The sequence below is a fragment of the Synechocystis sp. PCC 7509 genome (assembly GCF_000332075.2).
In the GTDB taxonomy this organism is placed as follows: Bacteria; Cyanobacteriota; Cyanobacteriia; order Cyanobacteriales; family Chroococcidiopsidaceae; genus Aliterella.
The window spans coordinates 3,957,422-4,072,764 of record NZ_ALVU02000001.1; the positions used below are offsets into that span (position 1 = coordinate 3,957,422).

The window sequence follows — 115,343 nt, forward strand, 5'->3', positions numbered from 1 at the left end:
TATCGCCGTACCTAAAGTTATTCCCGATAAATCTTGAAGTAATTGCTCAACTACAAATAAAACTCCGGTAATGGGAGCATTGAAAGCCGCCGCCAAACCCGCCCCCGCACCCGCCGCAATTAGCTGGCGACGATTATCGGGCGATAGGGGCAAATAACGACTCAATCCCCCCGCCAAAGCCGCGCCAATATGTACAGTCGGCCCTTGTCGCCCTAACGTTAATCCCGAACCTAGCGCCAAAGTTGCACTAGCTAGTTTTACTAAAGCAATCCGCCAAGAAAGTTTAATCGGAAAATTAGCAAGACTAGCTTTAACATCAGGAATCCCACTACCGCCAGCTTCGGGGGCTAACCTTTGAATGAGTAACCCAGAAAAGAAACCAAAAGAACCGCCAATAATTGGTAAAACTAGCCAAGCTGGTTGTAAAGCCGATGATTGAACGCGCCACGCGCCAAGCCAACCAGAGCTAAATTTAAGAAAAACTGCCGCTAAGGCTGCAACTAAACCAATAATTACCGCGTAAGCGATCGCACTTGTTCGACTTGGTTGCAGCCATTGACGCAAACGCTGTTGGATGGCAGGAAGTAGCATTTTTTTGAAAGAGAAAGGGAAGAAAAAACTACTACGCTGATGCTCTGTAACGATTACTTGTGACTTATATAAAGCTTAATTTGTTGCCGTACTCTTTATCTAATTGGTTTTAACTTTCCGATCGCCCAATCGTCGATAATCCTTCGACAATCAATGACGGAGTATAACAAGAGCCGTTCCACTCCGCATCATTACCCAGCGCCACTAATTGTTTTAAAGCTGTATAGGCATTACCCGCCACCATTGTATCTTTTACCCGCCCGATCGCCTGACCATTTTTGACGCGGTAGCCCAAGTCCACATTAATCGAAAAGTCTCCCGAAATACTGCCCCCATCCCCCAGCATTTGATCGATAATAATGCCGTCATCTAGTCGAGTAATTAATTGGGCTAAAGATTCGTTTCCCGGTTGAATTAGCAAGTTAAATAAACCGGGAGTAGGATAGCTACCCAAACCAGGACGAAAACCGTTACCTGTCGAGCCTGTACCTAATAATTTGCCACAAGTGCGATCGCTTACAAAGTTTTGTAATGCTCCATTTTGAATAAATACCAAAGGTTTTGTCGGCGTACCTTCATCATCAAAAGGACAACTAAAAGGGCCTTTATCGGGTTCTTGAGAAATAGTCAAAGCGCTAGAAGTTACCAATTGCCCTAATTTATCTGCCCAAGGTGAAGCTTTTTCTAAAACTCTTTTGCCATTAATTGCCGCTTGCAAGGTACTCCACAACATATCTGCGGCTTTGGAGGTAAATAAAATTGGTACGTGTCCGGTGGGAGGTGCAATATTTTTTTTAGCCCACTGCAAACGCTGTAAAATTTGCTCGACGATCTTTTCTGGGTGGAGAATGTCGCGTTGAGTTTGTCCGTCAGATACGCTTAAAAAATCATCCCCTCTAATCCATTCCACTGCTAGATAAGCGCTAAGAGTAGTATCAGTATAGTGACAGTCCAAACCCATCGAATTAATTAAACGGGTGGTTTCAATATCGCTATCCCATTCAGCACTAATTAAGACTTCAGGATAAGCATCGTGAATCAGGGCGATCGCATTATTCCCCCATTCTATCAACCGCTCTACAGCTACATCTTGTCCTAAATTAGGATAATTTGGCTGCGAATTACTCACAAGTTCAATAGCTTCAGGTTCGTTGAGTTGGCTAAGAGCTAAAGCCCTTTCTACCAATGTTTGCGGCGCTACAGAGCCGTAAGCTACCGCCAGACCCGGACGACCCTTTCGCCACAATCGCAAAGCCGTACCCTCGGATTGAGCGCTTTCTAGCTGTTTGAGACGGTTCGCCTCAAAAAATACGGGGCGAGAAAGGGATTTTGATTGGTACACTTCCGCCGCTTCTGCGCCAGACTTAATCGCTATTTCTAGCAATTGTTCTGCTAAAAGTGTATGTTGTGGTATTTCAGAACCCATGCGCTTTGCTGCAATTGTGGAATTTTTAGTAGTGCTGTTACGGTAAGTTAATCTCTTGCAATAACCAAAAGCCTGCAAAAACTTCAGATTCAGGGCTTGATTGCACCGCTAAAAAATGTACTTGGTTAGCTTTTTGTTTTGCTCCCTCAAAGTCTTGAGCCATTTGTAAGGTTTGGGGGTTAGTTACGTTAGCTAAAAGCCAACTGTCACTTGCACCAGTTTCTAAAATTAGTCTGGCGGGATTCACGGAAGTATCTACTTTGAGGGCAGCTATTTCTAAACCTGACATCCAGCCTGCTAAAGGTACGGCTCTAGGCGAGTAAATTATTACACCAGGAACTATAGTATCTGACGCGACTTCACCTAACGGCAATGGGAAAGCTTCACCAAAACCAATCTCCCATTCCGGCATTTGGGCTAAGTCTGCGCCGGTAAGGCTGGCAACTACCCATTTTTGCCCGATTAAAGCATCTGGTAAACGTTGAGGATCGCTCTTTTGCCCTCTTACTGAGGGATTAGTAGAAGCTTGATAACCTGGTTCTAGGGGGTATACATCCAAGTTTCGTTGTTGTAACCATTGATGGAGTGCTAGAGTGCGGCGGCTAGGTTGAGCGGGAATGCCCAAATCTTGGCAAGCTTTGACAATCATGTTGTTCATGGAAGTGCGAAAAAATCGGAACTTCAGTGGAGTAGTTGCCGATTGCTCCATTGCCTTTTCTAGTGCCGCTTTTAGCCAAGCAGAGTTTACCTGGCTACTAGAACAATACTCCGAATATTTAAACAGCGAATCAAGCTCCGTATCAATAGATAAAGGACTTTCGCAAACTAAGATTTCCCAAAGTTTTTTGTTATTTTCATCTAATACTGGACGCGAATAAAAATCAATTTCCCAAATACTGCCCATGCCTTGCCGTCAAAAATTGGCTACCTTGTAAATCGTACAGGCGATCGCGTCCCCTTTGATAGCGCGATCGCACTTTCATCCCATCAATGAGAGAAAATAGTTTTATCAACTAGCGGCAATAGCTGTTATTTAAGAGGAAACCTTTGCTTTAGCGTACTTTAAGGTTAGTCAACCCAGCAAAAAGTAAAAACCAATGTAGATTTTATGAGCTACTGTCTCAATCCCACTTGTCAACACCCAGAAAACTTAGACGGGTCTAGCTCCTGCCTCAGTTGTGGTAAAACATTATTACCATTACGCGATCGCTATCACATTATTCGCCCTCTAGGTGGTGGCGGCTTTGGTAGGACTTTTTTGGCCGAAGATCGAGATAAGCTCAACGAATTATGTGTAGTCAAGCAATTAGTCCCGCAATTGCAAGGTACTAGCGCCCAACAAAAAGCAACGCAGTTATTTGAGCAAGAAGCAAAAAGGTTGCAACAATTGGGCGAACATCCCCAAATTCCCACTCTATACGCCTATTTTAAAGAAGATGATTATCTATACTTGGTTCAGCAGCTAGTAGTCGGGCAAAGTTTACGCGAACAGTTGGACTTACAAGGGGCTTTTAGCGAACTGCAAATTTGGGAACTATTGGCGGATTTATTACCTGTATTGCAGTTTATTCACACTCATCAGGTAATTCACCGCGATGTTAAGCCAGATAACATTATGCGTCGTCAAAGCGATCGCCGCTTAATAATGATTGATTTTGGCGTATCTAAACAATTTAGCCCTAGCGATCGCGCTACAGGTACAACTATCGGCTCTTTTGGTTATGCTTCTAGCGAACAATTGAATGAAGGGGAAGCTTATCCTTCTAGCGATCTTTACAGTTTGGGTGTAAGTTGTTTTCATTTATTAACTAAAATTTCTCCTACTCGTCTTTGGACGGAGTACGGCTATAGTTGGGTAAAACAATGGCAACAGCACTTAAATATTTCAATTAGCCCCGAACTTACAGCAATTTTGGATAAGCTGTTGCAAAAAGATATTCAGCAGCGTTACCAAAATGTCGAGCAAGTTTTGCAAGACTTACGGACAATTCCCATGTTTTTAGCTTCCGATGTTACTAAAGTACCGTTGCACGTACCTATTTTTACAGAAAATCCAGGAGTGCGCGATCGCGTACCTCAAAATCTTTCCAACTCTACAACTTTATTTCCAAGAGCAAATTTTGGTTGGCGTTCCAAATTATTATTAGGAAGTGCCATAGGTTTAATTTTAGGATTTGTCGCCTACAAATATTGGATTAGCCAGCATTCGGTTACCCTCATGGGTCATGCTGGAGAAGTTAACACCGTTGCTATTAGTCCTGATGGTCAAACTATTATTAGCGGTAGTGATGACAAAACGCTGAGAATTTGGGATCTAAATAGTCAAAAATTGCTTCGCACTTTAAAAGGACATACAGATTGGGTGTATGGAATTTCTCTTAGCGCCGACGGTCAGACTATTGTAAGTGGTAGTAAAGACAAAACTGTTAGGCTTTGGCAATTATCTGGGGAGCAAAGTAGAACTTTAACCGGACATACTAGCTACATAAATAGCGTAGCTATTAGCCCCAATAAAACAAAAATTGCCAGTGGGAGTTATGACAAAACTGTTAAAGTCTGGAACTTAAAAATTGGTCAAGTAGATACACTCAAAGGGCATTCACGAGAAGTTTTAGCTGTTGCGATTAGTCCTGATAATAAAAAAATTGTTAGTGGTAGCGTAGATAAAACTATGATTATTTGGGACATCGCCACTTTAAAAGCGCAAAGTATCTTAACTGGACATACCAGCGATGTAAATGCAGTTTCTATTAGTTCTGACAACCAACAAATAGCTAGTGTCAGCGATGATAAAACTATTAAACTGTGGAATCTCAACACCGGGCGCGAAATCCGCACTTTAACCGGACATTTGGCAGATATCAACACTGTAGACTTTAGCCCGGACAACCAATATATAGCCACTGGTAGCGATGACAAAACGGTAAGAATCTGGGATTTAATGACAGGAGTTGCTATTTATACTTTTAAAGGGCATCAAGGCGCAGTTTTTGCCGTAGATTATAGTCCTGATGGTAAAACCCTAGTGAGTGCGAGTGCAGATAAAACTATTAGAAAGTGGCAAGTACCATAAATCGATCTCTTGAGCAGAAGTTTAGATCCAGTTCCCCCAGGATTGGGGAGGCAAAAAGCGGAGTTACACCGCTTCCCGCTTTATTGCTGTGGTTAGGGGACAAAATCATCACCCAAGAGGTCGGTAAGAGCGGTAATTAGGGGACATCAATGGGAATTAGAGCATTTTCCGGCAAATAGCCTTTAAAACGCCCTTCATCTGCTAATACGAGCGTCATCCGTAGCGGGTAATCTGGGGGGATCTGCAAATCAGCCCAAGGTATCGCCACTTCCAAACAGCGATCTAAACCAACTTGAGCGCGACTAAACCGAGGATGCCATTTGTGGTTATCTCCCGCTTCTTGGAAATGCACACTTTGAGTAAGTAAATTAATCTCTAACTGATGGTGGAATAGATAGTTTAGCGGTGCTTCGTCGGGCAAATCTCCCACCGGAGCAGGGCTATTGTGCATAGTTTTATCAGGATAAAACCACAACAAATTTAACTGCGGCGGACAATCGCGCCCTGGGGTAATTCCCGCTTGGAAGTCTAAACGCAAGTAAAAGTTAGAGTGATCTACCCCATACCATAAGCGTTGAATTGCACTGCTGCGGTGCATTGTACCTCTTGCTCCGCCTACTTCTAATCTACCCGCTCTGTCCCAGTCTTGTTCGTCGCCTTTACCGTCAATAGTTGGGTGAATAAATCCTTCCGGGCGTGAATCTAGCTTTGCTTCGTGGATTTCTACAGGTTGGCGGATATTAGCTGGGATTGGCTCGTTTAAAGCCTGGTAGAGATTGTACAGATGCTCTCTAAATAGCTGGTCAAAAATGGCATCTTGATTAGAAGAATGTCCTTCACCAAACCACCAAAACCAATCAGAACCTTCCGCCGCATACATAGCTTCCCAGGCGGCAGGGTTGTTTTCTTCGGTGGCTTCAGGATGGTTCGCTAAGACGGTTCTCGCTTCGGTGAGCAAGTCCCAAGCGCGGTTTTTAGCTGGGTCGCCAATCCAAGTTGTAAAGCTGCCATCGACCCAAGAACCGCTATGCAGGCGATCGCACTCTAAAGTTTCTGTAGCCGGAAATTGCTCTAAATACTCCGATACAGTTACAAGTTTTATCTGCTCGTTGTCGCTCAAAGCTTGATACAAGTTTTCTAAAAATGGTTTGCCGTCTTCAGGGTAAAATTCCCAGCAGTTTTCGCCATCAAGGGCAATTGTGACTAAGTGCGGGTTTTCTAGGGCTGTACTACCGCTCTCTTGCTGTTGTTTTAGGGAATTTGCGATCGCTTCCAAATGTCCCACCAAGTCGGCGGCGGCACGTTTTGGCGGCATTGAGCTATAACTAAAGCCAATTAAATCCGATAAACGATGATCTCTAAATACAATTGCCAATTCTCCTTCGGTGGTTTCTAACCGATAAGGACGATATAACAATTCTGGCTGCATCAGATTTCCCGCCCCATCCCGGTTAAAAAAGTGCTTCAGCGTCCATCCTAATACCGCTTCATCAGAGCATAACCATTTAAAACCTTGTTTGGCTACATAAGGCAGCATTTCCGGGCTTACAGACTGTTCTGAGGGCCACAGACCGCGCGGCGATTGTCCAAATCTATCTTCGTACATATTCCAAGACTTTTGTAGGTGTCTTGGTATATCTTCCGCCCACTGGAATCGGCGTTTGGGCAATTCCATGTTTGACACCGCAACTCTACCCGAATTTGTATCTGCTAGTAACGGTAATATGGGATGAGTATAGGGCGTAGTTGTAACTTCTAGTTGCCCGTTTTCTTGCATTTTCCGATGTTGGGGGATAATGCGGCTAAGAATTTGGCGTTGTTTGGAATAAATGCGCTGGCGATCGCTTAAATTGAAATTACGTCCTCGTTTCAACCAGTCGGCTATCTCCGGGTCATCCCAAAACAAAGGATCTATCCAAGCTAAATTATGCCAAGCGAGTAAATCGCTGTAATCTTGAGAATTCCAATTTTCTAAACACCATCCTCTACCTTTATCTTGCCTTTGTCCGTAAAGCTCGCTGTACCGGGGATGAGGGTCAATTAAAGTATGGTGATTAGCATCAAAAAAGTGTTCGATAATAAACTCGTGCTGTTCCCTAGTTATCTGTTCGTCGGGAGTCAGACAGACAGTTAAATAAGGATCGAAAGCCGTTCCCGCGATGTAATCTTCTAATTGCAATATCAACGAGGGAACTAAGTTTACTGTTTGATGCAGCTTAGGATAGCGTTCTAGTAGTAAAACCAAATCCAAATAATCTTTAGTACCGTGCAAACGTACCCAAGGTAAACGATACTGTTGAGAACCAGAATTGCTGCTATCACTACCTTTATATAAAGGCTGATGTTGATGCCAGACAAAAGCTACATACAGGGGATGAGACATAAAAAAATTAATTAGTAACGTTCTGCGATCGCGCTTAAAATTAAAATAGCAAAAGGCAAAAGGAATATTCCCTTTTGCCTTAAAACTAATAGCTAATAACCTTAAATTATTTGTTCAACTTCGGCAATTTCGGGAATCATCTCGCGCAAACGGCGTTCAATCCCCATTCTTAGCGTCATTGTCGAACTAGGACAAGAACCACAAGCTCCCTGAAGGCGCAATTTAACAATGGGTCCATCTAGTTCTACCAATTCCACATTACCGCCATCAGAAATCAGGTAAGGGCGCATTTCGTCCAAAACTGTTTCTACGTTATCGATTGTCAGTTCCATTATTTCAGCCCTCTATTAACTTGCAATCATCTATATATCTATGTTAGTTCCAATTAAACCGTTGCAGGTTCTAGCAGTTTCACATTAGAAAAGCTAAACTCTGTCGTCATCCGCGTACCGTTTTCGTAGGTTTCAATTGCCTCATTAGTCATGATATGGTAATCGCCCACTGGCTCAAAAGTATCTTTGAACTTCATCGTGCGGGTAATTTCGTTAGTCTGAGGATTGCGGAAAACCACATCGTAGCGCGACGAAACATAGCCATTACCTGTATCTAGGCTTTCTTGGGTATCAATTACAAACGCCATTCTGCCCATAACACGGCTAACTTGACAAATTTCTGTACCGCGAATTTTGTAGTTAGACCCCATTGAGTCGCCTTTTACCAAAATTTCGGTTGCGCCACTTTCATCGCTTTCGCCTAATGTAAACTCATTTTTGCCATGAGCTTGTTCAAACTGGGATCTTTTGCGATGAGTGACTATATCCCGCAGTTGAGTATAAACGCTTTCTTTAACGGTTTCATCTTCCATCCCTTCCACATCTACGCTAAGGTCGCGGTTAATGCAAATTTTACCGTTATAAACTTCATCGCCTTGCTTAATTTGCACGTTGGCGCTGTAACCAGGAAAGTTGGAGTCCCAGGTATAACGATTTTCGTAAGCTGCTTTGAATAAGTCACGAGCCGTCGATTCAGTCATAAAGCCTTTTTTACTAACACTTTTTCCAGTTTAGCGATGTTGGTGAAAGATTTGCGTTGTTGATTAGAAGCTGGGAAAATATCACTTGTTGCATACCTTATAGCTATGGCAGTTTATCAAGTTCGGCTTATAAATGAAGAAACCGCTCTAGATCGTACTATTACCGTACCAGGCGATCGCTATATTTTAGAAATTGCCACCCAATCCGGGATTCGTCTACCTTCTGGCTGTGGTCAAGGTGAGTGTTCCGCTTGTGTCGCCAAGCTAATAAGCGGTGAAGTAGATCAAAACGAACAAAAATTTCTCCGTCCCTCCGAATTAGCCGCCGGATACGCCGTTACTTGTGTTGCTTACCCGCTCTCTGATTGCACCTTGCAAACTCATCAAGAGCAAGTTTTGTACCCATCATCGTTGTATATGTCGCTGCAAAAGCCTGATTAATGTAGTGTAAATTACATTCTTTTGCTTATTAGCACAGAGCAACCCAGAAAATGCGGAGATAGCAAACCATTTCCTTAAAAAAACAGTATTTTCACTGGCGATAACTCTAGATAGAAATGATTAAATCAACTCAGTTAAGCAAGTTTCTCCTCCTGATTTAACTTTCATCGCAAGCCTACTAAGGCTTGCGAATATCTAACCCAAAAGAGCTAAACCTATGACAATATTTGATACGTTCTTTGCCTTTAGTTTTGTTTCTACTATTGCTGTAACTTTACTAGCTACCGCCTTAGCCTATCAACCAGATTTTCGCTAATTATTATTGACCGCTTTATACAGAAATATTATTTTCCTGTCCAAACTTTCCAAAATCTGTAACCTCACCAAATTTCCGCTAATTATTGCGATCGCTTTATACAGAACTATTATCTACTAATAAATCGCCTTAACACTTAGTTGAGGCGATTTGTATTTATTAAATATCTTTAGCAATAGTTGCTTTTGCTTTTTGCCACATTGTTTCTAATTCCTCCAGGGTATAATCAGATAGCGGACGACCTGCGAGGGTTTCAACGTGAGACAGGCGTTGAATAAATCTTTGATTTGTTCCTTGCAACGCAAGACTTGGATCGATTTTGTACCACCGCGCTAGATTAATTAAAACAAATAATAAGTCTCCAAGTTCTGCTTGCTGACGTTCTATTGATTCCTGTGCGATCGCGCGAGTAAATTCTCCTAATTCTTCCTCAAACTTATCCCATACCCCGTCTACATTTTCCCACTCAAAGCCCGCCAAAGCTGCTTTTTGAGAAATCTTCATTCCTGCAAGTAGTGGCGGAAAAGTGCGCGTATAACTGCTAAGTTTGCTACTTAATTGCGTAGATTCTCCTTTTTCAGTAGCCTTAATTTCTTCCCAATTTTGTTTTACTTGCTCAATACTGGTTGCTTCTACTTCGCCAAATACGTGAGGATGGCGGCGAATTAACTTTTGGCTAATCCCTTCAACTACTTCTAGTAAACTAAACTTATTTTCTTCGGTAGCTATTTGGGATTGTAATACAACTTGTAGTAATAAGTCTCCCAATTCTTCGGCGATCGCCTTTTGGTTTCCACTAGCAATTGCTTCTACTACTTCGTAAGCTTCCTCAATTACGTAGGGTGTTAGCGTTGCTTGAGTTTGCGCCAAATCCCAAGGACAACCACCGTCGGGAGAGCGTAGTTTAGATACTACATCAATTAGCTGTTGCAGGGCTTCTAAAGTAGCGGTTTTAGAGTTGTTTAGCTCAGACATTATGCAAATTGCTATTACTTAGTTGTCGATTTCTTTATCTTATTTCGTTGCCAGCGTTTAGAAAATGAACCGATGCGATCGCTTAATATATGACTCATTGCTCCCATTTCTAAGCCAATAAACAATGCCAGCCATTCATAAGTATATTTTTTAGCAAATTTTACCCCTACTTGCCAATCCCAGCTTATGTCTCCCTGTATTTCAGCAATTCCCAACGCCAAAAGTCCGACTAAGCTTAACCAAAAGGCTAAGTATACTAACCGAACTGTCGTCCCGATGATTAGTCCGTGAGAAAAGAAAGAGCGATGTTTTAAAGATTTTTGGTAGGGTATCCACAACCACCGCAAGTAACCCCAGCGCTTGTATTGGACGGAATAAATATCTAAGTCTGGCCCAAACATTAAGCCACTAAACAAAAAAGCTCCCGCTACAATTAAAGTGCGATCGCTATTTCTATGCGTTAATAGATAGGTGCAACCAGCAATTATAGGTAAACTCCATAAAGTAATGCGATCGTGGGTTTGACCGGACGGCATAAGATTTATTTATCTAAAGTTAGGTAAATATTGCAAAAAACTCTAGCTTTAATGCAATAGATTTGCTATACTGGATATTACCGTAAAAAACGGGCGATTAGCTCAGTGGTAGAGCGCCTGCCTTACAAGCAGGACGTCACTGGTTCAAGTCCAGTATCGCCCATAGATTCTAGCAACTGCTACAAATAGTCATCCTCAAATTCTCCTCAATGAGGTGAGATTAACTTGTAACCAAAGTTAGAGAATATTAGCATCCCATTCTCCAGTAAAATTAAGTCTTTCCAGTAGATTCATTCCAATATAGGAGTAACTATGAGCAATCGTCCGATTATTTTAGGTATTGTCGGCGATAGTGCTGCTGGCAAAACAACTTTAACAAAAGGCATTGCTCAAGTATTAGGTGAGGATAACGTTACAGTTATTTGTACTGATGATTACCATCGCTACGATCGCGTTCAACGGGCAGAATTAGGTATAACCGCCTTGCACCCCGATTGTAACTATCTCGACATTATGCAACAACATCTTTCTTTGTTGAGGACAGGACAACCAATACTTAAACCTGTATACAGTCACACCACCGGAACCTTTGAGCCGCCAGTGTATATTAAGCCGAATAAATTTGTTGTCGTGGAAGGCTTACTAGGTTATTCTACTCGCACCGCCAGAGATGCTTATGATGTCAAAGTATATTTAGCACCCCCCGAAGCACTCCGCGCCGATTGGAAAGTCAAGCGCGATACAGCTAAACGCGGCTATACCAAAGAGCAAGTATTGGCAGAAATGGCAAAACGCGAACCAGATTCGGAAGAATTTATTCGTCCCCAACGTCAATGGGCGGATGTAGTAGTAAGTTTTTACCCACCAAACGATAATACTGAAGAAGATCCTTTACTAAACGTTCGCTTGGTACTGCGTCCAACGATTCCTCACCCCGAATTTACACAAATTATTTCTAACAACACCAATGCTACCCCCGCCGTGCGGCTGGAATTAGATAGAGATATGGGTAAACCTGTAGATGTGGTAGAAATAGACGGTCATGCAACCTTAGAGCAGGTGTACGAGCTAGAGAAGCTAATATGTAGCGATATGCCGAATTTGAAGAATATATGCGATCGCGAAAGTAACCCCAACTTAGGCAAGGTTACAGGCACAACAGGGGAAACAATTCAAAGCAACCCTTTGGCGCTAACTCAGTTGTTGATTACTTACCATATGTTGAAGGCTCCGCAAATTCGGCAATAGAGTTTATTTTGTTTCTGGATTGATTTGGGCAAGCTCGGCAATAATTGATACTAATTCCTCTGGCTGCACTGGTTTAGCAATATGTCTTTGAAAACCAGCAGCAAAAGACTGCTGGCGATCGCCTTCGCGCGCGTAAGCTGTTAAGGCGGCGGCGGGAATCTGCCCCCCTAACTCTGGGCTAAGTTCTCTCACCTGACGCAGGAGCGAGTAGCCGTCGTCCTCTGGCATTCCAAGGTCTGACAATAAAACATCGTATTTGCCAGGATTATTTGTGAGCGAGGCGATCGCATTTTTTGCTGAATTAACCTCTGTTACTTCGGCTCCATACTGTTCGAGAATTGTTTTTATCAATTCTAGTAAACCCGCGTCATCTTCTACCACAAGTACCCTCAATCCTTCTAGAAGTGACAGGCTAATTTGAGGAGAGGAAGTAATCTCTTTGCTGTCTCCTTGTCTTGTCTCTAAAAGAGGTAGCTGGACTGTGAATGTTGCTCCTTGCCCCTCGCCAGGACTTGCGGCGCTAACTGTACCACCGTGCAAGCCTACTAAATGCTCCACAATTGAAAGTCCCAGTCCAAGTCCACCCTCTGACCGAGTGCTGGTGCTATTGGCTTGACGGAACCGTTCAAAAACAAAAGGAATAAACTCGGCGCTGATGCCCTGACCTGTATCGCTCACTTGAATTTGTGCTAGGGAGCTAGTACAATCGAGCGATACTGTCACTTGCCCCCCAGAAGGGGTAAACTTGATAGCGTTAGTAAGCAGATTTGAGATTATCTGTTGCAAGCGATCCATATCGCCGAATACCAATACAGTTTTCGGTGTAAACACTTTTTCTATCCCAATATTTTTAGCATTAGCCGATGTACGAGCAATTTCAATAGCTGACGAAATCACCGGAGCTAAGGCGATCGCACTGATGTTAAGGTGAAACTTCCCGGCGGTAATGCGTGAGGTTTCTAAAAGATCCTCAATCAATTTATTTTGCGCCCTAGCACTGCGCTCGATTGTCTCCAGTGCATGATCTATTTTAGATTTGTCAAACTCACGATTGCGGAGCAACTGCACCCACCCTAGAATGGCAGTTAGAGGGTTGCGTAATTCGTGAGAGACAATTGATAAAAACTCATCTTTAGACGCGTTGGCAACCTCGGCGGTATAGCGCGCCGCTTGCTCTTGAATTAGAGCGCGATCGCGCTCTAATTCAAGTAGTTTCCGCTCGGTAATATCCTCAATCGACAGCAGTAGTTGAATACTGTCTTCATGCAGAATTTTACTAGCATTGAGCAGCATAGTTTTCTGCCCTATTTGCTCAAAGTTATGGTTTACTTCAAATCCTTGAATTTCTGTATCATTGGCAAGTACCTCGGTTAACAGAACTCGCAGAGATTGAAAATTCCACTCCCCATTTCCCAAATCGAAGATCGAAGAATTGATTGTATCCCTTGATGAAACCTCAAAAGTTCTATAGAATGCTTGATTGGCTTTTTTGACCTCTAGTTCACCATTCAGTACCAGCAATGGCACTTGTACGGTTTCGACAATAGCCTCAGCATAGTTACGGGCAGATTCGAGATTTGCAGCACCCCCTTTGAGGGCATCAATGTCTATCAATACCACTACCGCGCCGTCAATGCGGTTGTCTATAGTCCGGTAAGGACGAATATGGAGGTTATACCAATACCCCCCATTGGTTTGAACTTCTAAGACTATGGATTTAAGGCTATTTATGACTTCTACAATCAATTCTTCTAAGTTAGGAATGTCAAGATTGGCATTAATGTCTCTAAAGGGTCGCCCGACATCGGTAGGAATAAAATTGAGTAATTTTTGCGCTGTTGGGGTGAAGCGTCGCACCCGCAAGTCGTTTGTCAGCATTAAAATTGGGATATCAATACTAGCAATCAAGTTTGTCAAATCGTTATTGACATGATGCAATTCTAAGTTGCGACTACGGAGTTCTTCGTTGGTTGTTTTCAGTTCTTCGTTAGTAGCCTGAATTTCCTCTTTAGCGGTTTCGAGTTCCTCATTAATGCTTTGCAACTCCTCATTGCTCGATAAGATTTCCTCATTGGCAACTTTGAGGTCTTGATTTGTGTGTTCTTGCTCTTGAGTCACTGCTTGCAGGTATTCACCCGCCGCCGCTCGCTCTTGGTTTGCTATGGCGAGTTCCGCTCTGAGCAAGTCAATCTCACGTTCTAAGTCACCCGAATCTAAACCTTCACGCTTTACAGGGATGGAATTGTTAACTGCGGGTGTTACTTCTGTAAATAAAATTAAAAAGTAGCTTTTTTTGGCGATCGCATCTTTAAAGGGGATGACTTCAAGATTAATTATTTTCAGGCGACTTTCATTTTCTAATCTTAGCCGCTCTTTTCTTACCAGCACATTTTGCCTTTGTGCCTCATAAACGGCGGCACGTAAGGCAACAAGCAAGTCTTTTCGTACCATTTTAAATAGGTCAAAGCTTGGGGTTCCTGGTGAAAGTTTGAGATAAAAGCTGGTTTCACCGCGAACTTGCAGCACAGTCATTTTGTCATCAATTACTACACCCACAGGAGCGTAGCGATTTAATATTAGCCTGTCGGTTTCTTTGCCTAAGTCAAAACTATCGGCGGGATTGTTGTTTGTAGTTTTAGGGTTGTCCACTATTGTAGTTGGATATTTGCTGGCAACAAAAGAAAAAATTGGCGGAGTTTCCGTCAGGTTTTTAGTATAAATTCTGTGCTTTTTATCAATTACAGCAAACAGTTGTGAGTTGTGACCAGTGCTTTCTGAACTCCCCAACATCAAAATTCCCTTAGAGTTGAGACTGTAATGAAAAATAGATAAAACCTGTTTTTGTAAAGACTCTGCCAAATAAATCATCACATTGCGACAGCTAACTAGATCCAAATTGGCAAAAGGTGGATCGCTGCTCAAGTCTTGACGGGCGAAGACACATAATTCACGGACAGCTTTACTAATTCGATAGCCGCCAGACTCTAGCTTAGTAAAAAAGCGATCGCGGCGTTCTGGTGAAACACCCACCATTTGCACATCGCTATAAGTTCCTGTTCTGGCGCGTTCAATCGCCGTCTCGCTGATATCGGTGGCAAAGATTTGAATGAGCGAATGAAGGGATTTTTCTCCCAAAAATTCCAGCAAACAAATGGCAATCGAGTAAGCCTCCTCCCCCGTCGAGCATCCAGCAACCCAAATCCGCAGAGGTGATTTTGCTGTTTTGTTTTTGGTGATAATTGGAAAACCTTGCTCTACCAACTGTTGAAAAGCTAAAGGATCGCGGAAAAAGCCAGTAACATGAATCAATATTTCTGCATACAGTGCCTTAACTTCCGCCTCGTTGTTTTGCAAATACTGGGCGTAATCTTCTAGCTTTTCTAGTTTATATAACAGCATTCGGCGCTGCATTCGTCGCGCGATCGTCGTGAGCTTGTATTGGCTAAAGTCTACACCTGTTGACGATTTGAGCAAGGCAAAAATTAGCTGCATACCTTCAATGCTTTGCGGCGAATTTTCTACCAGTTTGGCTATTGCTTGGGGAGCAATAAAAGGATGAATACTTAGCTTTGCTAGTTCTTCGGCAATTTCTTGGGGAGGCAAAATAAAATCTACATTCCCTGTGGCTACCGCAGTATTGGGCATACTGTCAAATTTTGCCGTTTCTTCACACTGGGCAAAAGTCACACCCCCGGCGGCTTTAATATGTGTTAATGATAAAGATCCGTCCCCATCACCTCCAGATAAGATCACTGCGATCGCTTTAGAGCCTTGTTCGGCGGCTAAGGAGGTAAAAAAGGCATCACCAGGCATATATTTTCCTTCAACCCTCTCACGCGGCGCAAGTCTTAGCCTTCCTTGAGCTAAAATCATTTTGGTATTGGGCGCAATGATGTAAACGCGATTTGGTTCAACCATCACACCGTCTACTACTTCACTGACAGGCATTTTTGTCTTTTTTGCTAAAATCTCTGTTAGCAAGCTCTTGTGGTCAGGAGCCAAGTGCTGAATTAATACAAAAGCCATTCCTGTATCGACAGGTAAGTACGTCAGCAAATCTATAAAAGCTTCTAGTCCACCCGCCGAAGCAGCAATACCAACGATGGGAAATAAGTTATCGCCAAGCTGCTCTGAAACGGACACTTCATCAGTAGATTGCTTAGAAGGCTGGTCAGAAGTCATAAAAGTTATTCCGTAAACGAAGGATTGAGCAGCCAGCACACTTACTATAAACGGGTTAACTAAGTTAAGTCATCAGTTGGGAGTTGGAAGTAACAAGTATTAATCAACCAAAAATTGAGCAACACCTTTGTTTTAGGAATTATGGCGGTTCTCAATTCTCAATTGAGTGAGAGATATCTGTAAGGGCGCAATGCATTGCGCCCTTACTTAAACGTGTACTTTATACAAATGCAATCTGCTATAAACCCGAAAAGCCGACAAATCAGTATTTCAGATTACAAAGTGCGCTGCTAAATATAATTAGTAAGATAATGTGATTTTTTAGACTCAAATGGGATAAATAAAGATAGTTGCGCTTGAGTAATTACCTTTATGACCTACTGCCTAAGAATTGCCGATTTACCGACCACAGAGCGACCGCGCGAACGCTTAATAGCTAACGGTTCTCAGATTTTGGCAACGGCGGAATTAATTGCAATTTTGTTAGGTACAGGACAAGGAGCAGGTAAACTTTCGGCTGTAGGGTTGGGGCAACATATTTTACAAGAACTAAGTAAGTGCGATCGCGATCCTTTGGCAGTTTTAAGAGAAGTCAGCGTTCAAGAATTGATGCAAATTGAAGGAATTGGGCCAGCGAAAGCCACTACTATTTTAGCGGCGGTGGAGTTGGGAAAACGAGCTTTTCAATCGCGCCCCTTAGATCGTACACCTATTGAAAGCCCCGCAGAGGCGGCAGCAGCCTTAAGTCAACATTTAATGTGGCAATCTCAAGAACGTTTTGCCGTGCTGCTATTAGATGTGAAAAATCGCTTGCTAGGTACTCAAGTAATTACCATTGGTACAGCTACAGAAACCCTAGCGCCTCCCCGCGAGATTTTTCGGGAGGTGCTTCGTCAAGGTGCGACAAGAGTTGTAGTTGCTCACAATCACCCGTCCGGGAGCGTAGAACCAAGTACCCAAGATATTGAGTTGACGCGCCAATTATTGTCGGGAGCGCAGATATTGGGGATTCCGCTATTGGATCATTTAATTTTGGGTAATGGCAATCATCAAAGTCTGCGGGAAATAACTACATTGTGGGATGAATGCCCGCAAGGGGATTAAAAAACATTATTTAGTACCTATAGATACAAAAGCATAAAATGTATGCCCACCAATAGATTTAGTAGTTTTTATAGGATGTATGAGGGAATATAGTTGAGATTCCCAAGCCGTAAAGCCCAGTTTAATGTAAGTTATTGTCGGTAATTTTATGAACTCTAAAGAACAAATTATTCATCAAATTGAGCATATTCCTGAACCACTACTAAATGAAGTCCTCAACTTTATTCAATTTCTCAAATACAAACATCTTGCTTCTGAAAAGTTAGAAACTGCCTTATTGAGCGAATTTTCCTTGCAAAAGGACTGGTTGACCCCACAGGAAGATGAAGCATGGCAACATTTATAAAAGGCGATGTGATTATCGTTCCTTTTCTATTTTCAGATTTAACCCAAACTAAACGCCGTCCCGCTTTAGTTATTGCTACTCTCTCAGGCGATGATCTAATTCTTTGTCAAATTACCACTGACTCTTAGGCGATCGCAATTACCAATAACGACTTCACTTCAGGAGGACTTCAAACAGAAAAATTATCGCAAGTCCTAGCCCAAATTATCGAAATTTTGCAGCAATAACTATCCGGTGATGCGGAAGCGACAGTACAAACTTTGTATCGAAGTTATCTAAGCTCCCATTCCTGAGTATTGCTTAAGTCCTTTGCGCCACAGCCAACGATTCCACACAAAAAAGAAGCCACCCCAACCAAGCATGACTAAAAACCCCTGAATTATATTTACATCTAATCCAATTAGTAAGGCGGCGGGAAAATGAACTAAGTAAGGAAATGGTGTCCACAGCAATACTTCGCGCACACCTTGGGGAAACATCTCCAAAGGCGCAATTAGTCCAGAAAGAAACAAATATAGTAAAAACCATAAGCTTTCAATTGCACTTGCTCGTTCAGTCCAAAAAGCAAATAAAGCAAAGGTGTACTGAATTATAAACCGCAAGGCAAAAGCAAAGATTGCAGATATAGCAAAAAGTAGAACATTACTTAAGCCAGGAATCCAGAAGGCTTGGGGATAAATAACGAAAAACATTGCTATGAGTGCTAAAGCAAAAGGTAATCGAGCAAACCTTTCCGAAAAATGCCCTGCGACATGATGCCATACTGGATCTAGCGGTTGCAATAGTTTCGGCGAAAGTCGCCCTTCTATGACTTCTTTTTCAAATTCCCAAATTACCCAAACTACTGTAAATTGCCTAATTACAAATACAGCGAGAAAGTAGCGGGTAAAATCTACAGGACTTAGCCCAAATTGTCCACCTTGCGCTGCTTGATACCATACGCCCATCAAAATTAACGGCAAACTACCCGATAATGCCCATAAAAATAGCTCGGCGCGGTATTCCATCATATAGGCGTAGTAAACCAATGATAAAACTTTGGCTTTACGGAAAACTCCACTCATGACACACCTCCAGCATTGAAAACTCGCCCGATAATTTCTTCAACTGGAGGATCGGTTACGGTTAAGTCTATTACTTCTAATTCTGCTAACATCTTGGCTACAGTCCGAGTTAGTTCGTCACGCTCTACTAAAAATCTGACTGATTGTCCGTCTAAAGCTTTGATTTCACCGTAGGGTAATAGTTTGGCTTCCGGTAACGGATGAGCAAGTTCTATTTTTACTTCCCGACAAGGAGCAAAGTTGTCAATTAATTTATTTAAGCCGCCATCGTAAACTAATTGTCCTTGATGAATGACAAGTACGCGATCGCACAAAGCGGTAATGTCTGCCATATAGTGGCTAGTTAACAGGATTGTCGCCCCATATTTGCTATTGTAGTCGCGCAAAAAATCTCGTACTCCCACTTGGGCATTTACATCTAATCCTAAAGTTGGTTCGTCTAAAAATAATACTTGGGGACGGTGCAACAAGGCGGCGAGAAACTCGGCTTTCATGCGTTCGCCTAAAGATAGTTTTCGCACGGGTTGCTTGAGCTTATCTTGCAGAGATAGCATTTCTGTAAGTTCGCCTACGCGCATTCGGTATTCTTTATCAGAAATGCCATAGATAGCGGCGTTGATTTTTAAGGAGTCTAAAGCGGGTAAATCCCAGATTAATTGTTGTTTTTGTCCCATAACTAGGGTTATTTTCTGCAAAAAGGCAGATTTTCGCCCAAAAGGGGTAAATCCAGCAACTTGTACCTTCCCGGAGGAGGGATGAATTAACCCCGTAAGCATTTTTAATGTAGTGGTTTTCCCAGCTCCATTTGCCCCTAGAAAGCCCACTACTTCCCCCGGCTCAATAGAAAAGGAAACTTGTTTTACAGCGTCTACAGAGCGATAGGTGCGGTGGAAAAAGTGGTTAATTGTTCCCTTCAGTCCAGGTTCTTTGATGGCGACAGGATAGACTTTGCTGAGGTTTTCAGCCTCGATAATTGGCATAATTTGGGGATAAATGCGATCGCACTAGGTTTGGTAGTCTCTATTTGCTATTATGCTTTTTCTGGTAAAAATCGATCTTTTAAAATGCAGTGCGATCCTTACGATTGGATAGAACCAGCAATAAATACTATTCGCCGCGCGTCTTGGTATCGCTCGGTGCAGGTAATTGAAGGTAAACCCGGCGCAGTAGTACAGTTGGAAGGCAAAGAAGTTATAAATTTTGCCAGTAATGACTATTTGGGACTAGCGGGAGACGATCGCCTAATTCAAGCTTCTATAGCTGCAACAACGGAATTTGGTACTGGTAGCACGGGTTCTAGGCTACTTAGCGGACATCGAGAGTTGCATAGAGAATTGGAAAATGCGATCGCCTCTCTTAAGCAAACGGAAGATGCTTTAGTATTTAGTTCTGGTTATTTGGCGAATCTGGGCGCAATTTCGGCAATAGTTGATAAACGCGATTTAATTTTAGCGGATACCTACAATCATTCTTGTCTTAAAAATGGGGCGATTCTTAGCGGTGCAACAGTTATAGATTATCCCCACAAAAACACCGAAGTTCTTCAAAACCTGCTATCTCAACAACGTGCTAAGTTTCGCCGTTGTCTAATTGTTACTGATAGCGTTTTTAGTATGGATGGCGATTTATGCCTTTTACCGCAGCTTGCAGACTTAGCCCGCGAGTTTAATTGTATGCTTTTAGTTGACGAAGCCCATGCTACAGGCGTATTTGGAGCTACCGGCGCGGGCGGTGCGGAACATTTTGGGATTTCAAATAGTAAGCTTATTCAAGTCGGAACTTTGAGTAAGGCTTTGGGTAGTTTGGGCGGTTTTGTTGCAGGTTCAAAGCTTTTGATTGATTTTCTGCGTAATCGCGCCGCTAGTTGGATTTATACTACAGCCCTTTCTCCCGCAGATTCCGCCGCCGCAATAAGTGCGATCGCAATTATTCGTTCTGAACCTGAGCGTCGTCAACAACTTTGGGATAACGTCGCTTATTTCAAACAACAGTTGCCTCTATCAATCATTGATTCCCAATCGCAAATTATTTGTTGTCAGTATCCTAGTGCGACGGTGGCTTTGCAAGCTGCATCTGGGTTAAAAAAGGCGGGAATTTTTGCGCCGGCAATTCGTCCGCCAACTGTACCTACAAGTAGAATTAGGTTTTCACTAATGGCAACTCATCAAAAAAATCATATTGATCGTGCGATCGCGGCTTTAACCGAAACATTACGATAGAGACGTTGCAGTGCAACGTCTCTACAAATAGTTGCTAATTAGGTGTTGCTGGCTTGACTTGAACGTTAACTTTGACGCTAGTTACTCCTTTGATTTCTTTTGCCAAAGGTTCAACTTTTTGTAACTGTTCTTCCGTGGGAACTGTACCACTTACCGTTACTACCCCATTTTCTGCTTCCACCCCTAATTGACTAGCAGGAAGGTTCGCTTCTAATTTACTACGAACTTCGCTTTTCAAGTCTCCTTCGGCTCTATTAGTATCGCCGCCTGTGACATTATTGCGGTCTTCTCGCGCTCTAATATCAGAATTTAGCTGATCTTTGCGAACTTCGCTAGTTGCATCATTTTGAGTCTGGGCGGCGGTGCTTGCTTCTGGTGCTGCAACAGTTTCTCCGGCGTTGTTAGGAGCGTCGGCGCTGGTTTTAGCAGTATCTTGACAACTAACAGCCCCAACAGCTAGTAGACTGCCAATTATAAAAGGAATAAATTTTTTCATTTTTGCCTCGTAACTATTTTTAAAAATTTGGCGTGTAAGCGATCGCTTACACTAATTGTTTTTGCCTCCTGTCCCCTTTTGAAGGAGAAAAGAGGCTACTGTTCTACTAACTAAATTTCTTCACGACGATCGACAATTACTACTTTAGGATCGCCTGTCGTCACATTATCGCGATCGCTGACTACGCTCGTAGCTGTAGTATTCAATGTATCTGGCTCTGCATAACTCGTCCCCGCCGTATAACTACCCGCAGGTGTGCTATCAGGTCTATCGTAGATACCAAAGTCTTCAATTCCTCTACCTGTCAAAATTGTCTCGGCTCTAGCGATTTCAGCGTCGTTACCATCTACCATTACTAAGTAATGACCTCGTGATACGCGATCGTTGTAGTTTTTGGCTTCTTTCTCAGGAATTCCTAAGCCAACTAAAGCACCAATTAATCCACCCGCCGCCGCGCCAATAGCGCCGCCAGCTAAGGTTGTCGCCAACGCTGTAGCTACTTCACCAGCTAATACAATTGGGCCTACACCAGGAATTGCCAAAGCACCTAAGCCTACAAGTAAACCTGTAGCTCCGCCTAATACGCCGCCTGTTAGCGCTCCCGCACTAGCTCCTTCATCAGCTTTGTTGCCGACTTTATCTTGAACGTCAACGCCGGCAATGTCAGCTTGGTTATCATCTTTGGCGATAACTGAAATTTTGTTCATGGGAAAGCCAGAATTATTTAACTCGTGCAGCGCGTGTTCGGCTTCATTACGAGTGCTAAATACACCAACTGCCCGTTTGTTTAAACCTAATACCATTTTTTTTCCTCCGTCTTACGATTTGAACAGAGTTAGCTTAAATACAGAAGTTAAATATTATTTTTGCTAACATTACAGTTTTCGCTTTTTTATACCTAAATTTCATCGGTCTACAGGTGGAATAATTGCATCTATCTATTAACAGAGAGACTCTAGAATTATTAAGGAAAATTTTTGCTTGGGGATAACTAATTTTTAGTAATACGTATTATTAATAAAAAAATCGGTAAAAACGTTTTAGCGGCAATTGCGACTCCAGGGTTCGGTTCTACGACTGTTACTAATGCTCTAATACCTATAAGCTCGTATTAAATATGGTTGTATAACTTAAGCGATTTGTAACTGTTGAAGGGGCAAATGCTCGTGCAAAAATGGATGCTGCCTACCCTAAATGAATTACTAGACGGAAAATTTGACCAGAAATCTCCCCATGGCGACACTTTAAGGCTGTCTTCGTCACCTTTAGAAACTCAAGCACAGCAGGAATGGAGCGCCGCAGTTTCTGCAACAGAGGAGTTTCTACTAAAAATTATAGATACTACAGGCGATCGCACTCCATCCCCCCAAGGGACAGTATTTGCAGTTTCATCGCCTTTATGGAGCAACCAAACTCTACTTAATTGCCTGCCAACTTGGGTTTTTGTAGCACCACAAAGGGCGGAATCCTCCCCACAGCTACCGCCAGCTAATTTATCTATTTCTAGTCAAATTGCTACTTTTCAACAGCTTCCTTTACTCCTTGACGATCCTTTGTCTGAGGAGCAGTTTTGCTTAGTTTTGACAGCTAAATTTAGTTTGCTGTTAGTTTTAGGCGTTGATAATCATGGGAATCAAGCATTTAGGTTTTCTTTCGAGCCAGAAGAAGTTACTAAAGTATGGCAATTATTGCGATCGCGTTTACTATTAGCTAATCCACAGTTGGCGATCAATAAGTTGGATGCTTTAGTAGAAAAATTTACCCCTATAGCGCCAGATTATCGGCTAGTAACGGATTTTAGTCATTTATTACTGAAGCATTCGCAAGCAAAAGCAACTAAAGACGAACATTTAACTGCTCCAAAAAACTCCCACCGCTCAGATATAGAACTATTACAAGCCTTTGCTCATGAAGTACGTACACCTTTAACCACTATCCGCACTTTGACACGGTTGATATTGAAGCGCAAAGATTTAGCACCAGAAGTCAAGAAGCGTTTAGAAGTCATTGACAGCGAGTGTACCGAGCAAGTTAATCGCATGGAATTAATTTTTAAGGCTGCGGAATTAGTAGAAAATGCCATGACTAATACTGTAGGACTAACAGCCATGTCTTTAGCGCAGGTACTACAACAAAGCATCCCGCGATGGCAACAACAAGCCCATCGGCGCAACTTAACTTTGGATGTGATTTTACCTCAACAAATGCCTACAGTAGTTAGCGATCCAACTATACTAGATCAAGTTTTGACGGGTTTAATTGAAAATTTTACTCGCAATTTGACGGCGGGTAGTCATATTCAAGTCCAAGTTATTCCCGCAGGCAATCAACTAAAACTACAGCTATTACATCAATCTTTTGCCGGTGAGGGCGATAAGTCTGTACCGCCACCTTACATCGCGCCTACGGTTAAATCTTTAGGTCAGCTACTGATGTTTCAACCGGAGACTGGTAATATTAGCCTCAACCTCAATGCCACAAAGTATCTATTTCAAGCAATTGGTGGCAAATTGATTGTTAGACAACGCCCCCACCAGGGAGAAGTCTTAACTATTTTCTTGCCTATGGATTTGAATCATCCGCCTTTGTATCAACCTAGTTGTTAGCCATAAACTTAGTTGACTGGGATTGTCGGAGCTACTGCTAATAAGATCGTAAAAGTAGAACCTTCTCCGGGTTTGCTTTTAATGGAAATTGTGCCACCAGAGCGTTGTAAAAGCTGCTGGACAATAGTTAAACCCAAACCTGCACCGCTACTATCGTCGGCGGTGGGACGAATACGATAAAAACGGTCAAATACTCTCGGTATATCGCGTTCGGCAATGCCAATTCCGGTGTCTCTTACTTCCAACATTACCCGATCGCCCATGACGCGCGATCGCACCCACACTTGACCCCCACGCGGTGTAAACTTAATACTATTGTGCAACAAATTAATTGCTATTTGTTTCAGCCAAGAGTTGAAACACAATACCGCAGGCAATTGTTCTGGTACGGTGTACGCCAGCATAATACCTTTCTCTTGGGCTAAAGGTTGATAAGTGCTGACGACTCCTGGCACAATTTCGCTGAGGCGGACGGGTTGCAAAGGTGTATATTTGGGAATTTGATCGATTTCTAATAGTTCTAGTAGACCATTAATTACTGAAGATTGGCGATCGCACTCTGTATGCAGCATTTGCAAGTAGCGCATTCGTTGCGGTGGTTTGAGGTGCGGTGAATTAAGCAGACTTAGGGCAGTCTTCATATTAGTCAAAGGTGTGCGTAGTTCTTCACTAGCACGGCGGAGCAATTCACCTTTAAGACTTACGCTAGTTGTTAATTCTCGATTTTGCTGTTGTAACTTTGCTATTCGTTCAACTTTTGTTTTACGCATTATTTCATCAAAGCGTTGCAGTTGCTTGACAGCTAGATGGTTAATTAACGTTCCTTGGGATGGTGCTACCGTAAATAATGAATCCCAATTTTGTAATAGCTCAGTTAGTTGCGCTTGACTGCTTGCGGTTGTTTTCTTAGTAGAATTTTTTGTTGTAATCGCAATGACTTCTTGTTTAATTCCTGCCAATACGCGCTCAATTACTGAAGTTTCATAGGAACAAATTGCTACTAAAGAAGAATTTTGTCTAGGTTTATTGACTAATTTGGATGGAGAAAGAACTCTAGTTACTGTCCCTTGGCGCTGAATGCGGCGACGGTGCGCCAAGGCTAAACTACAAAACTGTGGTGACAAAACTAAGAGGAAATATTCGCGTTGTAATTTACTTGTGGGTGTTAGCTTTACTGAGATTGACGGGTCAATTAAATTAGTTTCTGTAGATTTAGAAACTAAGCAATTATATACTCCTTCACTTAAATTGGCTACATTGTAGCGTTGAATTTCTGAGTACCAAATTTTTCCTGGTGGCAACTTAACCCAAAGCTGGGCGCGGATTTTATGCTCAATTAGCAAATCGATTGTTGCCCGTACTAGAGCTAGTAAAGTAGCTGGTGTTACACATAATAATTGTGAAGGTAGCTCGGTACTAAGACTCAATTCATAAAGGCTAGGAGATTGCTTAAAAGAATTGACCATACTTATTTTTGTAATAATGCCTTGATAGGTACTTTATAGGAGCATTCAAGAATTAGCAATTGGTAATTGGTAATTGGTAATGGGAGATAATTTCAATGACCAATTCCAAATCTCTTACAAGTCCCTTTTAGCCCAAACGTTTAATTAGGGCGTTTTTGGCTTGTTCGCGATCGTCAAAGTGAATTTTTTCTGTACCAAGGATTTGATAATCTTCGTGACCTTTTCCGGCAATTAGTACGCCATCGCCGGGTTTGGCTTGCAGTATAGCGTCTTCAATTGCCGCCGCGCGATCGCTTATTACTATTGGTTTAATCGTTGCAGGTATACCCGCTAAAATATCTTGCAATATTTGTTCGGGGTTTTCGGTACGGGGATTATCGGAAGTTACAACCGCAACATCGGCAAGTTCGGCGGCGATTTTGCCCATTTTAGGGCGTTTGGTGCGATCTCTGTCGCCTCCACATCCAAATACACAAATCATTTTACCGCTAATAAATGGACGAGCAGCAAGAAGTAAGTTTTCTAGACTGTCGGGGGTATGTGCGTAATCTACAATTGTGCTGATGTCTTGGTTTGGGGAGATTTGCACTCTTTCCATGCGTCCGGGTACGCCAGGAAAATTAGGTAATGCTTGAGCAATTAATTCTAAATCTACGCCTAAATGTAAGGCTGTCCCTACGGCGGCTAGAAGGTTGGCTAAGTTGTATTGTCCGACTAAAGGCGATTCAAAAGCAATGTCACCTTTGGGCGTGTGGAGAGTGCCGCTAACCCCCGATGATTGGTATTTTAAGTCGGTAGTATATAAGTCTGCCGTGCGATCGCTCACACTGTAACGCCATACTGGAGATTGTATTTGGTTAATTAGGCGATCGCTTATTGGATCGTCAATATTAATTATCGCTAATCCTTGCAGATATTCAGGGCTAAATAACAAAGCTTTGGCGCTAAAATAATCCTCCATATCTTTGTGATAATCAAGGTGGTCTTGAGTCAAGTTAGTAAACACTGCAACATCAAATTCGCAGCTTTTTACCCTTCCTTGCGCCAAAGCGTGAGAACTAACTTCCATAATGCCAAACTTACAGCCAGCATCTCGCGCTTCGGCAAATTGTTGTTGCAATTCCACCGCAAAAGGTGTTGTATGCGCCGCAGTTTTTTCAAAACCCGCCCAACGAGTGTAAAGCGTACCCATTAAGGCGGTAGATAAATGCGCCTCTGTGAGGAAATATTCGATTAAATGGGTGGTGGTAGTCTTGCCATTAGTCCCAGTAATGCCGACAAGTTGCATTTGTTTGGTGGGATGAGCGTAAAAAGCTGCTGCTACTGCCGCGCAAGCAGATACCATGTCTGTAGCGCCAATTAAACAAGGGTTAGCTGCATCGTTAGCAATGGGAACGGAAACTATAGCCGCTATTGCCCCTGATGCGATCGCGCTTGACCAAAATTCGCCCCCATCCACGCGCGTTCCAGGCATTCCAATAAATAAATCTCCCGGTTGACAAGCATGAGAATTAGTCGTTAAACCTTTTACTTCTTTCTCCATTGCTGGATGTTCGGGCGATAGGGAAATACCGCTAACTTGAGCTAACAATTTGCCTAATTTCATATCAATTAAACCTCACTGGGCTGATTGTCCATCAATCGATAAATATTTCTGTAACATTTGTTGCACCTGCATTGTACTAGCGCGAGGCGAAGGACGTGGTAAAAGTTGTTCCTTATCCGCCGACAGCTTACAAATTACCGGAACTTCGTATTGATAGACATTAAACCAGTCTGGGCGGGTAGTAATATCACGAATTTCTAAGTCAAAATTTAGATTAGAGCGAATTTGCTGTAATTTTTCTGCCAATCCTTCGCACAAGTGGCAACCCGGTTTGCTGTACATAATTAATTGCATTGTCAACCGCCGATTGTAAAAATACTACACTTCCTAGATAGGGGCATATTTCGATATTCTGGAATAAGAAGTAACAAAAATAATTATGATTTCCATCGAATCGCCCAACCTAACCGCCAAATTTGATTTAGCTGAACTGAACCAAAAATACAACACCGCCCATCCACAAGATGTTTTAGCTTGGTGTGTTGAAAATATTCCCACTGGATTAGTTCAAGCCAGCGCTTTCAACGTAGACGATATAGTAATCACAGATATACTTTACCGCGACCTTAAGCACCCAGTTCCGGTAATATTTCTCGATACTTTGTACCACTTTCCCCAAACTTTAGAATTAGTAGGCAAAGTTAAAGAGTTATACAATGTAGACCTCAAAACATACAAAATGCCCGACCTTGATAGCCGGGAAGCTTTCACCGCCAAGTACGGAGACGCATTGTGGGACAAAGATATCAGCCAATTTCACCAAATCACCAAAATTGAACCCTTGCAACGGGGACTAGCGGAATTAAATACTACAGCTTGGATTACCGGACGGCGACGCGATCAAGCCAATACTCGCCAAGATATGCCTATATTTGAAGTAGATGGCAACCAGCGTCTTAAAGTCAACCCGATTGCTAGTTGGACGCGCAAAGAAACCTGGGCGTATGTATTTGAACACGGTGTTATCTACAATCCTTTGCATGACCAAGGCTATCCCAGCATTGGCGACGAACCGATTACAACCCAAGTGGGCGAAGGCGAAGACGAACGCGCCGGACGCTGGCGGGGAATGGGTAAAACTGAATGTGGTATTCACATCTAAAACCTTTCTATTTCTACAACCTCGTACTTGGTACGGTAAGTTATAAATGCTAAAAATCCTCCATCTGTCTGATATCCACATGGGAAGCGGCTTTACTCACGGTAAGCTTAACCCCGAAACGGGTTTAAATACACGTTTGGAGGATTTTGTTAGTACGTTGACTAAATGTATTGACTACGCTTTAGCCGAGCCAGTAGACTTAGTATTATTTGGCGGCGATGCTTTTCCCGATGCGACACCGCCGCCTTACGTACAAGAAAAGTTTGCTACGCAATTTCGCCGCTTAGTTGATGCCCAAATACCTACAGTGTTGCTAGTAGGCAATCATGACCAACATTCGCAAGGAATGGGCGGGGCAAGTTTATGTATTTATCGTACTTTAGGCGTACCAGGCTTTGTCGTGGGAGACAGATTAACAACCCATCTCATCCAAACTCGTAATGGTGCAGTTCAAGTAATGACGCTTCCTTGGCTGACTCGTTCAACCTTGCTAACCCGTCCTGAAACCGAAGGTTTATCAATTACCGATATCAACGATATGTTAATTGAACGCCTGCGAACAGCGATGGAAGGAGAAGTTCGCCGTTTAAATCCTGAAATCCCCACAGTGCTTTTAGGACACTTAATGATTGACAACGCTAATTTGGGCGCTGAACGCCTTTTAGCTGTAGGGAAAGGGTTCACTATCCCCTTATCGTTAATCACCCGTCCTTGCTTCGATTACGTGGCGCTAGGACACGTCCACCGCCACCAAAACTTAAATAAATCTAATGATCCTCCGGTAATTTATCCGGGTAGTATTGAGCGCGTTGATTTTAGCGAAGAAAAAGAAGATAAAGGCTATGTCAAGGTTGCTTTAGAAAAGGGGAAAGTAGAGTGGGAATTTTGCGCTTTGCAAGTTCGGAAGTTTCAGACGATTAAAGTAGATATATCTAAAGCTACTGAACCTCACGAACAATTGATGAAAGCGATCGCCAAGCATAATATTGAAGATGCGGTAGTTCGGCTAATTTATCAACTTGGCTCAGAGCAAATAGATAAAATTGATAATTCTGCTATTCATAGCGCCCTTAGTACAGCGCACAGTTATACAATTCAACCAGAATTAATTAGTCAGTTAGCTAGACCCCGTTTGCCAGAATTAGGAGCAAGTAGTGCGATCGACCCAATGGAAGCATTAACAGCTTACATAAATAATCGCCAAGACCTCAAAGAAATATCTGGTTTAATGATGGAAGCCGCCCACAAACTGCTATCGGCAAAAACTGAAGAAGTTTGGCTTGATACAAGTGAACCTACAGCTATTAACCCAAGTGGTCAGTTAAGGTTGCTGTAGTTATCAATCAACAAGATGCAATTAATATCACTTCATTATGCTCGTCTGCGGCAAGATACAAATCTTTCAACTCCTCTAATTGCTCAAAATACCAATCTTCATTTTTTGCAAACAGTGTTTTGGGATCGATTTGTCGAAAAATACTAGCTCCTTCTCTAACTAGCTCACGAGATATAAGTCCTAAGGAATCTCCTTCTGATAATAAATCTGGGGCAAAAGTGCGATCGCCAAACAGGAGTTTTTGAACCATCTCCTCAGCATTAGCAACTTGTCTTGTTGTAAGTTCCTGTACTAAACGTTGTTCAATCTCGTTTACGGATTTCTCTAGCATTGCTGTTCGATCTTCAATTCCTGGAAAAGCTTGCCGAGTAAGGGTCAACTGGGAACGAAATTCAGCTATTACCCGATCTAATTCTACTTGTGACTCAAATATCTCTGGATATACTTCACAAACATTTTCAAGAACTTCATCACTTTCATCAGGTTCATCCTCAAAATAGCAAAAAATGCCGTTGCCATAGGGAAAAAGCCAACTTAAAAGGGTGGCGAATGCTTTGTCACTTTGAAGGCGTGAATATAGTTCGCTACTAGGAGGAATTGCGCTATAAAGTATATCAACCATAAGTTACACTCACTAATTACCATCATGCCAAACGTCGGTAGAGTTCAGCATTTTTGTTTAGTACATAATTTGCTGCATCAGTAAAATCACTTTTGGCAGAAGTTAGCAAATCTTCTACACTTGCACGTAACAAGGCTTCTGGCGGTATTCCGTGTATTTTGGCTAGATCCTGTAGCTTTTGTAATTGGCTTTCAGAGATATCAATAGTTATCGAAGCCATATTTACCAATCTCCTGCTATTTCTAAGTAGAGTCTAACATCGACCACTGACAGTCAAACTGTCCCCCTTAAGCTTTAAACTGGAGTTTACGATCGCCCATTAGTTGAGTTAGCTGTGCGGAAAATTGTTATTGCCGGAAATTGGAAAATGTTTAAAACTCAGGCAGAGTCCCTAGAGTTTTTACAAGGATTTATGCCTAGTTTGGAGCATACCCCAGAAGATCGGGAAGTTGTATTATGCGTTCCTTTTACTGACCTAAATCAGCTATCAAAAAACCTGCACGGTAGCCGCATTCAGCTAGGCGCTCAAAATGTCCACTGGGAAAATAGCGGCGCTTATACTGGGGAAATTTCTGGGGAGATGTTGGCAGAGATTGGCACTCGTTACGTTATTGTGGGTCACAGCGAACGGCGACAGTATTTTGGCGAAACAGACGAAACTGTCAATAAACGGCTATTGGCGGCTCAAAAATACGAGCTTACGCCGATTTTGTGCGTAGGGGAAACTAAGCAACAAAGAGACGCGGGAGAAATTGAAAGCACTGTTATTAACCAGCTAAAGCTAGGTTTAGTAGGTGTAGACCAAAATAATTTAGTTATTGCTTACGAACCAATATGGGCAATTGGTACAGGGGATACCTGCGAAGCAATTGAAGCTAATCGAGTAATTGGTTTAATTCGTTCTCAATTGAGCAATCCTAACGTTTCAATTCAGTATGGCGGCTCAGTAAAGCCTAGTAATATTGATGAAATTATGGCGCAACCAGAAATAGATGGGGCTTTAGTTGGTGGTGCGAGTTTAGAACCCGATAGTTTTGCACAGTTGGTTAATTATAAATAGCTAATGATTGTTCCAGGTTGGGAAATTTGCGATCGCTCTTTTGATTGGGGAAAACGTACCTATTTAATGGGAGTAGTTAATGTCACCCCTGATAGCTTTAGCGATGGTGGAGAATTTGCTACACCAAAAGCCGCTTTAGCGCAGGCTCAGAGGCTTGTAGAAGCTGGCGCAGACATAATTGATATTGGCGGACAATCGACGCGACCGGGAGCGGTGCAGATATCTGTAGAAGAAGAATTAGAGCGGGTGCTGTCAGTAATAGAAGTGTTACGCAAAGAGATTACTATCCCTATTTCTGTAGATACAACCCGCGCTGTGGTGGCGGTTTCTGCTGTTGCTGCGGGAGCGGATATAGTTAATGACATCTCTGGCGGTACTTTTGACCCCGATATGCTGACAACGGTTGCTAACTTAGACGTACCTACTGTTTTGATGCACTTGCGCGGTACGCCGGAAACTATGCAGCAAAGGACTGATTATGAAAATCTGTTAGGGGAAATGTATCAGTTTTTAGAGCGTCAAATTGAAAGTGCGATCGCTTGTGGTGTAAATCCTTCTAAAATCATTATCGATCCGGGCATTGGTTTTGCCAAAAATCAGCAGCAAAATCTAGAAATTCTGCGAAACCTAGGGTTTTTTAAATCTCTCCATTGTCCGATTTTAGTAGGTGCATCACGCAAAAGCTTTATTGGACGCATTCTCAATAAGCCAGACCCTAAAGATCGTGTCTGGGGAACCGCCGCCGCTTGTTGTGCGGCGATTTCGACGGGTGCGGATATTTTACGAGTTCACGATGTAGCCCAAATGCGCGATGTCTGCCGCGTTGCCGATGCTATATTTAGGCAAACTTAAAGTTCTCTGACTTTTGGTTGTCCGTCCACAATTTCGCCAATTAAAACTAAGTCAGTAACGCCGACAAATATACCGTTTTCTAGCACTCCGGGGATATTGTTTAAGGTTTTTTCTAAATCGGCGGGGTCGTCTATAGAGTCAAATCTGACATCAATTACCATATTGCCTTGATCGGTGATTACTGGGCCAGCTTTTCTAATTCCCATCCGCAACTCTGGCTTTCCGCCTAACTTTTCAATTGCTCTCATCACGGGAGACAGCGCCATCGGTATAACTTCTACAGGGACGGGAAAGCTAGAACCTAGACGATCTACTATTTTAGAGCTATCAACTACAACAATAAATTCTTTGGCTAAATAGTCTACAACTTTTTCGCGGGTATGCGCCGCACCACCGCCTTTAATTAAGTTTTTGTGTGGATCTACTTCATCTGCGCCATCAATGGCTATATCAATATGGTCTACCGCGTCTAGAGTAGTTAACGGGATACCATACTGTTTTGCCAAAACCTCTGATTGAAAAGAGGTAGGAATCCCAACAATGTTTGTTAGTACGCCAGATTTGAGAAATTCACCTAGAAATTGAATTGTATAAGCGGTAGTTGAACCCGTACCTAACCCCACAATAGAATTTGACTTGACGCGCTGTGCTGCGGCTTTACCGACTTGTTCTTTCATCAACTTAGCTAAATCTTCTGTCATACCAAACCCTTTATAAATGACGTGTCTAGTATATATTTGCGCGGTGGGTATAGATTAGAGAAGACAAGAAATTTAGATTGTAAGCCGCGAAAGTTAGTACATGAGTTTACCTGTTTGGTTGACACCCAGCCATTTTATTATTTTGGGTCTTTTACTTGGATTTGCGATCGCCCACAGTGGTCTAGCAGCTTTACGAACATCAGTTGAAAAGCTTATTGGCGCTCGGTTTTATAGGGTTATTTTTGCTTTAGTTAGTCTACCGTTAGCTGTAATATTAGTTATCTATTTTTTTAACCATCGCTACGATGGCGCTCAACTTTGGCAAGTCCAAGGAGTTCCCGGTGTGGGAAACTTTGTTTGGATAGTGTCAGCGATTTCTTTTTTGTTTCTTTATCCAGCAACCTTTAATTTGCTAGAGATTGCGGCGATTCAAAAGCCCGAAGTCCATTTATTTGAAACGGGAATTATCCGCATTACTCGCCATCCACAAATGGTGGGACAAGTCTTGTGGTGTATAGCTCATACTCTATGGATTGGGACGAGTTTTACTTTAGTTACGTCTATTGGCTTAGTATTACATCACTTGTTTGGAGTTTGGCATGGCGATCGCCGTTTAGCATCCCGCTATGGTGAAGCTTTTGAAAAAGTTAAGTCTCGCACTTCTATCGTGCCTTTTTTAGCGATGCTGCGCGGACAACAGACTTTAAAAATTTCTGAATTTATTCGCCCGTCTTATCTAGGTGTCGCGATCTTTATCATTGCTTTATGGTACTCTCACCCGCTTTTAATTAGCTCAACAAGCCACGTTGATTGGTAAGAAACACTTTTTTGTACAACTGCTCGTTAACTTTACAGACAACGATCCCAAAGATATAATGTTTTTTTGCAAAATTGCTCGTTAGTGTTACAGACATTGATCCCAGATAGATGTAGCATGATCCACAATAGGTTATCAGTCAAAAGCAGTGGGTAGTAATGCCATTAATGTCAATTCAAAACTGACAACTGCAATCAAACAATAAATATCTATAAATTTAAGGTCAAAAGCTTATGGTGTTGTTAGTTAGCGATCGCACGTTTGAGCAAGAAGTATTAGCATCACCCATTCCGGTTTTAGTCAATTTTGGTGCGCCTTGGTGTGGTTTATGCCACCTGATTCAGCCGCTATTATTGCAATTTCATAGCCAATACAATAGTCAGATTAAACTGGTAAAAGTCAATGCTGATGAGAACTTCAAGCTCTCCAACACCTATCGACTGAAGACTCTACCTACCTTACTTTTAGTTGAAAATGGTCAAGTACGCGATCGCCTTGAGGGTTTTCATAACCCCAATGATTTACGGTTGATTCTAGAAGATATCAAGATTAGCTATTCGCAACCGCTAAATAACTCTTTAAAAACTGACAATTGGCAACATCGGCGTTCGGCTTAACTAAGTCAAGCTTTCTTATAAATTTGGTGTTTTTAACAATTGTCCCGCTCGGATTCCTTCGGGTGGGATATTTTATGACAAAACCTATATGTTACAACTATTAACAGTTTGCTCAATACCAATACAAAACTCTTAAAGTAGTCGTCAGTGATGGAAACAATCTATCAATATGCCTGGCTAATTCCAGTATTACCTCTTTTGGGGGCAATGCTAGTCGGTCTGGGGTTAATATCAGTAAGCGAGGTGACAAACCGCTTGCGACAGCTAAACGCTGTATTCATTGTCTCGTTACTTGGTGGGGCGATGGCGCTCTCTATTGCCTTGCTGTGGAGTCAAATTAACGGACATCCAACTTATACCTATACGTTGGAATGGGCAGCAGCAGGAAACTTTCACCTCAATATGGGCTACACTATTGACCACCTAACAGCCCTAATGTTAGTAATCGTCACCACTGTAGCAATACTTGTCATGGTTTATACCGATGGCTACATGGCTCACGATGCTGGTTATGTAAGATTTTATGCGTATTTGAGCTTATTTAGCTCCTCAATGCTGGGTTTGGTAGTTAGTCCCAACTTAGTCCAAATCTACATTTTCTGGGAATTGGTAGGGATGTGTTCGTACTTACTTGTAGGTTTTTGGTACGATCGCAAACCCGCCGCCGATGCAGCCCAAAAAGCTTTTGTAGTCAACCGTGTAGGTGACTTTGGCTTATTGTTGGGGATTTTAGGGTTATTTTGGGCAACTGGAAGCTTTGAATTTGAAATAATGGGCGATCGCCTCCATGCTTTAGTAGAAGCAGGTTCGATTAGTAACTTTTTAGCGATCGTCCTAGCGATACTGGTATTCTTAGGACCGGCAGCTAAATCGGCGCAATTTCCCTTGCACGTTTGGCTACCCGATGCGATGGAAGGCCCAACCCCAATTTCCGCGCTGATTCACGCGGCGACAATGGTAGCGGCGGGAGTGTTTTTAATTGCCCGGATGTACCCAGTATTTGAAGGCGTACCCGCAGCGATGAATGTAATTGCTTATACAGGGGCATTTACAGCCTTTTTGGGGGCGACGATCGCTATTACCCAAAATGACATCAAAAAAGGCTTGGCTTACTCCACTATTTCCCAGCTTGGCTATATGGTAATGGCTATGGGAATTGGGGCTTATAGTGCGGGGTTATTTCACTTAATGACTCACGCTTACTTTAAGGCAATGCTATTTTTGGGTTCGGGTTCGGTAATTCATGGGATGGAATCGGTAGTAGGACACGATCCGGCTTTAGCGCAAGATATGCGAATGATGGGCGGATTGCGTAAATATATGCCCTTTACCTCCATTACCTTTTTAATTGGTTGCGTAGCTATTTCGGGTTTACCGCCTTTTGCTGGTTTTTGGTCAAAAGACGAGATTTTGGGACAAGCTTTTGCCGCCAACCCTTTACTATGGGCGATCGGCTGGGTGACGGCGGGAATTACGGCGTTTTATATGTTCCGTATGTACTTCAGCACCTTTGAAGGCTCTTTTCGCGGTAATGATGACAAAATTAAGCACGAACTCAAGGCGGGATCTAATGTCCTTACTCCCAATTTTGGGCCGGGGGCGATGGATACTAGAGAACTTGCAGCAGTTAGCCACGATACAGACCATCACCACAGCACTAGCCCCCATGAATCGCCCTGGACGATGACTTTACCATTAGTCGTTTTAGCGATTCCTTCGATGTTAATTGGGCTTGTAGGCACACCTTACGCTAATTATTTTGAGGAGTTTATACATCCTCCCAGTGAAAGTGCGATCGCCATTGCCGAAAAAGCAGCAGAATTTAACCAATCTGAGTTTTTTGTGATGGCGGGTAGTTCTGTAGGTATATCTTTAATTGGGATTACCTTAGCCTCGATGATGTACTTGTGGGGCAAAATTGACCCCAGTGCGATCGCCCAAAAATTTCCATCGCTTTACGCTCTATCTTTAAACAAGTGGTACTTTGACGAAGTATACGATCGCGTATTTGTGCAAGGATTGCGCCGATTAGCCCGTCAAGTTATGGAAGTTGATTTTCGCGTAGTTGATGGCGCTGTCAACCTTACAGGCTTCTTTACATTGGTTAGTGGCGAAGGGCTGAAATACTTAGAAAACGGTCGCGCCCAGTTCTACGCCTTGATTATATTTGCCGCCGTACTCGGTTTAGTAGTTGTTTTTGGAGTGACTTAGGAGGAGAGGAGTTAGGGAGTTGAAAGACGATATTTATCTCCCTTCTTCCAATAATCATGAATTTAGCAAATTTCCCTTGGCTGTCTACAATAATTCTCTTTCCGATAGCGGCATCGCTACTAATTCCGATCTTTCCCGATAAGCACATCCCAAAGATACGTTGGTACGCTTTAATTATCGGATTGATTGATTTTGCTTTAATTGTTTACGCTTTTGGTTCTCAGTACGACTTTGCTAATCCAAATTTGCAATTGGTAGAAAGTTATCCTTGGGTTCCGCAATTAGACTTAAACTGGTCGGTAGGCGTTGATGGTATATCAATGCCTTTAGTAATTTTGACGGGTTTTATTACTACGCTGGCAATTTTAGCCGCGTGGCCCGTCACTTTAAAACCAAAACTGTTTTACTTTTTGATTTTGGCAATGTATGGCGGTCAAATTGCGGTATTTGCCGTTCAAGATATGTTGCTATTTTTCCTAGTTTGGGAATTAGAACTTATCCCGGTTTACCTTTTACTAGCAATTTGGGGCGGTAAAAAGCGGCAGTATGCAGCCACAAAGTTTATTCTTTATACGGCTGGCGGTTCGCTGTTTATTTTAATTGCGGCTTTAACGATGGCGTTTTACGGCGATACAGTCACCTTTGATATGCAAGCGCTGGGGTTAAAAGATTACGCCCTTAATTTCCAGCTATTTATATACGCTGGTTTTTTAATTGCTTACGCTGTGAAGCTGCCGATTTTTCCACTGCATACATGGCTTCCCGACGCGCACGGAGAAGCTACAGCGCCCGTACATATGCTACTAGCTGGTATTCTCCTAAAAATGGGCGGTTATGCCTTAATTCGGATGAATGCCCAAATGTTACCCGATGCCCATGCTTATTTTGCCCCGGTGTTGGTAATTTTGGGGGTAGTAAACATTATCTACGCTGCTTTGACATCTTTTGCCCAACGTAATTTAAAGCGAAAAATTGCTTATTCCTCAATTTCTCACATGGGATTTGTACTAATTGGGATTGCCTCTTTTACCGATTTGGGTTTAAGTGGGGCAGTATTGCAAATGGTATCTCACGGATTAATTGGGGCGAGTTTGTTTTTCCTCGTTGGGGCAACTTACGATCGCACTCATACATTGATGCTAGATGAAATGGGTGGAGTGGGGCAAAAGATGCAGAAAATCTTTGCCATGTTTACAACCTGTTCGATGGCATCCTTAGCATTGCCAGGAATGAGCGGTTTTGTGGCGGAATTGATGATATTTGTAGGTTTTTCTAACAGTGATGCCTACGATCCAACTTTTAAAGCGATCGTGGTATTTTTGATGGCAGTGGGCGTAATTTTAACACCAATTTATCTGCTATCAATGTTGCGCGAAATCTTCTATGGACAAGAGAATCAAGAACTAATTTCTCACGAAGCCTTAATTGATGCCGAACCGCGAGAAGTGTTTATTGTTGCTTGTTTGCTTATACCAATTATTGGGATTGGTTTCTATCCCAAGTTACTAACTCAAGTGTATGACGCGACAACAATTCAGCTAACTCAAAGGCTGCGCGATTCTGTGCCAACTTTGGCACAAAAGTCTATACCTACTGTTTCTTATAGTGCGCCAGAACTTGGCGTGAGATAAAAACCAATTTAATAGTAATTTTTAGGCAGGTTTTTCACCTGCCTTTTTTTATATAGGTACAGAAAACTTGTAAGTTTCGCAAGCCCTTTAGTTGCATTCATGACTGTTTATTATAGATAGCGATCGCTTTTAGTTAAGCGCAAAGTGCAATCGCCTTCATCCTTCCCTAGATGCAGCCTGGTTTTTTCTAGCTGGAACTTTAGCAGTTTTAATTATTTAACCAAGTAGACTTGCCAACTACGTGGGAAGATGGCGATCGCGTTTGTTGGTATTGTTTAGCGACCGCAGACATTGCACCAGTCCCTAGCCAGAGTATCTGCTGGGGTAAATTGAGGTCTAATTGCGCCAGCGTATGCAGTAGGGCGGGAGTACAACAAGGACAAATCAATGGTTCGAGAGAAAACATGGCGATCGCTTCTTGAAATTTCTAGATTAAGTTAGTAGACCTACTGTTTGTTGAGGTCAACTTTCAATTAATTGATGGTATTTTTGTAAATCTTGCCATTTTTGACGATGACCTTGAAGTTCTTATCGTAATTTGCCACTACTGAAAGGTCGTTTAAAGGATTACCGTCTACCAGCAGCAAATCGGCGTAAGCGCCTTCTTCAATTACACCTAATTTGCCAGGGTAGGGGTTACGCGGCCCCGATAAGGCTAATAACTGGGCGTTGTCGTGGGTAATCAACTTCAGCGTTTCAAAAGGTGTCAGCCACTTCTGCAACTTGAGAATGTCTGCGTTCTGATTCTTATTCTGGGCAGGAACAAACAGAAAATCTGTTCCCCACGCGAGTTTGACGTTGTACTTTTTAGCCCATTTAAAGGCGTTATCCGTGCCTTCGACGACTTGACGTTTCTTCTCTCTTACTGCGTCGGTGGCGGTGGGGGGCGCTTCGTCCAACGCTTGCAAACTCAGCCATGTTCCTTTTTGCGCTAACAATTGCATGGTTGCTTCATCCACCAATTGCCCATGTTCGATACATTTTACCCCTGCTTGGATTGCTCGTCGCACCGCTCTATTGGTATAGGCGTGAACCGTGACATAAGTTCCCCAATCTTCCGCCGCTTGAACGGCCTCGGTTAGTTCGTCTAGGGTATATTGGGTTACGTCTAGAGGGTCGTAAACGGTGGCAGCCCCGCCGCCAGCCATGACTTTGATTTGAGAAGCTCCAAAACGGAGATTTTCGCGCGTAGCCGTCAGCACTTCATCTCTGCCATCGGCGATAAAGGTAGCGCCTAAAAGCTCTCCACGAGACACCTGACCACCAAACCGACGCGATCGCTCGTTTGGTAGCCTAGAGTCACCATGTCCAGAGGTTTGCGAAATTGTAGCTCCACTCGGATAGATGCGGAGACCAGAAATTGTTCCTTTATCAATGGCTGCTTTAACAGGAAACACGGGTCCACCCACATCTCGAACACTGGTAAAACCTCGCAATAACATTTGCTTTGCTTCCTCCTCTGCCCTTGCTTGGATTGTTTCAGGGGTTACTTTGGGATCGATTAAGTCCTTTTCGCTACTGGCACTCAGGACAATATGTACGTGGTTATCAATTAGTCCTGGCATTAATACGCGATCGCCTCCCTTAATTCTGGTCAAGCCAGCACTGGAGACGGAAGTAATGGGAGTTGTGGAAATTGTTTTAATTTTGTTATCGACTACTAAAACCTTTGATGGCGCAGAAAGTTGAGCAGAGGAGCCGTTGAAAATCCTGACATTTTCAAACAAAATGCTGGTGGGTTGCTGACTTGTACTTGTGGTGGGTGCTGAATTTTGAGCATAATTTAATTGTGTTGTAAGTACAAAAGTTCCTATCAGCAAAGCCGCTAATACGGTCGGCAAGCGAAATCGCATATATATGGCTCTCCTCTTTTGTCAGAATGCGTGTAAAACTTAATACTGAATTTGGGTCTAAGCGACTTTAATCCGAATATTTCTAACTTGTTATAGATGCTACATAATTTTTTACGACTTGTAATTTTGTTCAGTTAAGACAATTATCGAGATATCTGAAAATAGTTGCTATAAACGAGAATTCAATTAGCCCAAGATTGCGGTTAAGCAGAGGATACTAAGTTATTTGGCGATCGCGCCAAAACTTTTTACCTGTTTGTTCTAACTGCTACTTAGGTTTTGGATTGAAACTTCAACCTAGTTTTTGCAAAGGAGGTAATGTATCGCTTTTTTAACGCTTAAAGTCAAATATTAGACCTCCTGCGTAAATAATTATTTTGCCCCCCTAGCCCCCCAATTTTGGGGGTAACCGGATCTGAAGTCCCCCAGATTTGGGGGATTTAGGGGCTATCCGGGATTATTGCAAGAAGTCTATTGTCGGGTTGCAGATAACAGACTTATACTTAGCAGCGTAAATGAGTCGAGCAAGCAAATGAATATTTCACCTCGCAATCCTGACCCCGATTTAGCACCCACTCCTGAACCTTACGCAGATCCGAACACTGACCCCTACACCGATCCACACCCCAACCCTTACGTAGACCCTAATGTCGAACCTTATACCGATCCAAACCCTGAACCTTACGTAGACCCTAATGTTGAACCTTATACCGATCCCGAACCTGAACCTTACGTAGACCCTAATATAGGTCCCTATACAAATCCCAACTAAGAAGTAAGTTCATAGCCAATCTGTCATTTTTAAATGCTGCAATTAGGAATAGTGAATTTAAAAAACACTTGTGCCGATTTGAGCTAATAAAATATTTTGACTGATACCAGTTCTTAACTTTTTCCTGCTATAGTCTCAAGCAAAAGTATCTAACTAAGGAGTCTTCTCGGTATGCCTCTGATGAAACGTTGTTTGGCGGAATTAATTGGTACTTTCTGGCTGGTTTTTGGTGGCTGTGGTAGTGCAGTATTAGCCGCCACCTTCACTGCTGATAGCGTCAAAATTGGTGATAACACTTTATTTCCACTTGGGTTAGGGTTTGTCGGCGTATCTCTAGCCTTTGGACTTACGGTGCTGACAATGGCTTTTGCGATCGGACATATTTCTGGTTGTCATCTTAACCCAGCCGTATCTTTTGGGCTGTGGGCGGGTAAACGGTTTCCTGGCTCCGATTTGCTACCTTATATAGCCTCTCAAGTTGCTGGAGCAATTGTTGCTGGAGGAGTTATTTATTTAATTGCTAGTGGTAAAGAAGGTTTTGCCCTCTCTGGATCTAATCCTTTAGCAACTAACGGTTATGGCGCTCATTCTCCCGGTGGATACTCGTTCCTAGCTTGCCTGATTGCCGAGCTAGTATTAACATTTATGTTTCTAATAATTATCTTGGGTGCAACTGACCGCCGCGCACCTCAAGGATTAGCCCCGGTAGCAATTGGGCTAGCACTTACCTTGATTCACCTAATTAGTATTCCTGTAACCAATACCTCTGTTAATCCGGCTCGTAGCACGGGAGTTGCTCTATTTGCTGGTACAGAACTATTTGCTCAACTTTGGCTATTTTGGGTAGCACCAATTGTTGGCGCATTATTAGCAGGATTTCTTTACTCAGCAGTATTTGAAGAATCTACTTTGGAGGAGGCGCGACCCACTCCAGATTTAGCCTAGCTCCAGAATTTCGATTTTGGTTTACAGTTTCTGTCAATAGAATCACAGAATTTAAGGCAAAGTTATATAACTCTGCCTTAAATTTTTTAGTAAGCGTATACTGCGCCTGTTTTAGAAATATTGAGAACGTTAGAACCTTCATCTGTGGTAGGCACAACATTAACTCTTATAGAATTTTTTGTGACAGAAGTTTCATACTTCAATCTAGTATCATCTCCGGCTGAAGCTTGTGGGGAGGCATCATAAATAGCAATATTAACTGGCAATGTGGTGATTTTCATTTGGGCGATCGCGCCTACAGCTAATTTTTTTTCTCCACGTTCGTCTAAAAAGCTATAACTTAAAGGAAATTTTGTTTGGTTTACTAAAGTAACGGTAACGAGACTGTTGGAATTTACTCTAGCGATTGGTTGCCAATAACCAGGTTGATAAGTACGTGCAGGGGGATTTTGGGCTAAGACTGGTACGGTAAAACCGATAACTAGCGCTACTCCTGTAAACTTAATCATCTGACTTAAAGATAATATCTGCATAGTATGTTTCCTCACTCCAGTCTGGTTAATTCTTTAATACTATAGTTGATGTTGTCAGCTCTTCAATACTTGTTATGCTAAAAAATAAGCTAGAACCTAATAATCTATGAATAATTGTAAAAAGATATAGCTCTAAACCTTAACTAGCTTGACCTGTAGAGATTATTTCTTGTTTGCTGTAAACCTAGTAAATATAATTTTAGGTGAATTTTACAGCCATGATCAAGAAAAGAGGGATAAAAGTTATGACAGAGCTTCTAAATTTAAAAGGTGTATTAGTTACATCACAGCGTATTCATAATGGAATTGGTATTATCTTACAAACGGAATCAATAGAATCCTATAGCCTCTGTCCTCGTTGTTGTACAAAAAGCGAAAAGATACATCAAAACCATCGCCATATTATTAAAGATTTACCTTTTGGAGAGCAGCCAGTATTCTTAGAAATAAATAGACGACAATTTAAGTGTTCTAGGTGTCAAAAGCCATTTAGTGAAGAGTTGGATTATGTAGGAAAAAAGAGAACTTACACAAAACGATTAGCACAACAAATAATCCAAGAGGTTTTAGAAAACGATATTCACAGTGTAGCGTCAAAGGGTATAGTCACCACCGAAGAAATAGAACGGATGTTAAAAGATGCCTCATCAGAACTATGTGATTCAAAACCATCCAACTTAAAAAGACTTGGAATTGACGAAATTGCTCTAGTGTTAAAGCTCATAGAAGTTAAAGAAGTATCTCTGAGCTTGAAAGAAATGCACGAATTAAAAGAAAAAATCAGAAAAATATTTAATAAAACTGATGATTGGTATACAGGAGTTTTTAAAATAGGAATGTGGTTATCTAGAGCTAAAAAATACTTTCTTCGCAGCCACAATACTTTTATTGGCTGGTTTGATGAAATAATCGCTTACTTTGATAATGGAACAACAAGCGGTACTGTAGAAGGAATTAATAACAAACTTAAACTTATTAAACGCTCTGGATATGGATTCAGAAATTTTGATAACTTTAGGATTAGATGTTTGCTGAACTGGACTTAATTTATTAGTTTGGCATAACAATTACTGAAGAACCAATATTGTTTGTAAAATCAAGTATCAAGTTAATATCGTTTATTATAAAATCAATCCCTAAATTATAAATGTCTTGTCTATTTGCTGTCTCTGGATAAGTCAAAAAAAGCATAATTTTGTACGTTTCTATATCTGCTTTCCTCCACTTCTTTGCTACTAATAATTCTTGAAGCTTACGATATCTACAGTCTAATTCGGATATTAATTGATTTGTAGACATTAATAATTTTAGATTAGAAACATTGTGTTGATTTTGGTGTAATTAGTGCAAATATTTAATTAACGTAATTATAAATTAATTATTGAAGCTCGAAGATCGCACTTTATCCCATCAAAAAATTGCCTATTCCTGCACTACCTCAAACAAATCTTCTATCAATACATCAAAGGTTCTAGCTAATTTTTGCAAAGAAGTAACGTCTATTGTTGCAAGTCCCGGCGATTTTGCATAGTTTTTGACTGTAGTGTAGGGAATCCCCGAACGCTCTGAAACTTCTTTGATCGTCCATCCTTTTTCAGCAGCGTACTCCCGAATCCGCAACCTGACCAAGCCCATTGTTGACGAAAAGCCCAATATTGGTCTTTAATAATTTAATAGTTTAAAAAGCGATCGCCCGTGTCTGACCAACTAAGTGCGATCGCCTTACACAAACCCCATTTTATGGGACTTACCCAACAGGATACCAACAGAACACAAAGAAGCCAAGTATATTAATCCACTAGAGCGTTTTGTGACAGTGGAGGCGATCGCCTTACTATTAAAAGTGGATGCTGCTCAAATTAAATACATTCGCTGCTGGGCGCGTGTAGTCTTGGTAGTAGGGGTAAGATTTAGTAGATTTGTTAGTTATGCCGATTTACCGCCAATTGTAGCCGTAGAAGCGCCAAATACTGCCGATATTATCCGATGGCGATCGCGATGGAACAAAAATACTCGCCAAGCACCCCAGTTTTGGTTAGAATTTTATAAGCAAAAGTTTGAGCAGTCTGTTAGTGTTTACCAATTATACAATTGGGGAAAAATTGTAGGATTAATTAAAGTTTGGCTTATCGCTAGGAACACTGCAAAAATTGAGGCATTTTTATAGCGATACTAAAGCAGAACTAGAAAATGTATCGTTAATGGCAGCGTAGGAAAAAAAGCAGCCGTCAAACAAGATAGCTGTTTTGGGAGTAAATAAGCTACAATCTATTAAGGATTCTTTACAGATAGACAATTTTGGTAAGAACTCTGTTAAAGAACACCAGCCCTTATAAAAACTAAGTTCTTAGTCCTTAATTTATGACGATTCCCATTCGCAACGTTGCTATTATCGCTCACGTCGATCACGGCAAAACGACGCTCGTTGATGCTCTATTGAGACAATCTGGCATATTCCGAGAAGGGGAAGAAGTCATTGATTGCGTGATGGACTCCAATGCTCTAGAAAGAGAGCGGGGCATTACAATTTTGTCTAAAAATACCGCCGTTCGCTACAAAGACACGTTAGTTAATATTATCGATACTCCCGGACACGCTGATTTTGGCGGAGAAGTTGAGCGCGTACTAGGGATGGTAGATGGTTGCATCTTGATTGTAGATGCCAACGAAGGTCCTATGCCTCAAACTCGCTTTGTACTGAAAAAAGCTTTAGAAAAAGGACTACGCCCGATTGTAGTAGTCAATAAAATAGACCGACCTCAAGCTGACCCTCACGGTTCTGTTGATAAAGTATTAGATTTATTCTTAGAACTAGGCGCAGATGATGACCAGTGTGAGTTTCCTTACTTATTTGCGTCGGGACTTGCTGGCTACGCTAAAGACGATTTAGAGCATGAATCGGCGGATATGCAGCCGCTATTTAATGCGATTTTGCGCCACGTACCGCCACCGGTGGGCGATGTAAACAAGCCCTTGCAGTTGCAAGTAACAACTCTAGATTATTCCGACTATCTAGGACGCATCATTATCGGCAAAATCCACAATGGCGTAATTCGTTCTGGACAGCAAGCAGCTTTAATTGTTGAATCTGGGGCAATTGTTAAAGGTAAAATCAGCAAATTGATGGGCTTTGAAGGATTAAAGCGCATCGATTTAGAAGAAGCCACCGCCGGAAATATCGTTGCTGTAGCTGGTTTTGCCGAGGCAAATATTGGTGAAACCATTACTTGTCCCAACGATCCGCAAGCTTTGCCATTAATTAAAGTAGACGAACCAACATTGCAGATGACTTTCTCTGTAAATGATTCGCCTTTTGCGGGACAAGAAGGTAAATTAGTTACATCAAGACAAGTACGCGATCGCTTGTTTAGAGAATTAGAAACAAACGTTGCTTTGCGTGTCGAAGAAACCGATTCCCCAGACAAATTTTCAGTTTGCGGTAGAGGTGAATTACACTTAGGAATTTTAATTGAAACTATGCGCCGCGAAGGTTACGAGTTTCAAGTATCCCAGCCACAAGTTATTTACCGCGAAGTCAACGGACAACCTTGCGAACCTTACGAATGTTTGGTATTAGACGTACCAGAGGAAGGCGTAGGTAGCTGCATCGAACGTCTAGGACAGCGTAAAGGTGAAATGCAAGATATGCAGGTGGGTGGTAACGGACGCACGCAACTAGAATTTGTCATTCCCGCACGTGGATTAGTTGGTTTTAGGGGCGAATTTATGCGCCTAACTCGCGGTGATGGCATTATGAATCACAGCTTCTTAGATTATCGTCCTTTATCTGGCGATATTGAAGCCAGGCGTAATGGCGTGTTGATTTCCTTTGAAGAAGGGGTTTCTACTTTCTATGCGATGAAAAACGCTGAAGATCGAGGTATATTTTTCATTCACCCGACTACAAAAGTCTACAAAGGGATGATTGTCGGCGAACACAATCGCCCCCAAGACTTAGAACTAAATATCTGCAAAACCAAACAGCTAACAAACCATCGCGCGGCGGGTGGTGATGAATTGGTACAGTTGCAAACACCTGTGGATATGAGCCTAGAGAGAGCTTTAGAGTATATTGGCCCAGAGGAATTAGTGGAAGTAACTCCTAAATCTATTCGTCTGCGTAAAGTAAGTAAAAAGCTAGTTAAACGATAACTCTTGACTTAGCTGGTAGTCTATAAAGGTGGGTAATACCCACCTTTGTTGTAAGCATCTACCAATTATGAGTATTGCCAACCGTTTTAACAATTGGCTAGAAACTTACGCCGTTAAACCGGATTATAGTGGCTGGGTATTAGCTGGGGTAGCAATATGTTTTTTTGGTGCAGCGATAAATACTATGGCTGGGTGGCTGTACGTAATTAGTGGCTTAAGTTTTGCGATTTTAGGCATAGCCATTGTCTTACCAAAACGCGCTCTAAGCGGAATTTCTATTCGTCGCCAATCTATTCAACCCGTAAGCGTTGGGGATGAATTAACTATTGAATTAGAAATAAATAACCAAACATCTCAACCAAAGACTTTATTGCAAATCCAAGATATTTTACCTTTTGTTTTGGGAAACCCTGTAAAAACAGCGATAGAGGTAATCGCCCCGAAAACTTCCTACCATTGGGTTTATGGGCTACGTGCGTCGCGCCGGGGGGTGTATCTGTGGCAAAATGTGGTACTGCGGACGGCGGCGCCTTTGGGTTTATTTTGGTGTCGGCGCGATCGCCATTCGACCGCCAAAGCGATCGTTTATCCTCATGTATTTACCCTCACTCACTGCCCTTTAATCGATGAAATTGGACTTGAAGACAAGCTGCAAGCAGACAGTCAAAAGCGCTCCCAGTCCTCCAATTCTGGCATTACCCGCAGTTTGCGCCCTTACCGCATGGGGGACGCTATTCGTCTAATTCACTGGCGTACTAGCGCCCGTTATGGCGAACTAAGAGTACGAGAACTAGAAGTAATTACAAGCGGACAAGAAATAGTGATTTGTTTAGATAGTGGGGGATCTTGGCAAAGTGATAATTTTGAACAAGCTGTGACGGCGGCGGCTTCTTTGTATTTTTATGCAGTGTTAAAACAGTTGAATGTAAAATTGTGGACGGCGAGTACAGGATTGATTAGAGGCGATCGCACAGTTTTAGAAGCTTTAGCTGCAACAAACGCCACCGAAGACACTATTAATAGCAATTTGCCGCCTTATCCCTTAATTTGGCTAAGTGAAAATTCCCAAACTCTAAATAGTCTTCCTCCTGGTAGTCGCTGGGTACTATGGCTTAATAGTTCTCAAACTTCCAACTTAGAAAGTCGCCAGTTACCAGGGTTAACAATTCAAGCAGAACAATCGCTGCAACTACAATTACAAAAACCCTTAATTTGACTGACGTGCGATCGCATCTCCGCTAAAATGCTTAAATAGCAATTCCCCCTAACAAGCACTTTTACTATGGATTCAAAAGAAAATTCCAAACTATCCACCGATAAAAATCTCGAAGCCATGTGGCAATTTTCCCAAACTTACGCCAAACGCACGGGAACTTATTTTTGCTCCGAATCTTCAGTAACGGCGGTAGTTATCGAAGGACTTGCCAAACACAAAGACGATTTGGGCGCACCTCTATGTCCTTGTCGCCATTATGAAGACAAAGAAGCCGAAGTCCATGCTACCTTTTGGAATTGCCCTTGCGTACCGATGCGGGAGCGTAAAGAGTGCCATTGTATGCTGTTTCTTACCCCAGATAATGATTTTGCTGGCGAAAAGCAAGATATATCTCTAGAGGAAATTAAAATTGTAAGAGAAACTATGGGTTAAGAAAATTAGTTAATTTTGGTACGTCTAACCAACGGCGAGTTTGGTGGGATTGATGGGCAATATCCATCAATAACTGACTGTAGACTCCTTCTTTTAAGGAGGGTGGGAAGGAAATACCGCGATCGATTGCTTGTACCCAATTGTCTACAACGCGAATAAAAGGGGCAATGCGTCCATCAGTATAGGTTTGTTCAAACGCTAGACGCTGGGGAATTTCTAGTTCCGTTAAAGGTTCTCCAGCCAAGCTTGCCCAGACATGAAACCCATGCACGTAATCTTTTTGATTATTGCTGCCTAATACTAACGTACCGCGATCGCCATAAACTTCCACCCAATGCCCCCGTCCTTGGTAAGTACAGGCGCTAATAGTAATCTGGCAAGGAACACCGTTAGCAAGTTCTAGCATGAGCATACAGCTATCGTCAGCATCCACAGGTTGCATTTTACCAGTGCGATCAGGGCGCAAACTTACGGCGGTACTTAAATGAGCGCACAATCTTTCTACATCGCCAAATAGCCAGCTAATATAATCAAAACTATGAGAACCCAAAGCACCCAACGCACCCCCGCCTAAATCTCTCCGGGCGTACCAGTTCCAGGGCTTTGTAGCGTCGGCGCGGCTAGGAACTAACCAATCTATCTTTATTAGGCGTTGTTGCCCTACGTAGCCTGTGGCGAGGAGTTCCGCTAAATACTGCCACGCGGGGACAAACCGAAATTCAAAATCCATTGTTGCCACAACGTTCTGTTTTAAGCCGATGTTATATAATTCTCGTGCTTCCAAAGCCGATAATGTTGTCGGTTTTTCTAGTAATAAATGCTTTCCTGCTTGCAATACACTTTTTGCCATTTCGTAATGCAAAAATGGCGGCGTAGAAATACTCACAGCTTGGACTTCTTTTAAACCAACAACTTCCTCAATGCTGGTGCAAAAGTGAGGAATATTATGAGTTTGGGCAATACTTTCAGCCTTAGCGCCATCTTGGTTATAAACGGCGACAACTTGAATAGATGGATGTGCTTGCAAGCCAGGAATATGAACTTTTTGACCGAATCCCGTACCGACTACAGCTACATTAATTGGCGATCGCATAGATTGACGTTAGGGCAAGAACAATCTATATTTTGAACCTCTAAGGCCGCAAAAATGCAATGTCTAGCGCTGATTTCTGACGACGGTAGGTTGAAAATTTTTAAATTGAGTAGTGGTTGGCTGATAGGTCACTTCATAAGCAGCCGAACTTTTAGACTCGATTGCTTCTAGATTGAACCTATAACCGACATTACGCACCGTTTGCACTATACTCGGCGATCTAGCATCTATTTCAATTTTTTTGCGTAACGACAAAACGTGAGTATCAATAGTCCGGGGGTTGTCGATAGCATCGGGCCAAGCGCGGCGGAGCAATTCAGAACGACTCAAAGCTTCTCCATTAGCTTGAGCTAGTACATACAATAAGCTAAATTCTTGGGGAGTTAAATCTACAAATTCGCCTTGAAAGCGGATGCGGCGCTGGATTAGATCGATTTGCAAAGTACCGTAATCTAAATAAACCGGAGCTACAGGAGTTCGTTTGCGTCGCAACAGGGCTTCGACTCTTGCCATAAACTCTTGCATTCCAAAAGGTTTAGTTAAATAGTCATCAGCCCCCGCTTGCAAACCTGTAACTATATCTGCTTCCGTATTTCGCGCTGATAGCATCAAAATTAATGGTTGTTGTTGCAACTGCAACCACCGACAAAACTCTACCCCGTCACCATCCGGTAAATCGGAATCTATTACTACTAAAGTCGGTTGCTGGGTTAAAAATATTTCCCTACCTTGAGTTAGATTAGCGGATTGATACATTCGGTAGCCTAGTTGTTGTAAGTGCCAACTCAATAGACTTCGCAGATGCGGATTACCTTCAATAATTTCTATTGTAACCAAACCCACAGTTTACATTCCTTTGCGCTCTCACTCATCAACATAACAAAGCAAGCTCGTAGGTTTTGTAACCATCGTTACTCCTAACTACTGCTTTGCTGTAAAAGCGCCTACGGGCAAAAATCCTGTAGGCAAAGATTATTTACCTATAGGAGAAAAAGAAGCGGATTAGGGCTGAAAATCTTTAGTTAACTTAGGATTAACCCTAGGGGCATATTTTATAACCAGATTTATTTGATTACAATGTATTTATGTCACTAGCGCGATCGCTCTAGTTTCTGCTTAACTTTTGCGGTTAATCATTTTAGTTTTGTTGGCTGGTTGTTTTAGTAACAGGTAATTTAATAGAATTAGCTTTCTCTATATAATTGCCAATAATGTGAAAAAATTAAATACAAAGGCGATTAAATTTTCCCTTATGTACCATTTAATATTCCTTTACTCAATTTTTAATTATGTTACAAGACACTCAAACTATCCGTTTTTATCAAAGATTAACCGATGCTTTAGTTGAATTATGGCAAAGGGGTTATCGCTCGGACGATTTGCGTTTATTTCTAGATGGTTACTTAGCAGCTTTGCGCCAAACCCAAATAATTGAGCCTTATTTAATTCACCGTTTAGAAGAAGAAGCAACGCGATTTCTTTACGATCCTTTTAACTTTGAAACGCCGCTCCCCCAAACAGAAGCTGAATCTGATTACTATTAAATGTGGTTTTGAGAAAAATTCATAATATTTTTTTAATAATTAAAAAATCCCCAAGACTTTAGGTAGTCTTCTGGGGATTGTTAGTATTTAGACAAACTTTTTAAGAAGCTAAAGCAACTTCCACCATCTGCTGTAAGTCACCTTTTTGGTACATTTCAATTAAGATATCCGAGCCGCCGAGAAATTCACCATTAACATAAACCTGGGGAATTGTGGGCCAGTTGGAATACTCTTTGATTCCCTGCCGTATTTCATTGTCCGCCAAAATATCAACTGTTTCAAACGGTACTCCGAGGGTACTTAATATTTGCACAACATTATTAGAAAACCCACATTGAGGCATCAATTTGGAGCCTTTCATGAAGACGACAATTTTGTTTTGCTTAACCAAATTATCAATTTTTGTTTGTAATTCTGGAGTCATAGTTTTGTTTTTTTGCTTTGTAGGGCTTGTGTCCTCAGCAATCAAGCTTGAGGAATAGAAGTTTTTATTGCCAAAGCATGGATAGCTTCGGAAGACATAGCTTGATCCAACGCCTGATAAATTAACTGGTGCTGTTGCACCAATCCTTTACCGACAAATTGAGATGAAATCACTGTAACTTGATAGTGATCGCCACTACCTTTCAAGTCTTGTACTTCTACTTGAGCATCGGGAAGACGCACCTTAATCATTTCCTCAACTTGCTGCGGGCTAATCATTACAGTTCCTTAAATATATCGCTGCTCAATACTTTTTAATTTAACTACTTATTTGCGGAGTTGGCAGGGCGATCGCTACTAGGATTACTAGCACCGCCACTGGTGGGAAAAGGAGCATCTACAAATCCCAATTCAAACAACTGTTGATAAGCTTTTTTGCCTAAGTCTCGCGTCGGGTTTTGACTGCGGATAATTTGGACTAATAAAGGTACAGCCAATTCCGGCTGATTTTGCGCTCGATGCACCAAGGCTAGTTGATAGGTAGCGTCATCGCGCATTTGGGCGGTGTCTAAAGCTTTTTTGCGCTGGCTGTCTGCAAGTCGATTATCAATCCCAGAAAAGCTAGTAGCTAATTCTTGATAAAAATTCGATACTTGATTAAAAACCTGACGAGCATCTTGGAGTTTTTTAGCAGCTAAAGTATAGTTTTGGGCAGAAACGGCGGAATTTGCTTCACTCATCAAGCGCTGTCCTCCTTGTACGCTCAATACGCTATTATTTTGAGCATCAGGACTCAGAATATTTGGGCTTGTGGGATTGATTGGTTGCTGTGGTTTCACACTTTGAGCATTAGCTGGTACTAGCATAAATAAAACCAATACCGACGAAAAAAAACTTAAATGAGTGTAACGGGGCAAAAAGCGAACAGTTCCAGCAGATATCATGGCGTAACTGGGTACAGAGAGAACATCGAACTAATCAAAACTTTGGGTATCTTAACTCTCATTGGTATTTTTACCAAATTTGCTTTACCCGTTCAAAGTTTATGGACAGAAGACTCAATTAATTCCCTATTAGTTCCTCTCATGTTAGCAAAACCTTAAATTAAAGTTTTGAGAGCATTTTCTAAATCAATGGTTAATTGTTTCGCACTTTGCTTCACCGAACCTAAGTTATAGTCTGCCACTTTTAAGGGAGAGCCAATGCAAATAGAGACATCAGTACCCCACTGAGGATAACTTTGGCTATATTTAAGACCAATGGGGACAACTTGCACCCCAAGACCAGAATGGGTTGTTTCGGCGCTTACAGCTAAACGAGCAAGTCCGGGTTTGAGGGGATGAACCGCACCATCGCGAAAAATATTACCTTCAGGAAAAATCACTAGCATTTCTTGTTGCAACAGTACCTCAACGCCATGACGCAAAGTGCTAATGGACGGACGGTCGGTATTGACCGGGAAACCACCCAAGCGGCGCACAAACCAACCTTGAAGTCCTGATGCTTCGTTGGCGGACACCATAAAAGTTAAATCTCGCCCTGTTACAGGGCGACCAGTTACCGCCGGGACAACCACCGCATCCCAGCGAGAACGATGAGTTGGCGCAAGGATAACAGGTCCTGTAATTGGCAAATTTTCTTGTCCAGAAATCGCAATTTTGCCAAAATGCAACGGTAAAACAATCCGACACCCTAAAAAGTACGCCAACGGTGCTAACCAAGGGGAAACCCTGGAATTAATGGGCGTAGAAAGAGCAACTTCTTCAGTGCTAGTTTTTGGAGTGTTTAGAGATTGGGGTTCCATTTGCGTCATCATAATGGCTGCGGACTTACACTAGATTAATTTAAACGTAAATTTTCTAATAGTAATTGTCTCGATTAATGAGGACACTTTAAGAATTGGGAATGGGTAATTACTTAGACATTCTTTTTTGAGCAAACCATGCTTGCAGTTGCTGGCGACAGTTAGATTCTAAAATACCACCTAGTACCGCTAGGCGATGGTAAGAGCAAGGGCTATCGGGAATATTGATTACAGTGCGAATAGCGCCAGTTTTGGGGTCGTCTGCACCATAAACTAGCAACTTTATTCGTGCTTGGATAATCGCCCCCGCACACATTGGGCAAGGCTCTAAGGTGACGTAAAGCGTGCAGTCGTTGAGATGCCAAGAATGCACGTATTGACCAGCCAATCGTAAAGCGATAACTTCTGCGTGGGCTGTGGGGTCATTGTGCCGCTCTCGATAGTTTTGCGCCTCGGCGATCGCATTGCCCGTTTTATCCACCACAATCGCCCCTACAGGTACTTCTCCGGCATCGCCTGCAAGCTCGGCAAGAGAAACCGCCCGTTGCATCCAATATTTATGCTGTTCGTAAGGTGGGGCAATTTGACTCATGCGCTTTGAGCCAGTAAATTATCTAACTGATCTTGGGAATTAAGCTGATACAAATCGTCACAGCCGCCTGTATGTTGGTTATTAATAAATATCTGCGGGACGCTGCGTTTACCGTTAGAGCGTTCTGCCATTTTGGTTCTAGCTGCTTCATCGCCATCAATTTTGTACTCCGTAAAATTTACACCTTTCCACCACAACAGCAATTTGGCGCGGATGCAGTAAGGGCAAGTTTGCCAGGTGTAGATTTCTACATTGGCTTTGATGCGTTCGGGATGGCGGTTAAGAAAATCTAACATTGGTTTTAGGGGATGGGAAATATTTATATCTCAATAGTAGAAGCGATCGCTCTTTAACCAGAGCAAAATTACCTTAGCAGCAAAACTTAACACTGATTGAGGCAATACTTTTTATAAGAGGTATCCGCGCTTTGGTAGACTTGAAGACTGAAATCGCCAAACTTCATCGGTAGTTTAGAGGACAGACTTCGTGGAAAATACATTAGGGCTAGAGATCATCGAAGTAGTAGAGCAAGCAGCGATTGCTAGCGCTCGATGGATGGGTAAAGGTGAGAAAGATATTGCCGACCAAGTGGCTGTAGAAGCCATGCGCGAACGGATGAACAAAATCTATATGCGGGGTCGCATTGTAATTGGCGAAGGCGAACGCGATAATGCTCCCATGCTGTACATCGGCGAAGAAGTAGGTATTTGTACCCGCGAAGATGCTAAAGCATTCTGCAACCCAGATGAACTAATTGAAATTGACATTGCTGTTGACCCCTGCGAAGGAACTAACTTAGTTGCCTATGGTCAAAATGGTTCCATGGCAGTTTTGGCTATTGCCGAAAAAGGTGGCTTATTTGCCGCGCCAGATTTTTATATGCGAAAGTTGGCAGCACCTCCAGCAGCTAAAGGTCATGTAGATATCAATAAATCCGCCACTGATAACCTCAAAATTCTTTCTGAGTGTTTGAATCGTGCGGTAGAGGAATTAGTCGTAGTTGTGATGGATCGTCCCCGTCATGAAGGTTTAATTAAAGAAATCCGTGATGCAGGCGCTAGAGTTAGGCTAATTAGCGATGGCGACGTTTCTGCCGCTATCTGCTGCGCCTTTGCTGGGACTAATATTCATGCCCTTATGGGTATTGGTGCTGCTCCCGAAGGTGTAATTTCTGCCGCCGCAATGCGTTGTTTGGGCGGACACTTCCAGGGTCAATTGATCTACGATCCAGAAGTAGTTAAAACAGGTTTGATTGGTGAAAGTCGCGAAGGCAACTTAAATCGATTAAAGGAAATGGGTATTCATGACGCAGATAAGGTGTATAACGCTGACGAACTAGCTTCGGGCAATACCATATTGTTCGCTGCTTGCGGGATTACTCCTGGGACTTTGATGGAAGGTGTCCGCTTCTTTGGTGGCGGTGCTAGAACTCAAAGCTTGGTCATTTCTAACCAATCCCAAACAGCACGTTTTGTCGATACGATTCATCTATTCGATAACGTCAAATCGCTGCAACTACGGTAAGAGGTAAAAGGCTAGGTAGGCATGAGGACAATCTCATAGCTTCCTAGCCGACACTTGGAGGAGACTTGACATCCTCTCAGCGATAAATCGACTGAGATTCCCAAGCCTCACGACTTGAGTTTCTGTTTCTTTCCCTTTCGGGTATTTCGCAACTGCCTCCATGCTTAAAAAAGCACTTTCTGGTCTTATGTTCGCTCGGCAGACTTCGCCTTTCGGCTCCCGCAAGCCCTGCGGTAGTTGGCAAAAGAAGTCGTGGTTTTCAACCTCTTTTATGTATATTTCAACACATCTGTTATTAAGAGTCAAAGGGAATAAGTTCCCTCATGTCGCTTCCCTCTCAGCGCTAAAGCGACTGAGTTTCCCACATACCGCGAGGTTTTTATGAATATTGCTGTCGTGGGGTTAAGTCACAAGACTGCTCCGGTAGAAATTCGAGAAAAGTTAAGTATTCCAGAACCACAGATGGAAAGTGTGATGGCGCAACTCTGTAGTTATCCTCACATTGAGGAAGTGGCGATACTTAGCACTTGCAATCGTTTAGAAATATATATTGTTACTCACGAAACCGAGCAAGGGATTAGAGAAGTAAATCAGTTTTTATCAGAACATAGCAAATTGCCGATGTTGGGGTTGCGACAACATTTATTTGTGCTGCTTCACGAAGATGCTGTCATGCACTTGATGCGAGTAGCGGCGGGGTTGGATAGTTTGGTATTGGGAGAGGGGCAAATTCTTTCTCAAATCAAACAAACCCACAAATTAGGGCAGCAGTACAACGGCATTAAATCTATTCTTAATAAGCTATTTAAACAAGCAATTACGGCAGGTAAGCGCGTTCGTACCGAAACAAATATTGGTACGGGGGCGGTTTCTATCAGTTCGGCGGCGGTGGAACTTGCACAGATAAAGGTTCAAAACTTGGCGGCTTGTCGGGTGACAATTATCGGTGCGGGAAAGATGTCGCGGCTACTGGTACAGCATTTGTTGGCTAAAGGTGCGGTAGAAATTACAATTTTAAATCGATCGCGCGATCGGGCGGAAGAATTAGCCAAGCAATTTAGTCAAGTTACTTTGCAAATTCAACCGATTTCCGAAATGATGGCGCAAGTAGCAATGTCCGACTTAGTTTTTACAAGTACCAATGCCACTGAACCATTACTAGATCGCGCCAAACTAGAAGCAGCTTTAGAACCCAATCGTCCATTGATGATATTCGACATTTCCGTGCCGCGCAACGTACATGGAGACGCGAAAGAGCTAGAAAATGTCCAAGCATTCAACGTGGACGATTTGAAGGCTGTAGTCGCCCAAAATCACGCCAGCCGTCGCAAGATGGCAATGGAGGCGGAGAAGTTGTTAGAGGAAGAAGTAGTAATTTTTGATAGTTGGTGGCGCAGTTTAGAAACGGTTTCAACAATTAGGTCTTTGTGGGATAAAGCCGAAGCTATCCGCGAACAAGAGTTAGAAAAAGCTTTGTCTCGCCTAGGTTCGGAGTTTGCCGAGAAGCATCAAGAAGTCGTAGAAGCTCTGACGCGAGGGATTGTCAATAAAATTCTTCACGATCCGATGGTGCAATTAAGAGCAGAGCAAGATATTGAGGCTAGACGGCGGTGTATGCAATCTTTGCAAATGCTGTTTAACTTAGATGTGCGCGAAGCTATATAAAATTTAGTTTTTAATATTACCCGTGTTGCTAATGGCAGCACGGTTTTTTTATCGAGCGATCGCACACTAAATTTTTATTTAGGGTTGTTTAGTGGCGATCGCCAGTTTTGCTCCTTCTACCCGCCGTAGTTTGTCCATCACAGCAATTACTTTACCGTGATTTACTTGTTCGTCAGCATTCAAAATCACTACAACTTCTTTGCCTGTAGGAATCAACACTTTAACTTGCGATTCCAAAGTTTCTAACCTAGTAGGTTTGCGGTTTAAAGCCAAATTTCCCTTGGCATCAATGGTAATTGCGATCGGCGTAGATTTTTGAGTTTGGGCTGTTCCAGCCGTAGGCAAATTTACAGGCAAACCCTCAGAACGAGTTAGTTGCAGTGTAGAAATGATGAAAAATGTCAAGATTGCAAAGATGACATCAATCATCGGTACAACGTTTATTTGCAATGGCATTTCTGGTTCATCGGGTAGACGCATAAGTTACCTCTTGACGATTGTAAAAGCGACGGTGCAGTAATTCTAACTGTCCGCCGTATTCTTGAATCCGCGCTGTTTGTCTTAGATATAAGCCTCGAAATGTATTGGCAAATAATAGCGTAAAAATAGCAACTACTAAGCCTGCGGCAGTAGAAACTAGCGCCTCGCTAATTCCGGCGGTAACGCTTGCGGTGCGGCTACCTCCCACATCGCCGATGTTGAGAGAAGCAAAAGAAGCAATCAATCCCAAAACAGTACCGAGAAGACCTAGAAGGGGCGACAAGCTAATAATTGTATCAAAGATGTTGCTGAACCTTTTTAGTAATGGCAACTCTGCTTGTGCCTCACTTTCTAAAGCCAGCCTAAATTCATCGGGGGTTGGTTGTTCCAATTCTAAAGCAGCAAGAAAAATTCGCGCCATTGGCAAATCGGCATTTTGCTTCAGCTTATCTACAGCACCAACAATATTTTCATGACGATAGAGGTTTAATACATCGCGGATAGCTCGGTTTTGACGCTTGTTAATTCGCACCCAAAAAACTATCCGCTCAATAATTAAAGCAGCAGCTACTACTGAAAATCCTAGCAACGGGAACATTACCACGCCACCAGCAGCAAATAGATTTTTTATTTCCATTTATATAGTTACTAATAAATAAAGAGGCTGTAATTATTAATTGCATTGCTTATTATAAATCAAACAGATTTTAACGTCAAAAGACACGTTGTCAAACTTAAGTATAAAATAGCCAAAAAGCTTGCCTAACAATGTTTAAGTAACTAATTAAAAATATTTTAGAAATGAATAACTTCTAAAAAATATAATAGTTATTTGTTGAATTTTATTAGGTTGACGTACTAGAATAAACAGATTAATAATAAATTAGAATTAGTTTATGAGCTTGCCGCACCTAGCTGTCGAGCAGCGAAAAAAAGAAGCAAAAACTCTCAATTGGTTTCTAGCTTTCAGTCTAATTGGCTCTTTAGCTTTGCATATTAGTGTGCTGGTGGGATTAGGCAAGTTTTTGAGTAAAACGCCAATAATCGAAAATGAGCCGATTGAAATTGCTATTGTAGAACTGCCTACGCCGCAAAAGTTAGAATTGCAACAAAAAACAGCAGCAAAGGGTAGTTCTGGAGCGGGAAATAATGGAGCGATACTTAGCAAGTCTGGAAGTAGCTCAGGATTTGGCGTAGCTAGTCGTGGTGGTGGTGCATCTCAAGGAAAATCATCGCCAAAAACAATTACTCCATCAAACTCATCAATTGCCGCAAGTACAACGCTCAAAGTTGCCCCAGTATCACCAAATTTATCTCAAAAAAGTTCTAGGGTATTCTCTGCACCACTACAGAATCAAAAAATTAAGTTAGAAAGCGTACCAGCAAAACCTGTAATCCCATCAGAAATTGTTACTCAAGCAAAACCTGTAACTACTTCTTTACTGATTCCTGTAGCTAAGGTTAAACCTGCGCCAGTAGATAGAGCTAAAGAGCGCTCATCGCAAATTCAGCAGCTAAACAATCAAAGATTAAATAGTTTGTTAGCAAAGGCAAAAAGCGCTAGAGATCAAGCATCAGCGATACCCAATTCTGGTGTAATAGCGGCTCAACAAGCTAAAATTGTCGCCAATTTAAGAAACCAAGCAGGGGGAAAAGTTGGAACTGGCAATAGTACAGGCAATGAATTGAGAAGTAGCGGTACAGGTAATGGAAACGGCGCAGGTAATGGAAATCGCACAGGTATAAGCGATCGCGGTAATGGAAACGGTACAGGTACGGGAAACGGCAGGGGAAAAAATAACAACGTACAAAGTGGCTCCACTGTAGCAACAGCAAGAAATACAGAGCGCCAAACATCCACCAGCGAAAACAATCGTAATTCTTCAACTGCAAGCTCGTCCGGTCGCTTGGCTTGCCGCACCTGTAGTAAGCCCAAGTACCCAGAAAATGCCAGAAAGAGAAAATTAGAAGGCAAAGCAGAAATTAGCGTTGATGTTGATAGCAAAGGTAATGTGACAAACGTTAGACTTGCCCAAACTAGCGGTCACGCCGAGCTAGATAAAGCTGCCGTCGAACAGGCAAGAAACTGGAAATTTAACGCCCCAAATGGTGCAGTACAAGGCGTTACCGCCAAAGTTGACTTTGCTATAGAAGGCTCAAAGAAGTCGCGTCAAAACCGAGAGCGTCGCCGCCAAAAAGTAGCCGCCCGAAAAAACCCCGTTGCTAGGAGTCAAAATACGCGAACTCCACCACCCAATATAACTAAAAGACCATCAAATACGGCTTTAGGGCGAAGTCTTCGCCGTCAATCCACCACCCCCCGACGGCGCGTCGATACCTTACCGCCACGTCAAACTTTTGACCAACCCCAACGCCGACAACAATCGGTCAGTCAGACAAAACTGCGAAATACTTTAAGGCGATCGCCACAAAGAGCCACTTCACCAAATCAAACCAAACTCAGGCAATCTTTACGTCTATACCAGCAAAAATCATCAACACCCAATTCTAATGAGCCGTAGCCGCCAAATGAGCGCAAGTGTGAAACGGTACAGCCAACAAAGGTAAAAGCGCCAACAACAACCAACTCCAAGACCAAAAATTAGTTGGTTGCTCCTGGGATTTTGGGGCTAACAGCGCCTCTATTCTTACAGAGGTGCGATCGCGTACCACCGCACAACTAAAAGCCGCACAGCTATCGGCAGGTAAGGACACCGTACTTACTACTTGCAATAGTGATTCTGCCAAAAGCAGAGGATCGACTTGCTGTGCCGCCCAGCCATCGGCTCTAATTTCCCGTAACAACAATAACTCTTGCCACAACGCCTCTGTATGAGGTAGCCAAGCCGTGTAAGAGCGCACCCAGCCGAGCCAAAAAAACCAAAAGGTATCGCGATAATAGTAATGACCTTGCTCATGCTGAAAAACCGCCTTTAAATGCTCGTTATCTAAAGTAGCTAATAGACCTTCCGTCACCATCAATTCTGGCTGCCAAAAGCCTACTAAAGCACTAAAAGGCAGAGGATTCGCCACAACGCGACTGCGCTTGCCTAGCAAGGTAATTTGAGGACAGGTACGCAGGCGTTGCTGCGTCTGCCAACTTTGATAAGCTAACTTCAGTAAACTGATTACAGCTAATCCCAACAAACTTGAAACAATTAAGTAACTAAATCGTCCCTGCCACTGCCAAAACATCGGCTTTTCCTCAGCTCCCATGTACAGCACTGAAACCGCCGTCATTGTTAGTAGTAAAGGTGGTAAAGCAAATAATGATAGTACCTGATGCCAGCACTGATTCCCACTGCCTTGAGCGTAAAAAGGAGCTTTATATCGCCATAACCAAGCTAAACCTAAAGCAGTCAGAATCATCATTAAGTGCATGGCTATTCCTCCCTAGCTTTACGGGCATCATCAATTCGCATGGCGATCGCCTGCAACTGGTCTACACTTGCTCTATCGAGATTATCGGCAAAGGCTGCCACAATTTCCGGGCTACCTACAGCTAAAAATCGGTGTAAATGTTCTTGGGCTTCTATTGCCTGCGCTTGCTGCTTGGTGACGGTTGGTCGATAATAAAATGCTCGACCTTCCTTATCGCATACCAACCAGCCTTTTTTTGTCAGGCGATTTAGCACTGTAGTTACCGACGTATAAGCCAATTCTCGGTCTGGATCGGACAATATGCGATCGTGTATGTCTTTGACAGTCGCACAACTAAGTTGCCAGACTATATCTAAAATTTCTGCCTCCAATGGGCCAAGGGATAATTGTTTGGGGCGGTAATTGGGTAGAGCAGTCACAAAAGTTTAAACCTGACCATAATGTAATTTTTTAGCTACTAATAATTTAGAAGTTGCCAAACCTATAGTTTGACAGCCTGTCTTTTGACACCATCAGCTACTTTATCTAATTTAATATAAGCAGCGACTAATTGAATAGAAAAATAGGGATTTTTTGCACTAAAGCCTTCACTGCAATAATTAGAGCAACTTCCCAGCTTTGCTATGGTTAATATTATTTGGCTGCCAATAATTGACTATTATTTAATTAATACAAATGAAACTATATTTTTTTTTACTTAACATTACTTTAATTAATTTTAGTTTAATGTCTTATGCTGTCGCCGAAACCAACCCAAAAGATGTGGAAGGCGATCGCAAACTACTAATTCAAAAACTAAAATCTGCCACCAGTCAGCAACAAAAAGCTGTCGAACTAAGGAAAGTAACTTTTCCCTCTACCAAAGCCGAACTATTAGTTCAGCAACCCGATTCCATAGGTGAGGAATTAGAAACCGAGGAAACAGAAGATGATAACGAAATTCTTGTAGAAGTAGAAGGACAACAAGATACCTTTACTCCAACTTCTGCGCCAGTTTACCAAATCACAGAGGAAGAACTTATTAGGCAAAACCCTAATAGTTTATCGGAAGCTTTACGGGGATTGCCGGGATTTGCAATTAATGACTTTGGTTTTGGTGCAGATATCCATACAGGAACATACTTTCGCGGTAACTCCATTAATCAAACCGTATATTTGCTTAATGGTAGACCAATCAACACCAATATCAACACCTATCACGGTGCTACAGACCTTAATAGTATTCCCGTAGGTGCAATTGAACGAGTGGAATTGTCTAGCGGGACAAGTTCTACTTTGTACGGTTCTGAAGCCTTTGGGGGAGTAATTAATATTATTACCAAGCTTGGTCAACAAACACCTACTTTCAAAGCCTCCGCAGAGTTTGGCGAGTTTGAACAGTCGCAATATCGGGCTAGTTATGGCGGTTCGGTAGGTACTGTAAGGTTCAATGTTGGCTACGAAGAATACTCTGCCGAAAACCGCTACCGAGTGCCGGAAGGCTCGGTAAATCGCGATGCTGAAGGATTTTTATTTAATGGCGATACTGCAACTAGCAATTATTTCGGTAGTTTAGGAATAGATGTAAATTCGCGCAATACTCTAAGCTTGGATGCTTATAAAATTAGCAGTCGTAGAGGATTGCTTTATTTTGGTTTTCCTTTGCAAAGAGACAGACTCGACCATGATGTATTTAATGTGGGTTTATCGTGGAAAACTTTGCTCGGTAATAGCGATGACTCAGTGCTAAATACTACCCTTTCCTACAATCAAGATTACTTTAATACCTACGGCCCAACACAAAACATTTATTACCGCACCGGAACGCTCAATTCTCAAGCAGTTAGCGCTAGAGTAGACCACGATTGGCAACTAACTGCAAATAATACTTTGCGCTGGGGAATAGATTTGCAATCAAGGGATCTAAATGGTGATGTATTGAGCAATGCTCCCAATCGCACGACTTTAAATGAATCAGAAACTAGAGATAGGTTTCATACCGCGTTATTTGCTCTAAACACCTGGCAAATTAGCAATACATTTCAAACCGATTTGGGCTTAAGACAGAACTTTAGTAGTGAATTTGGCAGCTATTTAAACCCCAGTATTGGGCTGCGATGGGCCGCTAGTCGTAATATTGCTTTACGTAGTAGTTGGGTAGGTGTGCAGCGCAATCCGGGCTTAGATCAGTTGTATGTTTTTGATACCGTTCATAACTGGCTACCCAACAGGGACTTAGATCCAGAAACCGGATCGTCTTGGACTGGCGGGGTAGACGTGCAACTGTCACCTAGTTTAACTGGGCAGTTTACATATTTTGGTAGTAGTTTAAGCGATCGCCTCGGCATTCAAAACGGGCAATGGGCAAATATTGGGCTAGTCAAAACTAACGGTTTGGAAGCGGCGTTAAAGTGGCAAATTAGCCCCCGGTGGTCAACGTTTGTCAACTACACTTATACCAATGCTAAAATCAAATCTGGGGCGGAGGAAGGGTTGCAATTAGGCTTAGTTCCTTACTCGGTAGCACAATTAGGCGTTGGCTATGGTTCGGGAGATTGGCAAGTTAATTTGTATGCTAGTTACTTTGGGGGAGCGCGGCGAGCTTTCTTTAATAACCCTGGAGAAAGTAGTACAGATTTTTCGCCCTCTTTTCTCAATTTAGACCTAGCAGCGCGAGTACCTGTGTATAAAAATATTGGTTTGTCGCTTTATCTAGAAAACCTCGCAGATGTACAATATGAAAAATCTAATCGCATATATCACCCTGGGTTAACTTTCCGCGTCGGCCTTTCTGCCAATTTTTGAGTATCTCAAACAAAAACTAGGCGTGTTGCGGGTTAAAGGGCAGTTAAACTGTACCTGTAGACCCGTTTTGGTGTCTAGCAGCAGTAATTTCGGTTACTTGGCGATCGCCAAGTAATTATATTTGCCTAATTATCTCTACATCTTCAACCCCAAAATCTTTACACTTTCTATACCTAATGGCAATCGACCGCTAATACAATTGAGGTAATAAATGATGCTTTAATATGAAAAACTTATCTTTGTTACCTCAAATTATTCAAAACTTAGAACAACACCAAAATTCTCTAAAATTAAAAAAGCTATTATTTTATATTTGCAATCAAGTTTGGGAAAACGATCAAACAAAAATAGATAATGCTGATTGGGAAAAATTGCTACAAGAATTAATTAACAAAAAGCCAATTTTTGTCAGCTTAAATAAGTATATTTACGGTATGGCTAAAACAACTACCAAACCTAAACAGTATTCCTTGTTAGCCGATATACTTGTCGAACAATTAGAGAAAATCTATTTTATTGAGGAAGATAAAACTCAAGCTTGTTTATCTAAGTTTCATGAGGATTTAACACCTCAAGAAATGTCTAACCAGTCAGAAGTTATTAAACCTTACGATCCCTACAAAATTAGAGCAGAAATTAGTGCGAATATCAACCCGTTAAGGGCAAAAATATTGTTATTTTCGGCACTATACGAAAGATTTAATTTTAGCAGCCAAGATTGGGCAAGTCTGAAAACGCAACAACTTGACGAGTTACTCCAAAACTTAGTAGATAGCTATCCAACGTTTACTGAGCTTGTTAGTAAGCTAGAAATTACGGCGAGTATTATGCAAGAAATTGATGAAAATCTTAAAGTAGCAAGAGTTATTAGCCAGTCTTTAAAACCTTTTTATCCGGCGGTTTTTATCTAAGTGCGAGTTTTGCCGCTTTAGGCGCATAACAAAGAAAATTTTAACCTTTTACTTTATTCTCTGAAAATTTGGGAATACTAGGTAGGTTGTGAGGTGCGAAAATATGAATGTTGAAGAACTTCTGGAGCGCTACGCGGTTGGAGAGATAGATTTTAGTGGGGCTAATTTGAGAGGTGCTAATTTATTTGCTGCCGATTTAATTAGTATTATTCTCATTCACGCCGACTTACACGGTGCAAACTTAACTTTTGCTTACCTCAACCGGGCGCAACTATATAAAGCTAATTTAATTGGGGCAAAGTTATGTGGCGCAAATCTCACTCAAGCTGACTTACGGGCGGCGGCGTTGCATGATGCTGACTTGCATGGGGCTATTTTACAAGGTGCTGATTTGCGGAGTGCTGACATGAGTTTGGCAAACTTGTTAGATGCAAATATGCTCGATACAGATTTGCGTAATGTTAATTTGAGCGGGGCTAATTTGACAGGAGTATGCTTGCGGGGGGCAAATCTCCGCCAAGAAAAAAATAACTATATTGCTAATTTATGCGGTGCGACACTTTTTAAAGCCGATGTACGCGGTGCAAACTTAGCTGGGGCAAATTTGTCGCGGGCGGATTTGCGTTATGCCAATTTTAATGAAGTTAATTTACGCGGAGCCGATCTTAGCTGTGCTGACTTGAGTAATACCGATTTAAGTTATGCTTTGCTCAATGATGCCAATTTAGACGGAGCAATACTTACTGGTGCAAACTTAAGTAATGCTCGATGTGAAAGAGCATCGATGATCGATACAGATTTGACTGATGTTAATCTTAGTGGGGCAGCAATTCCTGATGGTAAGTTAAATCGGGCTAATTTGACGGGTGCAAATTTAAGTAAAGCTAGTTTAAATAGAATCGATTTAAGTAGAGCAAATTTGAGTTATGCCGATTTGAGCGATGCTTACTTAATTGATGCTTTTGTAGCAAGAACAAATTTTACTAATGCTAACTTAAGTAATGCGAATTTAGCTAGGGCAGAATTGAGCAGTGCTACCCTAACAAATGCTAATTTAACAGGTGCGACGATGCCGGATGGCAGTACAAGTAATTAATCACAACATTTTTTCAAGAAACTGTTTAGCCCGATCGCACTGTGGGTTATTGAAGAACTCTTGAGGGGTAGCATCTTCTGCTAGTCTACCTTGATCTAGGAATAATATGCGATCGCTTACTTCTCTTGCAAAGCCCATTTCGTGAGTTACAATCGCCATTGTAATCCCCGTTTGAGTTAAGTCTTTCATTACTTGCAATACTTCTTTTACCATTTCTGGATCGAGAGCGGAAGTTGGCTCGTCAAATAGCATTACTTCTGGCTTCATTGCCAAAGATCGGGCGATCGCTACACGCTGTTTTTGACCTCCTGAGAGCTTGGAGGGGTAAACATCGGCTTTTTCGCTTAAACCAACCTTTTCCAGTAATGCCATGCCTTCACGCCGCGCTTGATCGGGGGAAAGATGTTTAACATTCAAGGGTGCGTACATGACGTTTTTGAGTACAGTCATGTGCGGGAATAAATGAAAATGTTGAAACACCATACCGACATTTTGGCGAATTTTCATGATGTCGGTTTTCTTCGCCGTTAAATCAACATCATTTATATAAATCTTTCCAGAAGTTGGCACTTCCAGGAGATTCATACAGCGCAAAAAAGTTGATTTTCCCGATCCCGAAGGGCCAATAATTGCGACAACTTCCCCTGCATGAATTTCTGTAGTAATTCCTTGCAAAACTTTGAGAGTGCCAAAAGCTTTGTATAAGTCTTCTACTTTAACTGCTAACTTAGAATTGCGATTAAATTTGCGATCGCTAACTACTCCGTTGAAGTCTTCGTTCGAGTGCATAGCCCCCCCAGGTTAAGCCCATAACTAATAAGTAATATACAACGCCAGCAAATAAGAGAGGTTCAAAATAAATATATTTTTCTGCTCCCACAATTTGAGCGCGGCGCAGCAAATCGGCTACACCAATTGTTGAAACTAAAGCCGAATCTTTTAATAAGGCTATACTTTCGTTTACCAAGGCTGGCAAAATGTTTTTCAATCCTTGGGGCAAAATGATGTCTTGCATCATTGGTTTGTAGGGAATACCCAAAGACAAAGCCGCCTCTCCTTGTCCTTTATCTACCGCCAATATTCCCGCTCTAATTGTTTCGGAAATATACGCCCCAGAATTGAGAGTAAAAGTAACTACTCCTGCTAATAAAGGCGGGATATTGTAACCCGTTATTTGTGGCGTTGCGTAATAAACTAAGGCAATTTGCAATAGTAGCGGTGTGCCTCTAAAAATCGATGTGTAAGCGTTTGCAAACCACTGTAAAGGCTTGAGAGTCGAGATTTTGAATAAAGACAGTACCACGCCCCAAATAAAGCCAAAAAATGCTGATGTTAGGGTGAATAATAATGTTGTACCAATCCCTTCAATAATGTAAGGAATACTAGGAGCTATTTTGCTAAAACCAAAGCTTGAATTGGTAGGAGTTTCTGTTGGTGCGGCGACGGGTTTACCATTATTTTCAAACCATTTTTTGATTAAGTTCTCGATTTCGCCGCTTTGTTTCATTTGCGCCAAAACCCTGTTAAAATCAGCCACTCGCGCCGATCCTTTGGGAAAGGCGATCGCACTTCCAGCTTCGCCAGCGTTGGGAATAGTAGTAAATTCTAAGTCTGGATTATTAGCAATAAATCCTTTAGCGATCGTATCTTCAATAATTGCCGCTTCTATCCGCTTTGCTTTAACTTCTTGGATAATTTCGGAAGTTTTATTTAAGGATTTGAGCTTAACATTTTTAAATTCTTTGGCGGCGGTTTCTTGAGTTGAACCTAGTTGTACGCCTACTTCTTTTCCGCTCAAATCTGCTGGTGTTTTTAAGTTGCTACCTTTTAAACTAACAATTGTATTTTTTGCGTCGTAGTAAAGATCGCTAAAGTCAACGTTTTTTTTGCGCTCTGCTGTTGGTGTCATTCCTGCCATTGCAAAGTCAGCGCGTTTTGATTGCAAAGCTGGAATTATGCCATTAAAATCTGTGTCTGTAATTGATAATTCTAAGCCAAGCTCTTTTGTAATATATTTGGCAATATCTACATCAAAGCCAATAATTTCATTTTTACCGGAAGCCGTATCTCGAAATTCATAAGGTGGATAGTCAGCAGACGTAACCATTACTACTTTTTCTTTGCCGGATTGTGCGATCGCTCTTTCTATCAGACTATTTCCACTAATGATACTCAGAGCAACTACGGCAAAGAGTGTAATTGCCACTATTATGTTTTTTCCTTTGATTGTTAGCAATTTTTACCCACCGTCTCTAGTAAGTTAATCAAAAATAACTTTGTAATTTTTAGCTACTATCTTAAGAGGTATTTAATCTAATTTTAATCATCATAATTTTAAAAAACAAAAGAGGTTCTAATTACACCAATAACTACATCTGGGTTGCGGGAGTCATGGTTAGGTGCGGTGAGCCAAAAGAAACCGGGGGTAATAGAAATATTGTCATTTAATTGGTATTTGTAGAAAGCTTCAATATGCAAACCACTATTGCGATCGCTTCTACTTTGGACACCGTTTTCAGTTGGTAAACCAATAGCGCTGGCAAGTGCATCGTTGCTAGTATCTGTAAGCCTTGGCTGCATCCCGACAACAATACCGCCTAAGTTGCCTTTTTTACCTAAATCGGGGAAAGATAAAGTCACAGCATAGTTAAAAATACTAGCATCGCCTTTCGTACCGAGACTTCGCGCGGCGGTATAACCTGCCCATCCACCTAATTCAAAGCCGCTACTAATGCGATAATTAGTTTGAATGCCGTAGCCATTCCCAATTACTGGGCCAGATCCAATAATTTTAGCTGCATTACTTCCAGCTAGAGTATCAACGCCATTGCGCGGCGAATAAGAATTGATGTATAAAAAACTAAGTTTTAAGCGACTTCCGCTATATACCAATTGACCAAAAGCACTGTAGCCACCATTAAACAAACCAGAGTCATCGCCGGGGTTGTTGGGTGCGCCTGTAGAAGAGTCTTCGCCAAAATAGCCCGCGTCTAAGCTTAGGGTTTTAGTTAGGCTGTAGTTAGCCGCAATCCCTGCTTGATTGCCTAAAGGAAAATATACCGGGTTTACTTGACCAAAGTTAGAAAGTCCGCCTGTAGCTGTATCGATAAACGGGCTAACTGTATCGGTGACGTAGGAAGGATCGATGGTATTAGCTTCTAGATAAATTTTGAGCTTTTCACCAATAGGAAAGCGATATTCTAGCTGGCTAAGTCTAATTTCGCCGCTTTGGGTGACGCTGCTGGGTGTAAAACGAGTTTCGTTAGAAACGCCGCCGATTGCTACTTCAGGACTTCCGCCAAAGGTTGCGCCAGTGTCAAATAATCTTAAGTTGGTAGATTGAAACCGAGTCCGCAAACGATCTTCACCCGTAAAGCTAGTATTAAAGTCTAGGCGCAGGCGATAACCAAGAGTTGTGCTGTTAATTGATCCAGCATTATCGCCAAAAGCATCGCCAACATAAGTAATTACTTCACCGTTAATTTTAGTAGTAGTGGAAAATTGATTAGATTCTAATTCTGCTACTTGCACTTCTAGCGCATCAACTCGACCCCGCAAAGCAGTAAGTTCAGTGGTAAACTCTTGTTGCAATCGCTGCAAACTAGCTAAGTCTTCTTTGGTAACTAGGTTAGTAGTTGACGTGGCAATTAGTTCGTTAATTCTGTCTAAACAAGCATTTAAACCCGCCGCAAACTCAAATCTTGTCATGGCGCTGTTTCCCCCGTAGGTGCCATCGGGATAGCCTGCTATGCAACCGTAACGCTCTACCAATGATTGTAGTGCTTGAAATGCCCAATCTGTAGGCTGTACGTCCGATAACTGAGAGACAGAAGTTACTTGTGCTAAAGCTTCGTTGTCGTTACTTATTTCTTCTTCTATTGAGTATTCTTCAGCTAAGACAATATCACTAGACAAAACACTTATTAATATAGCTGTCCACAGCCATAAGTTACCTAAAATTTTCGTCACGGACTCTCACACCTAATTTTGTTTCAACGTTAATTAGAGCTAAATTTTTTTAAAAATTCGCTCGTTTAACGCTGAATGTCTTACAAAATATACGATTGTTACTAGCTTAAATTATGTATTTAATCATACTGATTGCTTTGTTGGAGAGAAAAGCGGCGAATGTTGTAGGGCGCAATGCATTGCGCCCCTATAGAAAATGTTTATAAATCAAATAGAATTGCTATATTTGTGATGTATTTGATAGCTAAAGGCGTAAGTTTATTTTCAACTTGACTAATAAGCACGCGATCGCTCTTTGTCCAATTTCTCGGTTTATCAAACACACAAGGTTGCAAAATTCCCCACAGTTGACCATCTTGGCACAAATGAGCGTGAACTAATGCCCGGTGTCCGAAGGTTTTTTGCTCAAAGTCTCGATCAACTACATCAATACTCGCGGTTTCAACGTCTTCTACAAAAATAGAAGGCTTATTACACAGTGCAGCAGCAAATAAGGGATCTTCTTGGGGTAAAGATTCGGGTTCTTGTTTCCACTGGTAGTCATCGACATCGGGAATTTCTAGACTGCGCCGCCAACAGTTGACAACTTTACCAAATTTGGTTTGGGGATTACGCAAGTACAGAAAAATGCGATCGCATTGTAAAATTTCGCCTATTTCTGGTAATAAAGCTGTAAAAACTGCTACAGGTTCTTGATAGTCATTGAAAATTTTGTCTATAGTCGTCATAGTCGCCAATAGAAGCATTACAGCTAATTTTGCAACGTGCGATCGCCTATACTATCATCCTTGTGAAAGATATTGGTTGCTAGAGGTAGACGTACTGTAAAAGTGCGACCTTTACCTAATTGGCTTTGTACTTGCAAACTACCTTTATGAAATCAGCATGAAATCGCGTTGCTGTACAGGACAATTTAAAGACGTTCCGGCGGAACGTTTCTAGTTTGTACATGAATGAGTAGACATCTATAACTTTATGTATTATGTTTGTAGTATAAAAGTGACTTCAAATATATGCGTCAAGATATGCGCCATCTGCTAGTAGATAGGGGTTCTACTAGAACTTATAAACGTAAAAATCGTATTAAGCAAAAACTAGAAGACGATCCAGAGTATCAAGGGATAAAGTATCTACCCCATTGGCAAGATCGAAATCCATCGAAGTATTTTAACGATTATCTCGCACCCCTACGCCGTTATCTCAAAAAACAAGTAGGGCGTTTTTGGGATGACGTTTATTCGGAAATTAGAGCCGTAGTCAAACCAAATTCTACTACCAATATTCATGTGTATCAGCATTTGGATATGGAAGTAGAAAAGCACGTTAAGTATATTGATGGTGAACCTTATTCGTTAGAACACGAGTATCCTATCAGAAGTTTGTATGTGTGTCCTGATAGTGGCATTCTTAAAGCTGCTCCCCGTTGGCGAAGAATACCGAAATCTGAACCTATTACTAAAATTAAACTAGATAGCGATCGCTATTTTGAGGAAATAGACGAGCAATGGTACTTGATGAGCGTTCAGAAACGCCAGGAATCCTTAGCTAGTGATGAAGTAAAAAAGATTGTTAAAAAACAGTTGAATAAGAAAGAGTTAAAGAAATTGCGCGATCGCATTACCAAAGCAAACAAGCGGGTTTAGATATACAAAACCCGCCTGCACAGATTTTCAACTACGGCAATTTATGCCAAGCCTCATAGAAATCTGGATAAGTCATATTTTGGGCGCAATGCCAAATTAAACTATAACAAGCCTCGTAGCGATAAGAACTATCCCGATTGGATTTAACAAGATAATCTTTTAAAGCGACAACTACTTGCGACATTTGGTTAACTGGCAAAATTTTCTGTAACTTATCGGCTGCATCTAATAGCTGAGAATCAATACGCGATCGCTCATCCTCCGCACTATAAAACTCTGTTTCATCCCATTCATTAAAACTTTGGATGAACTCAATCAAGGTAGAGAAAGCTTTTTGATTGCCTGGATCGATTTTGCCTAAACTATGAGCCACTTTAAGTAAGAGGTAATTATCTTCAGTGAAACAGATTAGTTTAGTTAAAGCTGCGATCGCATCTTTATTTCCCGCCGCAAAGTCTCCTAAACATCCAACAGCTACATAGAGATTAGAATCCTTTTGAGCCGTGTTGAGCAGATTTATTAATGCAGCAATTGCCAGTTGGTTACTAGGATCTATTTTTTGCAAACTTCGAGTCGATTCCCAAGCAATATAACTTACATACTCTGGATCTGGTGGAGATTGACCTAAATATTCGATCAGCGAAAACAGAGTATCTAGGGCAACTTGATTATGAGGATCTATAGTTAGTAAACTGTCTGCGGCTTGCTGACGGTAGCCTATATAATTGCTACTTTGAGGTATCCTCAATAGAGTGGTGATCGCTACTTCATTATCAGGCTCGAATTTCAACAAACTAGCCGCAGCATCACAACGAACAGATTCATCGGCTGTTGCTATTCTTTCAGTAAGAGCAGAAATTACATCCGTATTTTTTGGAGTGATTTCCCTTAAATAACTAGCAGCAAGACTCCAATAAAGCTTGTCAATAGCAACCATTTGAACCAAAATAGCGATCGCCTTTACATTTCCTTTATCAATTTGCCACAAAGCTTTAGCTACATGGATACAAATGCGATCGCCTTGGTTTGTCTGCAAAAACTCAGTAAAAGCAGCAATTGCAGTTCGGTTTCCTGTAGCGATTTTTCCTAAACATATGATTGCTTCCCAACAGGTGTCTTTAGATGCTGTTGTTTGCATTAGTTTGATAAGAGCATCAATAGCTACTTTGTTTCCTGTAGCGATCTCGCTTAAACTCGTACTTGCACGATTACAGATCATGTTATTGGTTTTTGTCTGTAATAAATGAACTAGAGCATTAATTGCTATTTGGTTGCCTAAACCAACTTTTCCTAAAGCATCAATCGCAAACTTAATCGTATGCCAGCAGCGATCTCTATTTGACCACTTATCTGTATTTGCCTGAGTTAACTTAACTAAATTAGAAATTATTGCCGGATTGTCTGGATCAATCTGCATTAAGCTACATACTGTGTTCCAAAGAGTGCGGTCATTCTGGGGAACTTGAAGTAGTAAAACTAATGCTGCGATCGCACTTTTATTTCCTGGATCTAGTTTTCCTAGTTTTTCGGCGACTAGGCGGCGAATATTTCGGTTTTGTGTCGTATGAACTAGATGTACGAAAGCAGAAACTACTCTGGCTTTATCTGTCTTTTCTAGGGTGGCTCTAGCAGCTTTAGCCAATGGCTGCGGGACTATTTGCCAATCTTGTTTATCTTGACGGAAAAAAGAATAGCTCCATTTAAGGATTTGAGATGCGATCGCATCTCCCAAGGAACAATCTTTAAAATGGTTAATTGCTTCGGCGGCTAGGAAGTAGGCGCGATAACTGTAAAAGTCGCCGCAATCGTCTTTAAAGTCTACTAAAGCCTGAATAAAGTCTTCTTTTTGCTCTTTTGCTACATCTTATCGACTAAACCAATCAAAAATCTCGGTTTTAGATTGCTCCTCGAAAATGCGGTAAGTGCTATCTGCTAAATTATCGTCAACGTGGTTAAAGAAATTGTGCCAATCATTCATTTCCTCCTACCCATTTAAAATCTGGGACGAAAGGGACATAAATTCTATGGTAGTCGATTTTACTGGGTAAGTGGAGACGTTTTATCTCCACTGGAGCGATCTTATTGACCTAAATAGGCTTCTAATACTTGGGAATTGGTTTGAATCTCTGCGGGTGTTCCCACTGCTAGGTTTTGACCTTCCGCTAGTACCCAAACGCGATCGCACAAAGACATAATTACATCCATGTTGTGTTCGATAATCAAAAATGTCATGCCTTCGGAATTCCATAACTTAATGCGATCGCAGATTTGATTGATTAGCGTTGGATTTACCCCGGCGGCGGGTTCGTCTAATAGGATCAGCTTAGGATTAGTCATTAACGCCCGCGCCATCTCCAAGAGCTTGCGCTGTCCCCCAGATAGCGCTCCGGCGTACTCGTTTGCCATGTGTGCTAGTCCCACACATTCTAGTAATGCGATCGCTCGATCTCGCAATTGTCTTTCTTCAGTGACTACAAGTTTGCGTTGCAGCCAAACAAGCCAAAAGTTTTCTCCTGTCTGCTTTTGCGCCCCTAAAAGCATATTTTCCATTACCGACAATCGGGAAAGAGTACGAGCAACTTGAAACGTTCGCACCATACCTTGTTGAGCGATTTGATAAGGTTGCAATTGTTGAATTTGTTCGCCATCAAAAATTACTGTACCGCGATCGGGACGAATAAAATTAGAAAGTAAGTTGAAAAGGGTAGTTTTCCCCGCGCCATTTGGGCCAATTAATCCGGTAATGCTGCCTTTTTTTACTTCTATCTCTGCGTTATTTACGGCTTTAATCCCGCCAAAGCTTTTAGCAATACCTGTAGCTGTAAGTAAAGGGGGCAATTTTTCCAAAGTAGAATTTAACTCGTTATTTACCAAGGGTTAGTTCCTCCTTTTTACCTAAAATGCCTTGAGGTCGCCAAATCATCATTACCATTAATAAAAAACCAATTACCATAATCCGAAATGCTGCTAAACGCGCTTCATCTATAGGAATAATTTGGGGTAAAACATTTCTAGTTAGTTCTTCGTAAGCAAAGAAAACGATCGCACCGAGTAACGTACCAGCATTATTACTCGCTCCCCCCAAAATCACTATAATCCAAGCATTGAAGGTAGTTTGCGGCTCAAAACTGTTAGGATAGATAGTAGTTAATTGCCATGCAAAGAAAGCTCCAGCAATTCCAGCGATCGCACCGCCCAGCATAAACGCCTGTAACTTGTACCAAAAGACATTTTTACCGAGGGCTTTGGGAACTTGCTCATCTTCGCGGATAGACTTAAGCACTCGTCCCCAGGGACTTCGCACCAATAATTCTAAGAGCCAAAATACCATTGTTAGCACTACTAACACCGCCACCATTAGCCCAGATTTCTCATACCTGCTGTAATCAGAAAGTGCGGTTAGCCCTGTAAGGTAAATTGTCATAACAAATGCTACAGCTACAATACCTAAAATAATGCGCCCCGCAAAGGAAAAGCGAGGACTTTTCGGGTTTTGCTGTCCTTTCATCCAGCCCCACAATTGCCACAAACATAAGCCAAACACTACTGTTAATAACCCCATCATTGCCAACTTAAACAAGGGATTGGGGACAATATTAGTTAAGGGTAGCGGATAGCTTTGCAGCCCTTGCACTCCATCCACTAAACCGTTAGGGGTAGGCAATTGTTGATTGTTGACAAATAATCTAACTAACTCCGATACGCCAATAGTAACGATCGCCAAATAATCTTCCCGCAACCGTAACGTTGATAGCCCAATTAATAAACCCAATAATGCCGCTACCAAACTACCGATTAAAGCCGCTACAATTAGCGGTACGCCATACAAACTTAGTAAAACAGTAGTGTAAGCGCCTACAGTCATAAAGGCTACATGACCAAAATTAATTAATCCCGTAAAACCCCACTGCAAATTTAGACCTAGGCTAAATATGGCAAAAATCGCTGTTGATATGGTCAAAAAAACTAAATACCCTACCATTGCACCAAGCTTGAAGAAGATAACTTTGCATCACAAACAATAAAATTGTTGTCATGCTAAAGGCGATTAGATTGTACCGTAGTAAGAGGATTGGTTAGTAGCTTGTGCAACGGTTTTCAACAACCCGCCCTATTAGCTAATATTTTTTCAGTCTTAATGCCTACTAACGCATTTTCCAAAGCTACAACACTTTAAGCATTAATAATATCAGTATGGCTAACTTTGATTGCGCACAAAAGAAGCCTCTCGGCGGACACTGAGAATTTAATTAAACAAAATGTTTGTTCCTAAAATATCACTTTCTTATCTTCACTACTACAATTATTCCTGCTGATCAAACTAGCTAGATTATTTTCTGGAAAATTCAGTCTAAAGACAAATATTTTTTTGGATCTAGACTATTGGTATAAATAAAGTGTTGTTATTTATACAGCATAAGTAATATTACGTAATACTTTTGATAGATTTACAGGTAATAATCTACTCAGAGCAGATTTTTTAGATCAACAATAGTTTATTGTTGCCTCGATTGATTGCACCATAAATAGTTTTTAGATTAATTTCACTTTATCCTCATCGCCAATTTTGATGAAACCAGATTTATTTTTAAAAAGCTTTCAAAGTCGCCGGGGGTGGATTCCATACTTTGTTTTGGCGATCGCCCTGCTATTTACGGGTGCAACGGCTACTTATGTAACAACAACGGCTAAAGCTAAAGACAAATTACGCTTTGAGTATTCCGCCGAACGCACTCAAGAGGATATTAAAACTCGTTTTGAAACTTACATAACTTTGTCACGTGCTAGTAGTGGTTTATTTGCAGCAAGCGATCGCCTTAGCCGCGCTGAATTTGCAGCTTTTGTTAACCGATTAAGATTAAAAGAGCGTTACCCAGGAGTGCAAGGAATTGGCTTTTCGGTAAGAGTGCAGCCAGGACAAAAAGCCGCCTTAGTACAGGCTTTGCAGCAGCAAGGAATTGAAAACTTTAAAATTCGTCCCGATTTTCCCCGTAACGAGTACCACGCAATTATTTATTTAGAACCCTTAGATAGACGCAACAGGGCGGCGATTGGCTACGATATGTTCTCCGAAAAAGTGCGCCGCGATGCTATGAGCCGCGCCCGCGATACTGGCGAACCCGCCGCTTCAGGAAAAGTCACCCTACTACAGGAAATTGATAAGCAAAAGCAGGCGGGTTTTTTGCTATATATTCCCGTTTACCGCAATGGCAAAATCCCCAATAATATCGCCCAAAGACAAAAAGACTTAATTGGTTTTGTTTATAGTCCGTTTCGCGCCGACGATTTAATTCAAGGGGTTTTTGGGGATGAAAAGCTGGCAGATATTGACTTTAAAATCTACGAAGGCAAAAACATCAGCCCGGAACATTTGCTACATATTTCTAAAGCTACGGCAAATAACCCAAATTACCAGCCATCTTTGCGTCAAGTATCAACTATTGATATTGCTGGGCAAACTTGGAGCATTGTTTATAATTCCCGTCCAGAATTTGATTCAAGCTCCGAAAATAGGCTTGTACCCTATATTGGATTTGTGGGAGTGGCGATCGCCCTGATTTTATTTGGAGTAACGCGAAGCCTAGTTATTGCCCGTAACGCCGCCGAAAAATCCTCTGAAGAATTAAGAGAAAGCAGCACGCGGTTGAGATTTGCCTTAGATGCAGCACAATTAGGGGATTGGGATTTAGACCTAGCTACAAAAACCGCTCGGCGCAGTCTGCAACACGATCGCGTATTTGGGCATGATACTTTGCTCCCCGATTGGAGCTACGAAATATTTTTAAGTCGCATCCATCCCGAAGATCGAGAGTATGTTGATCGCCAATTTCAACGCACTTTAGCCACAAATATCGATTGGGAATTTGAATGTAGAGTAGTTTGGGATGACAAAAGCATTCATTGGGTTTGGGCAACAGGTAGCGTTTATCGCAATAAAGACGGCAAACCAGGTAGGCTAATTGGCATAGTTAAAGAAATAAGCGATCGCAAATTACTCCAAGAAGCCCTAAAACAAAAAGCTGTCGAACAGGAAGTTTTATTAAATTCTATTCCCGCCATAGTTTATTACAAAGACTTGCAAGCAAAATACATTGCTATCAACCGCCAGGGTGCGGAAGTTATTAATAAACCAATTGCAGAAATTATTGGTAAAACTGATAACGATCTCTTTCCCCAAGACCAAGCAACGGCATTTTATAATGACGATCGCCAAGTCATGGATTTGGGTTTACCCAAACGCAGCATAGAAGAAGCTGTAACGGGTGCTGATGGCAAAACAATGTGGGTAATAACTTACAAAACTCCTTACTTTGACCCCCAAGCAAAAGTTGCCGGGCTAGTAGGAATTACTTTAGATATTAGCGATCGTAAACGTGCCGAAATTGAACGCGATCGCTTTTTTACCCTATCTCTTGATCTGCTCTGTATCGCGGGGTTTGATGGTTATTTAAAACGCATCAATCCAGCCTTTGAAAAAATCCTTGGTTATACCTTACAAGAAATTCTCAACAAACCATTTTTTGATTTTATTCATCCTGAAGACATAAATATTACAATCAACGAAGTAAACAAGCTGGCTCAAGGTAGGTCTACAGTTTATTTTGAGAATCGTTACCAATGTAAAGATGGTTCTTATCGTTGGCTCTCTTGGGCAACAGTTCCAGTAGTTGAAGAAGGGTTGATGTATGCAACGGCTCATGACATTACAACTCGCAAAGCCGCCGAAATCGAACGCGAACGACTCTTAGAAAGCGAAAAATCTGCCCGTACTACAGCCGAAGCCGCAAATCGGATGAAAGATGAGTTTTTAGCTACCCTTTCCCACGAACTACGCACGCCTTTAAATGCAATGGTAGGCTGGATTCAACTATTGCGAACTCGTAAGTTTGATACAGCGACGACGGCTAAGGCTTTAGAAACTATAGACCGCAATACCAAGTCTTTGCAGCAATTAATTGAAGATATTTTAGATGTATCGCGAATTATTACCGGAAAAATCCGCTTAGATTTTGCTTACATAGCACTACAACCAGTCGTGGAATCTGCCATTGAGACGGTTAAAAGTGCCGCCGAAGCAAAAAACATTCGCCTAGAATTTTATGTAACACCGGGAATTAATCTGGTGCTTGCAGATCCCAACCGCTTGCAACAAGTTTTATGGAATCTGTTATCTAATGCGGTCAAATTCACCCCCAAAGATGGACGCGTTGAAGTCCGCTTAGAAGTGCATAGTTCTCGCGTGCAAATTAGCATCAAAGATAGCGGACAAGGTATTAGTTCTGAGTTTTTACCTTATGTATTTGAGCGTTTTCGTCAAGAAGATGGCACAACGACAAGAACTTATGGGGGTTTGGGGCTAGGTTTAGCAATTGTCCGTCATTTGGTTGAGCTTCATGGCGGGACAGTAAAAGCCGAAAGTGAAGGGATGGGAAAAGGATCGACTTTTATTGTTACTTTGCCGATAAATTCCGTCATGAGTCTGGTAAAAGAAGCGCCGCCAAAAATGTTAGTAGTAGCCTCAGAACCAGCAATTATTTGTTTACCTTCTCTAGAGGATCTGCGAGTATTGGTGGTAGATGACGAATCAGACGCACGAGAATTAATTAGTACGGTATTGCAAGAGTACGGAGCAAAGGTAAAAACCGTAGCTACAGCAAAAGAAGCCTTGACACAAGTTACGCAATTTCAGCCGGATGTATTGGTAAGCGACATCGGAATGCCAGAAGTTGATGGTTATACGCTAATTGAGCAAGTTAGGGCGCGATCGCCGGAGCAGGGAGGCAATGTTCCAGCGTTAGCTTTGACAGCTTATGCTAGAGCCGAAGATCGCACCAGAGCTTTACTAGCGGGCTTCCAGTTGCACGTTCCCAAGCCCATCGACTCGGTAGAATTAGCCGTAGCGATCGCGCGTTTAGCTGGGAGAACTGTTTAAACTAGCTCTCTATATAATGGCTTCTAAATAGAATGCAACTTTTACTAGCTATTTATTAACGTAGAGATAGCTTAATTTAACTTACCAATATGAAACTAAGTTTACTGCTGTTACTCCTAATCCCCACCGCGATCGCTTGTAATTCTACGGGTGCGGTGGAAGAACCCGCACCAACCCAAATAGCTGCAAGTCCTAGCCAGCCTAAAAATACTATCCCAACTCAATCATTATCACCGGAGCCTATCCGTATAAACGTTGCAACTTTACCTAAACCCTTTGCCAGCAATAGCGCCTCCAACTCTGCTGAAGTTATCCCCATTCCCCAAAATCCCACTCTGCGCGTTCCCCAAGGCTTTACGGTTAATGTATTTGCCGAAAACCTCGATCGTCCCCGTTGGCTGGCTTTAACGCCTAGTGGTGAAGTATTAGTTACGGAAACAAGACAAAACCGGATTCGGCTATTAAGCGATACGAATAGCGATGGCGTTGCAGATACCAATAAAACTTTTGCCACTGCTCAAAATGGGGTAAATATTCCCTTTGGGATGACTTTTGCTGCTGGTTCTTTCTTTTTGGGCAATACCGACGCTGTATTGCGCTTTCCTTACAAGCAAGGACAACAACTTCTTAGCGGCAATGGGCAAAAAATTACTGACCTTCCCGGTGGCGGCTACAACCAACACTGGACGCGCAATGTAGTAGCTTCCCCCGATGGCAAAAAGTTGTACGTTTCTGTAGGTTCTAAGTCCAATGTAGAGGAGGAGTCTTTACCCCGTGCTTCGGTACAAGTAATGAACTTAGACGGTTCAAGTCGTCAAACTTTCGCTTCTGGTTTGCGCAATCCCATCGGTTTAGATTTTCATCCTCAGACAGGAGAGCTTTACACTACTGTCAACGAACGAGATGAAATTGGCGATGATTTAGTGCCAGATTACTTTACACGCTTGCAACCAGGGCAATTTTACGGCTGGCCTTACGCTTACCTAGCTCCCGACAATCTCGATCCTCGGCAAGTAGTTAATGGTAAAAGCAAGCGTCCAGATTTAGCCCGTAGTACCAAGACCCCAGATGTACTATTTCAGGCTCATTCCGCCGCTTTGGGGATGCAGTTTTACGATCGCACTACGTTTCCCCAAAAATACCGTAATGGAGCTTTTGCCGCCTTTCGCGGTTCTTGGAATCGCGATCGCCCTACAGGTTACAAAGTTGTATTTATTCCCTTCAATAACGGACGACCTCAAGGTTATTATGAAGACTTTTTAACCGGATTCTTGCTCGATTCCACTGAACCTACTACTTGGGGGCGACCAGTGGGGATACTTGTATTACCCGATGGTAGTTTATTGGTTACAGAAGAAGCCAACGGACGAATTTATCGCATCCAGTACCGAGCGTGAAGTACCCGCCTTTTCCTAAAGGCGGGTAAAATCTATTTCAACCAAAATATGTTAGCTGTCTAAATATGCTTCCATAGGTAAGCAAGAACAAACAAAATTGCGATCGCCAAAGGCATTATCTATCCGACTAACCGCCGTCCAAAACTTAGATTCTCGCGTCCAAGGTGCGGGATAAGCGGCGCTCTTGCGGCTATAAGAATGTTGCCATTCGTCAGCCATTAATACCTCTGCGGTGTGAGGGGCATTTTTCAAAACATTATCTTGCATATCTGCATTGCCTAGTTCAATTTCCCTAATTTCTTGACGAATTAAAGTCATTGCTGTGCAAAAACGATCCAATTCTGCCTTCGATTCGCTTTCTGTTGGCTCAACCATAATTGTTCCACCTACGGGCCAAGAAACTGTCGGCGCATGAAAGCCGTAATCCATTAAGCGTTTAGCAATATCATCTACTTCGATACTGGCGCTTTTTTTCAAACTCCGCAAGTCCAAAATGCACTCATGGGCTACAAGTCCAGCTTTGCCTTTATACAAGACGGGATAATGAGCTTGGAGTTGATGAGCGATATAGTTAGCATTAAGAATTGCGACTTTAGTTGCTTGGGTTAACCCCTCTGCGCCCATCATGGCGATGTACATCCACGAAATAGTCAAAATGCTGGCACTACCCCAAGGCGCTGCCGCTACAGCCCCAATCCCTTGTTTGCTCCCCATGGAGACTACAGAATGTTTGGGTAAAAATGGCACTAAATGAGCCATGACTCCAATTGGACCCATTCCCGGCCCGCCGCCACCGTGAGGGATACAAAAAGTTTTGTGCAAGTTCAAGTGACAAACATCTGCGCCAATGTCTCCCGGACGACATAAACCGACTTGGGCGTTCATATTTGCCCCATCCATGTACACTTGTCCGCCGTGACTGTGAACTATAGCGCAGATATCCTTAATTTCTTCCTCAAAAACGCCATGAGTTGAAGGATAAGTAACCATCAGCGCCGCAAGTTCTTTGCTATGCTTTTGGGCTTTGGCTTGCAAGTCGGCTAAGTCTACATTTCCTTGCTCGTCACAAGCAACGGGTACTACTTTCATGCCGCACATGACCGCACTAGCCGGGTTTGTCCCGTGGGCGGAAGTTGGAATTAAGCAAACATTTCGATGTCCTTCGCCGCGTTTTTCGTGGTACTGACGAATTACCAGTAAGCCTGTATATTCTCCTTGAGATCCGGCGTTTGGTTGCAGCGAGATTCCCGCAAAACCCGTGATTTCTCCAAGCCAGTCTTCCAGTTGAACAAATAATTCTTGATAGCCTTTTGTTTGACTTAAGGGTGCAAAGGGGTGAATGTTACCAAACTCTGCCCATGTTACGGGCATCATTTCCGCCGTTGCGTTTAACTTCATCGTACAAGAACCCAAAGGAATCATCGATGTCGTTAGCGATAAATCCTTAGATTGCAAGCGGTACAAGTAACGTAAAAGCTCGGTTTCACTTTTGTAGCTATTAAATACTGGATGAACTAGGTAACTGCTAGTACGCTTTAAAGTGGGTGGAGTTATTTTAACTTGACTTGCCAACTTCTCAATAGTAAATGGCAAATTATCCCCAGCAAAAATCTCTAACAGTTCTTCAACATCTTGTAAGCTAGTAGTTTCATCTAAAGAAATTCCTATAGATGTGGCATTTAAGTCCCGAAGATTAATTTTTCGGTTTTCGGCTGCTCGCAGGATGTCTGCATTGCTTGATGCGCCCAAATCTACCTTAACTGTGTCAAAAAACTCTGTACTACCTAGCTTATAACCTAGCTTCTGCAAGCCTGTAGCTAAAACTGCGGTCAAAAAGTGGATATCTTCAGCGATGGTTTTTAGTCCCTCTGCGCCATGATAAACCGCATACATTCCCGCCATTACTGCTAGCAAAACTTGGGCTGTACAAATGTTGCTAGTAGCTTTGTCGCGGCGAATATGTTGTTCCCTTGTTTGCAAGGCTAAACGCAGGGCTGTTTTGCCTTGTACGTCTTTAGAAACTCCGACAATTCGCCCCGGTACTTGCCGCTTATACTCCTCTTTGGTGGCAAAATATGCCGCATGAGGGCCGCCGTAACCAAGGGGAATACCAAAGCGCTGAGTGCTACCTACAGCTATATCTGCGCCGAATTCTCCGGGAGGCACGAGCAAAGTCAAACTTAATATATCCGCAGCTACCGTTACTAAAGCCCCTTGAGCGTGGGCTTTTTCTCCAAAGGCGCGGTAATCATAAATTGTCCCATCGGTGGCTGGATACTGGAGCAACACGCCAAAAACTTGCTGCTCAAAACTAAAATTCTCATGGTTGCCAACAATTACCTCAATTCCTAAAGGCTCGGCACGAGTTTGGATAACTTCAATAGTTTGGGGATGGCAACTATCGCTAACAAAAAATGTTTTGGATTTATTTTTGCTAATTCCATAGCTCATGGTCATCGCTTCCGCCGCCGCCGTTGCTTCGTCTAACAAGGAAGCATTGGCAATTTCTAACCCCGTCAAGTCGATAATTACTGTTTGAAAATTAAGCAGCGCTTCTAATCGTCCTTGAGCAATTTCTGGTTGATAAGGAGTATAAGCTGTGTACCAGCCAGGATTTTCTAAAATATTTCTTTGAATGACCGGCGGTGTAATACAGTTGTGGTAGCCCATGCCTATATAAGAGCGGAATACCTCGTTTTTGACGGCAATTGCCTTCAATTTGGCTAAAGCGGCTTGTTCGCTTAAAGCTACGGGTAAATTTAGCGGTTTATTTTGCCTGATGGACTGCGGAACAGTTTTATCTATCAAGTCCTCTAAGCTTGCTAGTCCTAATACTTCTAGCATTTGTTGGATTTGTGCTGTGTTCGAGCCAATATGCCGTTGCACAAATTCGGGCGAAGTCTTGATTATTTGCTGTTCGTCTATTGCTTGAGTACGAGAACTAACTACCACTAAACGGCTCTCCAGACTTAACTTTATACATATTCTGCAACATTTTTTTGCAAATAGGGACTAGATTATTAATAATTTTTAGTAAAGCTTTATACTTTTCTAGCCCCTAGTTTAAAGTTAGTGACCTTCTACTAAAGATCGATATTCCAAAGCCGTTAAAGCATCATCAGCTTCGCTAACGTCGTCAACGCGCAATTTGAGCAGCCAGCCTTCACCATAGGGATCTTCTGCTACTTGTTCAGGGGCTTCAATTACAGCCTCGTTGCGTTCGATTACCGTACCGCTAACGGCAGGGTATAAGTCTTCCACAGCTTTTACTGATTCTACCGAACCAAAGGTTTCGCCTTTGGTGACAAGTTCTCCCACATCGGGCAATTCTAAAAAGACAATATCGCCTAATTGGTCTACAGCAAAAGCACTAATGCCGAGAGTAGCAATATCGCCATCAAAGCGCACGTACTCGTGGGAGTCTAAATATTTCAGGTCTTCCGGGTATTCTAAAGCCATAATAAGGTTACTTTTTTGCTCTGAACTATTACTTTTTGAGCGATCGCCCTAGCTAAAAATAGCAATAACACGGCTCGAAAGGACAGATTTTAGCAATTTATCTATTTTTTTCGCGATCGCTATGTTGTGACCGGAAAAATGGGATACAAGCCCCGTCCTTCTAAAACGGCTTTATATTCTCCAATGTGCTATAATATACATAGTGATAAAAAGCTCCCTCTAGGCTCAAGACACGTTGAAACAGCTACGGTGAGAGCAGGCGTAGAGAAAAACCAACGGGCAATGGTAGTCAACATAAATCCATCCCAGAGGAAAAAGTAAAACTTCGCGCGTTTGTTGTTTGTTGTTTAATAGTCGCGGAAGGACATTTCGAGACTTAAAACGGACGTGGAGAGAGTGTAAGGCGAGGTTACTCGCTGTTCTTGTTGAAACGTCAACCCCATTGGGCGACCATCCCCTTGCTTTAAGTAAGGTCGTGGCGTGGTGAGGAATCCTCGTATCTTTAGATCGAGGAGGATGTCAATCCATCAAGAGTTAGGATTGTTGTAAAATTGCGATCGCCCGCTCGATATTTTGCCGCAATAATTCAGCGCAAGTATGCAGCGCCGCTAATTCGTTATCTGTAAGCTTGAGTTCCCAAATTTTAGCAATCCCACCGCAGCCTAAACTACAGGGAACACCGATAAAAATATCTTGCAATCCATACTCACCCTGTAAGTAAGCCGCTACAGGCAATAAACGCGACTGATTGAGTAGTATTGATTCCACCATCAAACACGTAGAAGCCGCCGGAGCAAAATAAGCGCTTCCTGTGTGCATTAATTCGACAATCTCTGCGCCGCCGTTACGAGTTCTAGTTATTAAGCGCTCAATAGTCGCCTCAGCCATTAATTCGGTAATTGGTACACCCGCAACGGTAGAGTAACGCGCTAAAGGCACCATTAAGTCGCCATGACTGCCCAAAACCATTGTTTGTACGTCCATCACCGCTACCCCCAATTCCAGCGCAATAAAAGCCTGAAACCTGGCAGAATCTAATACTCCCGCCATCCCCATAATGCGATCGCGTGGCAACTTTGTTGCTTGCCATGCGAGGTAGGTCATGACATCTAAGGGATTGGTAACAACGATCAAAACTGCATTGGGAGAATGAGCGATCGCCTTAGTTGCGGCCTCTACTACTATTTTGGCGTTAGTCTGCATCAATTGATCGCGGCTCATGCCGGGTTTACGCGCAAGTCCCGCCGTAATTACGACTATATCCGAGTCAATGGTATCTGTGTAGTTTGTTGTGCCGCTAATTTGGCGGTTGTGTAGGGAAATACCTTTTGCTTCCAATAGGTCTAGTGCTAACCCTTGGGGCATTCCCTCGACTACATCTAACAGCACAACATCGGCTAAATTTTTCTCCGCAATTTTTTGGGCTAAAGTGCTGCCAACTTTACCCGCACCAATGATAGTAACACGGGGAGAATTGCAGACTAGGGACGAGTTGACAGCAGCTTGCATATAAAAAAAGCGATCGCGCTAGGGGGTAAATTGTTCTAGTTGATCTACACGTAGCCAAATATTCGGTGTAGGGACTTGTCCAAACATTACTAAAGCGTATTCGCCTCTAACATCCAATACCTGACCTTTGGTTTCAAACAAATAAGGTGGAAAACGAATGTCACTTGCTTGTGCTTCTAAGCTATTTTCTAGCTTTTCTCGGACAGCACGGACTGAATCGCCTTTTTTGACTGCCATAACTTGCTCTAATACTTAATGCCTACTTAGGAATTTTAGACCGTTTACGCACCTAGTCAAGTAGAAATAACCACTTTCGCTCTCAGCTTTTTCCCTGACACTGAGGACAAAAGTGTGAAGATCGCCCAGCTAACTTAATTTTTTCAATCGGTGTACCACAAATTCGACAAGGTTTGCCTGTACGGTTGTAAACCCACGCTACACCGCCATAATTGCCGTTAATCCCTTCTACATTCAGAAAATCGCTAAAAGTAGTCCCACCTGCCGCAATACTGGCTTCTAGGACTTGAATAATGGCGGTTCTAAGTTCTGTTAATTGCTCAATTTGTAAGCAATTACTTAAAGTTGCCGGGAATATTTTGGCAATAAATAAAGCTTCATCGGCGTAAATATTCCCAATTCCAGCAATAATTGCTTGATCTAACAATGCCGATTTAATCGAACGACGGCTATTAATGAGTTTTGCGGCTAAATATTTGGGAGAAAACTCTGAACTAAAGGGATCTAAACCTAGTTTTGCAAGTCCTGTAATTACCGATGAAGTTGCTTGTCCTTTAGGAATCCACCACATTTGCCCAAAAGTCCGTTGATCGACAAAACGTAATTCGCGATCGCCTGCAAAAAATAATCTTACTCGCGTATGCTTGTGTAACGGTTCGCTGGGATGCAACCACAGCAACTGTCCTGTCATCCGCAAATGTACGCCCAAATGGCTAGAATTACTCAACTGTGCCAGCAAATATTTGCCCTGGCGTTGCCAATTAGAAATCGCATTTTTGGATAATCCCGCCAAAAACTCATGCTCAGAAAACGGGTAGGCGATCGTGCGACTGAGTAGCACATCGCCCCCCGTAATTTCTTGGTTTAGTGTAACTTTTTCTAAACCGCGCCGGACTGTTTCAACTTCAGGCAGTTCAGGCACAATTTACCGAGATTCCGTACCTTGGTTGGCATCGCCGACTACTACACCACTGCTATCGCCAGATTCGGGACTAGCAGCCGGGTTAGAAGCTTTTGGACTTGAAGGCGTACCTTGCCCTGTGGTGCGGGTGCGCTCGTCAAGGGTGGTTTGCTGACCGCCAGAGGCTGCCGTAGATGCTTTTTTGGCTTTTGCGGTGGGTTTGGCTACTTCCAATAGTTCGCTAGTGGCGAAGTTATTGGTGTTTACACCTGCATAGTTCAAGTTAGTAAAGCGGACAATCACCGGATAGCGAATGCCACTTTGGTCAATTGAAGCAACGGTTCCGACATCTTGAAACCAGTAAGATTCTGGTCTGAGAACCCGCACTTTAGAACCACGTTCTACCATGAGTATTTTCCCTTTAATTGATTAATCGCCCAGTGAATACGGCTAATTGTTCTCACTCTACAACAAGGGCTGCAACCTGCTGTGCTATTTGGTGTTTAAGTTTTGTTGCTGGTTTTAGGAGCATCGCTAAATTATTAGCTCGTTTTAATGTTTGACTAAAAAAGGGTTATTTGTGACATCTCCCCAGCCTGAAGGCGTGGGGCTTCTAAACTTCACAATTTAGATTTCCTAGTTTTTCCCTTGCGGGTTTTCGACTTTGACCTAGACTGATTCTCACCAGCCCCCGGCAAACCGTCTGCATAGGCGATTTCGATTCCCGTCTGTCCAACGGTACTAACCAATTCTATTCCTCTATTTCTAATTACAAGTCCACTAGCCACGTCCCTATCGGTTGTGAAACCACATTCAGGACAACTATGCACTCGAACACTCAAATCTTTTTTAACCGTTGCCCCACACTCAGGACACTCTTGAGAAGTCCCCCTAGCATTAACTACGCCAAAGAACTTATCTCGCTTCCAACAAACATACTTGACGATAGTTCGGAATGCTCCAAAACCCCCATCCAACATATGTTTGCCAAACATCCCTTTAGCCATGACCGTATAGTCCAGGTCTTCCATGAAGACCATATCACCAGCGTCGCAAAGAGCGTGAGCTTGCTTAAAGTGGAAGTCTTTGCGCGTGTTATCAATCTGGTGGTGAACAAGGGCAACTTTTATTCTGGCTTTCTCGTAGTTTTTCGACCGCTCTCTTGGAAAGCTGCGCGCGAGGAAACCCGCCCCACAGACTTTCCGCTTTTGTTTTCTACTCAGTCTACGTTGCAGCAATTTCAGCTTGCTTTGCAAACTTTTAAAAAACTTGGGCGGCTTTACCAAAACGCCATCACTCGTTGCCAGGAATTTTTCAAGCCCGATATCCACACCAATCGGATAGCCGTGTGGTATGGGGTCAGGAACGTTGACATCGCATTGCAAAGAGATAGAGGCGTACCATCTATCGGCTTTTTTGAGAATGCGAACTTGCTTAACAATGAAGCCATCAGGGATGGGTCGATGCAGGTTGACTTTTACTTGTCCCAACTTGGGCAGGAGCAGCGCAAAGTTTGTGGGAGGCTGTGCCTTCCGCGAACCTTTGCAAGACAAGTTAGTTCCTACTATCGGAGAGGTTTTGAATTGGGGAAAGAGCAAAGACTTGAATTGCCCATACTTTTTAAAACGCGAGAACCCATGTCCAAGTTTTTGAAATCCCTCCCAGCTTCTATGCAACTGCTTAATCGTCTGTTGCAAAACCTGACTCGGTACAAGGGCAAGGCGCGGGAACTCTTTTTTAGCTCCGGGCAACGCACTATGTTGGACTGCCTCGTTGGGGAAGGGGAGATCCGCCCCCAAGATGTACTCATGGTGGATAGAACACCTATCTACCAGACACTTCCTGCTATTGCACCAATCCTTAATCTGTCGCAATCCATAGTTGTAGGCGTTGCGGCAAATATCCATCCACTCAATCAACTCCTGTTGTTGGGCGGCTTGGGGATAGATGCGGAAGCGATAAGTGAGTGTGAGCATAGCTCTATTTTAACATATTTACTGGAGAATATAACTCCAATAAAATATAAAGCCGTCCTACAAGGACGGGGCTTTAGACCCATTTTTCCGGTAAATTTAGAATGATTCGTAGACGTAAAAACAAGCTTGGGCGAGTTTTATTAATAGTAGGAATAAGCTTTCTAGCCTTGCTAATACTAATTTACGGCGGTTTGTGTTTAAGTCGTCCGCCGCGTACCAACCTAGAGCAGCAATTGTTTCCTGGGGTTACTTATCAACGCCAAGCTCGTTCTACGCCCCGTCGAGTTATGCTGCATATTGTCACTGTTGATTTAACTACCCCAAACCTAAAGTTTTTAGTTACACCAGGAACTCCTAGGGCGGATGGGAGGGAAATTAACGCCCGGACTACTACAAGTTTTGTCCACGAGTTTGGGGTAAACCTGGCAGTTAATGGCAGCTTTTTTCTACCTTTTTACGATCGCACTCCTTGGAATTATTATCCGCACACAGGCGATCGCGTAGATGTATTAGGGCAAGCTATTTCTAATGGCAATATCTATTCTCCGAGTGACCCAATTTGGTCTGTACTGTGTATTGCTTCAGACAACTCAATCCACATCCAATCACAGAAGTGTAATGAAGATACTATTCAAGCTGTATCAGGTAATGGACGGCTTGTTAAAGACGGCATTCCTGTACCCCCAGACCCAAATGTACCTCACCCCAAGTTTATGCCCTGTACCGTCGTAGGCATTAACCAAGCAGGGGACAAGTTGATGATTATTGTTGTCGATGGTCGTCAGCCTTTTTACAGTGAAGGACTAAATTTAGCTCAGTTGACAGATATTTGTATAGAGTTGGGCATTTATACGGGTATAAACCTGGACGGTGGCGGATCTTCAACCTTGGTTATGGCAAAAAATGGGCAGCCAGTGGTACTAAATGCACCAATTCATACTCGTGTACCTATGCGTCAGCGTCCTGTTGCTAATCATTTGGGTATTTATTTTGAGTAACTTGGCGCGGGTATTGCGGCTAATTGGGACTCAATGGCTGCGGGGTTAAGTTTGCGTCCAATAAAAACTAGCCGTGTTTGCTGTAATTCATCTTGTTTCCAAGGGCGATCGTAAAATTGCTCAAATCGCGTCCCTACGCCCTGTAAAACTAGCCGCATAGACTTGTTTGGGACAGAGATAAACCCTTTGATGCGATAAATATCTTGCTCTTGGGCGAGTTGTTGCAACTGGGTTTGTAAGGTTATGGGGTTGAAGCTGCGATTTAAAATTACATGGGTTGACGTAATTTCATCATCGTGATCGTGATCTTCTTCGGTATCGTGATGGCTGGGACGGTTATCTAGGTTGTCTTCTACCGCCGCTTGTAAGCCTAAAAGGATCGATAAATCTAGCCCTTGGCGATCGCTCTTGACAACTTTTACACCTTTAGCTAATTCCGGCTTAATTAAATTTAGTACGGTTTCTTGAGTATCAGCATCAACTAAATCGGTTTTATTCAAAATCACTAAATCGGCACAAGCTAACTGATCCTCAAATAGCTCTTGTAAGGGCGTTTCGTGTTCTAGATTGGGATCGGCTTGTCTTTGGGTGTCTACAGCCTCTGGATCGCTGGCAAACGTCCCTTTAGCTACAGCTTCGCAATCAACTACTGTAATCACCGCGTCCACCGTTGCGGCGTTACGAATTTCTTGCCAGCGAAAGGCTTTAATTAAGGGCTTTGGTAAGGCTAAACCCGAAGTTTCAATCAAAATACAATCTAGTTTGTCTCGCCGCTTCAGCAATTCCAACATTGTCGGCAAAAATTCTTCTTGAACGGTGCAGCACAAACACCCGTTAGTTAATTCAACAATATTTGCTTTCTCGTCGGCATCATCGGGGCAAACTTGGCAAGAATTGAGAATGTCGCCATCAATGCCTAATTCGCCAAATTCGTTGACTAATACAGCAATTCGTAACCCTTGATTATTTTGTAGCAAGTGACGAATTAGCGTAGTTTTACCGCTACCTAGAAAGCCAGTGATTACAGTTACAGGAAGTTTTGCAGCCATCAGGAAATTAATACAGGTTGTAGTTATAGTATTTTAGATTGACTGGTGCGATGCTCTGCGAGCGCGCTGGCGCTATCGCGCGTTCAATCTCTATTAAAAAACTAGGGGCAGAATTAGTAATTTTTCCCAGCTTTTCACCAAAAAAAACTACCATTTCTGCCCCAAAAATCAACTTATTGCTTACTCGGCGGTTGCGAGTTCTGTGCTACCACGATTGCGGCGACGAGTTAGGCTATTAAACAACATTTGTCCAATAGACTTAATTAAGCTACCTTCCATTTCTTGAAATAGCTTCATATTCATGCCAAAAGCTGCGTTTGCTTCTTCAACAATGCGATTTGCTGTCGCGTCATCTATAGGTAACTCATCTAAAGCCTGTCTATAACCGACTTTAAACTGTTTTTCGTCGGGAATGTCTTTAAACTCGTAAAAAGCTGTACCTTCGCCTTCAGCTAGGTTCATCGCCCGGACAGCGATGTTTTTGAGGATTTGTCCCCCCGACAAGTCGCCAATGTAGCGAGTGTAGGAGTGAGCAATCAGCAATTCGGGAGCAGAGTTAGCAATTTCCCGAATCCGGTTTACATAAGCTTGACCTGCGGGAGAAAGTACAATTTGCGACTTCCAATCAGTACCATGATAAAAGTTCAAATCTTGCTCTAAACTGCGCTGACGGTTTAGCTGTTGGTAGTAAATTTTGCCTAGCAAAGGATGATCTTTGTGGCGTTCCATTTCTTCTTCCATCGCGCTGTAGATGAAATAGAAATTGCCGATTAGCTTGCGGTAGGAGTTTTTTTCTACTACCCCTTTTAAAAAGCACTTGACAAAACCCATGTTTTCTGCCATGCTGTGGGCTTTTTTAGTTCCTTCACGTAGTTTTGTTGCTAAATTGCTGCTCATGTAAATTTCCAGATTTTAAGGTTAAGTTTTGTGGAATAGATGGGAAAGTTAAAAGCCACTAAATCGTTACATTAAAACAAATTGATGAGAATTACTGTTAAAAATTCTAAAGCCAGCCCTAACTTTGCTGTTTTTGGGGCTGGCTAAGGGTAGAAATACTTAAGCGATGTGCTTAAATATCAAGTTCTGCAAAGTTGAGACGAGGGCCATAGGTTTCGATAAATTCGCGCCGGGGGGCAACGCGATCGCCCATTAACACTGTAAAAATGCGATCGGCTTCGGCAGCATCTTCAATCTCTATCCGTTTCAGGGTACGCGATTCGGGGTTCATTGTTGTATCCCAAAGTTGCGTTGGCATCATTTCTCCCAAACCTTTAAAACGCTGGATAGTGTAGTTGGCGTTGGCGGGAAACTCGTTTTGAGTCAAGTTATTAAGTTCGCGCTCACTGTAACAGTAGTAATGATTGCGTCCGCGCTCAACTTTGTACAGAGGAGGACAAGCAATATAGATGTATCCTTGCTCTACTAAACTGCGCTGATAGCGGTAAAAGAACGTCAGGATAAGGGTTCTGATGTGCGCGCCATCTACGTCAGCATCAGTCATAATTACAATGCGGTGGTAGCGCAGTTTGGAGGGATCGAACTCCTCACCTTTAACACCTAATCCGAGGGCGGTAATTAGTGCCTGGATTTCTGTATTTTTATAGATTTTGGCATCGTCAGTTTTTTCGATATTAAGAATTTTACCGCGTAAAGGTAGAATTGCTTGAAATCTGCGATCGCGTCCTTGTTTGGCCGACCCCCCCGCAGAATCTCCTTCAACTATATATATTTCCGATTCGCTGGGATCTCTGGTGCTGCAATCGGCGAGTTTTCCGGGTAATGGTGACGATTCTAATACTGATTTACGTCTAACTAATTCTCGCGCGTGACGGGCGGCTTCGGCGGCTTTAAATGCCTGAATTGCTTTGTCTAAAATTTGGTCGGCGACGGGGGGACGAAATTCTAAATACTCGGTGAGAACTTCCCCAACTAAAGAATCAACAATTCCTCTAACTTCGGTGTTGCCTAACTTTGTTTTGGTTTGTCCTTCAAATTCTGGGTTGGGAACTTTAACAGAAATAACTGCCGTTAAGCCTTCCCGGACGTGTTCGCCGCTAAGGTTTGGTTCATTTTCTTTAATTTTATTACGCTTACGGGCGATCGCATTCATGGTTCGCGTTAGCACTGCTTTCAATCCATCTAGGTGCGTTCCGCCCTCTGCGGTACGAATATTGTTAGCAAAACCCAGCACGTTATCTGTATAAGAATCGGTACACCACTGCAAAGATACTTCTACCTGGACGTTGTTGCGCTCTCCCTGTACGTAGATAATTTCTTCATGCAGAGGTTGCTTGTCGCGGTTTATATAGGAAATATATTCTTTAATACCGCCTGCATATTCGTAAGTTTCTGTTTTTGACTCGTTACTTTTGAGCAATTCTAGGCGATGGTCGGTGAAAGTTATTTTCACTCCCGCATTCAAATACGCCAATTCTCGCAAACGACTAGCTAAAGTAATGTAATCAAACTCTATGCCAACAGTAAAAATTTCCGAGTCTGGCTTAAAAGTGATAGAAGTTCCAGTCCGTGTTTCTTTGTCTGGTTTTGATTGGAGGTCGCCGATGGGAATACCACGCTCAAATCTTTGCGTAAATACGCGCTTATCTCGCCATACCGTAACTTCTACAAACTCCGATAGAGCATTGACGACTGAGATACCAACGCCGTGCAAGCCTCCCGAAACTTTGTAACCGCCGTCGCCAAACTTGCCCCCAGCGTGTAAAACTGTCATTACAGTTTCTAATGCCGATCTTCCGGTTTGGGGGTGAACATCGGTGGGAATCCCTCTACCGTCATCAGTGATAGTTACTGAACCATCGGTGTTGAGTGCTGCTTCTATGTGGGTGCAGTGTCCCGCCAAAGCTTCATCGATGGAATTGTCTACTACCTCGTAAACTAAATGATGGAGTCCCTTGGGCCCTGTCGTGCCGATGTACATACCCGGTCGCATTCGGACAGGTTCTAAATCTCTTAGAACTCGAATTTGATCTGCACCGTAGCTACTCGTCATAAAATAGGTTCTCCAAAATAAGGTTGCAGTCGCCTAGTGGCTTATAAAATAATAAATCACCTATCAATCTTAACACAAAAGGCTCTAGGGCGACGTTAGGGCAGTCTAAAGACCAATTTATTTAAGGGATGTACCCAGTTATTTATCCTAATTCTAGTTTGATGGTAATTTGCGGTGCTACGGCTACAGGAAAATCTAGCTTGGCTTTAGCTTTGGCAAAAAGGTTAGAGGCAATAATTATTAGCGCCGATTCGCGTCAGGTTTACCGCGAGTTTGATATTGGGACGGCTAAACCAACACTAGCAGAGCGGCAAGAAATACCACATTATTTGATTGATATCTGCGAACCAGTGGAGACTTTGACTTTAGCAGACTATCAGCAACAAGCCCAAGAATTAATCAATTCTCCTCCCGTAAGGGCGCAAAGCATTGCGCCCTTACCGCTCACTACTACTCTTTTAGTCGGCGGTACGGGTTTATATATTCGCTCGATAGTGCAGGGTTTAAAAATTCCCAGAGTTGCGCCAAATAGTGAATTGCGAAGTCAACTTGAAAAGCTTGGTCAACTTCAACTTTATGCGATGTTACAACAAGTAGACCCCGTAGCAGCACAAAAAATCCACCATAACGATGCAGTGCGGACTTTACGAGCGTTAGAGGTATTTTATGTAACTGGAGTCCCGATTTCTGAGCAACAAGGGGAAAATCCGCCCAAATATCCGATTTTACAAATTAGCTTGGATTGTCCTAATTTAGAAGATTTACAAAAGCGTATTGAACAGCGTACTGAAGAAATGATCGAGGCGGGATTAGTTGCAGAAGTTGAGTTTTTGTGTAAAAAATATGGGTTTGATTTGCCTTTGCTCAATACTTTAGGCTATCAGGAAATTAAAGAATATTTGCTAGGCAATGTTAGTCTATCTGAAGCTAAAAAGTTAACGGTTTTGCATACACGCCAATTTGCTAAACGTCAGCGTACATGGTTTAGAGCTTACCCGGAAATTGCCTGGTTTGATTCGGGCGATCGCCAATTAATTGAAAAAGTATGGCAGAAAGTGCAGGAATTTGGGGAATCGCTGTAAAAATCACTACTATGCGATCGCCTTTGGCGCTGCGCTCTGCGCAATCGCACTCTAAAGCGATAAATTAAAACAATCTTGTCACCCAAAACTCTACATTACGTTTAATGCCCAGTATTTACCGCTTTACAACTTTACCTCTATTAGTTTTTCTAGCTTTTTTTACCGCTCAACCAACCTTTGCGGCTTTTCTTCAACCACTAACAACTAAGAAGGGAATGGTAGTATCTGCTCATCCTTTGGCAAGTCAAGCCGGACTTGATATATTACGAAGTGGTGGTAATGCGGTAGATGCTGCGGTCGCAACGACTTTTGCTATTTCTGTAGTTGAGCCTTTTTCGGCGGGAATTGGCGGCGGTGGTTTTTTGCTGCTACATCAAGCTAATAATTCCCAAATGAAGGCGCTAGATTTTCGCGAACGCGCTCCCCTGAAAGCTACCAAAAATATGTATTTGGATGCTCAAGGTAAGGTGCGCCCAAATATAAGTATTGATGGCTATTTATCTGTGGGTGTACCGGGTACAGTCGCCGGACTTTATCAAGTTCATCGCCAGCATGGAAAATTACCTTGGGCGAAATTAGTTGCCCCATCTATTAAGTATGCTCAAGAGGGATTTGTTGTCACAGATCGGTTTGTGGGAGCAGTGGAAAGCCGCAAAAAACCAATTTTAAGCAATCCGGCGGCTCGGCAAGTTTTTACGCGCAATGGCACAATGTACACGGCAGGAGATAAGTTAATTCAGCGCGATTTAGCAAAAACTTTACAGCAAATTGCCACTAATCCCCAGAGTTTTTATACCGGAAATATTGCCCGCGCGATCGCCTCAGATATGGCACGTAACGGCGGTTTAATTACTTTAGAAGACTTAAAAACTTATAAACCTATTTGGCGCACCCCTGTTTGCGGTACTTTCCGACAATCGCGCATTTGCTCGATGCCGCCGCCTTCTTCGGGAGGCATACACTTATTACAAATACTAAATCTCATCGGCGACACCGATTTTAAAGCTAAAGGATGGCACAACCCGGATGTACTGCATTTAATGGTAGAAGCGATGCGAATTGCCTACGCTGATAGGTCGGAATACTTGGGCGATCCCGATTTTGTCAAAGTACCAGTACAACAGCTAATTAGCCCCGAATATGCTGCCAAAAGACGGCAAGAAATTCGGGCTAATGCTACCCCTTCAACGAAAGTAAAACCCGCCCGTAAAGCTGCTTTAGAACGCTTTACCAAAGCCGAATCTCCCGACACTAGCCATTTAACCGTAGTAGACGAACAACGTAACGCCGTTAGTTTAACTTTTACCGTCAATTATGGTTTTGGTTCGGGGGTAGTTACGCCAGGAACAGGTATTTTACTTAATGATGAAATGGACGATTTTGCCGCCGCTCCTGGCGTACCCAATGCTTACGGACTAATTGGCGGCGATGCAAATGCGATCGCACCCCGCAAAACTCCCCTATCTAGCATGACTCCCACTATAGTCACCCAAAATAATCGCCTGAAAATGGCAACGGGTGCGCCGGGAGGTAGCACAATTATTACTACGGTTCTCCAAGTTATTCTCAACGTCCTCGCTTACGATATGAACGCCGGGGAAGCCGTTTCTGCTCCCCGCATTCATCATCAATGGTTGCCCGATGAACTAAGAATGCAACCTTTTGGTTTAGATACAGCGACTATTGCCGAACTCAAACGACGGGGACATAAAGTTGAACAAAGGAGTCCTTGGGGAAATGCTAATGCGATCGTTGTCACCCCCGATAATAAATTAGAAGGAGCTGCCGATCCGCGCGGAGAAGGTTCTCCTAGTGGTTATTAAAAACTTCAACTTCTACGATCGCAAATTCTTTAGCTCTGGCGCTAGGTACTAAAGTCCAACCTGCTTTCAACAGTTTTTGATAGGTTGCCCAACCTTTAGAGCCTCCAGGTATGCGATAGTCGGGTACGCAAATATGGGGATAAGCTGTATAAGGTCGCCAAGAGCGATCAGTTTGCGTCTGCAAATGCAGTATTTTTTCTCCATCATCACCGAATCTAGATAACCAACACATTTGTCCTGCCATATAAAACTCCTCAATTCAATACGACTTAGAAACCGCCTAAAACTAAAGTTTTGGGCTGATATTTCCAGTCCGTTAAAATAGACTGAAATACCTATGTATTCAGCACTCAGTCTTAGGCACGAAGACTAGAGCTGTAAGACCTTGGGTTTAAATTCAAGGTAGTAATTCCCACTAAGGTAAGATAGCGATTAATTTAACCGCATCTTTGCACACTTTTGTCAAGCCCAACATCCTCCTAAAAGATTACTTTAAGCCACTACTTTAGTTTGTGCAAAACATCAATAGGGATTAATACCCAATATTGCGACATTATCCCAAAGATTTTAGTATTCAAGTTAACAAAACTTAAAAAATATGCCTTTTACCTTGCGTCGCCTGCCTCTAAGAATGCCTGAACTTTGCCATTAGGATTAAAACGGAGACGAATTCTAGGACTTTGACCATTAAGATTGGCGGAAACAAAACGTTCGCCAATTAAGGGCATTCCCGTGCGATCGAGATAAGTTCTTGATGGTAATCCATAGGGTTCAATTACTTGAATGCTACCGTCCACATCTAAAACAATGCTGTACTCTAAAGAATTCCTCAAGTTAGCAGGCGGTTCCCAACGCTGGTTAAAATAGTTGCTAACTTCGGCTACTTGAGGATTGGCAACAAAAGCAGTGCGGGTAGAAGTAGTAATAGGCTTTGGTGGTGTTGACGCATTTTCCCTAGAATTACTATCTTGTTGGGCTACTACAGTAGTTTTAGTTGTAGTAGAGCTAGGTTTTGCTGGTAAATTAGGACTGGGTATAACAGCGATGGGTGGCGCTGTACGATTACTCGTTCCGGGAACAGTTACAGTAGTAGTCTGTCCCGCAGTAGGGTTAATAACGATTGGTTGAGGTGGTAAGCCGTTAGGTACGGGATTAGTTTTAGTGCTGAGTGTTGTTGTTTGTGGTGTTGGGGTCGTAGTTGGTACGATCGCACTTTTAGCAGGAATATTATTATTTGGTGAAGGTACTAATATTGTGGTTGCCGGAGACAAGGTAGGCAATGGTAAGGGGGCAAGAGCAACTTCGGGATTAATAGTAGTTTTAGGACGATTATTGATATTGTTGGCGATTTGCGGAGAATTAGGACGATTAAATACTTGCAATCCTACCGCCGTAACACCCACACCTAACAGCAACACTGCGGCGATATTTGCCCAAGCTAAAAGAGGGGAAGAATTTTGAGGATTGCGAGAATAAGTTGGTAAAGCAATTAGATCGCTCTTATATTCATCAAGAGCGGTAGCCAAATCAAATAGTTGCAGTATGCTAAGTTGGACAAACTGCCCGGTTTCTGGTGTAGCTAAAGTTCCGAGAAATAGGTTATGAGCTAATTTTGTTGCTGGTTTTAGGGCAAAAGTATCGCTTTGAGCAATTAGGCGATCGCTATTTGAAGTTTTAGGGGGAAAATCCTCCGCAGGCATTAGCCACACATCGCTATCAACGTCTACTCTTGGCGACAGAGGTGTTTCTTGACCTAAAACAGCAAAGCTTTCGGAAGATAAGCTGAGTAATTCTTGAATATAGATAGTAACGACAGTGTGGAGGGCTTCTAGTTGGTTGCTATTGCCTGTAATACTAACTTGCTTATCCGCATCGGATCTTGGATCGTCAAAACGCAAGTCAAACTGTACTTCTTTTACTACTTTAGAACCCACCCAACGGGATACAGGCGAACTATAAGCCACAACTTGCAGCGTACAAGTGGGGGGAGTATAGCGATGTAGAACCGAATTTGATAAGGGCATAGTAGGGTATAGTTTTAAGCCAATGAGTTCTAGGTTGAGAAATTGTTTTTAATTAATACTCTTGCTAAAGAGCTAATTATTTTTGACTGCGATCTAAAAGTGCCAACCACAAACGCCGATGACCTCCCGGACTACTATAAAACAGCAAATCTACCAAAAGCTTAAGTGCCAATTGAGTTAATTTATCTGTAGAAACATTGCGATCGTCTTCCATGCGTTCTAAATAGATATTGTTAAAAGCATCGAGATAATCGCCAATTAAAGCCGTTTTATGAGGTTCGCTGTCATTTTGGGCAGCTTGTTCGAGCAAGTCGATCCCTCGGCGAATTAGTTCTTGGTGTTGTTTGGCGAGGTAGCAGCTAATTAACACCAGACTTCGCGCTTCTTCTATGTCTAGCTTTTTGCGTCCACCTTCACCTTTGCGTAAGGGATTTGATTGGCGCAATCTCCACAACGTCACGCGATCGGGTATTTTTGATTCCAGATTCAGCGCGGATGCGGCTTGCAACATAGCCTCAGACCCTATACCTGCTAAGGATTCCAACGCTAACAGCACCAAATCTATTTGAGTTTTGATGTTGTCAAGTTGGATTGAATCAGGCTGGGCGCGGTTTAGTTCATCCCAAGCAAGAGATGACCCAGCGCTAGAATGCGTATCTTTAAGCATATAAGCTAAGACAGGTATCGATAGAGTTGTTACCTATTTTGAAACCAGACTCTTTTAAGTAAATTTGGTTTCTAATAGCATAATCTGTCCGCTTACACCTGTCAGCTATTAGCGCTTCAGTCTTCCTTAATAAAGAGATTTTGTATTGCAGGTTAATTTATATAAGCTACTGTAACTCCTGTACCACCATCAGCTTTTTGGGCATCTTCATAGCGGCTAATTCTAGGGTGCTGGCGCAAAAACTCCCGTACACCTTGCCTTAATTTTCCCGTACCGTGTCCGTGAATAATCCACAGTTGCCCATTGGCGGTTGAAATAGCATCGTCTAAAGTCCTCTCTGCATCGGCGACTCGACTACCGCGTAAATCAACGGTGTTTTTAGAAGTCCGAATTACTGGAGTCGGGATAGTTTCTATAGGTTTATCTGCAATTACTTCTGGTTTTTTCTTTTTAGCAACTACTGGTTTTTCACCATCTAATGATTCAATATCTTCTAGGTTTACAGTCATTTTCATAATCCCAAACCGGACAATTAAATCTCCTTCGTCACTAGGAATACTTAAAACTTCTGCCGTTTGTCCTAATTTGGGAATGCGGAGGCGATCGCCTATTTGCGGTTTAAATCCTGGTTTTGGCTTTGGAGGTGGCGCTACATAGTTGGCGGCAATTTGATTAAGTTCGTTGGTTGCTTGCTGCGCGTCCATAGCCGTTACAGTGCCTTTTTGTAAGCGGCGAATAACTTGGGCGATTTCTCCTTTGGCTTCAGAGATCGCCTTTTGGACAACAACATCTTGAGAGGCGCGTAAATCTCGTTCTCTAGCTTGCAAAGCGGCGGCTTTTGCCGATACTTCTTGATAAAAACGTTCCGCTTGTTCTAATAACTTTTGCGCTTCTGTGGCTTTAGTTTCCTGACGTTTTCGTTGCGCCTCTAAACCTGCAATTACTTGGTTTACATCGTCATTTGCACCGCCTAAATGTTTTTTGGCTTCCTCAATTACTTCGAGTTTTAAGCCTAAACGCTCGGCAATAGTTAGGGCGTTAGAACGTCCTGGAATCCCCCACAGCAGCCGATAAGTTGGTGAAAGGCTGATTTCGTCAAATTCTACGGAGGCATTCTCAAAGCGATCGTCTTGATATTTTAGGGCTTTAAGTTCGCCAAAGTGGGTTGTAGCAATGCTTAATTGGGCGTTGTTAGCTAAGTAGTGGAGTAAAGAAATAGCTAAAGCGCTTCCTTCTACAGGATCTGTTCCCGCTCCTACTTCATCTAAAAGTACCAATGATGAGCCAGATTTGTCTATGGCGGTTAAAATACGGCTAATTCGGCGAATATGACCGGAAAATGTTGATAAACTTTGTTCTAACGATTGTTCGTCGCCAATATCGGTTAATACTTGCTCAAACCAAGGCATTTCTACAGGTTCGCGCGCGGGAATAAATAAACCGACTTTTGCCATCAAAGCGGCTAAACCAAGGGTTTTGAGAGTAACAGTTTTACCGCCTGTATTTGGGCCAGTAATGGTGACGACGCGGATGTTGGGTTGAATAAATAAGTCAACAGGTACAACATTGCGATCTTGTTCGTGCTGCTGCTGCCATACTAGAAGCGGATGGCGCAACTGACGTAAATTGATCATTTCGCCATCATTGCGGTTGATAAAGCGGGGTGGATTTGCTTTTAGCCAAAAACTATAACGAGCGCGCGCTGTGGCAAGATCGATAGTAGTTGCGATCGCTAGCAATCTTTCCAAGTCTTCGCTAACTTCGGCGACAAGCTTTGTTAAAGTCCGGCGAATTGCTTCTTCTTCTACCTGTTCTTTGCGGACTAATTGCCGTAACTGATTGCCTAAAGGAACAACGCCACTAGGCTCTACATACAGGGTTGCGCCGCTTGTTGAGGTATCGTGAACTATACCGGGGATAGCATCTTTTTGGGGTGCTTTAACGGGAATTACAAAGCGATCGCCTCGTTGAGTAATTATTTGCTCTTGGACGGCGTTTGCTTGGCGTTGGAGGATGTTTTGCAGCGATCTATTGATTTGGGTTCTTAGCTGTTTTATCTGGGTACGCAGGTCGCCTAAAATCGGGCTAGAGCGATCGGTTACTTGTCCTCGTTCATCTATACATCGATGAATTTCTTGCTCTAATTCGGGATAAGTCCGTAACTCGGAGACTAATTGTGTTAATACGGGGATATCTGGTTGATTATCGATAAAACGGCGCAATTGTCTAGCACCGAATAAAGTTGTAGCAATTTCTAGTAACTCATTTCCGGCTAAAATCCCTTGTAACTGCGCCCTTTCTACAGAGTCGCCAATATCTTGAATACCATCAAAAGCTAACCCTGTAGTTAAACGGGTTTCTAAATCGTAGACTTCTTTTGTCTGTGCGAGTAATTCTTCGCTCTGTAATTGGGATGCGGGAATTTGGAGATTACGCGCAGCGATAGAGCCAAGTTTAGTAGCTGCAAAGGTAGATAAATGCTGACAAAGGCGCGACCATTCTAATAATTCTAGAGTCTCAGATTGGATCAAGGCTTACCTGTAAAATCCCGTTAAGAAAGCTATATCCTATTCTAGCGGATACCTTTATAGCTGGGCATCAATTAAGCGCTGCATTATCGCCAATCAATTGCGCCTCTACAGTTAATGTTTAAAAATCAGGCATTGGATTGCTATACGTAGTAAGCGGTTTCGCGCGGATGTAAAATTTATCTTGCTTTGCCAGAAAACCTGAACATTCAAAAGCAATTTTTAGACACGGCTTAAACTTTAGTTTTGTCAAAATGCCTATGGGATAATTAATTTAAAGAGCATAGCTTACAAATTTTCAACTTGACACAATTTTTCTAAACACTTAAGATTTTAAAATTATTTAAAAATCTTTTGGTAAAAATGCAGAATCAGAAGCTGGCTTTTTGGCGGCTATTATTTATTAGTGGAACTTTAGTTTCAGGAGTTGTAAGTGACTTTGAGTTGTCAAATTTAATTGGTTTAAATATTTCTACATTTTCCAAAGTTGTATTTAAGTCTAATACCTCCCTTGCCGGAGATTTACCTGCAAATACGAAAGTTAAACAAGCTGAAAGCAAAAAACAAATTCAAATAAAGCAATCCCAAGCTAAAGATTACATCAGTTCAATCAACCGCGCCCAGGTTGTTTTTCATCTTAACAACGCTCAATTTGCCAGTTCAACTAAACAATTAAAATTAGAAATACCTAAAGAAAATAATTATTATAAATTTGAATTTGTAAGTAGCAATTCAAAGTATGCTTACACAACAGCAGCAGCAAAACAGATGAATCTTAAAAGTTATGCAGGAGTAATTTTTAAATCTAAATTATCTGATACATTTTATCTAGCTATTTGTCAAACAAACCAACCTGCAAATAAACCTCCAACGATACCAATTAAAATTGGTGACAAGGTATATTGTTCTGCTGATTCGTCTAAACTTGATTGACAAAGTTTTATGATAATTCTATGAAAAAAATCTATCCCGGCGGTGGCAATTGAGCAAGCAGCAATAAACGCGATCGCATAGTTTTGTAGGGTGCAATAGACTTATCCTTTGGAATCATGCCAGGACTTGCAATTGCTATTTTTCCCTAACACTACTGAGCATTTCGCTGGAAAAATTGCGATTTCTAAAACAGAACCGTTAGCAACTCGACTAAATAATAGCTAACAAAACTAGCCTGCCTTAAATCTCAAATATTGCTCGGATTGATAAACTGTTGAAGCGTCCATTTGTTGCTCTAGTGGGGAAAATAAGGCGATCGCACCTTGTTTCAAAAAATGTTAAGTATAAATACTACAACAAATTTTGATCGCAATCTCTTTTGCAGTGCTGTAGGTGGCAAACACCAACACCCCCCGCAATTTGATACGCTATGTTTTAACAGAATCGGAAGTGGGATAAAACAAAAGTGGATATTGAAATTGGGCGGGGTAAAAAAGCAAGAAGAGCTTACGGAATCGATGAAATTGCTTTAGTACCAGGCAATAGAACCCTAGATCCGAGTTTAGCCGATACAACCTGGCGCATCGGTAATATCGAGCGAGAAATTCCGATTATTGCAAGTGCCATGGATGGCGTGGTAGACGTTCGTATGGCGGTATTATTATCGGAACTAGGCGCATTAGGGGTACTCAATTTAGAAGGTATCCAATGCCGATACGCCGATCCCAAGCCAATTTTAGAGCGGATTAGTTCGGTAGGCAAAGATGAATTTGTCGGCTTGATGCAAGAATTGTATGCTAAACCCATCGAACCACAATTAATCGAGCAACGTATTCAAGAAATTAAACAACTTGGGGGAATTGCCGCCGTTAGTGCTACTCCCACAGGAGCAATGAAGTACGGCGAAATGGTAACAAAGGCGGGAGCAGATTTATTTTTTGTCCAAGCTACCGTAGTTTCTACTTCTCACCTATCGCCGGAATCTCTAACACCTTTGGATTTGGCGCAATTTTGCCGAGAAATGCCGATTCCGGTAATTTTGGGCAACTGTGTTACTTACGAAGTCACCCTGAATTTAATGAAAGCCGGAGCGGCGGGGGTATTAGTCGGAATTGGGCCAGGAGCGGCTTGTACCTCTCGCGGAGTCTTGGGTGTGGGCGTACCTCAAGCAAGTGCGATCGCCGATTGTGCGGCAGCGCGAGACGATTATTATCAAGAAACCGGAAACTATGTGCCAATAATTGCCGATGGCGGTTTAATTACTGGCGGCGATATTTGCAAATGTATTGCTTGCGGCGCAGATGGGGTAATGATTGGTTCGCCCTTTGCTAGAGCTTTAGAAGCCCCAGGAAACGGCTATCATTGGGGCATGGCAACACCCAGTCCCATTTTGCCACGGGGGACGCGGATTCGAGTTGCTACAACGGGTACTTTGGAGCAAATCTTAAGGGGTCCGGCTTTATTAGACGATGGTACGCACAACTTGCTAGGAGCTTTAAAAACTAGCATGGGAACTTTGGGCGCAAAAAACCTTAAAGAAATGCAGAGCGCGGAAGTGGCGATCGCTCCTTCATTGTTAACTGAGGGTAAAGTCTACCAAAAGGCTCAACAATTAGGCATGGGTAAATAGATGTAAGTCGGCGGCTGAGAGCAAAAATCGATTGCTACCGGATTGTAACTATCATCCAGCAAAACCATTTGCTGTGGCTTACAATAAGGGAGACGGAAATTTTTTTCCGTTCACTCCTCACACCACACTCCGCCCAATTATTATTGGGCGGTTTCTTATTTAGTTGACAGCTACTGATGACTCAATCCGGCTTTGTAAGTCACGACTAGACGTATTTCTATTGAGGGAACTACGAGGTAATACGCGCACAATCTCCTCTACAGTAGTCAAACCACTGGTAACTTTTTCAATAGCCGCTACTCTAAAAGATGAAAAGTTGATTTTTTTGAGGTATTGATGCAATTGAGTAATACTACCTTCATAAATAATTTCTTGGACAGTTTCATCAATATCTAACAACTCTACAATTACCTCTCGTCCCAGGTAGCCAGAATTAAAACAAAATTGGCAACCCATCCCTTTGCGCCATGTGCCAAATCTTTGCTGCAAACCCAAAATTTTTAAATCTGTTGGAGTTGGTGTATAAGGTGCTGCACAGTGAGGACAAATGCGACGCACAAGGCGCTGGGCGACAATTCCTAGCAATGCGTCGCTCAGTAAGGCGGGGTCAGGGCCAATGTCTTTGAGGCGCGGAATTGCCCCTACTGCATCGTTGGTGTGTAAGGTAGTTAGGACTAAGTGTCCGGTTAACGCGGCTCTGACCGCCGTTTCTGCCGTTTCCGCGTCGCGGACTTCTCCTACCATGATTACATCAGGATCTTGGCGCAAAATCGAGCGCAGTCCCGCCGCAAAGCTCATTCCCGCCGCTTCATTAACTTGAGTTTGGGTAATCCGGGGCAACAAATACTCTACCGGGTCTTCTACGGTGACAACATTAATATGCTCGTTGGCAACAGTTTGTAAACTGGTGTAAAGAGTGCTAGTTTTTCCCGAACCTGTAGGGCCAGTAAGAATAATCATCCCTTGGGGTTGCTTTAACCAAGTTTTGTAAGTTGCTAAGGTTTCTTGAGTAAATCCTAAATTATTGATGTTAGAAAAAGGATTATTTCTAGGTAGCAAACGAATTACAGCTTTTTCACCGTTGACACAAGGAAGGGTGCTAACGCGCATATCCATTCCTAGTTCGGTTTCCGAAGAAGATGCGTATTTTTCCCCAATCCGTCCATCTTGCGGGCGGCGACTATCGGAAATATCGATCGCCGACATGACCTTAAGCGCTACAATTACTCTGCGGCTGAGTTCGGCGGGAAGGGTTGTAATGTCTCGCAATACGCCATCAATGCGATAACGAACTCTCAAGCCGTCTGTCATTGGTTCTAAATGAATGTCGCTGGCGCGGTTACGCAAAGCTCCAGAAATCAGCGTTTTGATCCGCCCAATTTGATCGGCGGCTTTGGAAAGGTATAGTTCTGTCGTTTCGCTAATATTTTCTTGCTCGTATTCCCCCGTTAGGGGATTGATTAATTGAGCCGAGCTAAGGTTATTGACATTAAGATTTTGAGTATGAAACCAAGCACGGTAGCTTTTGTCAGAAATAGGAATAACTTTGATTTGGCTGTAAGTGCGATCGCCTAAATTGGCAACTATTTCTGGACTGAGATTGACAGGACTACCTAAGTAATAACACCCACGCCACAACAATAAAGGAATGGCTGGTGGTAAAGAATTGCGATCGGGAAAATGTCGCAAAAATCTTAAACTAACATCTCGATCGAGCAACGCTTGATTAACGGTGCCTTGATCGTCTACTAGAATTTGCAACGCTTGAGCGCAATTTATTTCTTGATTGATTAGTCTTTGCCAAGCGGAATTGTTTGTGGGTGAATTTTGCATATTTGTTGGTAAGCTCACTCCCTCAATCTAACTCTAGTATAAAATTTTCTAGTGGAATTACTGGTGCTTCACAATAAATTGACATTTATCAATTATATTTTTAACAAAATCTTACCCAAAACTTTAAATAGTGCGATCCTATTTGATTCATAAACATTATCTCGTAGCAATTCATTGCGCCCCTACAACGTTCACGATTGGTTTAGGATTGCTATAGTGCGATCGCATTTCTTAAAAAAATCACCTAAGCGTCTTTACAAGAAAAAACTTGAAGTATACACAACTCCAAGTTTTTTCTTAGCAACAATCTAAAGAGTTAAAGACTGAGCATTGGTTTCAATTAACTTTGCTAAATCCTTCAAAAATGCCGCCGCCGTCGCCCCATAAATAATCCGGTGATCGCAAGTAATATTTACCTGCATTTGCGACTTTACGCCTAGCATTCCATCATTGCTGGCAACGACTTGATTTCGTGCTGCACCAATGGCTAAAATCGAGCCTTGTCCGGGAGGCAAAATCGCATCAAATCGATCTACCCCAAACATTCCCAAGTTCGATAAAGTAAAAGTACCACTATTGTATTCGTCTGGTTGCAATTGTTTGGCTCTTGCTCTTTCTACCAAAGCTTTCCAGTTGCGCGACAGAGAATAAATATCTACTTTGTCGGCATTTTGCAACACGGGCGTAATTAGTCCGCCATCATCCATCGCTACAGCGACAGCAATATTAATATTGGGATGATAAACAATTTTTTGTTCCGAGTAGCTGGCATTAACTAAAGGATGCTTTTGTAAGGTAATAGCTACAGCTTTGGCAAGTAACGCCGTCATTGTCACGCCTTTAGATTTAACTTGCTTGTACAGTATATCCAACGTTTCGGTAGTAATTGTATAACCAACGTGAAAAGTTGGGACTTGCAAGGAAGCCATCATATTTCGCACTACTGCGTTTTGCAGCGTGTTCATTGGCACTACTTGACCAGGGGTTGCAGCAATCACGGGGGGAGTCGCAGGAGTAGGCGCAGAAGGCGCGGGAGGTGGTGTTACAGGGGTAGTAGTAGGGGGCTTGCTACCCTTAGCTGCTGTTTCCACATCTTCCGCTACAATGCGGCCGTGAGGCCCGCTACCAGAAAGGCTGCTTAAATCAACTTTCATTTCTTTGGCTAACTTACGGGCGCGGGGAGAAACCATAATTCGCCCATCTTCGACTTTTGCGCCATTTTGCGCCGGAGCAGTGGCGGCTATTACAGTGTTGGCAACATCTGCCACTTGTCCGGGAGAAGTGGTAGCGTCAGTGGTAGTTTTGGCAGAAGTAGCTTGTTGTTTGGCGATCGCAATTTCTGCTTCAGTTTCGGCAATAAGAGCGATCGCACTACCAACGGGGGCTGTACCGCCAGAGTCCACTAAGATTGTAGCTATATAACCTTCATAGAAGGTTTCTACGTCCATATCCGCTTTATCTGATTCCACTACTACCACTGTTTCGCCTTTTTCTACTTTGTCTCCTGGTGACTTTACCCAAGAGACAATTTTGCCCTCAGTCATGGTGGAACTAAGAGCAGGCATAAATACTTCGTGAATCATTTGTAACCTTGAAGCAATAAGCGATTAATTTTAATTATCAAAGAAGACTTGTATTGTATCTCTCTCTAAGAAACAAGAGACGTTCCGGGGGAACGCCTAGATCGGAAGATTATTAAATATCTCCTCGGATTTCTTCGACTATGCCATCACGCAAAAGAATTTCTACTTGCATTTTGCCAATCAGGTTGTCCCCTGGTTGAACGCTAAACAACCCTTCAAGTTGAAATTGGTTGACTTCTTGATCCATTTCCAATAGCTGCACTTGCTGGAGATTTTGCAAGCTTTGGTTTTTTTGCTCTAATAGTTCGCTTTTTTTCTCGTTAACTTGAATTTGGATACTTTCAATTTGCTGCATTGTCTGCGGGCCGGGGGGTTGCAAGCTTTGCTTTTGAATTTCTGAAATTGCTCTTTGTCCTTGCATTTCTAATTGTTGCAATTGACCGTCAACTTGGTTAATTTGACCTTGCAATTGCTGCTGAATTTCGTCTTTCCAACGCGGAGTTACTACAGCTTTGACGTTAATTGGGCGTTTTAGGGTGAGTTGAGTGGGGGAAATATCCATAAAATCAAAGCACAATTACTACTTTTTTAATTGCTTTAAGCAAACATCTTGTCAATAATATCGTGGTAGCGATCCATCACAACAGATCGTTTAATCTTCAATGTTTGGGTCATTGTGCCATTTTCAATTGAAAATGGTTCGGCAATTAGCTTAAAGGTACTAATTCGCTCATCTGGGCGATAACCAGGGCGGTTTTGGACTTCTCGGCTGACTTCAAGGCGATATAAGTCCAAAATTGCTTTATTACCAAGGTTGCTAGGATCTATTGCTGGATTTTGGGTAGTTGCCCATTGTTGCAAAGCGTCTTGGTTGGGGACAATTAAAGCGCCTAGAGATCGCTCGTCTTGCCCGACTAGCATAATTTGGTCGATGTAAGGCGATCGCAAACAAGCATTTTCTATCGGCTGCGGTTCGATATTTTCCCCATTACTGAGGACAATTGTATCTTTAGCGCGTCCAGTAATCACTAAATCATTTTGCTTTGAAACCCAACCTAAGTCTCCGGTATTAAACCAACCTTCAGAATTAATTGCTTTTGCCGTTGCTTCGGGATTTTTGTAATAACCCTGCATGACTTGACTTCCGCGAATCATAACTAAGCCTTTTTTGCCCACAGGTAAAGGTTTATGGCTTTCAAGTTCAACAATTTGGGTTTCGGTATCGGGTAAAGGTTGACCATCCGCACCGCGCAAGTTGCGCCAAGTCCGCCTTACATGAGTAATAGGAGAGGTTTCCGTTAAACCGTAGCCGCCTAAAATATCAACGCCGACAATTTCGTAAAAATCTTCTAAGTGTTCCGCAATCGAGCCGCCACCACTGACTAAAAACTTAACTTTTCCTCCAGTTGCTTCTCGTACTTGCTTGTATATTATTTTGTCTGCCAACTGATGAATCAAACCTAAAGGAATTATTTGTATCCTCGCCCAAAGCTTTGCCAATGATGAAGGATATAGATTGTTTAAATCTAAGCCTTGGACTACTCGCCGCGCCATAATATAGCGTTGACTTTGAGCAAAAAAGAAATTTATCAACTTTTGCTTATTAGCGCTTTGTTCTCGAAATTGCTTTTGTACGCCTTCGTAAATAGATTCCCATAGGCGCGGTACACCCACCATATAGAAGGGTTTAAATTCTTTAAAGTCTTTTTTGACGTAACGAATATTGGTGTATATCTGCGTGCAGCCGTGAGCGAGAATAAAGTATTCAAAACTACGCTCATAACAATGCCAAATCGGTAAAATACTCATAACAACTTCTCCCGGTTGTGGCTCTACTACCGCACTTGCGCCAAAAACTTGCGATAGCAAATTGCCTTGACTTAGCATTACTCCCTTTGGCTGTCCCGAAGTCCCCGAAGTGTACATTAAAGTAGCTAAATCTTCTTTACGGCGTTGCACGGGTTGTAAGGTATGATTTGCGCCTAACGAAGTTACACCAGAATAATTAAGAGTTTTTGTATTGGCAATTTCTGGTGGCTGTTCGTCAGAGAGGATTATTGCCAGATTTACAGGTAGTTTGCCCTCGGTTAGCAGTTTTTGCAGTGTGGCGTTATCTTGCACCACCAGCGCCATGCTATCGCTATGAGAGAGGATATATAACAACTCCTCGCGGTCAGCTTGCGCTCCTCTTACGGCATTAATTGCGCCCGCCGTCATAATCCCTTGATCGGCAACTAACCAGCGTGGTTGATTTTCGGCAAATAATGATATGCGATCGCCATGCTTGATTCCCAAGGCTTGCAATCCGGCGGCAAATTGTCCAATCTGTTGATATAACTGGCTATAAGTTAAACTTACTTCCGGCTGGACGTGGGGATCTTTTAGTGCAACTGTATCACCGAATTTTTGAATTGCGATCGCCCAGATTTCTGGGATAGATTGCACGTTGGCATAGTCAGCAGTACGTTTTGATGGGGTATTTAACATAACTCAATCGCTAGATAAGTTAATTTATTTGTTTATACCTTACCCTCAGTTATGCCCAAAATATAGCAATCCTAAATCAATTGTGAACGTTGTGGGGGCGCAATGCATTACGCCCCTACGAAATAATGTTTATGAATCAAATAGGGTTGCACTGACAGATTTTGGGGTGGATATATTTAGTTACGCTTAATTAGAATCGCTTTCAAACCTGCCGCCGATGCGCCTTGATAATCTTCCTGGAAACTATCGCCAATGTGCCATGCGTCTTTAGCTTGACAATCGTGCTTATCTAAGCTGTCGGTAAAAATTTTCTGACTTGGCTTGGCGGTGCTAACTTCGGTAGAAATAGTAATAGATGTAAAAAAGTCGATTAAATGGAGAGATTCTAAAACTAAATAAAGCCGCGAATCAAAATTTGAGATTATCCCTAGTTCTATTTTGCGTTTCTGCCAGCGTTCTAAAGTGGGAATAACATCCTCGTATAAAAGCCAAGGTTTAGCCGTTGAAAAGTGATCGTAAAGTTGCTCAAAAAACTTAGAGAAATCTTTAAATTGATTGACTGCTCCTACTTGTTGAAATGTCTCTAAAGCTACTCCTTGCCACCATTCAAATTCATAGTTAGGAATATCATCAATTTGTACTCCCGGAAATATTGGCGGCGGCGCAGCCACAAAACTTTTAATAAATGCAGTGTTTAAGGCTTCATCTGATACTTCAACACCAAATTGACCAGCAATTTCTGCATAAGCTTTACCCACACTACCTTTAACTCCAAATAGCGTACCAACGGCATCTAAAAAAATTACTTTAGGCTGTTTCATAACGGTCTAACATTCAATTTGATAATTAAAAATCCAACTAATCCCCCCATCAAGTTTACACCCATATCGTAGATAGTATCTGGATAATAAACCGCAAATTTACTATGCTTGATTGGCTTACAGCAAACTCGCAAGAAAAACTCAAAAAATTCATTTAAGTTGCCAATTATGCAAATTAAACCCAATACAAAAATTAAACTTTGCCACCATTTAAGTTTATGCCAAATATTTATATATATTGGTAGCAAAATGATAACGACTCCTAAAGCAGAAAAAAAATGTTCTAATCGATTTAGCCAAAACCAGGAATAGGGAATGATATCTTTTTGAATCATCCAAGTTAGCCAAGTTTCAATGATGGGAAAGACAAATGCTGTTGTTAAATATAATCTATGTTCGTTGCTAGATAGATTTTTTTCTAAATTTGAGAACCTAAAGATAAAAAATACAGCAAACCAAATACATCCGAGTAATACCCAGTTGGAAAATACTGTTAAAGAGAATAAAATTATTAAAGTAGCAAATAAACCCCAAAACCAATTGTATTTAAAAACATTTACCATTTTTATTTAAAAAAACAGGCATATAGCCTGTTTGAACAAAATTATAAAAGACTTTAACTTAAATCAGTTAAGCAAAACAACCACTTATTATTTTTAAACTTACTCAGTCAAATTATCTACAATCGGTTGAGTAATCCAATTTAACCCCACTTTCAACTGATGTCCTAAAGTAGGCATCCGGTAGAGATAAGCAAGACGACGCGCAACGTAGGCTAGAGAACCGTCTAGTTTTATGCCTAAACCTGCAAAAGTGGCGCTATTTGTCCCCAAAGTCATCATTTCCCCTAAATGCTGATAACGGAAAGGTAGCAAAGGTCTATTTGTCAGTGATGCCCAAATATTCCAGCCTGTATAATCAGCTTGTTGAAAAGCAGATTGAGCAGTTGTTGGCACTTGTTTTCCGTCCGCATCAATGCAATCGGCTAAATCGCCCAAAGCAAAAATTTCTGGATGGTCTACTACTTGTAATGTAGTTGTAGTAGTAATTTGACCGCGCCCATTGTGTTTGAGTGGGAGACTTTGTACTACAGGATTTACTCGCGTTCCTACAGTCCAAATTACTAAGTCTACAGGAATTGTATCTACTTGATTTTTGTATTCTAAAGCGATCGCATCGCTGGTAATAGATTCAATTTTAGTTTCCAAGTCAACCCATACACCCCGCGCTTCTAAAGCTTTTGTTGCCGTCGTGCGGTTAAATTCGGGCGATGTCCGCAATATTTGGTCGCTTAACTCTATTAGGCGCAATCTACCGCGCTCTTTTAAGCGCTCCGACAGCTTACAGGCAAGCTCTACGCCGCTATAACCCGCCCCGACAATGGCAACGCGAATTTTATCGGTTTGGGTTTCTTCCAGCATTCGTAGGCGTTGCTCTAGGCTATAGGCATCGCTAACAGTCCGAAATGGAAAGGCGTAAGAGCTTGCGCCGGGAACCATATCTAAAGGAGTTTCGCCACCTAGAGCTAAAACTAGGCGATCGTAAGGGATTTCGCTACCATCAAGTAAATAAACTATTTGCTCATCAGTATTAATATCGGCGACTTCTCCTTGCAAGCAGCGAACGCCTGTATTAGCGAGAATTTCTACAAAAGGCGGGGCAATTTCCCAAGTTTGCAATTCTCCCGTTAGCAGTTCGTACAGGAAAGGAGAAAATAAAAAGCGATCGCTTTTATCGACTAAAACAATTTCTGGTTTTTGCGCTTCCCAAGGTAGTTGGCTAAGACGTAGGGCTGTGTAAAGACCGCCAAAGCCTCCACCTAGTATACAAATGCGATCGGGTTGCTGGGTTGTCATAAAGCTTTAAGAGGTTGAAAAAGCAATTGCCTAGTTTCTTCTTCCAAGATAGCAAGCCGAATTAAGGAGAGTCGCAGGTGAGGTTATATTTAACGCTATGAATCAATCCAATCTATCGTCAGCAATAAGAGAACATATATCAGAAATATTTTATTTACTCAATTTCTTTTCGCAAACACAGGTAGAACAATGGGATCGAGTTCCTAGCGATTTCTCTCCTGCTTGGGTAGAGATAGGAGATATTCAGTGTAATGCTGATAGTTCTATTTTTTTCCTAACACTCATGTTATCTGGACGTGTCTATCTAAATTTTTTAGAACCTCATATTCATATTTTTAATGAAAACATGAAGTCAATTCTTTATGAAATAGGCGGGCTACTGGATGACTGGATTATCAATACTTACTATGATTTCATTTTTTTAAAAAGAACAGAAGATGAAATCATGAATCCTGATAGAATTTGGTTGATTTTGAGTAGGCTGTGTAAGATTGCTTTAGGTTATGAAGACTGGGGAAAATATCAGATTGATGAATTGTCCTTTGATTATTTTGTAAAAAATTATACCCATTCCTACGATCCTATCTAGTTGTTTTCAAGATCGGGTTTTAAAAAATCATTTTAGCCTGTCTAGATTTTTACAGATGAAAAGTGCTAGTAAATCTTTGACCAAAAGTTTAAGAATTTGAGACATAAAAAAAGCCCGTTGGTACACGGACTAAAATTACTATTTTCAATTGTTGTAAGACTTGTCTAGCGGTTGGCTTTTTGTTCTACTTTGCGTTCAGCGTCGCTGAGTTTGGTATCTTCGGTTATGCCACCAAAAACGCGCTGATACTGATCGTTACCTAATTCACCCGCCGCGCGTTCGATGCGACCTTTGATATCTTTGTTGGAGTTGCCTAAATCTTTAGGAATGATTTTTGCTGCTTCTTTACCGCTTTCTAGTTCGTCAAAACCAACTTTATCGGTTTTTGGGGTAATAGTATTTTTAGGCGCGACAGCAAGCACTTGAATATTGGCTAAATCGGTTAATGGTGAAGCTTGTACCGATAACATAGGATTTGCTAACCATGCCATACCTACTAGCATTACACTAGCAATTGTTAAACTCAAACGCTTTAATATTTTATTGACAACCATACAGAAACATCCTCTTATTTGTGTCGATTACTTGTATGAATGTTATGGAATAGCGACAAAAATATCGTCTTCCCGCAGATGGGTTTATAAAGCTGTTTAAAAAGAAAGCATATAACGGTACTCACCACGACTAAACTAAATATGGGGAAAGAGTAGGCGCAGGTGGTTGCAAATTAGGCACGGCAGCTAATTTGAGGAAAGTCCGGGCTTCCGAAAGACCAAACTTGCTGGGTAACGCCCAGTGCGAGCGATCGCGAGGATAGTGCCACAGAAAGATACCGCCGATTTCTACGGAAAATGGTAAGGGTGCAAAGGTGCGGTAAGAGCGCACCAGCAGCGCCGAGAGACGCTGGCTCGGTAAACCCCGGTTGGAAGCAAGGTCAAAGGAATAATGGTTGGTCTTTTACCTATTCCACTGCCTAAGAACCGCTTGAGGCGCTTGGTAACAATCGTCCCAGATAGATAACCGCCCTGGTGGAAAAGAAAGATGTAGCAGTGCTACGTCTCTACATTATCATCAGAACAGAACCCGGCTTATGTCCGACTCTTTCCCTATTTTTGTTTGTTGGCTGAAAATAAACGCGCGATCGCCTTTTCTATTTCTGGCTGTTTAATTAGCGATTCCCCAATTAATACAGCCTTTGTGCCTGCTTTTGCTACCAATGCCAAATCTTCAGCTTGATGCAATCCCGACTCGCTAACAACTAAAATATCTCGCTCTTGTAACTGGTTTCCCCGTGCTGCAAGTATTGAACAAGTAGTTTGCAAATCAACAGAAAAATCTTCTAAGTTACGGTTATTGATCCCAACTAGGGTTACGCCATCCAAAGCTAAAACGCGATCGAGTTCTTCTATGGTATGGACTTCAATTAAAGCCGCCATTTTTAAAGCTTTGGCAATCTTGATAAAATATTGCAAATCTTGGTCAGTTAAAATTGCCGCAATTAGCAATACCGCATCTGCACCCCGGACGCGGGCTAGATACATTTGGTAAGGATACAAGATAAAATCTTTGCATAGCAAAGGCAATTCTACCGCCGCGCGAATTTGAGCTAAGTAACTGAAACTACCTTGAAAAAACTTTTCATCGGTAAGCACAGATAAACAAGCTGCACCGCCTTTTTGATAGGATTTAGCAATTTCTACGGGGTCGAAATCTGCTCTAATTACACCTTTACTTGGCGATGCTTTTTTGACTTCAGCAATTAAGGCTGGCTGAGTTTTAGGTTGACGCAAAGCACCAACAAAATCCCGCGATGGAGGCGCTAAAAGTGCTTGCTGTTGCAAGTCAGCTAAAGGCAATTTTTCTCTACGCCGATTAACTTCATCTTCTTTATGCCATACAATTTCTTCTAAAATATTGTTGGGTTCAGCGCCCGGTACAAGAACCTGATAGCGCATACTTTCTAAAGCAATAGTACGGTTGGGGGGACGACGACGGATTTGCATTGTGTCAAAAAAATAAATTTACCAAGCAGATTTTTGTAGGGCGTAGGGGCGCAATACATTGCGCCCCTAAACTTCCCGCGTTGTTACTCGAAGCGCCTTAAAATATCCTCTTAAGATGCGATCGCCCGTTTATAAGCTTCGTC

At 42.3% G+C, this 115,343-nt stretch carries 106 protein-coding genes, 1 tRNA gene, 1 other RNA gene and 1 pseudogene (2 of these 109 running past the window's edge); 41 read left to right on the forward strand and 68 right to left on the reverse strand.

Annotation, left to right across the window (positions count from 1 at the left end; all coding sequences use genetic code 11):
* The 4 genes from SYN7509_RS0219750 to SYN7509_RS31425 all read right to left on the reverse strand — a co-directional run.
* A protein-coding gene (locus SYN7509_RS0219750) for a chloride channel protein (RefSeq protein ID WP_009631458.1) crosses the window boundary here: on the reverse strand, nucleotides 1-591 show its 5' end (the start). It extends 2,085 nt beyond the left edge of the window; 591 of the gene's 2,676 nt are visible here — the first part of the coding sequence; it begins with the start codon at nucleotides 589-591; its stop codon lies beyond the left edge, outside the window.
* A gap of 109 nt (nucleotides 592-700) precedes the next feature.
* Complete coding sequence (locus SYN7509_RS0219755; protein ID WP_009631459.1) at nucleotides 701-2,017, reverse strand: TldD/PmbA family protein; 1,317 nt, start codon at nucleotides 2,015-2,017, stop codon at nucleotides 701-703.
* A gap of 37 nt (nucleotides 2,018-2,054) precedes the next feature.
* On the reverse strand, nucleotides 2,055-2,921 hold the full coding sequence (locus tag SYN7509_RS0219760; RefSeq protein ID WP_009631460.1) for a Tab2/Atab2 family RNA-binding protein: 867 nt from the start codon (nucleotides 2,919-2,921) through the stop codon (nucleotides 2,055-2,057).
* Nucleotides 2,899-3,030 carry a hypothetical protein gene (locus SYN7509_RS31425; RefSeq protein ID WP_255327318.1) on the reverse strand — a complete coding sequence of 44 codons (132 nt, stop codon included), beginning with the start codon at nucleotides 3,028-3,030 and terminating at the stop codon, nucleotides 2,899-2,901. Before SYN7509_RS31425 ends, SYN7509_RS0219760 begins: the two co-directional genes overlap by 23 nt.
* 95 nt (nucleotides 3,031-3,125) lie before the next feature.
* On the opposite strand from SYN7509_RS31425, the gene SYN7509_RS0219765 reads away from it, so the two are divergent.
* The gene (locus tag SYN7509_RS0219765) at nucleotides 3,126-5,090 is read left to right on the forward strand and encodes a serine/threonine-protein kinase (protein WP_009631461.1); all 1,965 of its coding nucleotides are present in this window, start codon (nucleotides 3,126-3,128) and stop codon (nucleotides 5,088-5,090) included.
* A 136-nt stretch (nucleotides 5,091-5,226) separates the two neighbouring features.
* Here the strand turns inward: SYN7509_RS0219765 and SYN7509_RS0219770 are convergent, their stop codons facing one another.
* From SYN7509_RS0219770 to SYN7509_RS0219780, 3 genes are all read right to left on the reverse strand, one after another.
* A complete protein-coding gene (locus SYN7509_RS0219770) occupies nucleotides 5,227-7,473 on the reverse strand; it encodes a glycoside hydrolase family 57 protein (RefSeq protein WP_009631462.1) in 2,247 nt (748 codons plus the stop codon).
* 101 nt (nucleotides 7,474-7,574) lie between these two features.
* The gene (locus SYN7509_RS0219775; protein WP_009631463.1) at nucleotides 7,575-7,805 is read right to left on the reverse strand and encodes a NifU family protein; all 231 of its coding nucleotides are present in this window, start codon (nucleotides 7,803-7,805) and stop codon (nucleotides 7,575-7,577) included.
* A gap of 53 nt (nucleotides 7,806-7,858) precedes the next feature.
* Nucleotides 7,859-8,506, reverse strand: coding sequence for a DUF3386 domain-containing protein (locus tag SYN7509_RS0219780; RefSeq protein ID WP_009631464.1), 648 nt, complete (start codon nucleotides 8,504-8,506; stop codon nucleotides 7,859-7,861).
* A gap of 105 nt (nucleotides 8,507-8,611) precedes the next feature.
* On the opposite strand from SYN7509_RS0219780, the gene SYN7509_RS0219785 reads away from it, so the two are divergent.
* Nucleotides 8,612-8,947, forward strand: a complete 336-nt coding sequence (locus SYN7509_RS0219785) for a 2Fe-2S iron-sulfur cluster-binding protein (RefSeq protein ID WP_009631465.1) — start codon at nucleotides 8,612-8,614, stop codon at nucleotides 8,945-8,947.
* A 475-nt stretch (nucleotides 8,948-9,422) separates the two neighbouring features.
* On the opposite strand, the gene mazG is transcribed toward SYN7509_RS0219785, so the two are convergent.
* Together mazG and SYN7509_RS0219800 are read right to left on the reverse strand one after the other, a co-directional pair.
* Nucleotides 9,423-10,238 carry a nucleoside triphosphate pyrophosphohydrolase gene (gene mazG / locus SYN7509_RS0219795; RefSeq protein WP_009631467.1) on the reverse strand — a complete coding sequence of 272 codons (816 nt, stop codon included), beginning with the start codon at nucleotides 10,236-10,238 and terminating at the stop codon, nucleotides 9,423-9,425.
* A gap of 14 nt (nucleotides 10,239-10,252) precedes the next feature.
* A complete protein-coding gene (locus SYN7509_RS0219800) occupies nucleotides 10,253-10,774 on the reverse strand; it encodes a metal-binding protein (RefSeq protein WP_009631468.1) in 522 nt (173 codons plus the stop codon).
* 91 nt (nucleotides 10,775-10,865) lie between these two features.
* Between SYN7509_RS0219800 and SYN7509_RS0219805 the strand changes: the two genes are divergently transcribed.
* Nucleotides 10,866-10,937: transfer RNA gene (locus SYN7509_RS0219805), tRNA-Val, on the forward strand.
* Between the two features lie 149 nt (nucleotides 10,938-11,086).
* Complete coding sequence (locus tag SYN7509_RS0219810) at nucleotides 11,087-12,022, forward strand: phosphoribulokinase (RefSeq protein ID WP_009631469.1); 936 nt, start codon at nucleotides 11,087-11,089, stop codon at nucleotides 12,020-12,022.
* A gap of 3 nt (nucleotides 12,023-12,025) precedes the next feature.
* On the opposite strand, the gene SYN7509_RS0219815 is transcribed toward SYN7509_RS0219810, so the two are convergent.
* Complete coding sequence (locus SYN7509_RS0219815; RefSeq protein ID WP_009631470.1) at nucleotides 12,026-16,204, reverse strand: CheR family methyltransferase; 4,179 nt, start codon at nucleotides 16,202-16,204, stop codon at nucleotides 12,026-12,028.
* A 372-nt stretch (nucleotides 16,205-16,576) separates the two neighbouring features.
* Between SYN7509_RS0219815 and radC the strand changes: the two genes are divergently transcribed.
* The 3 genes from radC (at nucleotide 16,577) to SYN7509_RS30785 (ending at nucleotide 17,782) form a co-directional block, all read left to right on the forward strand.
* A complete protein-coding gene (radC, locus tag SYN7509_RS0219820) occupies nucleotides 16,577-17,308 on the forward strand; it encodes a RadC family protein (protein ID WP_009631471.1) in 732 nt (243 codons plus the stop codon).
* A gap of 148 nt (nucleotides 17,309-17,456) precedes the next feature.
* Nucleotides 17,457-17,654, forward strand: a complete 198-nt coding sequence (locus SYN7509_RS0219825; RefSeq protein WP_009631472.1) for a DUF2281 domain-containing protein — start codon at nucleotides 17,457-17,459, stop codon at nucleotides 17,652-17,654.
* Entirely contained in the window at nucleotides 17,639-17,782 is a 144-nt protein-coding gene (locus tag SYN7509_RS30785) for a hypothetical protein (protein ID WP_009631473.1), read from the forward strand. Before SYN7509_RS0219825 ends, SYN7509_RS30785 begins: the two co-directional genes overlap by 16 nt.
* 147 nt (nucleotides 17,783-17,929) lie before the next feature.
* On the opposite strand, the gene SYN7509_RS0219835 is transcribed toward SYN7509_RS30785, so the two are convergent.
* Complete coding sequence (locus tag SYN7509_RS0219835) at nucleotides 17,930-18,718, reverse strand: ABC transporter permease (protein WP_009631474.1); 789 nt, start codon at nucleotides 18,716-18,718, stop codon at nucleotides 17,930-17,932.
* Complete coding sequence (locus SYN7509_RS0219840) at nucleotides 18,715-19,698, reverse strand: ABC transporter ATP-binding protein (RefSeq protein WP_009631475.1); 984 nt, start codon at nucleotides 19,696-19,698, stop codon at nucleotides 18,715-18,717. Before SYN7509_RS0219840 ends, SYN7509_RS0219835 begins: the two co-directional genes overlap by 4 nt.
* A gap of 84 nt (nucleotides 19,699-19,782) precedes the next feature.
* Here SYN7509_RS0219840 and bioF point away from each other — a divergent pair, with 84 nt between their 5' ends.
* On the forward strand, nucleotides 19,783-20,937 hold the full coding sequence (bioF, locus tag SYN7509_RS0219845) for an 8-amino-7-oxononanoate synthase (RefSeq protein WP_009631476.1): 1,155 nt from the start codon (nucleotides 19,783-19,785) through the stop codon (nucleotides 20,935-20,937).
* Nucleotides 20,938-20,971: 34 nt separating this feature from the next.
* Here bioF and SYN7509_RS0219850 read toward each other — a convergent pair whose 3' ends face one another.
* Nucleotides 20,972-21,433, reverse strand: a complete 462-nt coding sequence (locus SYN7509_RS0219850) for a BON domain-containing protein (RefSeq protein ID WP_009631477.1) — start codon at nucleotides 21,431-21,433, stop codon at nucleotides 20,972-20,974.
* Nucleotides 21,434-21,543: 110 nt separating this feature from the next.
* Nucleotides 21,544-22,236: a general stress protein gene (locus SYN7509_RS0219855; protein WP_009631478.1), complete on the reverse strand. Its 693-nt coding sequence runs from the start codon at nucleotides 22,234-22,236 to the stop codon at nucleotides 21,544-21,546.
* 357 nt (nucleotides 22,237-22,593) lie between these two features.
* Here SYN7509_RS0219855 and SYN7509_RS0219860 point away from each other — a divergent pair, with 357 nt between their 5' ends.
* Nucleotides 22,594-24,039, forward strand: coding sequence for a sensor histidine kinase (locus SYN7509_RS0219860; protein ID WP_009631479.1), 1,446 nt, complete (start codon nucleotides 22,594-22,596; stop codon nucleotides 24,037-24,039).
* A gap of 8 nt (nucleotides 24,040-24,047) precedes the next feature.
* On the opposite strand, the gene SYN7509_RS0219865 is transcribed toward SYN7509_RS0219860, so the two are convergent.
* The 3 genes from SYN7509_RS0219865 to SYN7509_RS0219875 form a co-directional block, all read right to left on the reverse strand.
* Nucleotides 24,048-25,505, reverse strand: a complete 1,458-nt coding sequence (locus tag SYN7509_RS0219865) for a DICT sensory domain-containing protein (protein WP_009631480.1) — start codon at nucleotides 25,503-25,505, stop codon at nucleotides 24,048-24,050.
* Between the two features lie 127 nt (nucleotides 25,506-25,632).
* Nucleotides 25,633-27,111, reverse strand: coding sequence for a UDP-N-acetylmuramoyl-L-alanyl-D-glutamate--2,6-diaminopimelate ligase (locus SYN7509_RS0219870; protein WP_009631481.1), 1,479 nt, complete (start codon nucleotides 27,109-27,111; stop codon nucleotides 25,633-25,635).
* A 12-nt stretch (nucleotides 27,112-27,123) separates the two neighbouring features.
* Entirely contained in the window at nucleotides 27,124-27,393 is a 270-nt protein-coding gene (locus tag SYN7509_RS0219875; RefSeq protein WP_255327319.1) for a glutaredoxin family protein, read from the reverse strand.
* A gap of 97 nt (nucleotides 27,394-27,490) precedes the next feature.
* Here SYN7509_RS0219875 and cysH point away from each other — a divergent pair, with 97 nt between their 5' ends.
* Nucleotides 27,491-28,213 (forward strand): phosphoadenosine phosphosulfate reductase, encoded by a 723-nt coding sequence (gene cysH, locus SYN7509_RS0219880; protein ID WP_009631483.1) that lies wholly within the window; start codon nucleotides 27,491-27,493, stop codon nucleotides 28,211-28,213.
* A 46-nt stretch (nucleotides 28,214-28,259) separates the two neighbouring features.
* Nucleotides 28,260-29,549: an exonuclease subunit SbcD gene (sbcD, locus tag SYN7509_RS0219885; protein ID WP_009631484.1), complete on the forward strand. Its 1,290-nt coding sequence runs from the start codon at nucleotides 28,260-28,262 to the stop codon at nucleotides 29,547-29,549.
* Between the two features lie 7 nt (nucleotides 29,550-29,556).
* On the opposite strand, the gene SYN7509_RS0219890 is transcribed toward sbcD, so the two are convergent.
* Nucleotides 29,557-30,171, reverse strand: a complete 615-nt coding sequence (locus SYN7509_RS0219890) for a hypothetical protein (RefSeq protein ID WP_009631485.1) — start codon at nucleotides 30,169-30,171, stop codon at nucleotides 29,557-29,559.
* 22 nt (nucleotides 30,172-30,193) lie between these two features.
* A complete protein-coding gene (locus SYN7509_RS0219895) occupies nucleotides 30,194-30,391 on the reverse strand; it encodes a hypothetical protein (RefSeq protein WP_009631486.1) in 198 nt (65 codons plus the stop codon).
* A 114-nt stretch (nucleotides 30,392-30,505) separates the two neighbouring features.
* Here SYN7509_RS0219895 and tpiA point away from each other — a divergent pair, with 114 nt between their 5' ends.
* The gene (tpiA, locus tag SYN7509_RS0219900; RefSeq protein ID WP_028954456.1) at nucleotides 30,506-31,231 is read left to right on the forward strand and encodes a triose-phosphate isomerase; all 726 of its coding nucleotides are present in this window, start codon (nucleotides 30,506-30,508) and stop codon (nucleotides 31,229-31,231) included.
* 3 nt (nucleotides 31,232-31,234) lie between these two features.
* The gene (folP, locus tag SYN7509_RS0219905; RefSeq protein ID WP_009631488.1) at nucleotides 31,235-32,083 is read left to right on the forward strand and encodes a dihydropteroate synthase; all 849 of its coding nucleotides are present in this window, start codon (nucleotides 31,235-31,237) and stop codon (nucleotides 32,081-32,083) included.
* Here folP and rpiA read toward each other — a convergent pair.
* A complete protein-coding gene (gene rpiA / locus SYN7509_RS0219910; protein ID WP_009631489.1) occupies nucleotides 32,080-32,784 on the reverse strand; it encodes a ribose-5-phosphate isomerase RpiA in 705 nt (234 codons plus the stop codon). The two genes, folP and rpiA, sit on opposite strands and share 4 nt — an antisense overlap.
* A 100-nt stretch (nucleotides 32,785-32,884) precedes the next feature.
* Here rpiA and SYN7509_RS0219915 point away from each other — a divergent pair, with 100 nt between their 5' ends.
* From SYN7509_RS0219915 to ndhD1, 4 genes are all read left to right on the forward strand, one after another.
* Entirely contained in the window at nucleotides 32,885-33,601 is a 717-nt protein-coding gene (locus SYN7509_RS0219915; RefSeq protein WP_009631490.1) for an NnrU family protein, read from the forward strand.
* A 233-nt stretch (nucleotides 33,602-33,834) separates the two neighbouring features.
* On the forward strand, nucleotides 33,835-34,218 hold the full coding sequence (locus tag SYN7509_RS0219920; RefSeq protein WP_009631491.1) for a thioredoxin family protein: 384 nt from the start codon (nucleotides 33,835-33,837) through the stop codon (nucleotides 34,216-34,218).
* Between the two features lie 150 nt (nucleotides 34,219-34,368).
* Complete coding sequence (locus SYN7509_RS0219925; RefSeq protein WP_009631492.1) at nucleotides 34,369-36,429, forward strand: NAD(P)H-quinone oxidoreductase subunit 5; 2,061 nt, start codon at nucleotides 34,369-34,371, stop codon at nucleotides 36,427-36,429.
* A 56-nt stretch (nucleotides 36,430-36,485) separates the two neighbouring features.
* The gene (gene ndhD1 / locus SYN7509_RS0219930) at nucleotides 36,486-38,060 is read left to right on the forward strand and encodes a photosynthetic/respiratory NAD(P)H-quinone oxidoreductase subunit D1 (protein WP_009631493.1); all 1,575 of its coding nucleotides are present in this window, start codon (nucleotides 36,486-36,488) and stop codon (nucleotides 38,058-38,060) included.
* Between the two features lie 208 nt (nucleotides 38,061-38,268).
* Here the strand turns inward: ndhD1 and SYN7509_RS0219935 are convergent, their stop codons facing one another.
* Both SYN7509_RS0219935 and SYN7509_RS0219940 read right to left on the reverse strand, forming a co-directional pair.
* On the reverse strand, nucleotides 38,269-38,466 hold the full coding sequence (locus SYN7509_RS0219935; protein WP_009631494.1) for a hypothetical protein: 198 nt from the start codon (nucleotides 38,464-38,466) through the stop codon (nucleotides 38,269-38,271).
* A 67-nt stretch (nucleotides 38,467-38,533) separates the two neighbouring features.
* The gene (locus tag SYN7509_RS0219940; protein ID WP_009631495.1) at nucleotides 38,534-39,913 is read right to left on the reverse strand and encodes a metal-dependent hydrolase family protein; all 1,380 of its coding nucleotides are present in this window, start codon (nucleotides 39,911-39,913) and stop codon (nucleotides 38,534-38,536) included.
* A 532-nt stretch (nucleotides 39,914-40,445) separates the two neighbouring features.
* On the opposite strand from SYN7509_RS0219940, the gene SYN7509_RS0219945 reads away from it, so the two are divergent.
* Together SYN7509_RS0219945 and aqpZ are read left to right on the forward strand one after the other, a co-directional pair.
* Nucleotides 40,446-40,685: a hypothetical protein gene (locus SYN7509_RS0219945; protein ID WP_009631496.1), complete on the forward strand. Its 240-nt coding sequence runs from the start codon at nucleotides 40,446-40,448 to the stop codon at nucleotides 40,683-40,685.
* A gap of 180 nt (nucleotides 40,686-40,865) precedes the next feature.
* Nucleotides 40,866-41,630, forward strand: coding sequence for an aquaporin Z (gene aqpZ, locus SYN7509_RS0219950; RefSeq protein ID WP_369792316.1), 765 nt, complete (start codon nucleotides 40,866-40,868; stop codon nucleotides 41,628-41,630).
* An 86-nt stretch (nucleotides 41,631-41,716) separates the two neighbouring features.
* On the opposite strand, the gene SYN7509_RS0219955 is transcribed toward aqpZ, so the two are convergent.
* Complete coding sequence (locus SYN7509_RS0219955; protein WP_009631498.1) at nucleotides 41,717-42,163, reverse strand: hypothetical protein; 447 nt, start codon at nucleotides 42,161-42,163, stop codon at nucleotides 41,717-41,719.
* A 218-nt stretch (nucleotides 42,164-42,381) separates the two neighbouring features.
* Here SYN7509_RS0219955 and SYN7509_RS0219960 point away from each other — a divergent pair, with 218 nt between their 5' ends.
* Nucleotides 42,382-43,209, forward strand: coding sequence for an ISL3 family transposase (locus SYN7509_RS0219960; protein WP_028954457.1), 828 nt, complete (start codon nucleotides 42,382-42,384; stop codon nucleotides 43,207-43,209).
* 4 nt (nucleotides 43,210-43,213) lie between these two features.
* On the opposite strand, the gene SYN7509_RS0219965 is transcribed toward SYN7509_RS0219960, so the two are convergent.
* Together SYN7509_RS0219965 and SYN7509_RS0219970 are read right to left on the reverse strand one after the other, a co-directional pair.
* Entirely contained in the window at nucleotides 43,214-43,462 is a 249-nt protein-coding gene (locus SYN7509_RS0219965; protein ID WP_009631414.1) for a GUN4 domain-containing protein, read from the reverse strand.
* Between the two features lie 123 nt (nucleotides 43,463-43,585).
* A complete protein-coding gene (locus SYN7509_RS0219970; protein WP_227501515.1) occupies nucleotides 43,586-43,816 on the reverse strand; it encodes a helix-turn-helix domain-containing protein in 231 nt (76 codons plus the stop codon).
* Between the two features lie 58 nt (nucleotides 43,817-43,874).
* Between SYN7509_RS0219970 and SYN7509_RS26490 the strand changes: the two genes are divergently transcribed.
* From SYN7509_RS26490 to SYN7509_RS0219990, 4 genes are all read left to right on the forward strand, one after another.
* Nucleotides 43,875-44,330, forward strand: a complete 456-nt coding sequence (locus SYN7509_RS26490; protein ID WP_009631416.1) for a hypothetical protein — start codon at nucleotides 43,875-43,877, stop codon at nucleotides 44,328-44,330.
* 194 nt (nucleotides 44,331-44,524) lie between these two features.
* Nucleotides 44,525-46,315 (forward strand): translational GTPase TypA, encoded by a 1,791-nt coding sequence (typA, locus tag SYN7509_RS0219980; RefSeq protein ID WP_009631417.1) that lies wholly within the window; start codon nucleotides 44,525-44,527, stop codon nucleotides 46,313-46,315.
* Between the two features lie 67 nt (nucleotides 46,316-46,382).
* On the forward strand, nucleotides 46,383-47,531 hold the full coding sequence (locus SYN7509_RS0219985) for a DUF58 domain-containing protein (protein ID WP_009631418.1): 1,149 nt from the start codon (nucleotides 46,383-46,385) through the stop codon (nucleotides 47,529-47,531).
* A gap of 66 nt (nucleotides 47,532-47,597) precedes the next feature.
* On the forward strand, nucleotides 47,598-47,963 hold the full coding sequence (locus SYN7509_RS0219990; RefSeq protein WP_009631419.1) for a ferredoxin thioredoxin reductase catalytic beta subunit: 366 nt from the start codon (nucleotides 47,598-47,600) through the stop codon (nucleotides 47,961-47,963).
* On the opposite strand, the gene SYN7509_RS0219995 is transcribed toward SYN7509_RS0219990, so the two are convergent.
* Together SYN7509_RS0219995 and SYN7509_RS0220000 are read right to left on the reverse strand one after the other, a co-directional pair.
* Nucleotides 47,953-49,056, reverse strand: a complete 1,104-nt coding sequence (locus SYN7509_RS0219995) for a Gfo/Idh/MocA family protein (RefSeq protein ID WP_009631420.1) — start codon at nucleotides 49,054-49,056, stop codon at nucleotides 47,953-47,955. The two genes, SYN7509_RS0219990 and SYN7509_RS0219995, sit on opposite strands and share 11 nt — an antisense overlap.
* A 63-nt stretch (nucleotides 49,057-49,119) precedes the next feature.
* Nucleotides 49,120-49,899 carry a response regulator transcription factor gene (locus SYN7509_RS0220000; protein ID WP_009631421.1) on the reverse strand — a complete coding sequence of 260 codons (780 nt, stop codon included), beginning with the start codon at nucleotides 49,897-49,899 and terminating at the stop codon, nucleotides 49,120-49,122.
* 446 nt (nucleotides 49,900-50,345) lie between these two features.
* Here SYN7509_RS0220000 and SYN7509_RS0220005 point away from each other — a divergent pair, with 446 nt between their 5' ends.
* Complete coding sequence (locus SYN7509_RS0220005; RefSeq protein ID WP_009631422.1) at nucleotides 50,346-50,600, forward strand: DUF6761 family protein; 255 nt, start codon at nucleotides 50,346-50,348, stop codon at nucleotides 50,598-50,600.
* Between the two features lie 100 nt (nucleotides 50,601-50,700).
* On the opposite strand, the gene grxD is transcribed toward SYN7509_RS0220005, so the two are convergent.
* The 6 genes from grxD to grxC all read right to left on the reverse strand — a co-directional run bounded on the left by grxD (nucleotide 50,701) and on the right by grxC (nucleotide 53,715).
* Nucleotides 50,701-51,024 carry a Grx4 family monothiol glutaredoxin gene (gene grxD / locus SYN7509_RS0220010; RefSeq protein ID WP_009631423.1) on the reverse strand — a complete coding sequence of 108 codons (324 nt, stop codon included), beginning with the start codon at nucleotides 51,022-51,024 and terminating at the stop codon, nucleotides 50,701-50,703.
* Nucleotides 51,025-51,065: 41 nt separating this feature from the next.
* Nucleotides 51,066-51,302 (reverse strand): BolA family protein, encoded by a 237-nt coding sequence (locus tag SYN7509_RS0220015; protein ID WP_009631424.1) that lies wholly within the window; start codon nucleotides 51,300-51,302, stop codon nucleotides 51,066-51,068.
* Between the two features lie 44 nt (nucleotides 51,303-51,346).
* The gene (locus SYN7509_RS31085; protein WP_009631425.1) at nucleotides 51,347-51,967 is read right to left on the reverse strand and encodes a hypothetical protein; all 621 of its coding nucleotides are present in this window, start codon (nucleotides 51,965-51,967) and stop codon (nucleotides 51,347-51,349) included.
* A 155-nt stretch (nucleotides 51,968-52,122) separates the two neighbouring features.
* The gene (locus SYN7509_RS0220030; RefSeq protein ID WP_009631426.1) at nucleotides 52,123-52,839 is read right to left on the reverse strand and encodes a lysophospholipid acyltransferase family protein; all 717 of its coding nucleotides are present in this window, start codon (nucleotides 52,837-52,839) and stop codon (nucleotides 52,123-52,125) included.
* A gap of 97 nt (nucleotides 52,840-52,936) precedes the next feature.
* Complete coding sequence (tadA, locus tag SYN7509_RS0220035; protein WP_009631427.1) at nucleotides 52,937-53,419, reverse strand: tRNA adenosine(34) deaminase TadA; 483 nt, start codon at nucleotides 53,417-53,419, stop codon at nucleotides 52,937-52,939.
* On the reverse strand, nucleotides 53,416-53,715 hold the full coding sequence (gene grxC / locus SYN7509_RS0220040) for a glutaredoxin 3 (protein ID WP_009631428.1): 300 nt from the start codon (nucleotides 53,713-53,715) through the stop codon (nucleotides 53,416-53,418). The genes tadA and grxC overlap by 4 nt, the downstream gene beginning before the upstream one ends.
* Nucleotides 53,716-53,905: 190 nt before the next feature.
* Here grxC and glpX point away from each other — a divergent pair, with 190 nt between their 5' ends.
* Complete coding sequence (glpX, locus tag SYN7509_RS0220045) at nucleotides 53,906-54,943, forward strand: class II fructose-bisphosphatase (RefSeq protein WP_009631429.1); 1,038 nt, start codon at nucleotides 53,906-53,908, stop codon at nucleotides 54,941-54,943.
* Between the two features lie 381 nt (nucleotides 54,944-55,324).
* Nucleotides 55,325-56,608, forward strand: a complete 1,284-nt coding sequence (locus tag SYN7509_RS0220055; RefSeq protein WP_009631430.1) for a glutamyl-tRNA reductase — start codon at nucleotides 55,325-55,327, stop codon at nucleotides 56,606-56,608.
* 78 nt (nucleotides 56,609-56,686) lie between these two features.
* Here the strand turns inward: SYN7509_RS0220055 and SYN7509_RS0220060 are convergent, their stop codons facing one another.
* Both SYN7509_RS0220060 and SYN7509_RS0220065 read right to left on the reverse strand, forming a co-directional pair.
* Nucleotides 56,687-57,088 carry an ExbD/TolR family protein gene (locus SYN7509_RS0220060; protein WP_009631431.1) on the reverse strand — a complete coding sequence of 134 codons (402 nt, stop codon included), beginning with the start codon at nucleotides 57,086-57,088 and terminating at the stop codon, nucleotides 56,687-56,689.
* Nucleotides 57,072-57,725: a MotA/TolQ/ExbB proton channel family protein gene (locus tag SYN7509_RS0220065; RefSeq protein WP_009631432.1), complete on the reverse strand. Its 654-nt coding sequence runs from the start codon at nucleotides 57,723-57,725 to the stop codon at nucleotides 57,072-57,074. The genes SYN7509_RS0220060 and SYN7509_RS0220065 overlap by 17 nt, the downstream gene beginning before the upstream one ends.
* A gap of 259 nt (nucleotides 57,726-57,984) precedes the next feature.
* On the opposite strand from SYN7509_RS0220065, the gene SYN7509_RS0220070 reads away from it, so the two are divergent.
* Nucleotides 57,985-59,610 carry an energy transducer TonB gene (locus SYN7509_RS0220070; protein ID WP_009631433.1) on the forward strand — a complete coding sequence of 542 codons (1,626 nt, stop codon included), beginning with the start codon at nucleotides 57,985-57,987 and terminating at the stop codon, nucleotides 59,608-59,610.
* Here SYN7509_RS0220070 and SYN7509_RS0220075 read toward each other — a convergent pair.
* Nucleotides 59,597-60,469 (reverse strand): M56 family metallopeptidase, encoded by an 873-nt coding sequence (locus SYN7509_RS0220075; RefSeq protein ID WP_009631434.1) that lies wholly within the window; start codon nucleotides 60,467-60,469, stop codon nucleotides 59,597-59,599. The two genes, SYN7509_RS0220070 and SYN7509_RS0220075, sit on opposite strands and share 14 nt — an antisense overlap.
* A gap of 2 nt (nucleotides 60,470-60,471) precedes the next feature.
* On the reverse strand, nucleotides 60,472-60,888 hold the full coding sequence (locus SYN7509_RS0220080; RefSeq protein ID WP_009631435.1) for a BlaI/MecI/CopY family transcriptional regulator: 417 nt from the start codon (nucleotides 60,886-60,888) through the stop codon (nucleotides 60,472-60,474).
* A 256-nt stretch (nucleotides 60,889-61,144) separates the two neighbouring features.
* On the opposite strand from SYN7509_RS0220080, the gene SYN7509_RS0220085 reads away from it, so the two are divergent.
* From SYN7509_RS0220085 to SYN7509_RS0220095, 3 genes are all read left to right on the forward strand, one after another.
* Nucleotides 61,145-63,253 carry a TonB-dependent receptor plug domain-containing protein gene (locus SYN7509_RS0220085; protein WP_009631436.1) on the forward strand — a complete coding sequence of 703 codons (2,109 nt, stop codon included), beginning with the start codon at nucleotides 61,145-61,147 and terminating at the stop codon, nucleotides 63,251-63,253.
* Between the two features lie 224 nt (nucleotides 63,254-63,477).
* Complete coding sequence (locus SYN7509_RS0220090; RefSeq protein ID WP_009631437.1) at nucleotides 63,478-64,164, forward strand: hypothetical protein; 687 nt, start codon at nucleotides 63,478-63,480, stop codon at nucleotides 64,162-64,164.
* 103 nt (nucleotides 64,165-64,267) lie between these two features.
* A complete protein-coding gene (locus tag SYN7509_RS0220095) occupies nucleotides 64,268-65,260 on the forward strand; it encodes a pentapeptide repeat-containing protein (RefSeq protein WP_009631438.1) in 993 nt (330 codons plus the stop codon).
* On the opposite strand, the gene SYN7509_RS0220100 is transcribed toward SYN7509_RS0220095, so the two are convergent.
* The 4 genes from SYN7509_RS0220100 to SYN7509_RS0220115 form a co-directional block, all read right to left on the reverse strand.
* Nucleotides 65,261-66,049 carry an amino acid ABC transporter ATP-binding protein gene (locus SYN7509_RS0220100; protein WP_009631439.1) on the reverse strand — a complete coding sequence of 263 codons (789 nt, stop codon included), beginning with the start codon at nucleotides 66,047-66,049 and terminating at the stop codon, nucleotides 65,261-65,263. It abuts the gene before it with no gap.
* Nucleotides 66,015-67,466, reverse strand: a complete 1,452-nt coding sequence (locus SYN7509_RS0220105) for an ABC transporter substrate-binding protein/permease (RefSeq protein ID WP_009631440.1) — start codon at nucleotides 67,464-67,466, stop codon at nucleotides 66,015-66,017. Before SYN7509_RS0220105 ends, SYN7509_RS0220100 begins: the two co-directional genes overlap by 35 nt.
* A 128-nt stretch (nucleotides 67,467-67,594) precedes the next feature.
* Nucleotides 67,595-69,229: an iron uptake porin gene (locus tag SYN7509_RS0220110; protein WP_009631441.1), complete on the reverse strand. Its 1,635-nt coding sequence runs from the start codon at nucleotides 69,227-69,229 to the stop codon at nucleotides 67,595-67,597.
* Between the two features lie 200 nt (nucleotides 69,230-69,429).
* Nucleotides 69,430-69,957: a GAF domain-containing protein gene (locus SYN7509_RS0220115; RefSeq protein WP_009631442.1), complete on the reverse strand. Its 528-nt coding sequence runs from the start codon at nucleotides 69,955-69,957 to the stop codon at nucleotides 69,430-69,432.
* Between the two features lie 285 nt (nucleotides 69,958-70,242).
* On the opposite strand from SYN7509_RS0220115, the gene SYN7509_RS0220120 reads away from it, so the two are divergent.
* The gene (locus SYN7509_RS0220120; protein WP_009631443.1) at nucleotides 70,243-70,872 is read left to right on the forward strand and encodes a hypothetical protein; all 630 of its coding nucleotides are present in this window, start codon (nucleotides 70,243-70,245) and stop codon (nucleotides 70,870-70,872) included.
* 31 nt (nucleotides 70,873-70,903) lie between these two features.
* Here the strand turns inward: SYN7509_RS0220120 and SYN7509_RS0220125 are convergent, their stop codons facing one another.
* From SYN7509_RS0220125 to SYN7509_RS0220140, 3 genes are all read right to left on the reverse strand, one after another.
* Nucleotides 70,904-72,604 carry a HEAT repeat domain-containing protein gene (locus SYN7509_RS0220125; RefSeq protein WP_009631444.1) on the reverse strand — a complete coding sequence of 567 codons (1,701 nt, stop codon included), beginning with the start codon at nucleotides 72,602-72,604 and terminating at the stop codon, nucleotides 70,904-70,906.
* Nucleotides 72,605-72,951: 347 nt separating this feature from the next.
* Complete coding sequence (locus SYN7509_RS0220135) at nucleotides 72,952-73,746, reverse strand: ABC transporter ATP-binding protein (protein ID WP_009631446.1); 795 nt, start codon at nucleotides 73,744-73,746, stop codon at nucleotides 72,952-72,954.
* The gene (locus SYN7509_RS0220140) at nucleotides 73,736-74,833 is read right to left on the reverse strand and encodes a branched-chain amino acid ABC transporter permease (RefSeq protein ID WP_432205682.1); all 1,098 of its coding nucleotides are present in this window, start codon (nucleotides 74,831-74,833) and stop codon (nucleotides 73,736-73,738) included. The genes SYN7509_RS0220135 and SYN7509_RS0220140 overlap by 11 nt, the downstream gene beginning before the upstream one ends.
* 609 nt (nucleotides 74,834-75,442) lie before the next feature.
* Here SYN7509_RS0220140 and SYN7509_RS26495 point away from each other — a divergent pair.
* Together SYN7509_RS26495 and SYN7509_RS0220150 are read left to right on the forward strand one after the other, a co-directional pair.
* Nucleotides 75,443-78,805, forward strand: a complete 3,363-nt coding sequence (locus tag SYN7509_RS26495; RefSeq protein ID WP_009631448.1) for a CHASE domain-containing protein — start codon at nucleotides 75,443-75,445, stop codon at nucleotides 78,803-78,805.
* A gap of 89 nt (nucleotides 78,806-78,894) precedes the next feature.
* Nucleotides 78,895-80,202, forward strand: coding sequence for a PQQ-dependent sugar dehydrogenase (locus SYN7509_RS0220150; protein WP_009631449.1), 1,308 nt, complete (start codon nucleotides 78,895-78,897; stop codon nucleotides 80,200-80,202).
* A 51-nt stretch (nucleotides 80,203-80,253) separates the two neighbouring features.
* On the opposite strand, the gene gcvP is transcribed toward SYN7509_RS0220150, so the two are convergent.
* The 7 genes and pseudogenes from gcvP to SYN7509_RS0220185 all read right to left on the reverse strand — a co-directional run bounded on the left by gcvP (nucleotide 80,254) and on the right by SYN7509_RS0220185 (nucleotide 88,284).
* On the reverse strand, nucleotides 80,254-83,181 hold the full coding sequence (gene gcvP, locus SYN7509_RS0220155; RefSeq protein ID WP_202807363.1) for an aminomethyl-transferring glycine dehydrogenase: 2,928 nt from the start codon (nucleotides 83,179-83,181) through the stop codon (nucleotides 80,254-80,256).
* Between the two features lie 90 nt (nucleotides 83,182-83,271).
* Nucleotides 83,272-83,661 carry a glycine cleavage system protein GcvH gene (gcvH, locus tag SYN7509_RS0220160; protein WP_009631451.1) on the reverse strand — a complete coding sequence of 130 codons (390 nt, stop codon included), beginning with the start codon at nucleotides 83,659-83,661 and terminating at the stop codon, nucleotides 83,272-83,274.
* A 534-nt stretch (nucleotides 83,662-84,195) separates the two neighbouring features.
* A complete protein-coding gene (gene mdh, locus SYN7509_RS0220165; RefSeq protein ID WP_009631452.1) occupies nucleotides 84,196-85,170 on the reverse strand; it encodes a malate dehydrogenase in 975 nt (324 codons plus the stop codon).
* Nucleotides 85,171-85,188: 18 nt separating this feature from the next.
* A complete protein-coding gene (locus tag SYN7509_RS0220170; RefSeq protein ID WP_009631453.1) occupies nucleotides 85,189-85,407 on the reverse strand; it encodes an NAD(P)H-quinone oxidoreductase subunit O in 219 nt (72 codons plus the stop codon).
* A gap of 82 nt (nucleotides 85,408-85,489) precedes the next feature.
* A complete protein-coding gene (locus SYN7509_RS0220175; protein ID WP_009631454.1) occupies nucleotides 85,490-86,329 on the reverse strand; it encodes a DNA-formamidopyrimidine glycosylase in 840 nt (279 codons plus the stop codon).
* Between the two features lie 177 nt (nucleotides 86,330-86,506).
* Nucleotides 86,507-86,716 (reverse strand): annotated as a pseudogene (locus SYN7509_RS31815) (photosystem I reaction center subunit IV); the annotation flags it as partial.
* A 212-nt stretch (nucleotides 86,717-86,928) separates the two neighbouring features.
* Nucleotides 86,929-88,284, reverse strand: coding sequence for an RNA-guided endonuclease InsQ/TnpB family protein (locus SYN7509_RS0220185; RefSeq protein WP_028954460.1), 1,356 nt, complete (start codon nucleotides 88,282-88,284; stop codon nucleotides 86,929-86,931).
* A gap of 101 nt (nucleotides 88,285-88,385) precedes the next feature.
* Between SYN7509_RS0220185 and SYN7509_RS0220190 the strand changes: the two genes are divergently transcribed.
* Nucleotides 88,386-89,282 carry a phosphodiester glycosidase family protein gene (locus SYN7509_RS0220190; protein WP_009633664.1) on the forward strand — a complete coding sequence of 299 codons (897 nt, stop codon included), beginning with the start codon at nucleotides 88,386-88,388 and terminating at the stop codon, nucleotides 89,280-89,282.
* Here the strand turns inward: SYN7509_RS0220190 and cobW are convergent.
* From cobW to gyrB, 3 genes are all read right to left on the reverse strand, one after another.
* Nucleotides 89,270-90,331 carry a cobalamin biosynthesis protein CobW gene (gene cobW, locus SYN7509_RS0220195; RefSeq protein ID WP_009633663.1) on the reverse strand — a complete coding sequence of 354 codons (1,062 nt, stop codon included), beginning with the start codon at nucleotides 90,329-90,331 and terminating at the stop codon, nucleotides 89,270-89,272. The two genes, SYN7509_RS0220190 and cobW, sit on opposite strands and share 13 nt — an antisense overlap.
* Nucleotides 90,332-90,511: 180 nt before the next feature.
* Nucleotides 90,512-91,228 (reverse strand): biliverdin-producing heme oxygenase, encoded by a 717-nt coding sequence (locus tag SYN7509_RS0220205; protein ID WP_009633662.1) that lies wholly within the window; start codon nucleotides 91,226-91,228, stop codon nucleotides 90,512-90,514.
* A 172-nt stretch (nucleotides 91,229-91,400) separates the two neighbouring features.
* Nucleotides 91,401-93,341: a DNA topoisomerase (ATP-hydrolyzing) subunit B gene (gene gyrB, locus SYN7509_RS0220210; RefSeq protein ID WP_009633661.1), complete on the reverse strand. Its 1,941-nt coding sequence runs from the start codon at nucleotides 93,339-93,341 to the stop codon at nucleotides 91,401-91,403.
* Nucleotides 93,342-93,469: 128 nt separating this feature from the next.
* On the opposite strand from gyrB, the gene miaA reads away from it, so the two are divergent.
* Together miaA and ggt are read left to right on the forward strand one after the other, a co-directional pair.
* Entirely contained in the window at nucleotides 93,470-94,423 is a 954-nt protein-coding gene (miaA, locus tag SYN7509_RS0220215) for a tRNA (adenosine(37)-N6)-dimethylallyltransferase MiaA (RefSeq protein WP_009633659.1), read from the forward strand.
* Between the two features lie 104 nt (nucleotides 94,424-94,527).
* Nucleotides 94,528-96,246, forward strand: a complete 1,719-nt coding sequence (gene ggt / locus SYN7509_RS0220220; protein WP_009633658.1) for a gamma-glutamyltransferase — start codon at nucleotides 94,528-94,530, stop codon at nucleotides 96,244-96,246.
* Here the strand turns inward: ggt and SYN7509_RS0220225 are convergent.
* The 4 genes from SYN7509_RS0220225 to SYN7509_RS0220240 all read right to left on the reverse strand — a co-directional run bounded on the left by SYN7509_RS0220225 (nucleotide 96,233) and on the right by SYN7509_RS0220240 (nucleotide 101,468).
* Nucleotides 96,233-96,490 (reverse strand): hypothetical protein, encoded by a 258-nt coding sequence (locus SYN7509_RS0220225; protein WP_009633657.1) that lies wholly within the window; start codon nucleotides 96,488-96,490, stop codon nucleotides 96,233-96,235. The genes ggt and SYN7509_RS0220225 overlap by 14 nt on opposite strands.
* Before the next feature lie 361 nt (nucleotides 96,491-96,851).
* On the reverse strand, nucleotides 96,852-98,270 hold the full coding sequence (locus tag SYN7509_RS0220230; RefSeq protein ID WP_009633656.1) for a DUF4335 domain-containing protein: 1,419 nt from the start codon (nucleotides 98,268-98,270) through the stop codon (nucleotides 96,852-96,854).
* A 76-nt stretch (nucleotides 98,271-98,346) separates the two neighbouring features.
* Nucleotides 98,347-98,937, reverse strand: coding sequence for a DUF3038 domain-containing protein (locus SYN7509_RS0220235; RefSeq protein ID WP_009633655.1), 591 nt, complete (start codon nucleotides 98,935-98,937; stop codon nucleotides 98,347-98,349).
* Nucleotides 98,938-99,089: 152 nt separating this feature from the next.
* Nucleotides 99,090-101,468 carry an endonuclease MutS2 gene (locus SYN7509_RS0220240; RefSeq protein WP_009633654.1) on the reverse strand — a complete coding sequence of 793 codons (2,379 nt, stop codon included), beginning with the start codon at nucleotides 101,466-101,468 and terminating at the stop codon, nucleotides 99,090-99,092.
* Nucleotides 101,469-101,828: 360 nt separating this feature from the next.
* On the opposite strand from SYN7509_RS0220240, the gene SYN7509_RS27800 reads away from it, so the two are divergent.
* Both SYN7509_RS27800 and SYN7509_RS0220250 read left to right on the forward strand, forming a co-directional pair.
* Entirely contained in the window at nucleotides 101,829-102,398 is a 570-nt protein-coding gene (locus tag SYN7509_RS27800) for a type IV pilin-like G/H family protein (RefSeq protein WP_009633653.1), read from the forward strand.
* Between the two features lie 466 nt (nucleotides 102,399-102,864).
* Nucleotides 102,865-104,028 (forward strand): GuaB3 family IMP dehydrogenase-related protein, encoded by a 1,164-nt coding sequence (locus SYN7509_RS0220250; RefSeq protein ID WP_009633652.1) that lies wholly within the window; start codon nucleotides 102,865-102,867, stop codon nucleotides 104,026-104,028.
* Nucleotides 104,029-104,187: 159 nt separating this feature from the next.
* On the opposite strand, the gene SYN7509_RS0220255 is transcribed toward SYN7509_RS0220250, so the two are convergent.
* The 7 genes from SYN7509_RS0220255 to SYN7509_RS0220285 form a co-directional block, all read right to left on the reverse strand.
* Entirely contained in the window at nucleotides 104,188-105,861 is a 1,674-nt protein-coding gene (locus SYN7509_RS0220255; protein ID WP_009633651.1) for a GspE/PulE family protein, read from the reverse strand.
* Nucleotides 105,862-106,169: 308 nt separating this feature from the next.
* Nucleotides 106,170-107,444 (reverse strand): dihydrolipoamide acetyltransferase family protein, encoded by a 1,275-nt coding sequence (locus SYN7509_RS0220260; protein ID WP_009633650.1) that lies wholly within the window; start codon nucleotides 107,442-107,444, stop codon nucleotides 106,170-106,172.
* 112 nt (nucleotides 107,445-107,556) lie between these two features.
* Nucleotides 107,557-108,006, reverse strand: a complete 450-nt coding sequence (locus SYN7509_RS0220265) for a YlqD family protein (RefSeq protein ID WP_009633649.1) — start codon at nucleotides 108,004-108,006, stop codon at nucleotides 107,557-107,559.
* A gap of 35 nt (nucleotides 108,007-108,041) precedes the next feature.
* Nucleotides 108,042-109,931 carry an AMP-binding protein gene (locus tag SYN7509_RS0220270; RefSeq protein WP_009633648.1) on the reverse strand — a complete coding sequence of 630 codons (1,890 nt, stop codon included), beginning with the start codon at nucleotides 109,929-109,931 and terminating at the stop codon, nucleotides 108,042-108,044.
* A gap of 176 nt (nucleotides 109,932-110,107) precedes the next feature.
* Nucleotides 110,108-110,752 (reverse strand): HAD-IA family hydrolase, encoded by a 645-nt coding sequence (locus tag SYN7509_RS0220275; RefSeq protein ID WP_009633647.1) that lies wholly within the window; start codon nucleotides 110,750-110,752, stop codon nucleotides 110,108-110,110.
* Complete coding sequence (locus tag SYN7509_RS0220280) at nucleotides 110,749-111,315, reverse strand: hypothetical protein (RefSeq protein WP_009633646.1); 567 nt, start codon at nucleotides 111,313-111,315, stop codon at nucleotides 110,749-110,751. Before SYN7509_RS0220280 ends, SYN7509_RS0220275 begins: the two co-directional genes overlap by 4 nt.
* A 99-nt stretch (nucleotides 111,316-111,414) precedes the next feature.
* Complete coding sequence (locus tag SYN7509_RS0220285; protein ID WP_009633645.1) at nucleotides 111,415-112,608, reverse strand: NAD(P)/FAD-dependent oxidoreductase; 1,194 nt, start codon at nucleotides 112,606-112,608, stop codon at nucleotides 111,415-111,417.
* Between the two features lie 97 nt (nucleotides 112,609-112,705).
* Here SYN7509_RS0220285 and SYN7509_RS0220290 point away from each other — a divergent pair, with 97 nt between their 5' ends.
* Nucleotides 112,706-113,197, forward strand: coding sequence for a hypothetical protein (locus SYN7509_RS0220290; protein WP_009633644.1), 492 nt, complete (start codon nucleotides 112,706-112,708; stop codon nucleotides 113,195-113,197).
* 164 nt (nucleotides 113,198-113,361) lie between these two features.
* Here SYN7509_RS0220290 and SYN7509_RS0220295 read toward each other — a convergent pair whose 3' ends face one another.
* Complete coding sequence (locus SYN7509_RS0220295) at nucleotides 113,362-113,751, reverse strand: hypothetical protein (RefSeq protein WP_009633643.1); 390 nt, start codon at nucleotides 113,749-113,751, stop codon at nucleotides 113,362-113,364.
* A 149-nt stretch (nucleotides 113,752-113,900) separates the two neighbouring features.
* Here SYN7509_RS0220295 and rnpB point away from each other — a divergent pair.
* An RNA gene (gene rnpB, locus SYN7509_RS27805) (RNase P RNA component class A) lies at nucleotides 113,901-114,303 on the forward strand.
* Here the strand turns inward: rnpB and trpC are convergent.
* Nucleotides 114,304-115,200: an indole-3-glycerol phosphate synthase TrpC gene (gene trpC, locus SYN7509_RS0220305; RefSeq protein ID WP_009633642.1), complete on the reverse strand. Its 897-nt coding sequence runs from the start codon at nucleotides 115,198-115,200 to the stop codon at nucleotides 114,304-114,306.
* 110 nt (nucleotides 115,201-115,310) lie between these two features.
* Nucleotides 115,311-115,343: the 3' end of a dihydrolipoyl dehydrogenase gene (gene lpdA / locus SYN7509_RS0220310; protein WP_009633641.1), read on the reverse strand. The gene runs 1,398 nt beyond the window's last position; only the last 33 of its 1,431 coding nucleotides appear in the window; its start codon lies off the right edge, out of view — the gene reads right to left on this strand; it ends in the stop codon at nucleotides 115,311-115,313.

Excerpts from the sequence above, each read along its gene's own strand:
- SYN7509_RS0220265 (WP_009633649.1), bottom strand. The coding sequence starts at position 108,006 with ATGGATATTTCCCCCACTCAACTCACCCTAAAACGCCCAATTAACGTC.
- ndhD1 (WP_009631493.1), top strand. The coding sequence starts at position 36,486 with ATGAATTTAGCAAATTTCCCTTGGCTGTCTACAATAATTCTCTTTCCG.
- SYN7509_RS30785 (WP_009631473.1), top strand. The coding sequence starts at position 17,639 with ATGGCAACATTTATAAAAGGCGATGTGATTATCGTTCCTTTTCTATTT.
- SYN7509_RS0219990 (WP_009631419.1), top strand. The coding sequence starts at position 47,598 with ATGGATTCAAAAGAAAATTCCAAACTATCCACCGATAAAAATCTCGAA.
- SYN7509_RS0220120 (WP_009631443.1), top strand. The coding sequence starts at position 70,243 with ATGCGTCAAGATATGCGCCATCTGCTAGTAGATAGGGGTTCTACTAGA.
- SYN7509_RS0220260 (WP_009633650.1), bottom strand. The coding sequence starts at position 107,444 with ATGATTCACGAAGTATTTATGCCTGCTCTTAGTTCCACCATGACTGAG.
- SYN7509_RS0220255 (WP_009633651.1), bottom strand. The coding sequence starts at position 105,861 with ATGCAAAATTCACCCACAAACAATTCCGCTTGGCAAAGACTAATCAAT.
- SYN7509_RS0219965 (WP_009631414.1), bottom strand. The coding sequence starts at position 43,462 with ATGTCTACAAATCAATTAATATCCGAATTAGACTGTAGATATCGTAAG.
- SYN7509_RS0219890 (WP_009631485.1), bottom strand. The coding sequence starts at position 30,171 with ATGGTTGATATACTTTATAGCGCAATTCCTCCTAGTAGCGAACTATAT.
- SYN7509_RS0219825 (WP_009631472.1), top strand. The coding sequence starts at position 17,457 with ATGAACTCTAAAGAACAAATTATTCATCAAATTGAGCATATTCCTGAA.
- SYN7509_RS0220090 (WP_009631437.1), top strand. The coding sequence starts at position 63,478 with ATGAAAAACTTATCTTTGTTACCTCAAATTATTCAAAACTTAGAACAA.
- SYN7509_RS0220225 (WP_009633657.1), bottom strand. The coding sequence starts at position 96,490 with ATGGCAGGACAAATGTGTTGGTTATCTAGATTCGGTGATGATGGAGAA.
- SYN7509_RS0220015 (WP_009631424.1), bottom strand. The coding sequence starts at position 51,302 with ATGATTAGCCCGCAGCAAGTTGAGGAAATGATTAAGGTGCGTCTTCCC.
- SYN7509_RS0220205 (WP_009633662.1), bottom strand. The coding sequence starts at position 91,228 with ATGAGCAGCAATTTAGCAACAAAACTACGTGAAGGAACTAAAAAAGCC.
- SYN7509_RS0220285 (WP_009633645.1), bottom strand. The coding sequence starts at position 112,608 with ATGACAACCCAGCAACCCGATCGCATTTGTATACTAGGTGGAGGCTTT.
- SYN7509_RS0220230 (WP_009633656.1), bottom strand. The coding sequence starts at position 98,270 with ATGCCCTTATCAAATTCGGTTCTACATCGCTATACTCCCCCCACTTGT.
- SYN7509_RS0219915 (WP_009631490.1), top strand. The coding sequence starts at position 32,885 with ATGAGTTTACCTGTTTGGTTGACACCCAGCCATTTTATTATTTTGGGT.
- SYN7509_RS0220190 (WP_009633664.1), top strand. The coding sequence starts at position 88,386 with ATGATTCGTAGACGTAAAAACAAGCTTGGGCGAGTTTTATTAATAGTA.
- SYN7509_RS0219785 (WP_009631465.1), top strand. The coding sequence starts at position 8,612 with ATGGCAGTTTATCAAGTTCGGCTTATAAATGAAGAAACCGCTCTAGAT.
- SYN7509_RS0220185 (WP_028954460.1), bottom strand. The coding sequence starts at position 88,284 with ATGCTCACACTCACTTATCGCTTCCGCATCTATCCCCAAGCCGCCCAA.
- SYN7509_RS26495 (WP_009631448.1), top strand. The coding sequence starts at position 75,443 with ATGAAACCAGATTTATTTTTAAAAAGCTTTCAAAGTCGCCGGGGGTGG.
- SYN7509_RS31085 (WP_009631425.1), bottom strand. The coding sequence starts at position 51,967 with ATGATATCTGCTGGAACTGTTCGCTTTTTGCCCCGTTACACTCATTTA.
- SYN7509_RS0220290 (WP_009633644.1), top strand. The coding sequence starts at position 112,706 with ATGAATCAATCCAATCTATCGTCAGCAATAAGAGAACATATATCAGAA.
- SYN7509_RS0220295 (WP_009633643.1), bottom strand. The coding sequence starts at position 113,751 with ATGGTTGTCAATAAAATATTAAAGCGTTTGAGTTTAACAATTGCTAGT.
- SYN7509_RS0220060 (WP_009631431.1), bottom strand. The coding sequence starts at position 57,088 with ATGCGTCTACCCGATGAACCAGAAATGCCATTGCAAATAAACGTTGTA.
- SYN7509_RS0220235 (WP_009633655.1), bottom strand. The coding sequence starts at position 98,937 with ATGCTTAAAGATACGCATTCTAGCGCTGGGTCATCTCTTGCTTGGGAT.
- SYN7509_RS0219870 (WP_009631481.1), bottom strand. The coding sequence starts at position 27,111 with ATGAAATTAGGCAAATTGTTAGCTCAAGTTAGCGGTATTTCCCTATCG.
- SYN7509_RS0219780 (WP_009631464.1), bottom strand. The coding sequence starts at position 8,506 with ATGACTGAATCGACGGCTCGTGACTTATTCAAAGCAGCTTACGAAAAT.
- SYN7509_RS0219775 (WP_009631463.1), bottom strand. The coding sequence starts at position 7,805 with ATGGAACTGACAATCGATAACGTAGAAACAGTTTTGGACGAAATGCGC.
- SYN7509_RS0219920 (WP_009631491.1), top strand. The coding sequence starts at position 33,835 with ATGGTGTTGTTAGTTAGCGATCGCACGTTTGAGCAAGAAGTATTAGCA.
- SYN7509_RS0219800 (WP_009631468.1), bottom strand. The coding sequence starts at position 10,774 with ATGCCGTCCGGTCAAACCCACGATCGCATTACTTTATGGAGTTTACCT.
- SYN7509_RS0219765 (WP_009631461.1), top strand. The coding sequence starts at position 3,126 with ATGAGCTACTGTCTCAATCCCACTTGTCAACACCCAGAAAACTTAGAC.
- SYN7509_RS0220280 (WP_009633646.1), bottom strand. The coding sequence starts at position 111,315 with ATGGTAAATGTTTTTAAATACAATTGGTTTTGGGGTTTATTTGCTACT.
- SYN7509_RS0219985 (WP_009631418.1), top strand. The coding sequence starts at position 46,383 with ATGAGTATTGCCAACCGTTTTAACAATTGGCTAGAAACTTACGCCGTT.
- grxC (WP_009631428.1), bottom strand. The coding sequence starts at position 53,715 with ATGTTAGATTTTCTTAACCGCCATCCCGAACGCATCAAAGCCAATGTA.
- SYN7509_RS0220075 (WP_009631434.1), bottom strand. The coding sequence starts at position 60,469 with ATGCACTTAATGATGATTCTGACTGCTTTAGGTTTAGCTTGGTTATGG.
- gcvH (WP_009631451.1), bottom strand. The coding sequence starts at position 83,661 with ATGGCTTTAGAATACCCGGAAGACCTGAAATATTTAGACTCCCACGAG.
- SYN7509_RS0220100 (WP_009631439.1), bottom strand. The coding sequence starts at position 66,049 with ATGCACTCGAACGAAGACTTCAACGGAGTAGTTAGCGATCGCAAATTT.
- ggt (WP_009633658.1), top strand. The coding sequence starts at position 94,528 with ATGCCCAGTATTTACCGCTTTACAACTTTACCTCTATTAGTTTTTCTA.
- SYN7509_RS0219945 (WP_009631496.1), top strand. The coding sequence starts at position 40,446 with ATGAATATTTCACCTCGCAATCCTGACCCCGATTTAGCACCCACTCCT.
- SYN7509_RS0219850 (WP_009631477.1), bottom strand. The coding sequence starts at position 21,433 with ATGAAAAAATTTATTCCTTTTATAATTGGCAGTCTACTAGCTGTTGGG.
- mazG (WP_009631467.1), bottom strand. The coding sequence starts at position 10,238 with ATGTCTGAGCTAAACAACTCTAAAACCGCTACTTTAGAAGCCCTGCAA.
- SYN7509_RS0219760 (WP_009631460.1), bottom strand. The coding sequence starts at position 2,921 with ATGGGCAGTATTTGGGAAATTGATTTTTATTCGCGTCCAGTATTAGAT.
- trpC (WP_009633642.1), bottom strand. The coding sequence starts at position 115,200 with ATGCAAATCCGTCGTCGTCCCCCCAACCGTACTATTGCTTTAGAAAGT.
- SYN7509_RS0219895 (WP_009631486.1), bottom strand. The coding sequence starts at position 30,391 with ATGGCTTCGATAACTATTGATATCTCTGAAAGCCAATTACAAAAGCTA.
- aqpZ (WP_369792316.1), top strand. The coding sequence starts at position 40,866 with ATGAAACGTTGTTTGGCGGAATTAATTGGTACTTTCTGGCTGGTTTTT.
- SYN7509_RS0219810 (WP_009631469.1), top strand. The coding sequence starts at position 11,087 with ATGAGCAATCGTCCGATTATTTTAGGTATTGTCGGCGATAGTGCTGCT.
- SYN7509_RS0219960 (WP_028954457.1), top strand. The coding sequence starts at position 42,382 with ATGATCAAGAAAAGAGGGATAAAAGTTATGACAGAGCTTCTAAATTTA.
- SYN7509_RS0219875 (WP_255327319.1), bottom strand. The coding sequence starts at position 27,393 with ATGTACAGCAAACCGGGTTGCCACTTGTGCGAAGGATTGGCAGAAAAA.
- SYN7509_RS0219770 (WP_009631462.1), bottom strand. The coding sequence starts at position 7,473 with ATGTCTCATCCCCTGTATGTAGCTTTTGTCTGGCATCAACATCAGCCT.
- SYN7509_RS0219860 (WP_009631479.1), top strand. The coding sequence starts at position 22,594 with ATGCTCGTGCAAAAATGGATGCTGCCTACCCTAAATGAATTACTAGAC.
- SYN7509_RS0219925 (WP_009631492.1), top strand. The coding sequence starts at position 34,369 with ATGGAAACAATCTATCAATATGCCTGGCTAATTCCAGTATTACCTCTT.
- typA (WP_009631417.1), top strand. The coding sequence starts at position 44,525 with ATGACGATTCCCATTCGCAACGTTGCTATTATCGCTCACGTCGATCAC.
- SYN7509_RS0219935 (WP_009631494.1), bottom strand. The coding sequence starts at position 38,466 with ATGTTTTCTCTCGAACCATTGATTTGTCCTTGTTGTACTCCCGCCCTA.
- SYN7509_RS0220270 (WP_009633648.1), bottom strand. The coding sequence starts at position 109,931 with ATGTTAAATACCCCATCAAAACGTACTGCTGACTATGCCAACGTGCAA.
- cysH (WP_009631483.1), top strand. The coding sequence starts at position 27,491 with ATGATTTCCATCGAATCGCCCAACCTAACCGCCAAATTTGATTTAGCT.
- tadA (WP_009631427.1), bottom strand. The coding sequence starts at position 53,419 with ATGAGTCAAATTGCCCCACCTTACGAACAGCATAAATATTGGATGCAA.
- SYN7509_RS0220095 (WP_009631438.1), top strand. The coding sequence starts at position 64,268 with ATGAATGTTGAAGAACTTCTGGAGCGCTACGCGGTTGGAGAGATAGAT.
- sbcD (WP_009631484.1), top strand. The coding sequence starts at position 28,260 with ATGCTAAAAATCCTCCATCTGTCTGATATCCACATGGGAAGCGGCTTT.
- SYN7509_RS0219835 (WP_009631474.1), bottom strand. The coding sequence starts at position 18,718 with ATGAGTGGAGTTTTCCGTAAAGCCAAAGTTTTATCATTGGTTTACTAC.
- SYN7509_RS0220275 (WP_009633647.1), bottom strand. The coding sequence starts at position 110,752 with ATGAAACAGCCTAAAGTAATTTTTTTAGATGCCGTTGGTACGCTATTT.
- folP (WP_009631488.1), top strand. The coding sequence starts at position 31,235 with ATGATTGTTCCAGGTTGGGAAATTTGCGATCGCTCTTTTGATTGGGGA.
- radC (WP_009631471.1), top strand. The coding sequence starts at position 16,577 with ATGACCTACTGCCTAAGAATTGCCGATTTACCGACCACAGAGCGACCG.
- SYN7509_RS0219840 (WP_009631475.1), bottom strand. The coding sequence starts at position 19,698 with ATGCCAATTATCGAGGCTGAAAACCTCAGCAAAGTCTATCCTGTCGCC.
- SYN7509_RS0220150 (WP_009631449.1), top strand. The coding sequence starts at position 78,895 with ATGAAACTAAGTTTACTGCTGTTACTCCTAATCCCCACCGCGATCGCT.
- SYN7509_RS0220115 (WP_009631442.1), bottom strand. The coding sequence starts at position 69,957 with ATGACGACTATAGACAAAATTTTCAATGACTATCAAGAACCTGTAGCA.
- SYN7509_RS0219865 (WP_009631480.1), bottom strand. The coding sequence starts at position 25,505 with ATGGTCAATTCTTTTAAGCAATCTCCTAGCCTTTATGAATTGAGTCTT.
- SYN7509_RS0220085 (WP_009631436.1), top strand. The coding sequence starts at position 61,145 with ATGAAACTATATTTTTTTTTACTTAACATTACTTTAATTAATTTTAGT.
- SYN7509_RS0220070 (WP_009631433.1), top strand. The coding sequence starts at position 57,985 with ATGAGCTTGCCGCACCTAGCTGTCGAGCAGCGAAAAAAAGAAGCAAAA.
- SYN7509_RS0219940 (WP_009631495.1), bottom strand. The coding sequence starts at position 39,913 with ATGCGATTTCGCTTGCCGACCGTATTAGCGGCTTTGCTGATAGGAACT.
- SYN7509_RS0220030 (WP_009631426.1), bottom strand. The coding sequence starts at position 52,839 with ATGATGACGCAAATGGAACCCCAATCTCTAAACACTCCAAAAACTAGC.
- SYN7509_RS0219815 (WP_009631470.1), bottom strand. The coding sequence starts at position 16,204 with ATGACTTCTGACCAGCCTTCTAAGCAATCTACTGATGAAGTGTCCGTT.
- SYN7509_RS0220055 (WP_009631430.1), top strand. The coding sequence starts at position 55,325 with ATGAATATTGCTGTCGTGGGGTTAAGTCACAAGACTGCTCCGGTAGAA.
- mdh (WP_009631452.1), bottom strand. The coding sequence starts at position 85,170 with ATGCAAGCTGCTGTCAACTCGTCCCTAGTCTGCAATTCTCCCCGTGTT.
- gyrB (WP_009633661.1), bottom strand. The coding sequence starts at position 93,341 with ATGACGAGTAGCTACGGTGCAGATCAAATTCGAGTTCTAAGAGATTTA.
- cobW (WP_009633663.1), bottom strand. The coding sequence starts at position 90,331 with ATGGCTGCAAAACTTCCTGTAACTGTAATCACTGGCTTTCTAGGTAGC.
- SYN7509_RS0219755 (WP_009631459.1), bottom strand. The coding sequence starts at position 2,017 with ATGGGTTCTGAAATACCACAACATACACTTTTAGCAGAACAATTGCTA.
- SYN7509_RS0219855 (WP_009631478.1), bottom strand. The coding sequence starts at position 22,236 with ATGGTATTAGGTTTAAACAAACGGGCAGTTGGTGTATTTAGCACTCGT.
- bioF (WP_009631476.1), top strand. The coding sequence starts at position 19,783 with ATGCAGTGCGATCCTTACGATTGGATAGAACCAGCAATAAATACTATT.
- SYN7509_RS0220065 (WP_009631432.1), bottom strand. The coding sequence starts at position 57,725 with ATGGAAATAAAAAATCTATTTGCTGCTGGTGGCGTGGTAATGTTCCCG.
- SYN7509_RS0220005 (WP_009631422.1), top strand. The coding sequence starts at position 50,346 with ATGTTACAAGACACTCAAACTATCCGTTTTTATCAAAGATTAACCGAT.
- rpiA (WP_009631489.1), bottom strand. The coding sequence starts at position 32,784 with ATGACAGAAGATTTAGCTAAGTTGATGAAAGAACAAGTCGGTAAAGCC.
- SYN7509_RS0220170 (WP_009631453.1), bottom strand. The coding sequence starts at position 85,407 with ATGGCAGTCAAAAAAGGCGATTCAGTCCGTGCTGTCCGAGAAAAGCTA.
- SYN7509_RS27800 (WP_009633653.1), top strand. The coding sequence starts at position 101,829 with ATGCAGAATCAGAAGCTGGCTTTTTGGCGGCTATTATTTATTAGTGGA.
- SYN7509_RS0219995 (WP_009631420.1), bottom strand. The coding sequence starts at position 49,056 with ATGCGATCGCCAATTAATGTAGCTGTAGTCGGTACGGGATTCGGTCAA.
- SYN7509_RS0219955 (WP_009631498.1), bottom strand. The coding sequence starts at position 42,163 with ATGCAGATATTATCTTTAAGTCAGATGATTAAGTTTACAGGAGTAGCG.
- miaA (WP_009633659.1), top strand. The coding sequence starts at position 93,470 with ATGTACCCAGTTATTTATCCTAATTCTAGTTTGATGGTAATTTGCGGT.
- grxD (WP_009631423.1), bottom strand. The coding sequence starts at position 51,024 with ATGACTCCAGAATTACAAACAAAAATTGATAATTTGGTTAAGCAAAAC.